The 115343-nt window shown below is 68.7% G+C and carries 97 protein-coding genes, 1 pseudogene and 1 riboswitch (1 of these 99 running past the window's edge); of the genes and pseudogenes, 59 read left to right on the top strand and 39 right to left on the bottom strand.

Going from position 1 to position 115343, the window contains the following annotated elements:
- Positions 1-50, top strand: the end of a protein-coding gene (locus E3O22_RS14360; protein ID WP_134394534.1) for an NAD(P)-dependent oxidoreductase. Its footprint begins 793 nt before the window's first position; the window shows 50 of its 843 coding nt (coding positions 794-843); its start codon lies beyond the left edge, outside the window; the stop codon is at positions 48-50.
- A 32-nt stretch (positions 51-82) separates the two neighbouring features.
- On the top strand, positions 83-1627 hold the full coding sequence (locus E3O22_RS14355) for an alkaline phosphatase D family protein (protein WP_134394533.1): 1545 nt from the start codon (positions 83-85) through the stop codon (positions 1625-1627).
- 42 nt (positions 1628-1669) lie between these two features.
- Here E3O22_RS14355 and E3O22_RS14350 read toward each other — a convergent pair whose 3' ends face one another.
- Complete coding sequence (locus E3O22_RS14350) at positions 1670-2302, bottom strand: histidine phosphatase family protein (RefSeq protein WP_134394532.1); 633 nt, start codon at positions 2300-2302, stop codon at positions 1670-1672.
- A 114-nt stretch (positions 2303-2416) separates the two neighbouring features.
- Between E3O22_RS14350 and E3O22_RS14345 the strand changes: the two genes are divergently transcribed.
- Together E3O22_RS14345 and metH are read left to right on the top strand one after the other, a co-directional pair.
- Positions 2417-2743 (top strand): antibiotic biosynthesis monooxygenase, encoded by a 327-nt coding sequence (locus tag E3O22_RS14345; RefSeq protein WP_134394531.1) that lies wholly within the window; start codon positions 2417-2419, stop codon positions 2741-2743.
- Positions 2744-2825: 82 nt separating this feature from the next.
- Positions 2826-6437 (top strand): methionine synthase, encoded by a 3612-nt coding sequence (gene metH, locus E3O22_RS14340; RefSeq protein ID WP_134394530.1) that lies wholly within the window; start codon positions 2826-2828, stop codon positions 6435-6437.
- On the opposite strand, the gene E3O22_RS16495 is transcribed toward metH, so the two are convergent.
- Genes E3O22_RS16495 through E3O22_RS16645 form a run of 3 tightly spaced genes read right to left on the bottom strand, consistent with a single transcriptional unit; the run spans position 6325 to position 9805 of the window.
- Positions 6325-7245, bottom strand: a complete 921-nt coding sequence (locus tag E3O22_RS16495; protein ID WP_241976670.1) for an ECF transporter S component — start codon at positions 7243-7245, stop codon at positions 6325-6327. The two genes, metH and E3O22_RS16495, sit on opposite strands and share 113 nt — an antisense overlap.
- Positions 7242-9239 carry an ATP-binding cassette domain-containing protein gene (locus E3O22_RS14335; protein ID WP_241976669.1) on the bottom strand — a complete coding sequence of 666 codons (1998 nt, stop codon included), beginning with the start codon at positions 9237-9239 and terminating at the stop codon, positions 7242-7244. Before E3O22_RS14335 ends, E3O22_RS16495 begins: the two co-directional genes overlap by 4 nt.
- Positions 9239-9805 (bottom strand): hypothetical protein, encoded by a 567-nt coding sequence (locus tag E3O22_RS16645; RefSeq protein WP_134394529.1) that lies wholly within the window; start codon positions 9803-9805, stop codon positions 9239-9241. The genes E3O22_RS14335 and E3O22_RS16645 overlap by 1 nt, the downstream gene beginning before the upstream one ends.
- Before the next feature lie 173 nt (positions 9806-9978).
- On the opposite strand from E3O22_RS16645, the gene E3O22_RS14325 reads away from it, so the two are divergent.
- Positions 9979-11220, top strand: a complete 1242-nt coding sequence (locus E3O22_RS14325; protein ID WP_241976668.1) for an alkaline phosphatase PhoX — start codon at positions 9979-9981, stop codon at positions 11218-11220.
- Between the two features lie 173 nt (positions 11221-11393).
- Here E3O22_RS14325 and E3O22_RS14320 read toward each other — a convergent pair whose 3' ends face one another.
- Entirely contained in the window at positions 11394-11687 is a 294-nt protein-coding gene (locus tag E3O22_RS14320) for an Lrp/AsnC family transcriptional regulator (protein ID WP_134394528.1), read from the bottom strand.
- 138 nt (positions 11688-11825) lie between these two features.
- Here E3O22_RS14320 and E3O22_RS14315 point away from each other — a divergent pair, with 138 nt between their 5' ends.
- Complete coding sequence (locus E3O22_RS14315; RefSeq protein ID WP_134394527.1) at positions 11826-12857, top strand: ornithine cyclodeaminase; 1032 nt, start codon at positions 11826-11828, stop codon at positions 12855-12857.
- Positions 12858-12862: 5 nt separating this feature from the next.
- Positions 12863-13813, top strand: coding sequence for a citrulline utilization hydrolase CtlX (ctlX, locus tag E3O22_RS14310; RefSeq protein WP_198410622.1), 951 nt, complete (start codon positions 12863-12865; stop codon positions 13811-13813).
- Positions 13814-13831: 18 nt separating this feature from the next.
- Here ctlX and E3O22_RS14305 read toward each other — a convergent pair whose 3' ends face one another.
- Genes E3O22_RS14305 through E3O22_RS14295 form a run of 3 tightly spaced genes read right to left on the bottom strand, consistent with a single transcriptional unit; the run spans position 13832 to position 16330 of the window.
- The gene (locus E3O22_RS14305) at positions 13832-14059 is read right to left on the bottom strand and encodes a hypothetical protein (protein ID WP_134394525.1); all 228 of its coding nucleotides are present in this window, start codon (positions 14057-14059) and stop codon (positions 13832-13834) included.
- Between the two features lie 6 nt (positions 14060-14065).
- Positions 14066-15505 (bottom strand): glycosyltransferase, encoded by a 1440-nt coding sequence (locus tag E3O22_RS14300; RefSeq protein WP_134394524.1) that lies wholly within the window; start codon positions 15503-15505, stop codon positions 14066-14068.
- 9 nt (positions 15506-15514) lie between these two features.
- Complete coding sequence (locus tag E3O22_RS14295; RefSeq protein ID WP_241976667.1) at positions 15515-16330, bottom strand: alpha/beta fold hydrolase; 816 nt, start codon at positions 16328-16330, stop codon at positions 15515-15517.
- A gap of 288 nt (positions 16331-16618) precedes the next feature.
- On the opposite strand from E3O22_RS14295, the gene E3O22_RS14290 reads away from it, so the two are divergent.
- Positions 16619-17569: a transglycosylase SLT domain-containing protein gene (locus E3O22_RS14290; RefSeq protein ID WP_134394523.1), complete on the top strand. Its 951-nt coding sequence runs from the start codon at positions 16619-16621 to the stop codon at positions 17567-17569.
- Positions 17570-17612: 43 nt separating this feature from the next.
- Here the strand turns inward: E3O22_RS14290 and E3O22_RS16490 are convergent, their stop codons facing one another.
- Positions 17613-18077, bottom strand: a complete 465-nt coding sequence (locus tag E3O22_RS16490; RefSeq protein ID WP_241976666.1) for a hypothetical protein — start codon at positions 18075-18077, stop codon at positions 17613-17615.
- On the opposite strand from E3O22_RS16490, the pseudogene E3O22_RS16585 reads away from it, so the two are divergent.
- A pseudogene (locus E3O22_RS16585) lies at positions 18057-18254 on the top strand (HNH endonuclease); the annotation flags it as partial. The gene E3O22_RS16490 and the pseudogene E3O22_RS16585 sit on opposite strands and share 21 nt — an antisense overlap.
- A 220-nt stretch (positions 18255-18474) precedes the next feature.
- On the top strand, positions 18475-18939 hold the full coding sequence (locus tag E3O22_RS14280) for an isoprenylcysteine carboxylmethyltransferase family protein (protein WP_134394522.1): 465 nt from the start codon (positions 18475-18477) through the stop codon (positions 18937-18939).
- A gap of 129 nt (positions 18940-19068) precedes the next feature.
- Here the strand turns inward: E3O22_RS14280 and E3O22_RS14275 are convergent, their stop codons facing one another.
- Entirely contained in the window at positions 19069-19374 is a 306-nt protein-coding gene (locus tag E3O22_RS14275; protein WP_104101449.1) for a hypothetical protein, read from the bottom strand.
- Between the two features lie 115 nt (positions 19375-19489).
- Between E3O22_RS14275 and E3O22_RS14270 the strand changes: the two genes are divergently transcribed.
- From E3O22_RS14270 to E3O22_RS14255, 4 genes are all read left to right on the top strand, one after another.
- Positions 19490-20992 (top strand): DUF3375 domain-containing protein, encoded by a 1503-nt coding sequence (locus E3O22_RS14270; RefSeq protein WP_134394521.1) that lies wholly within the window; start codon positions 19490-19492, stop codon positions 20990-20992.
- Positions 20985-21686: a DUF4194 domain-containing protein gene (locus E3O22_RS14265; RefSeq protein ID WP_134394520.1), complete on the top strand. Its 702-nt coding sequence runs from the start codon at positions 20985-20987 to the stop codon at positions 21684-21686. The genes E3O22_RS14270 and E3O22_RS14265 overlap by 8 nt, the downstream gene beginning before the upstream one ends.
- Positions 21683-25063, top strand: coding sequence for an ATP-binding protein (locus E3O22_RS14260; RefSeq protein WP_134394519.1), 3381 nt, complete (start codon positions 21683-21685; stop codon positions 25061-25063). Before E3O22_RS14265 ends, E3O22_RS14260 begins: the two co-directional genes overlap by 4 nt.
- Before the next feature lie 72 nt (positions 25064-25135).
- Positions 25136-25693, top strand: coding sequence for a hypothetical protein (locus E3O22_RS14255; RefSeq protein WP_134394518.1), 558 nt, complete (start codon positions 25136-25138; stop codon positions 25691-25693).
- A 230-nt stretch (positions 25694-25923) separates the two neighbouring features.
- Here the strand turns inward: E3O22_RS14255 and E3O22_RS14250 are convergent, their stop codons facing one another.
- From E3O22_RS14250 to E3O22_RS14240, 3 genes are read right to left on the bottom strand one after another with little or no spacing between them, the layout of a single operon-like run.
- Positions 25924-26364: a DoxX family membrane protein gene (locus tag E3O22_RS14250; protein ID WP_134394517.1), complete on the bottom strand. Its 441-nt coding sequence runs from the start codon at positions 26362-26364 to the stop codon at positions 25924-25926.
- A complete protein-coding gene (locus tag E3O22_RS14245) occupies positions 26361-26669 on the bottom strand; it encodes a hypothetical protein (RefSeq protein WP_134394516.1) in 309 nt (102 codons plus the stop codon). The genes E3O22_RS14250 and E3O22_RS14245 overlap by 4 nt, the downstream gene beginning before the upstream one ends.
- Entirely contained in the window at positions 26666-27625 is a 960-nt protein-coding gene (locus tag E3O22_RS14240; RefSeq protein ID WP_174720126.1) for a 1-phosphofructokinase family hexose kinase, read from the bottom strand. Before E3O22_RS14240 ends, E3O22_RS14245 begins: the two co-directional genes overlap by 4 nt.
- Before the next feature lie 96 nt (positions 27626-27721).
- On the opposite strand from E3O22_RS14240, the gene E3O22_RS14235 reads away from it, so the two are divergent.
- The 4 genes from E3O22_RS14235 (at position 27722) to E3O22_RS14220 (ending at position 33001) form a co-directional block, all read left to right on the top strand.
- The gene (locus tag E3O22_RS14235) at positions 27722-28138 is read left to right on the top strand and encodes a VOC family protein (RefSeq protein WP_134394515.1); all 417 of its coding nucleotides are present in this window, start codon (positions 27722-27724) and stop codon (positions 28136-28138) included.
- Positions 28139-28213: 75 nt separating this feature from the next.
- Complete coding sequence (locus E3O22_RS14230; RefSeq protein ID WP_134394514.1) at positions 28214-28945, top strand: glutamine amidotransferase; 732 nt, start codon at positions 28214-28216, stop codon at positions 28943-28945.
- 65 nt (positions 28946-29010) lie between these two features.
- Positions 29011-31158: a 4-alpha-glucanotransferase gene (malQ, locus tag E3O22_RS14225; RefSeq protein WP_134394513.1), complete on the top strand. Its 2148-nt coding sequence runs from the start codon at positions 29011-29013 to the stop codon at positions 31156-31158.
- Positions 31159-31297: 139 nt separating this feature from the next.
- On the top strand, positions 31298-33001 hold the full coding sequence (locus E3O22_RS14220) for an AMP-binding protein (protein ID WP_134394512.1): 1704 nt from the start codon (positions 31298-31300) through the stop codon (positions 32999-33001).
- A 17-nt stretch (positions 33002-33018) separates the two neighbouring features.
- Here E3O22_RS14220 and E3O22_RS14215 read toward each other — a convergent pair whose 3' ends face one another.
- The 4 genes from E3O22_RS14215 to E3O22_RS14200 are packed head-to-tail and all read right to left on the bottom strand — an operon-like array spanning position 33019 to position 36919.
- Positions 33019-34446, bottom strand: a complete 1428-nt coding sequence (locus E3O22_RS14215) for a phosphotransferase (RefSeq protein ID WP_134394511.1) — start codon at positions 34444-34446, stop codon at positions 33019-33021.
- Between the two features lie 4 nt (positions 34447-34450).
- Positions 34451-34966 (bottom strand): GNAT family N-acetyltransferase, encoded by a 516-nt coding sequence (locus E3O22_RS14210; protein ID WP_134394510.1) that lies wholly within the window; start codon positions 34964-34966, stop codon positions 34451-34453.
- A gap of 25 nt (positions 34967-34991) precedes the next feature.
- Positions 34992-36194 (bottom strand): MFS transporter, encoded by a 1203-nt coding sequence (locus E3O22_RS14205; RefSeq protein WP_134394509.1) that lies wholly within the window; start codon positions 36192-36194, stop codon positions 34992-34994.
- Positions 36195-36235: 41 nt separating this feature from the next.
- Complete coding sequence (locus E3O22_RS14200; RefSeq protein WP_134394508.1) at positions 36236-36919, bottom strand: GntR family transcriptional regulator; 684 nt, start codon at positions 36917-36919, stop codon at positions 36236-36238.
- Positions 36920-37145: 226 nt separating this feature from the next.
- Between E3O22_RS14200 and pflB the strand changes: the two genes are divergently transcribed.
- The 3 genes from pflB to E3O22_RS14185 all read left to right on the top strand — a co-directional run bounded on the left by pflB (position 37146) and on the right by E3O22_RS14185 (position 42688).
- Positions 37146-39404, top strand: coding sequence for a formate C-acetyltransferase (gene pflB / locus E3O22_RS14195; protein ID WP_134394507.1), 2259 nt, complete (start codon positions 37146-37148; stop codon positions 39402-39404).
- 40 nt (positions 39405-39444) lie between these two features.
- Positions 39445-40302, top strand: coding sequence for a pyruvate formate-lyase-activating protein (gene pflA / locus E3O22_RS14190; RefSeq protein ID WP_134394506.1), 858 nt, complete (start codon positions 39445-39447; stop codon positions 40300-40302).
- Positions 40303-40495: 193 nt separating this feature from the next.
- On the top strand, positions 40496-42688 hold the full coding sequence (locus E3O22_RS14185) for a transglycosylase domain-containing protein (RefSeq protein ID WP_166784665.1): 2193 nt from the start codon (positions 40496-40498) through the stop codon (positions 42686-42688).
- Here the strand turns inward: E3O22_RS14185 and E3O22_RS14180 are convergent.
- Complete coding sequence (locus E3O22_RS14180) at positions 42685-43215, bottom strand: heme-binding protein (protein WP_134394504.1); 531 nt, start codon at positions 43213-43215, stop codon at positions 42685-42687. The two genes, E3O22_RS14185 and E3O22_RS14180, sit on opposite strands and share 4 nt — an antisense overlap.
- A gap of 21 nt (positions 43216-43236) precedes the next feature.
- Complete coding sequence (locus E3O22_RS14175; protein ID WP_134394503.1) at positions 43237-46641, bottom strand: DNA polymerase III subunit alpha; 3405 nt, start codon at positions 46639-46641, stop codon at positions 43237-43239.
- Between the two features lie 158 nt (positions 46642-46799).
- Here E3O22_RS14175 and E3O22_RS14170 point away from each other — a divergent pair, with 158 nt between their 5' ends.
- The gene (locus E3O22_RS14170) at positions 46800-47876 is read left to right on the top strand and encodes an AI-2E family transporter (RefSeq protein WP_134394502.1); all 1077 of its coding nucleotides are present in this window, start codon (positions 46800-46802) and stop codon (positions 47874-47876) included.
- Positions 47877-47904: 28 nt separating this feature from the next.
- On the opposite strand, the gene E3O22_RS16480 is transcribed toward E3O22_RS14170, so the two are convergent.
- Complete coding sequence (locus tag E3O22_RS16480; protein ID WP_241976665.1) at positions 47905-50160, bottom strand: 3-hydroxyisobutyryl-CoA hydrolase; 2256 nt, start codon at positions 50158-50160, stop codon at positions 47905-47907.
- A gap of 273 nt (positions 50161-50433) precedes the next feature.
- On the opposite strand from E3O22_RS16480, the gene E3O22_RS14160 reads away from it, so the two are divergent.
- From E3O22_RS14160 to E3O22_RS14100, 13 genes are all read left to right on the top strand, one after another.
- A complete protein-coding gene (locus tag E3O22_RS14160) occupies positions 50434-50652 on the top strand; it encodes an FAD-dependent monooxygenase (RefSeq protein ID WP_134394501.1) in 219 nt (72 codons plus the stop codon).
- Between the two features lie 17 nt (positions 50653-50669).
- A complete protein-coding gene (locus E3O22_RS14155; RefSeq protein WP_134394500.1) occupies positions 50670-51497 on the top strand; it encodes a CoA transferase subunit A in 828 nt (275 codons plus the stop codon).
- A 2-nt stretch (positions 51498-51499) separates the two neighbouring features.
- Positions 51500-52189 carry a CoA transferase subunit B gene (locus E3O22_RS14150; RefSeq protein WP_134394499.1) on the top strand — a complete coding sequence of 230 codons (690 nt, stop codon included), beginning with the start codon at positions 51500-51502 and terminating at the stop codon, positions 52187-52189.
- The gene (locus E3O22_RS14145) at positions 52186-53403 is read left to right on the top strand and encodes an acetyl-CoA C-acetyltransferase (RefSeq protein WP_134394498.1); all 1218 of its coding nucleotides are present in this window, start codon (positions 52186-52188) and stop codon (positions 53401-53403) included. The genes E3O22_RS14150 and E3O22_RS14145 overlap by 4 nt, the downstream gene beginning before the upstream one ends.
- 62 nt (positions 53404-53465) lie before the next feature.
- Entirely contained in the window at positions 53466-54743 is a 1278-nt protein-coding gene (locus tag E3O22_RS14140; RefSeq protein WP_134394497.1) for a serine hydrolase, read from the top strand.
- Positions 54744-54922: 179 nt separating this feature from the next.
- Positions 54923-55372, top strand: coding sequence for a molybdenum cofactor biosynthesis protein MoaE (locus tag E3O22_RS14135; protein ID WP_104101383.1), 450 nt, complete (start codon positions 54923-54925; stop codon positions 55370-55372).
- Positions 55373-55489: 117 nt separating this feature from the next.
- A complete protein-coding gene (locus E3O22_RS14130; protein WP_134394496.1) occupies positions 55490-55780 on the top strand; it encodes a DUF2249 domain-containing protein in 291 nt (96 codons plus the stop codon).
- Between the two features lie 22 nt (positions 55781-55802).
- Positions 55803-56909 carry a hypothetical protein gene (locus E3O22_RS14125; protein WP_134394495.1) on the top strand — a complete coding sequence of 369 codons (1107 nt, stop codon included), beginning with the start codon at positions 55803-55805 and terminating at the stop codon, positions 56907-56909.
- Complete coding sequence (locus tag E3O22_RS14120) at positions 56906-59521, top strand: multicopper oxidase domain-containing protein (RefSeq protein ID WP_134394494.1); 2616 nt, start codon at positions 56906-56908, stop codon at positions 59519-59521. Before E3O22_RS14125 ends, E3O22_RS14120 begins: the two co-directional genes overlap by 4 nt.
- A 341-nt stretch (positions 59522-59862) precedes the next feature.
- Positions 59863-62232 carry a nitric-oxide reductase large subunit gene (locus E3O22_RS14115; protein WP_134394493.1) on the top strand — a complete coding sequence of 790 codons (2370 nt, stop codon included), beginning with the start codon at positions 59863-59865 and terminating at the stop codon, positions 62230-62232.
- Positions 62229-63047, top strand: a complete 819-nt coding sequence (locus E3O22_RS14110) for a hypothetical protein (protein ID WP_174722098.1) — start codon at positions 62229-62231, stop codon at positions 63045-63047. Before E3O22_RS14115 ends, E3O22_RS14110 begins: the two co-directional genes overlap by 4 nt.
- A complete protein-coding gene (locus E3O22_RS14105; protein ID WP_134394568.1) occupies positions 63047-63892 on the top strand; it encodes a slipin family protein in 846 nt (281 codons plus the stop codon). Before E3O22_RS14110 ends, E3O22_RS14105 begins: the two co-directional genes overlap by 1 nt.
- Complete coding sequence (locus tag E3O22_RS14100) at positions 63892-64140, top strand: hypothetical protein (protein ID WP_134394492.1); 249 nt, start codon at positions 63892-63894, stop codon at positions 64138-64140. The genes E3O22_RS14105 and E3O22_RS14100 overlap by 1 nt, the downstream gene beginning before the upstream one ends.
- 92 nt (positions 64141-64232) lie before the next feature.
- On the opposite strand, the gene E3O22_RS14095 is transcribed toward E3O22_RS14100, so the two are convergent.
- Positions 64233-65393, bottom strand: a complete 1161-nt coding sequence (locus E3O22_RS14095; protein ID WP_134394491.1) for a TIGR04053 family radical SAM/SPASM domain-containing protein — start codon at positions 65391-65393, stop codon at positions 64233-64235.
- 74 nt (positions 65394-65467) lie between these two features.
- Between E3O22_RS14095 and E3O22_RS14090 the strand changes: the two genes are divergently transcribed.
- The 11 genes from E3O22_RS14090 to E3O22_RS14040 all read left to right on the top strand — a co-directional run bounded on the left by E3O22_RS14090 (position 65468) and on the right by E3O22_RS14040 (position 77756).
- Positions 65468-66193: a metalloregulator ArsR/SmtB family transcription factor gene (locus E3O22_RS14090; protein WP_134394490.1), complete on the top strand. Its 726-nt coding sequence runs from the start codon at positions 65468-65470 to the stop codon at positions 66191-66193.
- A 62-nt stretch (positions 66194-66255) separates the two neighbouring features.
- Entirely contained in the window at positions 66256-66936 is a 681-nt protein-coding gene (locus tag E3O22_RS14085; protein ID WP_134394489.1) for a Crp/Fnr family transcriptional regulator, read from the top strand.
- A 45-nt stretch (positions 66937-66981) separates the two neighbouring features.
- The gene (locus tag E3O22_RS14080; protein ID WP_134394488.1) at positions 66982-67239 is read left to right on the top strand and encodes a heavy-metal-associated domain-containing protein; all 258 of its coding nucleotides are present in this window, start codon (positions 66982-66984) and stop codon (positions 67237-67239) included.
- 21 nt (positions 67240-67260) lie between these two features.
- Positions 67261-69234, top strand: a complete 1974-nt coding sequence (locus tag E3O22_RS14075) for a cation-translocating P-type ATPase (RefSeq protein ID WP_134394487.1) — start codon at positions 67261-67263, stop codon at positions 69232-69234.
- The gene (locus tag E3O22_RS14070; protein WP_134394486.1) at positions 69231-69941 is read left to right on the top strand and encodes a metalloregulator ArsR/SmtB family transcription factor; all 711 of its coding nucleotides are present in this window, start codon (positions 69231-69233) and stop codon (positions 69939-69941) included. The genes E3O22_RS14075 and E3O22_RS14070 overlap by 4 nt, the downstream gene beginning before the upstream one ends.
- 79 nt (positions 69942-70020) lie before the next feature.
- On the top strand, positions 70021-73806 hold the full coding sequence (locus tag E3O22_RS14065) for a nitrate reductase subunit alpha (RefSeq protein WP_134394485.1): 3786 nt from the start codon (positions 70021-70023) through the stop codon (positions 73804-73806).
- Positions 73807-75474, top strand: a complete 1668-nt coding sequence (gene narH / locus E3O22_RS14060; RefSeq protein ID WP_134394484.1) for a nitrate reductase subunit beta — start codon at positions 73807-73809, stop codon at positions 75472-75474.
- Positions 75471-76163, top strand: coding sequence for a nitrate reductase molybdenum cofactor assembly chaperone (gene narJ / locus E3O22_RS14055; RefSeq protein WP_134394483.1), 693 nt, complete (start codon positions 75471-75473; stop codon positions 76161-76163). Before narH ends, narJ begins: the two co-directional genes overlap by 4 nt.
- Positions 76160-76933, top strand: coding sequence for a respiratory nitrate reductase subunit gamma (gene narI / locus E3O22_RS14050; protein ID WP_134394482.1), 774 nt, complete (start codon positions 76160-76162; stop codon positions 76931-76933). The genes narJ and narI overlap by 4 nt, the downstream gene beginning before the upstream one ends.
- 288 nt (positions 76934-77221) lie before the next feature.
- On the top strand, positions 77222-77521 hold the full coding sequence (locus E3O22_RS14045) for a DUF2231 domain-containing protein (protein ID WP_134394481.1): 300 nt from the start codon (positions 77222-77224) through the stop codon (positions 77519-77521).
- A complete protein-coding gene (locus tag E3O22_RS14040; protein WP_134394480.1) occupies positions 77505-77756 on the top strand; it encodes a hypothetical protein in 252 nt (83 codons plus the stop codon). The genes E3O22_RS14045 and E3O22_RS14040 overlap by 17 nt, the downstream gene beginning before the upstream one ends.
- A 399-nt stretch (positions 77757-78155) precedes the next feature.
- On the opposite strand, the gene E3O22_RS14035 is transcribed toward E3O22_RS14040, so the two are convergent.
- From E3O22_RS14035 to E3O22_RS14000, 8 genes are all read right to left on the bottom strand, one after another.
- Positions 78156-78623 carry an SRPBCC domain-containing protein gene (locus E3O22_RS14035; RefSeq protein ID WP_134394479.1) on the bottom strand — a complete coding sequence of 156 codons (468 nt, stop codon included), beginning with the start codon at positions 78621-78623 and terminating at the stop codon, positions 78156-78158.
- A 15-nt stretch (positions 78624-78638) separates the two neighbouring features.
- Complete coding sequence (locus E3O22_RS14030; protein ID WP_134394478.1) at positions 78639-79964, bottom strand: MFS transporter; 1326 nt, start codon at positions 79962-79964, stop codon at positions 78639-78641.
- Positions 79965-80095: 131 nt separating this feature from the next.
- A complete protein-coding gene (locus E3O22_RS14025) occupies positions 80096-80335 on the bottom strand; it encodes a MoaD/ThiS family protein (protein ID WP_104170174.1) in 240 nt (79 codons plus the stop codon).
- Positions 80335-80622 carry a DUF6457 domain-containing protein gene (locus tag E3O22_RS14020; RefSeq protein WP_134394477.1) on the bottom strand — a complete coding sequence of 96 codons (288 nt, stop codon included), beginning with the start codon at positions 80620-80622 and terminating at the stop codon, positions 80335-80337. Before E3O22_RS14020 ends, E3O22_RS14025 begins: the two co-directional genes overlap by 1 nt.
- 6 nt (positions 80623-80628) lie before the next feature.
- Positions 80629-81312 (bottom strand): molybdenum cofactor guanylyltransferase, encoded by a 684-nt coding sequence (locus tag E3O22_RS14015; protein WP_241976664.1) that lies wholly within the window; start codon positions 81310-81312, stop codon positions 80629-80631.
- Between the two features lie 2 nt (positions 81313-81314).
- Positions 81315-81812 (bottom strand): cyclic pyranopterin monophosphate synthase MoaC, encoded by a 498-nt coding sequence (gene moaC / locus E3O22_RS14010; protein WP_134394476.1) that lies wholly within the window; start codon positions 81810-81812, stop codon positions 81315-81317.
- Entirely contained in the window at positions 81809-83107 is a 1299-nt protein-coding gene (glp, locus tag E3O22_RS14005; protein ID WP_134394475.1) for a gephyrin-like molybdotransferase Glp, read from the bottom strand. Before glp ends, moaC begins: the two co-directional genes overlap by 4 nt.
- A gap of 2 nt (positions 83108-83109) precedes the next feature.
- Positions 83110-84360 carry a ThiF family adenylyltransferase gene (locus E3O22_RS14000; protein WP_134394474.1) on the bottom strand — a complete coding sequence of 417 codons (1251 nt, stop codon included), beginning with the start codon at positions 84358-84360 and terminating at the stop codon, positions 83110-83112.
- A 191-nt stretch (positions 84361-84551) separates the two neighbouring features.
- Here E3O22_RS14000 and fdhA point away from each other — a divergent pair, with 191 nt between their 5' ends.
- From fdhA to fdhD, 3 genes are all read left to right on the top strand, one after another.
- Positions 84552-85766: a formaldehyde dehydrogenase, glutathione-independent gene (gene fdhA, locus E3O22_RS13995; protein ID WP_134394473.1), complete on the top strand. Its 1215-nt coding sequence runs from the start codon at positions 84552-84554 to the stop codon at positions 85764-85766.
- Positions 85767-85898: 132 nt separating this feature from the next.
- Positions 85899-86927, top strand: a complete 1029-nt coding sequence (gene moaA / locus E3O22_RS13990; protein WP_134394472.1) for a GTP 3',8-cyclase MoaA — start codon at positions 85899-85901, stop codon at positions 86925-86927.
- 6 nt (positions 86928-86933) lie between these two features.
- Positions 86934-87794, top strand: coding sequence for a formate dehydrogenase accessory sulfurtransferase FdhD (fdhD, locus tag E3O22_RS13985; RefSeq protein WP_134394471.1), 861 nt, complete (start codon positions 86934-86936; stop codon positions 87792-87794).
- Here fdhD and E3O22_RS13980 read toward each other — a convergent pair.
- Entirely contained in the window at positions 87791-89179 is a 1389-nt protein-coding gene (locus tag E3O22_RS13980; protein WP_174722067.1) for a phosphatase PAP2 family protein, read from the bottom strand. The two genes, fdhD and E3O22_RS13980, sit on opposite strands and share 4 nt — an antisense overlap.
- Positions 89176-91491: an FdhF/YdeP family oxidoreductase gene (locus E3O22_RS13975; protein ID WP_134394470.1), complete on the bottom strand. Its 2316-nt coding sequence runs from the start codon at positions 91489-91491 to the stop codon at positions 89176-89178. Before E3O22_RS13975 ends, E3O22_RS13980 begins: the two co-directional genes overlap by 4 nt.
- Before the next feature lie 93 nt (positions 91492-91584).
- Here E3O22_RS13975 and E3O22_RS13970 point away from each other — a divergent pair, with 93 nt between their 5' ends.
- Both E3O22_RS13970 and E3O22_RS13965 read left to right on the top strand, forming a co-directional pair.
- Positions 91585-93825 carry a glycosyltransferase gene (locus E3O22_RS13970; protein WP_134394469.1) on the top strand — a complete coding sequence of 747 codons (2241 nt, stop codon included), beginning with the start codon at positions 91585-91587 and terminating at the stop codon, positions 93823-93825.
- Entirely contained in the window at positions 93822-95138 is a 1317-nt protein-coding gene (locus tag E3O22_RS13965; protein WP_134394468.1) for a glycosyltransferase, read from the top strand. The genes E3O22_RS13970 and E3O22_RS13965 overlap by 4 nt, the downstream gene beginning before the upstream one ends.
- Positions 95139-95157: 19 nt before the next feature.
- Here the strand turns inward: E3O22_RS13965 and E3O22_RS13960 are convergent, their stop codons facing one another.
- The 4 genes from E3O22_RS13960 to E3O22_RS13945 all read right to left on the bottom strand — a co-directional run bounded on the left by E3O22_RS13960 (position 95158) and on the right by E3O22_RS13945 (position 98619).
- A complete protein-coding gene (locus tag E3O22_RS13960) occupies positions 95158-95709 on the bottom strand; it encodes a DUF2017 family protein (protein WP_241976673.1) in 552 nt (183 codons plus the stop codon).
- Positions 95709-95993: an ATP-dependent Clp protease adapter ClpS gene (clpS, locus tag E3O22_RS13955; RefSeq protein ID WP_241976663.1), complete on the bottom strand. Its 285-nt coding sequence runs from the start codon at positions 95991-95993 to the stop codon at positions 95709-95711. The genes E3O22_RS13960 and clpS overlap by 1 nt, the downstream gene beginning before the upstream one ends.
- 83 nt (positions 95994-96076) lie before the next feature.
- Complete coding sequence (locus tag E3O22_RS13950; RefSeq protein ID WP_134394466.1) at positions 96077-96745, bottom strand: NTP transferase domain-containing protein; 669 nt, start codon at positions 96743-96745, stop codon at positions 96077-96079.
- Between the two features lie 452 nt (positions 96746-97197).
- On the bottom strand, positions 97198-98619 hold the full coding sequence (locus E3O22_RS13945; RefSeq protein ID WP_134394465.1) for an amidohydrolase family protein: 1422 nt from the start codon (positions 98617-98619) through the stop codon (positions 97198-97200).
- 204 nt (positions 98620-98823) lie between these two features.
- Here E3O22_RS13945 and pulA point away from each other — a divergent pair, with 204 nt between their 5' ends.
- Positions 98824-104601 (top strand): pullulanase-type alpha-1,6-glucosidase, encoded by a 5778-nt coding sequence (gene pulA, locus E3O22_RS13940; RefSeq protein WP_134394464.1) that lies wholly within the window; start codon positions 98824-98826, stop codon positions 104599-104601.
- A 44-nt stretch (positions 104602-104645) separates the two neighbouring features.
- Here the strand turns inward: pulA and E3O22_RS13935 are convergent, their stop codons facing one another.
- From E3O22_RS13935 to E3O22_RS13925, 3 genes are all read right to left on the bottom strand, one after another.
- Complete coding sequence (locus E3O22_RS13935) at positions 104646-107477, bottom strand: molybdopterin-dependent oxidoreductase (RefSeq protein ID WP_134394463.1); 2832 nt, start codon at positions 107475-107477, stop codon at positions 104646-104648.
- Positions 107474-108484 (bottom strand): FAD binding domain-containing protein, encoded by a 1011-nt coding sequence (locus tag E3O22_RS16640; RefSeq protein WP_134394462.1) that lies wholly within the window; start codon positions 108482-108484, stop codon positions 107474-107476. Before E3O22_RS16640 ends, E3O22_RS13935 begins: the two co-directional genes overlap by 4 nt.
- Before the next feature lie 188 nt (positions 108485-108672).
- On the bottom strand, positions 108673-109212 hold the full coding sequence (locus tag E3O22_RS13925; RefSeq protein ID WP_241976662.1) for a molybdenum cofactor biosynthesis protein B: 540 nt from the start codon (positions 109210-109212) through the stop codon (positions 108673-108675).
- Between the two features lie 84 nt (positions 109213-109296).
- Between E3O22_RS13925 and E3O22_RS13920 the strand changes: the two genes are divergently transcribed.
- From E3O22_RS13920 to E3O22_RS13890, 7 genes are all read left to right on the top strand, one after another.
- Positions 109297-109719 carry a molybdopterin-binding protein gene (locus E3O22_RS13920; RefSeq protein WP_134394460.1) on the top strand — a complete coding sequence of 141 codons (423 nt, stop codon included), beginning with the start codon at positions 109297-109299 and terminating at the stop codon, positions 109717-109719.
- A complete protein-coding gene (modA, locus tag E3O22_RS13915; RefSeq protein WP_198410620.1) occupies positions 109716-110510 on the top strand; it encodes a molybdate ABC transporter substrate-binding protein in 795 nt (264 codons plus the stop codon). The genes E3O22_RS13920 and modA overlap by 4 nt, the downstream gene beginning before the upstream one ends.
- Positions 110511-110517: 7 nt before the next feature.
- The gene (locus E3O22_RS13910; protein ID WP_241973395.1) at positions 110518-111336 is read left to right on the top strand and encodes an ABC transporter permease; all 819 of its coding nucleotides are present in this window, start codon (positions 110518-110520) and stop codon (positions 111334-111336) included.
- Positions 111333-112091, top strand: a complete 759-nt coding sequence (locus tag E3O22_RS13905; RefSeq protein ID WP_134394459.1) for a sulfate/molybdate ABC transporter ATP-binding protein — start codon at positions 111333-111335, stop codon at positions 112089-112091. The genes E3O22_RS13910 and E3O22_RS13905 overlap by 4 nt, the downstream gene beginning before the upstream one ends.
- Before the next feature lie 55 nt (positions 112092-112146).
- Positions 112147-113463: an aminotransferase class V-fold PLP-dependent enzyme gene (locus E3O22_RS13900; RefSeq protein ID WP_134394458.1), complete on the top strand. Its 1317-nt coding sequence runs from the start codon at positions 112147-112149 to the stop codon at positions 113461-113463.
- A complete protein-coding gene (gene sufU / locus E3O22_RS13895) occupies positions 113460-114023 on the top strand; it encodes a Fe-S cluster assembly sulfur transfer protein SufU (RefSeq protein WP_134394457.1) in 564 nt (187 codons plus the stop codon). The genes E3O22_RS13900 and sufU overlap by 4 nt, the downstream gene beginning before the upstream one ends.
- Before the next feature lie 52 nt (positions 114024-114075).
- A riboswitch (guanidine-III (ykkC-III) riboswitch) is annotated at positions 114076-114139 on the top strand.
- Between the two features lie 12 nt (positions 114140-114151).
- Complete coding sequence (locus E3O22_RS13890) at positions 114152-114475, top strand: multidrug efflux SMR transporter (RefSeq protein ID WP_134342038.1); 324 nt, start codon at positions 114152-114154, stop codon at positions 114473-114475.
- A 57-nt stretch (positions 114476-114532) separates the two neighbouring features.
- Here E3O22_RS13890 and E3O22_RS13885 read toward each other — a convergent pair.
- On the bottom strand, positions 114533-115343 hold an 811-nt coding region (locus E3O22_RS13885), incomplete at its 5' end, for an HNH endonuclease signature motif containing protein (protein ID WP_134397111.1).

Genomic DNA, 115343 nt, shown 5'->3' with positions numbered 1-115343 from the left:
GACGGATGCTCGGCTACGCACCGGAGCACAGCTGGCGCGACCACGTGTAGCCGTCGCCCGGAGGGAGCGGTAGAACTGTGGCATGACGACGACACCTCTCGTGCTGGGTCCCATGTTGCGGTACGTGGACACGGTTTCGGCGAGCATCTGGGTCGAGACCCGGGGCACGGCATCCGTCGGGGTCGACGCCGGGAACCGATCGTGGACGGCGCGGACCTTCGCTGTGCACGGCCACCATTACGCGCTGGTGCACGTCGACGGCCTGGGACCGGGCACCGTCACGCCCTACACCGTGTCAATCGACGGGGCACAGGTCTGGCCCCCGCCTGATTCGGTCTACCCGGCCTCCGTCATCACGACGCTGACGCCGGGCGCACCCCTACGGCTGTCTTTCGGATCCTGCCGCACCAGCGTGCCCCACGACAAGAAGGGCACGCGCACGCACGGGGTGGATGCCCTCAGGGCGTACGCCCTGCAGATGGCGGAGGGCGACGGAATCCTTTCCTGGCCGGACCTGATGCTGTTTCTCGGCGACCAGGTCTACGCCGACCTCACCAGTGAGGCGATGCAGGAGTTCATCCGCGATCGCCGCGACATCAGAGAGCCGCCCGGCGAAGAGCTGGCGGACTTCGAGGAATACGCGCACCTCTACAACCTGGCCTGGTCGGACACGGCGAACCGATGGCTGTTGGCCACCGTGCCCGTCGCGATGATCTTCGACGACCACGATGTGCGCGACGACTGGAATGCGTCGCTCAGCTGGAAGCGCCGGATGGAAGCCACGTCCTGGTGGCACGGACGGATCGTGGCCGGGCTGGCCTCGTACTGGGTCTACCAGCATCTGGGCAATCTCTCACCCGGGGAGCGTGCCCACGACGAGGTGTGGCAGGCAATCCAGACGCATGACGGCGCCGAAGAACTCGACCTCAGCTCGGTGCTCGACGGGTTCGCCGAGCGGTGCGACCGGGAGCCGACCACCTACCGGTGGAGCTATTGCCGCGACTTCGGTGAGGACCGACTGATCGTCCTCGACTCCCGCGCGGCGCGCGAACTCGATCCCCGGCGGCGGGCGCTGGTGGACGAGCAGGAGACGGCCTGGTTTGACGAACGGATGCAGAGCGGGTTCCGGCACCTGGTGGTGGCGACCTCCCTGCCGTTCCTGCTCCCACCGGGCGTGGCGGACATCATCACCGACGTCGCTGACGGCAAACGGGGCGCGGCTCCGCAGACCGTGACGTTCCTGTCGGGCGACGTGCACTACTCCTACGTGTCGGAGGTGGACCGCACCTCGGGCAGTCGCATCATCCAGGCCGTCTGTTCGCCGATTCGCAACCCGCTGCCCATCCTGTTGCGGTCCGTTTCCGCCGTCCTCTCCTATGGAATGTCCACCCGGCTGAGCGCGCTGCTGTCCCGGTCGGTGGGGGTTCCTCCTCCGCCGTTCCACTGGTCGGGCATCATCGGGCCCTGGTTCGACAACTGCCTGGCGACCGTCGCCGACACCCCCGATGGGCTGCGGCTCTCCTGGGCGTCCGGAGTCGTCGATGGCGGTGATCCGGCTCACCCGACGGTCACGGAACGCGCCGCGATCACGGTGGCACCGCGCCGCGACGCAACACTCGGCCGATGAAAGTTGTATTCGGTATTGAGGGCCGCTAGCTGGTTGGTGCACCTAGAGCGCCAGCAGCTGCGGTCCGCCCGGTGAGCCCACGCTGAGGCCGGCCCACGACACGAGGGTCCAACCGCCTTCGGGAGAGCCGGACAACTCGACCATCCCCGTGTTCTCGAGGTCGGTCGTGCCCGCGAACAGGGGCGACACATTGCTGGCGCGGGCCGCGGTCCACACGCGGATCGCCGCGCCGTGGCTGAACACCGCCGCCGTGTCGGCACCGGCGGCGGCAGACGCGATATCGGCGTCGAACCGGGAGAAGAAGCTGTTCCCGTCCAGGCCTTCAGGCATCCTGGCTGTCAGGTCCCCGGTGACCCAGGTCAGCACGGTTTCAAAATAGGTGCGAATGGATGCCCGGTCACTGAGTCCCTCGAGCGCGCCCGCTTCGATCTCGTGCAGCCCGGTGGCCACCTGAACGTCGAGCTGCAACGCGGTCGCCAGCGGCTCGGCCGTGAGCTGGGTGCGTACGAGCGTCGACGCGAAGATGACGTCGATGGACTCGAGGCGCAGGGCATCCGGAATCACCGAGGCCTGCCGGGACCCGAGCTCGGTCAGGCCGGGACCGGGGTGAGCGGTGTCGAGCTGGCCGAGCACATTCGCGGGCGTCTGGCCGTGGCGGATCAGGAAGAGTCGCATTATGCCCCCAGCATAGGCATCGCGGTCGGCGAGCGTCCGCAGGGTGAGGTCTTCGCAGCCGAGGGTGACAGCATGGGGGGAGCAGGCAGTGCATCCACGAGAGGGAGAAACCCCATGACGATCGTCAAAATCAACGCCATCACGGTACCCGGCGACAACGGCGACGAGCTGGCTCGCCGGTTCGCCGCCCGAGCCGGTGCGGTCGACGACCGACCGGGTTTCGAGGGTTTCGAACTGCTCAAGCCCACGGATGACCGCAGCACCTGGCTGGTCGTCACCCGCTGGGCCGACGAAGAGTCCTTCCAGGCCTGGCTGACCTCGCCGTCCTTCGCGCAGGGTCACCGCGGCGACGACCCCACCGATGGTGCGGCGCCGGCGCGGCCCGTGGGCATCAGCAGCGAGCTGTGGTCCTACGAGATCGCCGGCGGCTCGACGGCCTGACGCAGTCGCGTCCGCTGCGGTGCCCGAGGCCACGGCGCGTAACACGCAGCCGCGCGGCGAGAGGCCCGGTTAAGCTGGGCCGATGAGCGAACCCCGTGCACACGACGCCACGCAATTCGACGCCGTGCGCCCGGTCCGGTCCCTGGCTCTGCTCGATGCGTTGGCCATCCGGGTCGTCATCGCCGACGGCGCCATGGGCACCATGCTGCAGGAGCACAATCCCACCCTCCTGGACTACCAGCAGCTCGAGGGCTGCAACGAGATCCTCAACGTCAGCCGGCCCGACATGATCGAAGCCATCCACGATGCCTACCTCGAGACCGGCATCGACGCGGTGGAGAGCAACACCTTCGGCGCGAACTGGTCGAACCTCTCGGACTACGGGATCGAAGACCGCATCGAAGAGCTCGCCCGGCTGGGAGCGGAAATCGCCCGCCGGAGCGTGGAGGCCTTCGAGGCCCGTGACGGCCGAATGCGCTGGGTGCTCGGCTCGATGGGCCCCGGCACGAAACTGCCCAGCCTCGGCCACACCACCTACGCCCACCTCAAGGCGACGTTCGCCGAACAGGCGCACGGTCTCATCCGCGGCGGCGCCGACGCCTTCCTGATCGAGACCTCCCAGGACCTGCTGCAGACCAAGTCCGCGGTGAACGGGTGTAAGCAGGCGATCGCTGAGACGGGCATCCGGCTGCCGATCTTCGCCCTGGTCACGGTCGAGACCACCGGCACCATGCTGATGGGCAGCGAAATCGGCGCGGCGCTCACGGCCCTGGAGCCGCTCGGCATCGACGCCATCGGCCTCAACTGCGCCACCGGCCCGACCGAGATGAGCGAGCACCTCCGCCACCTCTCCAAGTATTCGCCTGTGCCCGTGATGTGCATGCCCAACGCCGGCCTGCCCCAGTTGACCGCCACCGGTGCGAGCTACCCGCTCACCCCCGAACAGCTGGCCACGGCGCACGAACAGTTCGTCAAGGAGTTCGGGCTGGGCCTGGTCGGCGGATGCTGCGGCACCACGCCCGCGCACATGACCGCCGTGGTCGAAAGGTTACGTAGTGTCACGGTGAAACCCCGCACCCTCGAACAGGACGCGGGTGTCGCGAGTCTGTACCAGCACGTCAGTTTCGACCAGGACAGCGCATTTTTGGCCATTGGAGAGCGTACCAACGCCAATGGATCGCGCGCTTTTCGTGATGCCATGCTTGCTGAAAACTGGGACGACTGCGTCGACATCGCCCGCAGCCAGGTGCGTGACGGCGCTCACCTGCTCGACGTCTGCATCGACTACGTCGGTCGCGATGGCGTCGCCGACATGAAGCAGGTCCTCTCCCGACTGGTCGGCGCCTCGACCTTGCCGCTCGTCGTCGACTCCACTGAGCCGGCCGTGCTGCAGGCCGGCATGGAACTCATCGGTGGGCGTCCGGTCGTGAACTCGGTCAACTTCGAAGACGGCGAGGGGCCCACGTCGCGGTTCGGCCGCATCATGCCGCTGGTCAAGGAGCACGGCGCGGCCGTGATCGCTCTGACCATCGACGAGGAGGGCCAGGCCCGCACCGCCGAACACAAGGTGCGCATCGCCACCCGTCTGGTGGACACCCTCGTGAGCACCTGGGGCATGCGGGTCGAGGACATCATCGTCGACGCGTTGACCTTTCCCATCGCGACCGGCCAGGAAGAAACCCGTCGCGATGGCATCGAGACCATCGACGCGATTCGCCAGATCAAGGCGAAGTATCCCGGCATCCACACGACGCTCGGCGTCTCGAACGTGTCCTTCGGGCTCAACCCCGCGGCCCGCTCGGTGCTCAACTCGGTCTTTCTGCACGAAGCCACGGAGGCGGGCCTCGACTCGGCCATCGTGAACTCGGCCAAAATCGTGCCGCTCGCTTCGGTGCCCGCCGACCGCCGCAAGGTGGCGCTCGACCTGGTCTGGGACCGCCGCGAATACGACGCCGAGGGCACCCTCACCTACGACCCGTTGGTGGCCCTGCTCGACCTGTTCGCCGGCGTCGACTCCGCCGCCCTGAAAGACGAGCGCGCCGCCGAGCTCGCCGCCCTGCCGGTGGGCGAACGCCTGGAACGACGCATCATCGACGGTGAGGTCAAGGGGCTCGAGGCTGACCTCGACCTCGCCCGTGCCGGGGGGTTGAGCGCCCTCGATATTGTCAACGTGCACCTGCTCGTTGGCATGCAGGTCGTCGGTGCCCGGTTCGGCAGCGGCGAGATGCAGCTGCCGTTCGTGCTGCAATCCGCCGAGGTGATGAAAGCCGCCGTGGCCCTGCTCGAGCCGCACATGGAGAAATCTGAAGCGGCCGGCAAGGGCACGATCGTGCTCGGCACCGTGCGCGGTGATGTGCACGACATCGGCAAGAACCTCGTCGACATCATCCTCACCAACAACGGCTACGACGTGATCAATATCGGCATCAAGCAGCCGATTGCCGAGTTCATCCGGGTCGCCGAGGAGAACAACGCCGATGTCATCGGTATGAGCGGGCTGCTCGTGAAGTCCACGGTGGTCATGAAAGAGAACCTGCTCGAGCTCGAGTCCCGCGGTTTCGCCGACAAATGGCCGATTCTGCTCGGCGGCGCGGCCCTCACCCGCTCCTACGTCGAGGAGGACCTTGCCGCATTGTTCGACGGCACGGTGCGCTACGCGCGGGATGCCTTCGAGGGCTTGGCATTGATGGAACCGCTGGTCGCCGTCGCGCGGGGCGCCGACCCGGCATCCGTGAGTCTGCCGCCGCTCAAAAAGCGCATCCACAAGCGCAGCCTGCTCACCGTCACGGAGCCGGACGCCATGCCGGCCCGCTCCGATGTGGTCGCCAACAACCCCGTGCCCATTCCGCCGTTCTGGGGCACCCGCATCGTCAAGGGGATCGCGCTGGCCGAGTACTCCGCGTTCCTCGACGAGCGGGCCACGTTCATGGGGCAGTGGGGTCTGAAGCCCAGCCGCGGCGACGGCAAGAGCTACCAGCATCTGGTGGAAACCGAGGGCCGACCCCGGCTGCGCTACTGGCTCGACCGCATCCTCTCCGAGGGTATGCTCGACGCCTCCGTCGCCTACGGCTACTTCCCGGCCTACAGCGAGGGCAACGACCTCGTCGTGCTGCACCACGGCGACGACCTGTCGGGCGTGCTGGGGGTCGCCGGCCTGCTCGCCCCCGACGGCGGCTCCGGCGGCCCCGTGGGTTCCGAACGCCTGCGATTCGTTTTCCCCCGGCAGCGGCGCGACCGGCACCTGTGCCTGGCGGACTTCCTTCGCCCACGCGAATCCGGCCAGACGGATGTCGTCGCCCTTCAGCTGGTCACGGGCGGAGCCAACGTCGACACGGTCACGGCGAAGCTCTTTGCCGAGAACAAGTACCGTGACTACATGGAGCTCAACGGGCTGACCATGCAGCTCACCGAGGCGCTGGCCGAATACTGGCACTCCCGGGTGCGGGAGGAGCTCGGCCTGGGTGCCGAAGACCCGGCCGAACTGGCCGGCATGTTCAAGCTCGAGTACCGCGGCGCCCGGTTCTCGCTGGGCTACCCGGCCTGCCCCGAGATGGAGGACCGCCGTACGGTGGTTGAACTGCTCAGGCCCGAGCGGATGGGTGTGGTGCTGTCGGAGGAACTGCAGCTGCACCCGGAGCAGTCGACGGATGCGTTCGTGTTCCACCACCCGGAAGCGAAGTACTTCTCGGTGTAGCCGGTTCGGCCTGGGGTGGTCGGGTGGCCCTGCCCGGCCGGCCCAGCTTCGCTCGCCGGAGCGCGGCCAGTGCGGCCGGGCCCACCAGCACGATCCCGACCGTCGTGGTGATGGCGCGCACGGTGTCCCAGGTGAGGGTCGACGTCACGAGCGTGTACAGGGCGAAGGAGGCGAGGTTCTCGCCGAGCGGGGCATCGGCCGCATAGGAGATGTCGGTGCCCGAGCCCACCGCGAACGGCCAGAACCAGAGGTTCATCACCAGTCCGAAGAGGTAGGACGCCACGATGCCGTAGGCCACGAGCATCGCGATCTCGAGGCGGGCCGCGCCGATAGGTGCGGAACGGATGCGCGGCAGCAGCGCCGCCCCGGCTCCCACCCAGCCGCAGGCGAACATCTGGAACGGGGTCCACGGGCCGAATCCACCCCACAGGGCCGAGGACACCGCGATGGTGAGCAGGCCGAGCAGGAACCCGAAGCGGGCCCCGTAGGCGCGACCGGCCAGGATCAGCAGGATGAACACAGCCTCGACGCCGCCGACGCCGGTGCCCGCGATGCGCACGGCGGCGCCGACCGCGGAGAGCACCCCCAGCAGGGCCACGGTCTTGGCCGTGTACATCTCCCCGTCGAGGGTGAGCGCGAGGGCCACGATCAGGGCCGGCACGAGCGCGAAGGCCACGACCGGCGCGGCCGCCTGGGCGTTCTCCGGCAGCGCCGAGGCGAAGAACGGCCAGGCGAAGCCGGCGGCGGCGAGGATACTGCCGCCGCCGAGCACCCAGGCGGTCCAGCCCGTCCCGCCGGTGCGCCTCATGACCGCACCGGTTCCGGTTCGGTGAGCAGGCCGGCGGCCATGATGACCGTCTTCGTCGCCAGGGAGCGGGCGAAGTCGCGGTCGTGGGTGGCGAACAGGACCGCCGACGTGTCACTCGAGGCGCGCACTAGCGCGGCGGCGACGAGCGCCCGGGCCTGTGGATCGAGGCCGCGCGTCGGTTCGTCCACCAGCAGCACCCGCGGCTCGGCGGCCAGCTGGATGGCCATCACGAGGCAGAGGCGTTCGCCGGCCGAGAGGTCCCGCGGATGCCGCCGCATCAGGTGCGCCGCCTCCGCCACGGTGCCGAGCCCGAGCAGGTTCGCGAACCGGAGCGCGGTCCCGATCCCGGTTCCCCTCCCGGCCGGGGTCTTCAGCCGGCGGTCGGCCCGGCGGCACTCCTCGGCCACCGTGACGGCGAAGAGTAGATCGTCGAAATTCTCCGGTACCAGGGCCACGGCCGTGCGGCGGTATCGGGGGCGCAGCTGCGCCACGTCCCGCCCGGCCACGAGTACGCTGCCTCGCGTCGCCGAGAGGGCGATCGCGCGCAGCAGGCTGCTCTTGCCCGCGCCGTTCCGACCCTCGAGCGCCACCAGGTCGCCCGCGTAGAGGTCCAGCGACACATCGTCGACCGCCCGCTCGCTCCCGTGCAGGACCGTGAGGTGACGGATACTCGCGAGCGGTCCCGCAGGCCCGGTGCCGGGGGTGGTCAGGGTGCTCTGACCCTGCTGTGCCGCCCGCTGTGCCGCCTGCTGTGCCGCGACCAGCGCACTCGGCCGCTCGCCCGGGCCGAGCGCATGCACGCGCGCACCGCGGAGCTCGAGCCAGGCATCCGCCGCATTCGACCACTCCCGGGTGTTGTGCTCGGCGACCACGACGCAGACCTGGGTCTCGTGGGCCAGGCGGTCGAGCACCTGCACCACCCGCTCCCGGGCCGGGGTGTCGAGATCGGCCAGAGGCTCGTCCACGAGCAGCAGGATCGGCTGGTCGACCAGGGCGGCGCCGATGGCGACGAGACTGGCCTCGCCCGCCGAGAGCTCCGAGGTGCCGCGGCCGAGCAGATGCTCGATCCCCAGCCGCTCGGCCACCTCGCGCACCCGCTGCTCCACGAGGACCGGTGCGATGCCGCGCACCGCGAGGGCGAAGCCGATCTCGTCCGGCACGGTTTCGGCCACGAAGGAGAGCCGCACGTTCTGGGTGACAAGTCCGACGAAGCCGGCCGTTTCGCGCGGGGGAGTGGCGGCGCGATCGGCGCCGCCCACCTCGATCGAGCCGTGCTGGGTGCCATCGGCGAAGTGCTGGAAGAGACCGCTCATGCTGTGCAGCAGGCTGGTCTTTCCCGATCCGGTCGGACCGACGATCACGGTCAGCGTGCCGGGAGCGAGGTCGAGGGTGAGTCCCTCGAGGTGCCAGCGCTCACCCTCGAAGCCAAGTGCGGCATCCGTCATCACGACCGGCTTCTCACACCCGCCGGCTGCCGCCCGGGTGGCGGCGAACCCGCGGGACTCCATGGACGCAGCAAGGCCGAGCGCCCGTTCCACGGTCTGCTCGAAGACCGGCACCAGCAGGGCCGGTGCCGACCGTTCGCCGCGCAACGCACCGGCCGTGCGCACCCGGCGCACCGCGTCGATCAGTGCCGGGAACGTCGCCCAGGCGATCACGAGCGACCGCGACAGGGCGCGCAGCGGGCCCCGGTTAGCGCCGCGGGCGAAGAAGCGGCGCACGTCGACGAGCGCGTTGAGCACACCGAACCCGAGGATCACCAGAGCGAAGGGCAGCGCGCTCAGGGCGGCATTGCCGAGGCCTCCGGTCGTGACGGGCCCGAACAGCGCAATGTGGTTGAACGGCCCATCGAGCGGCAGGCGCGGGAGGTCGAGCAGCAACAGGCCACCGCCGGATGCCCCGCCGAAGGCCACCCGGTAGATCACCCGGATGCCCACGAACGCTCCGGCGAGCAACGCCGCCGAGCGCAGGGGGGAAAACCGGAAGCGCAGCACTAGCTTCCGGGGGTGGGCGTCTCGGTGCCGGTCGTGAAGACAAGGCCGACGGACTGGCCTGGTTCCAGCTCGAGGCTGCCGAGGCCCTCCTCGGCGTACTCCCACTCCGCGTCGGCGGTGGGCTTGACCCAGAGCGCCCAGTAAGCGGCGGCGGCGGGCATGGACGCGCAGGATTCGGTGAACGGGGTTTCGCCGGCCACGTCGATGGTTTCGTCGGCGGCCGGGCGGCCACTTACGCGGCAGACCACCTGGTCGCCCCACTCCGCGGTGCCCTCGGTTGCCACACCGGCGGTCTCCAGGACCGTGCTGGCCGCGATCGTCTCGGCGGTGGCGGTGGCGGTGGCGGTGGCGACGCAGTCCCTGATCTCGGGGGCGTCGAGCGCGCCGAAGTCGACGACGACGCTCACGCCGGCACAGGCCCCGTCGGCCGGAGCGGCGGTGGCGGAGGCGGAGGCGGTGGCGGAGGAGGCGGCGGGGGTGGTGTCGGTCTCGGGTGCGCCGGTGGTGCATCCGCTCAAGGCCAGCGCTCCCACCAGGATCAGGGTGGCCAGTGCTGTCAGCTTCATGTGCTCCAGAATACCGAGCGGCGGGTGAAGTCTGGTTTCTGTCACGCGCCGAGACGGGGACACCGAGTGTTCACCGGGCCGACACCGGCTGGAGACCGGGAGACCTCCGGGCGTCAGCTTGAGGCTCATAGATTCGATGGCGTTGTATCTACCCCCTATGAAGGAGTCGCGCCTTGCGCAAGAAGATCGCTGTCTTTGCCCTTACCGCCACCGCCACTGCCACCGCAGTCGTCGGCATCGCCCCTGCCGCGCTCGCCGCGACCGGCCCGTTCGATTTCGTGCCTCTCGCCGGTTCCGCCTACGGCATGGGCAGCACCGACTGGACCCAGCCGTACCTGCTCCCGGAGGGTTTTACCCAGACCCTCGTGCACGACGAAACCGTGCTCGACGTCTACCCCGGCGTGGACGACCTGCATGACATGAATACCCAGAACGAGACCGGTGCCCAGGCCGGCCGCTACCTCTACAACACCTACGAGGTCGGCTCGAACGGCGCCGTCTCTGTGACCGACCTGAAGACCGGTGCGGTCAGCGTCATCGCGCAGCGCGCGGACTGGAACCGTCTCGACGGCATCCGCTGGACCCCCTGGGGCAGCCTCCTCGTCACGGAAGAGACCACCGGCGGCAAGGTCTTCGAACTGTTCTTCGCGAAGAACGACCCGACCACGGTCGAGCGTATCGAGGAGCGCACCGAGCTCGGAGCCCAACGTCACGAGGGCATCGACGTCACGGCCGACGGGTCCGTCATCGTCATCGACGAACTCAATGGCGGCTCAATCTTCAAGTTCGTGCCGACCGTTCGCGGCGACCTCTCCCAGGGCCAGATGCACGCCCTCAAGATCACCGGGCTGACGGATGCCGCTCAAAAGTGGAACCAGACCACCTTCACCGAGAAGGTGGGCGCCTTCGAATGGGTGGCCCTCGACCAGGCGCAGGTGCGCGTCGACGCGGATGCCGCGGCCAACGCGGTGAGCGCCACCGAATTCGGTCGCCCGGAAGACGTCGAGGTCATCGGCCAGACCCTGTACGTGGCCAACACGTCCGAGGAGCGCGTGGTCGCTATCGACCTCTCGAAGCTCACCGTCAGCAGCTTCGTCGAGGCCGGCGTGAACGTGCCGGTCGAGGACAAGGCCGCCGGGGTCAGCGGGTTCAACAACCCGGACAACCTTGCAGAGGGCCCCGATGGCGCCCTCTGGATCACGGAAGACAACAGTTTCAGCGACATCTTCCGGGCCGAAAAAGACCGGGACCACGACGGAGCGTCCGACAGCGTCGAGCTCTTCGCCTCGCTGACGGATGAAGGCGCCGAGACCACCGGGATCTACTTCGGCAAGAACCCGAAGGAGCTGTTCGCTTCGGTGCAGCACCCCGACAAGGACCTCGCCGACGGCATCTGGAAGATCACGCGCGACTAGCCCCACCCCGGCGGCAGGCTCCTGCCGCGCCGAGGTCAGCCGCGCGAGGCCGTCGAGCATGGTCTTGCTGGGGGGCTCGGTGCTCCGGTCCGGCGGCGTCAGCTCCCGGCTGACCTCCCGGTAGCCTGCCTCCACCTCCCGCATCCGGTCGACGGACGTGCGTCCACGCACCATCAGGGAGGTTTCGACGTCGAGTGCAGGGCCTTCACCTCCGGAAAGCCGCGAAGGGCGTGGATCACCTTCGTGTTCACGCGCCCCTCCACCTCGATCAGGGTGATCGCCCAAATCGAGTTCGGGTCGCGGTCCTCCCTGATCCGCACGCCGAAACCCACGACGGTTCCCGAATCGGTCAGCCTCTCGAGCCTGCTGTCGACCGTGGACCGGGTGACACCGAGGTCGCGGGCGAGGCTGGCCACGGGCTCGCGGCGTTCACGCGGAGGGCGGAGAGCAGGCGGCGGTCGAGTCATCAAGGGGATACATTGCACATAGTGTATGTATCCAGAGGGCATAATGCATAGTCACCTGGGCAGAATGCGGCAATAATCGAATGGCGGCTGCACATTGCCCACGCATAGTGTTGTAACCCTGAACGAGGGGAGACGCGCGTGGTGCGCTTTGTAGACGTAGGAAACATCAACCGGTGGGCCGCCGCGACCGGTGTGGAACGCATCCTCACCGACATGGTCGAGTACCTCGAGCGGGACTTCCGCCGCTGGCCTACCTTCGACAAGGCACCGCGCGTGGCCAGCCACTCACCGCTCGGCGTGATCGAACTCATGCCCACGAGCGACGGCGTCACCTACGGCTTCAAGTACGTCAACGGTCATCCGTCGAACCCGTCGCGCGGCCTGCAGACCGTCACCGCCTTCGGCGTCCTCGCCGACGTGCAGAGCGGCTACCCCACGTTCTGGTCCGAGATGACCGTGCTCACGGCCTTCCGCACCGCCGCGACCTCGGCCATGGTCGCCCGCGCGCTGGCCCGCCCCGACGCCCACACCATGGCCATGATCGGCACGGGCACCCAGTCGGAGTTTCAGGCGCTCGCCTTTCGCGGGCTCCTCGGCATCAACCGGCTCCGCGTCTGGGACACCGATCCCGATGCCCTCGCCAAATTCGTGCGCAACCTGACTCCGCTCGGTTTCGAGATCCTGGTCGCCACCGGGGCGACGGATGCCGTGACCGGTGCCGACATCATCACGACCTGCACCGCGGACAAGGCGAATGCCACCGTACTCACCGACGCCATGGCCGGCCCCGGCGTGCACATCAACGCCATCGGCGGCGACTGCCCGGGCAAGACGGAGCTCGACGCGGGCATCCTGCACCGCGCCGACGTCTTCGTGGAATTCACCGCGCAGACCCGTATCGAGGGCGAAATCCAGCAGATGCACCCCGAATTCCCGGTCACCGAGATCTGGCAGGTGCTCCTCGGCGAGGCCGCCGGCCGCACCTCGGCAGAGCAGATCACGGTCTTCGACTCCGTAGGCTTCGCCATCGAGGACTTCTCGGCGCTCCGCTTCCTGCAGGATGCCGTCGACCAGACCTCGTTCTACACCGACATCGACCTCGTCGCCGACCCCGATGACCCGAAAGACCTCTTCGGTCTGGTCACCGCGGGCGCGCCCGTCCTCGTCTGACCCCGGTGTCCGTGCAGGCCCCGTCGGCCGTGGTGCTCATCCGGCCACATTTCTTCTCGCCGAACCCCGAGACGGCCCATGACAACGCTTTCCAGTCACGGGACGCCGGGCACGACGCCGCCCTGGTGGCCGAGGCCGCCTACGCCGAGGTGACCCAGGTAGCAGGCACCCTGGAGGCGCAGGGCATCGCGGTGCACCTGTTCGATGACGACGGGCCGGGCCGCCCCGACAGCGTGTTCCCCAACAACTGGATCTCGACCCACGCCGGGGGTCACGTGGCGCTCTATCCGATGCACGCGCCGAACCGGCGCACCGAGCGTCGGGGTGACATCGTCGAGATGCTCAAGCAGCGCTACCGCGTGCAGGATGTCGTCGACTACTCCGGTCTCGAACTTGACGACGTCTTCCTCGAGGGAACCGGCGCCATGGTTCTCGACCATGCGGCGCGCATCGCCTATGTGGCCCGGTCGCGGCGGGCCGACCCGATCGCGCTCGAACGGTTCTGCACCAACTTCGGCTACGAGCCCATCGTCTTCGACGCGTCTGACGAGAACGGCACGCCGATCTACCACACCAACGTCATGATGTGCATCGCCACGGACTTCGCCCTGGTCGGTCTCGACCTGATCGAGTCGCCGGCCCGGCGCAGCCACGTCGTGGAGCGCCTGGCCGCGCAGGATCGTCAGGTGATCGCCCTCGACCGCGATCAGATCCGCAACTACGCCGGCAACGCGATCGAACTGCACGGCCGGAACGGACGGATGCTGGCGCTCTCCCGCCGCGCCCTCGGCAGTCTGACTGCCGAGCAGCGCCGGATCATCGAGCAGAGCTGCGCGATCCTGCCGCTTGACGTGCCCACGATCGAACTCGCCGGCGGCTCAGTGCGGTGCATGCTCGCCGGGATCCACCTCGACCGTCGTGCTGCGCTCACTTCTCAGGCGGCCGCGGCCGCCTGAGAGCTCAGGTGTTCCACGCTAGAGGCGTTCGTCCGGATGGATGCTCCTGGTTGCACCCCGGCGGTTGCGTCCGCGAAACCAGTCCGTGGGGTGCACCTTCGGGAGGATCTTCGCAACCGCGAGTGCGGCGAACATGACCGTATTGATGGCGACGAACGCCGCAAGGATGGCGAATTCGTCCGATTGAAGCACCGTTGACGGAAGGAGGATTCCGACCGGAACCAGGGCGGGGAGAGCACCAACCATGATGGATCAGTCCACCCTTCGCAGTTCGTCGTGGGGTGCGGAGTGGACGACATGGCCCCACTGTGCCTGCCGGCCCAGGGTGATGTCGATGATCCCCTTGACGTAGACGAGGTCGAGGAACACATCGAAGATCAGCTCGGGGAAAAGCGTAAGCGCCAGCAGGCGTGCCCGTCGGCCGCCCGCCCAGACCGACACGACACGTTCGGCGATGAAAACGAGACCGAGGCCCAGCCAGAACGGAAACCAAACCCACGAATCGATCGCCAGAACCGTCACGAGCACGAGCAGCAGGAACGCGCTGAGCGCGATGACGCTGTAGCCCAGGCCCAACTGCTGGGCCCAGTACCGGAAGGTGGACGGTGAGACGCCGTACGCCCCGATGTTCTCCAACGCGCCCCGTTGCCAGCGCAGACGTTGCACCCACAGAGTGCGAACGGTTGGCATTACCTCGGTGACGACCGTGCACTCCGAGGGAGAGATGATGAGCGCGCCCAGCGACTTCAGGGCAATGGTGAGCTCGTTGTCTTCCGTGAGCGCAGCCGTGTCATAGACATCCCCGCTGGCACCGGGAATCGTGTCGCCGCGACTTTCAGCCACCGTACGCAAGGCGGCGGGCCGGAATAGCGAAGCGGTGCCCGTGAGAACGAAGACGTGGCCCCGGCGACGGCGAATGTCACGGGAGTACCGAATGTACTCGTTGCGCTGGAACTGACCGAGAAGCCCGGAACCTTCCTCGCCGTAGAACAACCCACCGACCGCCATCAGCGCACGATCGCTGGTGAAGCGACCGACGGCGGCCTCCAAGAAGCCGTCGTCGAGACGTGTGTCGGCATCCAGGACCATGATGAGGTCGTTGTCGCCCTGGCCCGGTAGGAGCACCTTCAGGATCTGATTAAGTGCCCCGGCTTTCTTGAATGTGTTCCGGCGAGATTCGAAGATCTCCACCCCCAGCGAGCGGGCAATGTCGACGGTCCCGTCGGTGCAGTTATCCGCCACGACCACGACGCGTTCCGGGCGGTGCGACTGGGCGAGCAGCGATGAGAGTGTCGCGAAGATCGAAGCCTCTTCGTTGTGCGCGGGCACCAGAACGGTGACGGTCACGGCGCCGGCGAAGACTCCGCGCGTTCGTGCCATTACGACTCCCGCCGAGAGGGGCGTGGTGCGCTGGTTTAAGGATCGACGGGCCTTGCTGGACGTTCCTCGTTCGAGCATTGCAATTCCTGCGGCGAAGAGGAAAGCCAGAGCAACGGCGCCGAGGATGACCCGCGGCGTCGGTGCCGCCAAATCATAAAGCACCCGCCACATTCCGAGCAGCAGCCCTTGGGAGGGCATTTCGCCCGCCGTCGGCGTTCCGGCGGCGACGACGAACCAGAGGAGGGCCGCTGCGCCTCCAGCCACAAGCCCGATGACGACGCCGACGCCGCGATCGAAAGTCTTTGCCCCCATGAGCGCAGACTAGCAGAGCAGGGGAACCTCGACCCTCCCGCTGCTGCTTCCGCTGCGGAAGAACTCGATCGCCGCCTCCCGGAACGCGCGTGACGTCGGGGCGTTGAAGTGATTGCGCCCGGGGACCTCGAAGAATTCTCCGCTCGGTGTGGCCGCGGCGAGTGCCTTGGAGGCCTCGAGGATGCTGTCTTTGGTCCCGGTGGCGAAGAGCAGGGGCTGCGTCGGCGCGTTGTCCGCGCCGGGTTGGGGGCCGCCGCGCATTCCCTCGACGAGGGCCACGAGGGCTTTGAGGTCGTTGCCGGGCAGCGCGCGGGCCATGGTCAGGTAGGCGCCGGTAAGGCGGTCGGCGACCTCGGTGCCGTGCTCGATATGAGCGCGGGCATCCGTGACCTTGAAGCGTTTGAGGGGGTCACCGTCGGGTATGCCGCCGAGCACGGCCCGCGAGATGCGTCCCTCCAGTTCGCGGGCGGCCTGCCAGCCCACGCGGGCGCCGAGGGAGTATCCCGCGTAGGCGACCTCGTCGAGCAGGTAGGCGTCGAGTACCCGCAACACGTCGTCGACCAACGCCTCCATCGTGTAGTCGGCGGGGGAGCGGGGCTTGTCGCTCAGGCCGTGCCCGCGCTGGTCGATCGCGATCACGTGGAAGCCGGCGCGGATGAGATCGCGCGTCCAGCCGGTGACGTGCCAATTGGCGACGGCGCTGGAGGCGAAGCCGTGCACGGCGAGCACGGTGGGGGCGCTCGAATCTCCGAATTCGTAGGTGGCCAGGTTGACTCCATCGGCCGAATAGACGAAGCGGTGCGGTGGTGCGGTGCGTTGTGACATCACGGACCATTGCATCACGACCATCCGGATTTCGGCCCACCAGATCAACTCTTGAGCAATCCCGCCACCCCGCTTTGCCAGCACTCTGCCAGCTTAAAATGAGGATACGTCCAGAAATTCCGGGCAGTCTTGAAACTTCGCCCGGCCGGATCCCCGACCGTGGAACGTCAAAAAAGAATCGTGAGCGCAGCCGCGCGCGCGCTTCGCCCTGTGAAAGTTATGCCAAACTCAGACTCGTCTTCCCCTTCGTCCGACCTTTTCCCCAGTTCAAAACCTGAATCGGACGCCATGCCGATCCGTGCGGCAGCCGCAATCGGCACCGACATCGGATTCACCCGCCATCAGGAAACGCGTCGCCGGCGTGGACGAAGTCGCCTTTTCGTGGCCGGTGCCGTCATCGCCGTCGGCGCCATCGTGGGCAGTGGATTCTCCGCCCAGTCTGCGTCGCAGGCTGCCGAGGCCGAGCAAAAGAAACGCATCATTGCCACCGCAGCTCTGGCAGCCGCCACCGGCCCTCATCCCGAGCAAGCAGGCAGTCTCGAGGGAGTCGTCCCGGCCCACGCCTCCGCGAGCGCCCGCACCACCCTTGCCGGTGCCACCGGCGTGATCGCGGCGGCCCAGGGCAAGACGGATGTCTCGGCCCTCTCGAGCACCGTCGCCTCGCTCAGCGAGTACACGCTTCTGGCCCCCGAACGAGTTTTCGATCTTGTGGAGACTGTCACTGCCCAAGCCGAGGTCGTGAAGGCCTCGACCGCTGAGGCCGATCGCCTCGCCGCGGAGCAGGCTGCGGCTGCCACAGCGGCTGCCGCAGCTGCTCAGGCTGCCGCGGATGCCCAGGCGCAGGCTGCTGCCCAGGCGGCGGCTCCGAAGCCGGCAGCACCGAAGCCGGTCGCTCCTGCCCCGGCACCGCCCCGCCCCGCCGCCCCCACGAACCCCAGCGGAGCCCAGGCGATCGCCCGGGACATGATGGCGTCCAAGTACGGCTGGGGCGCCGACCAGCTCGGATGCCTGGTCAGCCTCTGGAACAAGGAGTCCGGCTGGAACGTCAACGCCTACAACGCCTCGAGCGGTGCCACCGGCATCCCGCAGGCCCTGCCCGGCAGCAAGATGGCCTCGGCCGGCGCCGACTGGGCGACCAACCCGGCCACCCAGATCTCCTGGGGTCTGAACTACATCGCGGAGCGCTACGGCGACCCCTGTGGAGCGTGGAACAAGTCGGTGGCCTCGGGCTGGTATTGATGGTCAACATCTTCGAAAAGTCGCGCACATTTGCGGCGCGCTACTAGAACTGAGATTTCATCAGTGCTGAAATTGGGGTATGGAAAACCTGGCCGATCTCAGCGACATCGAGGACTTCGACCGTCAGAACTTCGACATCAAGGAGCTTGACGACGGTGGCGCGCTCGGCGTCGTGACGGCCGAGACGTCCGGCGACGCGGCGTCCCTCGCTCGCAGAATGAGCGTCCTGGCCCAGCTCAGAGCGGATGCCTTCGCGGCACTGGTAGTCGACGGCGTCACCCCCGCGGGGCTCGGCCGGGGCATTCGCGCCACCGTGAACGTGCCGGTGCCGGTGCCGGTGCCGGTGCCGGTGCTCACCCTCCTCGGCCGCGGCGACGAGCCGGGTCACCTTGAGGGGTGCGGGCCGATCGATCCCGAGACGGCCCGGGAACTGGCGGCCGGAGCGCCGAGCTTTGCCCGCATTCTCGTCCATCCCGAGACCGGCGTGATGCTGTCGGTTGGCCGACATCAGTACCGGGTACCGAAGGACCTCCGACGGCTCCTTGTTATTCGAGACGAAACCTGCCGATTCGCCGGCTGCAACCGACCGGCGGTCCGCGCCGAGATGGACCACAGCCACGAATGGCGAGAAGACGGCATCACTCGGTACGACAACCTCGCCAGCCTCTGTGCGCCCGACCACCGGTTGAAGACCCAAACCAACTGGACGGTGACCCAGTCGCCGGGCGGCGAGCTCCACTGGACTGCGCCCAGCGGTCTCCACTACAGGTCCGATCCGGCAATATCCTTCGAGCCTCCGGGCGCCGTCGACGACCCACCGCCCTTCTCGGGCCGGCGTTCAGGGTCACAATGTCTGCGGAAGCTCCCTCTCGTGCTCACGCGAGCCCAGGGCGTAGCCTTAAGCCATGAAGCGCGCGCTCGCAATTGCCCTGGTGTCGGCCCAGTTCCTGCTGCTCCTGGCGCTGGCCCTCATTCCCCACGGCACACTGTGGCCGGCGAACCTCGCCGTTGTCGTCGCCGCGATCGTGCTCGCTGTCGTAGGCGCGGTCTTCGCCGTGCTCGGCGTGCTCGGCCTCGGACCGGCCCTCACCGCGAGTCCGATTCCGCGGGAGCACGCGCCGCTGGTCACCACCGGTGTATACGGTCTCGTGCGCAGCCCCATCTACACCGGTCTGATGGTCGGCGGCCTGGGGCTCGTGCTGCTCGGCGCATCGGTCTGGCATCTCGTAGCCTGGCTCGCCCTCGTGCTGTTGCTGGCGGGCAAGGCGCGCTGGGAAGAGCGGATGCTCGTGGCCGAGCAACCGGACTACGCCGCTTACGGCGCCCGCGCCGGCCGCTTCCTCCCCGGGGTGGGCCGGCTGAAGCCGTGACGTGGTGAACCAATCGACGGAGATTTTGGAGCACAGTGCTTTTCGGCCGGGTTTTGGGACATTTCGGCCAGATTCACCGTCGAATTCGTTCAGGACGCGGAGCGGAACACGACGGCTAGAACATGACGGCTAGACGAAGACCAGAACCAGCCGCACGACGACAGCCAGAATCGCGACTCCCGACAGAGCCAGCGACGCGAGCACCAGCCCTCGCCCTCGGGCGCCGGCCGGGATTACACTGAAAGCCCGCAGTGAAAGGGAAAGCCCGATCAGGGCAACGAACAGCGCGGGAAACGGCAGCAGCACCGCGAGGACGACGCTGACGACCGACACCCAGAAACCCGGCACCCGGCCGGGCGTCTTCGACCAGTCCAGGTGCGGCGCACCGAGATTGAGCAGGTTGTTGCCCTCCATGTTCGCGCGCGGGTCGGTCACGTGTCGCTCCTTCAGCTTGTCCTGCCAGTCTCACACGCGCCACGAGCGCCTGCCCGCGTGCCGGCCCGCACGCGGGGACCGTTACCCTTGAGGAGGCCCGGGAAGGAACTTCGATATGAGCGAGCTTGCGGGTGAACTGGCGCGGGTGCGCGAAGCCTTCGACAAACCCACCCTGCGCCTGCTGGACCGCAAGTGGGCGCCGTTCGTGCTCGTCGTGTTCAAGTCCTCCTTCAGCCGCGACCGGCGCAGCGTGCGGGCCGATCTGCTGCACACTCAGGTCGACGCCTACCTTGCCGACCTGCGCTCGGTCGGCAGCGATGTGCCGGGCAAGACCGGTCGGGCCCTCTGCGTGCAGTGGATGAACGACCAGTGGCTTTTCCGCGAAACGGGGGAGGGCGACGAAGAACACTACTCGCTCACCTCGCACGCCCTCGAGGCGCTGCTCCTGGTCGAGAGCCTGTCCCGCGATCGGGCTTTGATCAGCGAATCCCGTCTCACCACGATCGTCGATACGGTGCGTCACCGCGCCACGCAGGCCAACCCTGATCGGGAGGAGCGCATCCGTCGCCTCGACCGGGCGATCGCCGAGAACGCCGCCGAGCGTGACCGCCTCGCAGCCGGCGGCGAGATCGCGCCCGTCTCGAACGAGCAGATGCGCGAGGGCTACGCCGACCTGGTCGACCTGATCGGCCAGCTGCCCAGCGATTTTAAACGCGTCGAGGAATCCGTCGCCGCCATGCACCGGCAGATCGTCAACGATTTCCGCGGCGAGGAACGCCCGATCAGCGAGGTACTCGACGAGTACCTCGTGAAAACGGATGCCCTGATGACCTCGACCCCGGAAGGTCGCGCCTTCGAGGGGGCCTTCACCCTGCTGCGCGACGACGACCTGCTGCGGGAGCTGGGGGACGACCTGGAGACGATCCTGCTGCATCCGTTCGCCCTCGAACTCAGCGCCACCGACCGCCGCAGCTTCATGGGCACCGTGCGCCTGATCCGCAAGGGCATCGATGATGTGCTCACCCAACGCAACGGGTTGACGACCACCCTGCGCGAGCACATCGTCAACCACGACGTGGTCAAGGACCGCGAACTCGAGCGCCTGCTGCGCGAGATCAACAAGGAACTCGCGACCTGGATGCAGACCGCCGGGCCCCGCAGCACGGTCACCGCCGAACTCATGCCGGGAACCCTCGACGCCCCGCACCTCCGCGAACGCTTCTACGACCCGGGCGCCCACCGCGCGCCGCCCGAGCTGCAGGATGTCTCCGACGACGCCCCACCGCCACCGAGTCTCGACGAGATGCGCACGCAGGGCGGCCCGCTGCTGGGGGAGCTGCGCGACGCGATCGTGACGGCCTTCAACCACGGCGACGCCGCATCCGTCGGTGACGCCTTCAACGACCTCGACGTCACCCTGCGCCGCCCGGTCGAGATCCTGGGGATGCTGCAGATCGCCACCCAGATCGATGCGGTCAGCCGGTCCCAGACGCTCGAACGCTTCGAAACCGTGCGACCCGACGGCTCCACCCGCAGCTTCGAGGTGCCCCGAATCATGCTCAGCGACGACGAAACTGCGGCGCTGTCCGCCCTGAACTACGGATCCGACAATGACTGACGAGCCCACCGCCGAGCACACCGACATCGATTCGCCCAGCTTGTCCCTCTTCGAGGGCGACGAGGGCGGGCTCACCGTGGAGCAGCGTCGCACCCTGGTGCTGCTGCTGAAGCACCGTTACATCTCCGCCGCGCTGCAGCCGGCCGAATGGCAGACACTGCTGCGCTCCCAGAGCCTGCTCAAATCGCGACTGAACGACATGTTCCTCGATCTGCATGTCGACCTGCACTACGAGGTGGCATTCAAACGGCAGGCGGTCGCCGAGGGCGGAGACCGATTCCCGACCCTGCTGCACGACGTGTCCTACACGCGGGAGGAGACCATTCTGCTCGTGCTGCTGCGGCAGCGATTCCGCAGCGAGCGTGCCAACGGCCATGACATCGTCATCGTGGACCGCGACAACCTGGTGGAGAACGTCGGTCATTTCCGGCCCGAACACGCCACCGACCGCTGGGGCGACGCCCGAAAGGCCACGGCCGCCGTCGACAGCCTCGCGAAGGCGCGGGTGCTGCTGAAGACCAGCGACCCCGACCGATTCCGCATCTCCGCCGTGATCGAGGTGCTGCTGCCGGTGGAACGACTGAGCGAACTGCTGGAGTGGCTGGTCACCCAGAACTCCGATTCCGGCTCGGAAGCCACCGATCTCGACGATCTGCGTCTCCTGTCCGAAGCCCTGCCGGAGGCCCTGTCATGAACGATTCCCCGCTCTTTTATGTCGATGGCCTCACCGAGGGCACCACGCAGTGGCGCGCCGAGTCGTTCCAGATGGTGAACTGGGGTGGCTTTCAGGGCCACCACGAGGTTGCTTTCGCGCCCAGCGCCACCCTGGTGTCCGGGGCGTCCGGAACCGGCAAGAGCAGCCTGCTCGACGCCTACCTCGCCCTGATGATGCCGTCGGACACCCCCTTCAACGGCGCCTCCAACGACGCCGGTTCCGGGCGGGCGCGCAGCGCCGACCAGCGCAGCCTGATGACCTACCTCAAGGGCAAGACCGACGCCAACCGGGAGGCCGGCACGGGCGAGCTGCAGGACCAGGTGCTCCGCGGTGCCCACGAGTCCACCTGGGGTGCCGTGTCGATGACCTTCATCGATGACAACCAGCGCCGTTTCACCGTGTTGCGGGCCTACTTCGTGCCCCGCGGCAGCACCCGGTTCGGCGACATCACCATGAAGATGGCCACGATCGACGGATACCTCGACCTGCGCGACCTGGCCGAGGTGACCGAGTCCCGGTTCGACAAGCGCGCTCTCAAATCCCGGTTCCCCGAACTGGATGTCTTCGACACCTATGCGGCGTTCGCCCAGACCCTGTACACCCGCCTGGGCATCGGCGCCAACGGTGAGGGCGGCAAGGCGCTCCGGCTGCTCGCACGCATCCAGGCCGGCCAGCAGGTGAAGACGGTCGACGGGCTCTACAAGTCGATGGTGCTGGAGGAACCGTCCACCTACGCGGCCGCCGACAAGGCCGTCGCCCACTTCGAAGACCTCGAACGGTCCTACGGCGCCATGGTCGCCGAGGCGCAGAAGGCCAAGGTGCTGGAACGCCTGCCCGACCTGCATCGCGTCTACGAGACGGCGACCGATAAGGCCGACCTGATCGACACCTTTGGCGTGCACCGCTCCGGCGACACCCCATTCGTGCTGTGGCAACTCCGCACGGAGCAGAGCCTGCTCGAGGAAGCAGCCGACGTCAACCGGGTGCAGCGGCGCGACACCCAGCTGCGCTCCACGACGGCCCGGGATGCCGAGACCGCGTTGAAAGCGCGCGTCGCCGACCTGCAGCGCCAGCAGCGTGACAACGGTGGCGACGTGCTCGTCAGCCTGCAGAACGAGCTTGGCCAGCTCACCGACAAACGCGACGACGTGGCCGCCGAGCGCTCCAAGTTCGACGAGCGCATCCGGCCTCTCGGCCTCTCCATCGACTCCGGCGACGACTTCGATCGGGCCCGCGCCGCGGCCGACGGGTTCCTGTCCGGCTTTCCCACTGCCGAGACCGACCTCGAGAACACGAGAAGCGCGCTGCAACGCACGGCCTACCCGGTCGAGGAGAACCTCCGCACCCTGGGGCAGGAGCACCAGTTCCTGTCCGGGCGGGCGAGCCTGGTTCCCCAGCACCTGCACAGCGCACGCCTGCTGATCGCCGAGGCGTCGGGCATCCCCGCCGAGGAGCTGCCCTTCCTCGCCGAACTGATCGATCTGGCCCCCGGCGAGGACGCCTGGCGCCAGGCGGCCGAGGTCACCTTGGCATCCGTCGTGCGCGTCCTGCTCGTCGACGAGACTCGTCTGCGCGCGCTGAGCCTGGCCATCGACCCGCTCCGCATCCCCGTGCGCATCCACTTCGACGGGGTGCCGCTGCGCTCGCACGAGCAGATCGACGGTGACCCGCGCTTCGTGTCGGGAAAGCTCGTCTTCAAGGACTCGCCCTTCAGCGGTTGGGTGCGGGACCGGGTACAGGCCGCGAATCTCGACGCGGAGTGCGTCGCCACGGCCGCCGACCTCGTCGGGGACGGCCCGAGGGTCACCCCGAGTGGGCAGACCCGCAACGGTTCCCGCTGCGCCCATGGCTGGAACAGCGACCAGAAGTCGATCATCGGCTTCTCCAGTCGCACCCGCCTGCACGACATCGACGAGGAGCTGGCCCGCCTGCGGCTGGAGGCCGACAGCCTCGCGCGTGAAGCCTCCGCGCATGGTGCGAGCCTCGCCAACCTCCGGGCCCGCAGGGCCGCACACCAGTTCGTCGTCGACGCGGCCTGGCCGGCCATCGACGTGCAAGCCGCGGATGTCCGCATCGCTGAGAAGCGAGCCGAGCGCGAGCGCGTGCTCGCCGACAGTGACGTGCTGCGCGCCCTGAAAGATGAGGAAGAGCGGCTGGCCGCCGAACTGGAAACAGCCCAGAAGCTGAAGCACGCCACGGAGGTTGCCCTGCAGTCCCTCGTCGCCGAGCAGGGCCGCATCGTGGACCGGCAGGATGCGGTGAGCAGCCGCCTCGACCGCATCGATGGTGATCCGGAGACCGCGCTGTCACTTTCGGAGGAGCACACCACCCACCTCGACGCCCAGTTCGCGGCTGTCGCCGACCAGCATGACCTCGACGCGTTCGACGGGGCCATCAGGCGGCTGCGCGAGCGCCTCACCGAGCAGTCCAGCCAGGACCGGGACAGCGCCGCGGGCGCCCGCAACACTCTGGTCGGCATCTTCGAGACCTTTCAGAGCCGCTGGCCCGACCCGAACATCGGCGTCTCGCTGGATTCCTACCCGAGCTACCGGGACATCCTTGATGCCGTCTACACACTCGGCCTGCACGAGCGGCGTCAGGAGTGGAAGCGCCGCCTCGCGCTCTGGAGCGGCCAGGACCTGGTTCCCCTGGTCGGGGCATTCACCTCCTCCATCGAGGAAATCGAAGATCGCCTCCGTCCTATCAATGAGATCCTCACCACGCTGCCGTTCGGAGCCGGGCGCGACCGCCTCAAGATCGCGTTGCGTCGCCTCCACCGCGACGACGCCACCGCGTTTCGCACGGAACTCAAGGTGCTGTCCTCCGGATCCACGGACGCCTTCACCGACGAGCAGACCGAAAGCCGGTTCACCCGGTTGCAGGCGTTCATGAACCTGATCCGTAAGTCCGCCGACGGTCCGCGCCAGGAATCCCAGCGCGATCTGCTGCTCGACGTGCGCCGGCACGTGGAGATCACCGCCGTGCGCACCACCCCGGAGGGCGTGGAAGTCAGCACCTACTCGTCGCTCGGCGGCAAGAGCGGTGGCGAGTCCCAGGAACTGGTGGCGTTCGTCGTGGGAGCCGCCCTGCGGTTCCAGCTCGGCGACGAGAGTCGCACCCGCCCGCGCTTCGCGCCGGTCTTCCTCGATGAGGGTTTCGTGAAATCGGACTCCGAGTTCGCCGGCCGTGCCGTGTCGGCGTGGAAGGGGCTTGGCTTTCAGCTCATCATCGGTTCCCCGCTCGACAAGGTCACCGCGCTTGAGCCGCACATGGAGCTGGTGCTCTCGATGACCAAGAACAACAGCACCGGGTTCTCCTACATCACGCCGCTCTCGTCGCCGGTGCGTTCGGGTTAAGCTTCGCGCAGGGCCCAACCGCGACAGGGGAAGCCCTGGTTTCGGCGGGCCCGCACAGTAAGATTTTGTAGCGTGGCCGCAATTAAGGTGATCGTCGACGAGGGGCTCAAGATCGCGCTTTCCGCCGTCCGGATGGCGGTGAAGAACGACATCATCGTGGGCGCTCTCGGTGATCACGCCGACTACGATCCGGAACGCTACGCGGCGACCGCCCGTCACGAGCTGCACCTGCTCACCCGGCAGAACGAGCAGTACGCCCGCCGGGTCAAGGACCAGCGCAAAGAACTGACCAGGTCACGGTGGACCTCCGATCTCACGGAAGACCAGCATCACGACATCATTCAGCTCAAACTGCGCCGCCGCGTGCACGAGAAGCTCGCCGAGGCCCTCGAGGCCGTGGCCGCCGACGACGACAAGGTCGCGCGTCTCGTGCGGCGGGCTCAGCGGGCCGCCAGCGACGAGGTCAGTGACGCGGTGTCATCACGCCTGATCAGGCTGAACATAGACTGGCATGACCCCGATTACGAGGCCCGGCGGGAGGCCCGCACCGAGGTGTTCCTGCACATCGACCTCGCCCTTTTGAAGCTCAAGCATGACGCCGCGACCGACCTGTCCGCCAGCGACTACTGACTCCGGACTCAGCTGCGGGAGAAGAACCGAGCGAAGAAGCCGGGGGTCGGGGCGTCTTTCTCGTGTCCGCGGCACCGCTGTGCCCCCGGAACGCCTCGCATCACCTGGTCGACGTGCTGGCCGCACCCGGCCCAGGTCGTTTTTCCACACTTCTTACACGTAACTTGACGGCACATCCGTTGAACCCTTTCGTTGAACTCGTCCGCCCAACATACCCCATGGGGTATCAGTTACGCTGCACGGCGTGCCCGCCAGGCGCGCCACGCACCGGTCGACCACAGCGCCCACGCCACGAGCACCGGCTGGAAGAGCAGGCGGATGCCGCGGGACAGGTCCGAATCCAGGCCGAACGAATCGGTGGCCGTGACGAACTGGGAGATGTTGCCGGGGAAGATTGCCAGGAAGAACAGGGCCACGACCCAGCCCACCTGCACCGTGCGCCTGGCCAGCAGCAGCAGTGACAGGCCCAGAGCGATCTCGACCAGGCCCGACGCAACCACGACGAAATCACCCTCGAGCGGCAACCAGGTGGGCACCTGGGCGAGGAACGCCTCACGGTTCCACGCGAGGTGGCTGATTCCGGCGACGAGCAGGAACGCCCCCAGAGCCAATCGGCCGATCAAGCGGGGGATCGAGGTGCGGAGGGTGCCGGTGGCAACGTCAGCGGTCATGAATCGACTTTAGCCGCGATCTCGGCGTCCGTTCGGGCGTTGAAGATGCCCCACATGATGTGCGTCGGGCCGCTGCCGTCCCTGCCGGGCGCCGCCGCGCGGCTGATCCACCGCTCGGCGGCCGCGGTGGCGCCGAGCGCGGTCAGAGACGGCGCGATCCGGGACTTGCGAATCTTGCCGGCCATCACGCCGCCGTCCGGCGCAAGCCTCCAGCCGCGGCTGGAGGCGAGCACCTGCCCCACCTCTTCGTCGGTGAGCCACCGGGAAAAGCTGCGGCTGGGTGGATCAATGTCGGTGAGCTTCACGCGAGTGCCACCAGTTCGGCCTCCAGGCGTTCCACATCGACCCGGTGGCAGAGTTCCGTGGCCGGTGTCATCGCGGTGGCGGTGCCGGCGGCGACGGCGGCCCGGAACGCCCGGTCCACCGGGAACCCCTGCGCGATCCGCAGCACGAACGCACCGAGAAAGCTGTCGCCGGCCCCGACGGTGCTCTGCACCGTGACCTGCGGCACCCCCAGACGGATGATCCCGCTCGCCGAGGCGAGCACGGCTCCCGCTCCGCCGAGCGTCAGCGCGACGACTTCCGCGGACCCGCGGGCGACGAGCTCGGCGGCCGCGTCGATCTTGCTCTGTTCGGTGTCGAGGGTTGCGCCGACAAGCTCTCCCAGCTCACGCCCGCTCGGTTTGACCAGGTAGACCCCCTCGTCGAGCGCGGCCGCGAGCGCGGGACCGGACGTGTCCACGATGCAGCGGGCGTCGCGCCCGTGCGCCAGACGGGTGACCCGGGCGTAGAAATCGTCCGGGACTCCCGGCGGCAGGCTGCCGCTGGCGACCACATAGCCGCCGACCGGAATCGACTCTCCGACGACCGCGAGACAGGCCCGCCACTCGGTTTCACTGAGCTCGGGGCCTTCCAGCACGAAGCGGAACTGCTTGCCGGTGCCCGTCTCGTCGACGGTGAAGCTCTCGCGGGTGCTGCCGTGGATCGGCACCGCCAGGGTCGGGATGAGTTCGGCTTCGATCAGCCGGCGGAAGGCCTCCCCGGTGGGGCCGCCCGCGGTGTACACGGCCAGGGCCTGCCCGCCGAGACGTTGCACTACCCGAGCCACGTTCACACCGCCGCCACCCGGGTCGAGGCGGGACCGGCCACAGCGCATCTTGTGTTCGCTGACCACGTGCTCGGTTGACGTGCTCACGTCGAGAGCAGGGTTGATGGTGAGGGTGAGAATCGGCCGCAGCAGGGCGGCCCTGGGGGAGTCCATGGTCCCAGCGTAGAAGACTTCCCCGCACGCCTCGTGCTGGCGCGGGGTCGGGCCGATAATCGGAGCATTCGCCCCATGACAGAAGGAGGCTCCACCATGACGACCCAACTCAATCCCTACCTGGGGTTCCGGGATACGACCCGGGAAGCGATGGAGTTCTACCGGACGGTGTTCGGCGGCGAGCTGACGCTGAGCACGTTCGCCGAGTTCGAGGCGAGCGACGACACGGCTGAGCAGGACAAGATCATGCACGCCATGCTGACCACCGACGACGGCCTGGTGCTGATGGCTTCCGACACCCCGAACCGGCTGGAGCACCGTCCGGGCACCAACTATTCCGTGTCGCTCAGCGGCGACGACGAACCGGTGCTGCGCGGCTACTGGGACAAGCTCGCGGCCGGGGGCACCGTCGTCATGCCGCTCGAGCCGTCGCCGTGGGGCGACAGCTTCGGCATGTGCGTCGATAAATTCGGCGTGAGCTGGATGGTCAACATCGCCGGCGCACCCGCATAGGTCGGTGGTGGGGTTCGCATTCGACACCGCGCAGATGCAGCAGCGTCTGCCGAGGCCCACCACTACGATGATGCTGTGAAGCCCTTCCTGCTGCTCGCCACCCGTTCTGAGGACGAAGCCGCCGATGACGAGTACGCCGGATTCCTCGCGGCCGGCGATCTGGAACCCGACCAGCTCCACCGGGTGCGGCTCGAGGCTGCGCCGATGCCACCGATCGACCTGAACGGATACTCGGGCATCATCGTGGGCGGCAGCCCCTTCAACGCGAGCGATCCCGCCGAGGTCAAGTCGTCCGTGCAACGCCGCGTCGAGGTCGAGTTAGCCGCCCTCCTCGACCAGGTGCTGGCCCGGGACTTCCCCTTCCTCGGTGCCTGCTACGGCGTCGGACTGCTCACCAGTCATCTGAGTGGCAGGCTCGACCGCACCTGGTCCGAGGAGGCCGGGCCGACCTGGATCTCCCTCACCGAGGCCGGCGCAGCCGACCAGCTGTTCGCCGCGCTCGCGCCCACCTTTCAAGCTTTCGTCGGGCACAAAGAGGCCTGTTCAGAGCTGCCGCCCGGCGCCGTCTTGCTGGCGACCGGGCAGAACTGTCCCGTGCAGGCGTTCCGGGTCGGCAACAACGTCTACGCGACGCAATTCCATCCGGAACTGACCAACGCCGGCATCCTGACCCGCATCCGCATCTACCGCGAGTACGGCTACTTCGATCCCGACGCCCTGGACGACGTCATCGCGGCGATCGACGCATCCATCGTCACCGAGCCGGCCAACCTGATGAAGGCCTTTGTCCTGCGCTTCGGCAGGTAGGGCCGGCGGGGTCCGGCACGGGTCCGGCGCGGGTCCGGGACCGGTCCCGGATCTAGAGTGGTCCCATGGAACTCGAACCAACCGACCGTTCTGCGGCGGCGCTGCTGGAACTGGCACGATCACTCGGGGTTGACACCTCTTTCACCGGCTGGGACGGTGCTTCACGGGCGGTCGACGTCGGCACCCTGCGTAAGGTCCTGAGTGCCCTCGGCGTTCCCGCCGGCACGCCTGCCGAGGTTGATGCGGCGCTGACCGAGCAGAGCCTCGCGCCCTGGCGCCGGCTCCTGCCTCCCGTCGTGGTGCTCCGCGAGGGCGGCGAGGACGAGGTGCCCGTGCACACCGGCGCCGGTTCGACGGCCCTCGTCTGGATCGTCGCCGAGGACGGCACCCGGCACGAGGTGTTGCAGACGGGGCTCTGGGAGAAACCCCGCACCGTCGACGGTCGGCCGATGAGCCGGGCGACGTTCCAGATCCCGGCCGGCCTGCCGCTGGGCTGGCACACCCTGCACGCAGAGAGCGGAGACCACACGGCGCGCTGCGGCCTCGTCGTGACCCCGCCCCGGCTCGAGACCACTCGAAACCTGGCCGGGCATCGCGACTGGGGTCTGATGGCCCAGCTCTACTCGGTGCGCTCCTCCCGGAGCTGGGGGATCGGCGACTTCGCCGACCTTGCCGACCTGGCCGCCATCTCCGGCTCCCAGTACGGAGCCGACTTCGTCCTGGTCAATCCGCTGCACGCGTCCGAGCCTGCCCCGCCGGTCGAGCCCTCCCCGTACCTGCCGTCGAGCAGGCGCTTTTTCCACCCGCTGTACATCCGGGTCGAGGACGTGCCCGAATACGGCTACCTCGCCCCGGCGGCACGAGCCGTTGTCGAGTCCCTCGCGGACCGGCAGCACTCGGCCAACCTGGAGGCGGACCACCTCGACCGCGACTGCGCCTACGCTGCCAAACTGACCGCGCTGGAAGCCGTGCACCAGGTGCGGCCGACCCCCTCCCGTGCCCACCGGTTCGAGGAATTCTGCGCCGAGCAGGGTCAGGGTCTGGTCGACTTCGCGCTCTGGTGCGCCCTGGCCGAGCTGTTCCCGACGGATGCGCCGGAATGGTCGATCGAGCCGCGCGGCCCCCGCGGTCCCTTCGCCGCCGAGCACCGGGAGCAGCTCGCGGACCGCATTGAATTCCACAGCTGGCTCCAGTGGCTCTGCGACCAGCAGTTGGAGACCGCTCAACGCGCGGCGACGGATGCCGGAATGACCATCGGCATCGTGCACGACCTCGCGGTCGGGGTACAGATCACCGGGTCCGACGCCTGGACCCTGCAGGGCGTTCTCGCCCCGGGCATGACCGTGGGAGCCCCGCCGGACATGTTCAACCAGCAGGGCCAGAACTGGTCGCAGCCGCCGTGGCACCCCGGCCGGCTGGCCGAGTCGGGCTACGTCGCCTACCGGGACATGCTCCGCAGCATCCTGCACCATGCCGGCGGCATCCGGGTGGACCACATTCTGGGTCTGTTCCGCCTGTGGTGGATCCCGGTCGGCGCCGGACCGGGAGAGGGCACCTACGTGCACTACGACCACGAGGCACTCATCGGTATCCTGGCCCTCGAGGCCCAGCGCGCCGGCGCGGTGGTGATCGGCGAAGACCTCGGCGTATTCGAGCCCTGGGTGCGTGAGTACCTCGCCGAACGCGGCATCTTCGGAACCTCGATCCTCTGGTTCGAACGAGACAACGGTGTGCCGCTGGCCCCCGAACGGTACCGCCAGGCCTGCCTGACCAGTGTGAACACCCACGATCTGCCTCCGACGGCCGGCTATCTCGCCGGCGACCACGTGGCCCTGCGCGAGTCGCTCGGTCTGCTCGGGCGATCGGTCGAGGAGGAGCGCACCGCGGACCTCGCCGAGCAGTCCGCCATGCTGGCCGCGCTTCGCGAACGCGACCTGCTGCCGCCCCTCGGCGCCGAGCCGGCCCCGACCGTGCAGGAGACGGTTGAGGCGCTCTACGCGTACACCGCACTGACGCCCTCGTCGCTCCTTGGCGTGGCTCTGGTGGATGCGGTCGGCGAGCGCCGGACCCAGAACCAGCCCGGGACCTCGAACGAGTACCCGAACTGGCGCATCCCGCTGGCCGGCCCCGACGGAAAGTCCGTGCTCATCGACGACCTGCCCGGCAACGCCCGCTTCGCCGCCCTGGTGGACGCGATCCGCGCCACTCCCTGAAGCGCTTCATCACGCCGAGGAAGATCTTCGCGCCGTTCGGCCCGAACGGCACCGAGCTGCGGAACCTCCGGGACCTGCCGGCCTCGCGGCCGGGGGTCGTATTCCGTTTCGGGCATTTGAACCGAGGAAAATGGGACGGATGACCACCCCCCAGAGCACCACCGCCTTTCGAGGCGCGCGCGACCACCTCCTGCAGTTGCGAGACGATCATGCGCGCGCCCAGGCCGAGTTCGAGTGGCCGGATGTGGGGGCGAACTTTAACTGGGCCGTCGACTGGTTCGACGTCATGGCCGCGGGCAACGACAGGACCGCCCTGTGGATCGTGGAGGAGGATGGCAGCGAACTGACGGTGACCTTCAGCGAGATGTCGGCGCGCTCCGACCAGGTGGCCACCTGGCTGGTCTCCCGGGGCGTCGGGCACGGCGACCACGTCATGCTGATGCTGGGCAACCAGGTCGAGCTCTGGGAGCTGATGCTCGCCATCATGAAAGTGGGCGCGGTCATCCTGCCCACGTCCACGGTGCTTGCGACCGGCGACCTGGCGGATCGGGTTCTGCGCGGCGGGGTGCAGCACGTCATCGCCAACGCCGGCGACGCCGCCAAGTTCGACGCGGTGCCCGGCGACTTCTCGCGCATCTGCGTCGGTGCGGCCACCCCCGGCTGGGCCGACTACGCGGATGCCGCGCTCGTCGCGGCCGAGAAGCCCGCCGTGGTCGTCTCGTCCGACGACCCGTCCCTGATCTACTTCACCTCGGGTACCACCAGCAAGCCGAAAATGGTGGTGCACACCCAGACGTCCTATCCCGTGGGGCACCTGACCACCATGTACTGGATCGGACTGCGCCCGGACGACGTGCACCTTGCCATCAGCTCGCCCGGCTGGGGCAAGCACGCCTGGAGCAGCTTCTTCGCCCCGTGGATCGCCGAGGCCACCGTCTTCGTCTACAACTACGCCCGGTTCGACCCGTTCGCCCTCGCCGACCAGCTGCACCGCGCGAAAGTGACCACCTTCTGCGCCCCGCCGACCGTGTGGCGCATGCTGATCCAATCCGACGTCGGCGCCAAGCCGGTAGGACTGCGCGAGATCCTCTCGGCCGGCGAGCCGCTCAACCCGGAGGTCATCCATCAGATCCAGCGTTCCTGGGGACTCACCATCCGGGATGGCTACGGCCAGACCGAGACCACGGCGATCGTGGGCAACGCCCCGGGTTCCGCTCTGCTGGCCGGTTCGATGGGGATGCCCCTACCGGGCGTCGCGATCACGCTGCTCGACCCCATCACCGGTGAGGAGAGCGACGAGGGCGAGATCTGCCTCGACCTGTCCCGCACCGCGGTCAACCTGATGGCCGGCTACCACGGGGATCCCGAACGCACGCGTGAGGCCGTGCGGGACGGCTACTTCCACACCGGTGATGTCGCCAGCCGCGACGCCGAAGGCTATATCACGTTCATTGGCCGCACCGACGACATCTTCAAGTCCTCCGACTACAAGGTCTCCCCGTTCGAGGTCGAGAGCGTGCTGCTGGTGCACCCGGCCGTGGCCGAGGCGGCCGTCGTGCCCGCGCCCGACGACACCCGGCTGAACATCGCCAAGGCCTACATCGCCCTGGCGGCGGGCTGGGAGTCCAACGGCGAAACGGCGCTCTCGGTGCTGCGCCACGCCCGCACCGGTCTGCCCCCGTACATGCGGGTGCGGCGGGTCGAGTTCTACGAGCTGCCCAAGACCAGTTCCGGCAAGATCCGCCGGGTGGAACTGCGCATGCGCGAGGATGCCGCGGCCGCCGAGAACACCCGGCTCCCCGGTGAGTGGCGCGACGACCAATTCCCCGAGCTCAAACGCTGACCGGCCGTTCCGGCCGCTCACGGTAATCCGGCGGAGACCCCCAGGACGAGGCCGCGGATGGCCGCGAGCGGGATCGGCAGCCAGGAGGGTCGGTTGCGGGTCTCGTAGACGGCCTCGTAGAGGGCCTTGTCCAGCTCGAACGCATCGAGCAGGGGTTCCTGACCGGCCAGGCTCTGGCCGGATTGCCGCGCGTAGCCGTCGAGGAAGGCCTGCCGGCATGCCGCGGCCCACTCTTCGGCCGACGCCGTCTGGTCGCCGGGCGATGACCGCTCCACCGTGCCGGCCACATAGGAGAAGGACCGCAGCATCCCGGCAATGTCCTTCAACGGCACATCCGGCTGAGTGCGATCGAGAAGAGGGCGCAGCGGTTCGCCCTCGAAATCCACCAGCACCCAGCCGCGGCCGGGGACCTCGAGGGCCTGACCGAGATGGAAATCGCCGTGGATGCGCTGCAGCCGGGGCCAGCACGCCCTCTCCGCCCGCTCGAAGATCGCCTCGACGGCCGTATCGTAGCCGGTCAGGGCGGGCACCTCGGCGGCGGCGCTGCGGTAGCGCTCGCGCATCCGGCCGAGTTCGGCGGCGATGACCGCGGGGGTGGCGTCGTGAGTGGGCATCACGGCGGCCAGGTCGGCGTGCACTGCTGCCGTCGCCACGCCCAGCGCCCGCGCCTGTTCGCTGAAGTCCTCCCCGGCCCCGGCAGAGACCAGGGCTGCCCGCCAGGCATCCGGGGCGCCCGGCAGGAACTCCTGGGCGAAGACGAGATGGCCCGTGAGGGTGACCCGCGGTTGCTCCGGGTCGGTCCACTGGCCGACCACGCAGCCCACCGGTTCCGGCACGAAGTGTGAGCCGGCCCGGGCCAGGGCCGACTGCACGGACACGTCCGGATTCTCGCCGGGATGCAGCATCCGGAACACCTTGCAGATGACGGGACGAGCCGGGCGCCCGGCGGCGTCGACGCAGTCCAGAATGATCGAGGTGTTCGACTGTTCTCCGCGCAGCACCCGGCCAGCGACAACTCGGGCCGGCCGTTCGGCGGGATCTGCGCTCGACAGGAGTTCGCCGCGAGCCCGCGCGCCGAGGTTTCCGGGCTCAGGTGAGGTGGCCTGGCGCAGGATGAAACCCAGCAGAGCGCGCCCGTAGGCCGGGTCGGCGGTGCCGTCGTAGACCGCGCTGCCGTCGGCGAGGGTGACGATGAGGCCCTGCCCGTCTGCGGGCAGGGGAGTGGTCCGCTGGGTCAGGGGCAACTGGTAGAGGGTGCGGGTCGGGGCTGCGGCATCAAAGACGAGCTCAGTGCGGATGTCCACCTCTGCTTCCTCGCTCGGAAGCACCCAGCGTCCGATGCTGACCAGTCTCGGCACACGGCCCTTGTCGGCGAACCATCGCTGCGTCGCCACCCAGTGGTTGAGGTAATCCGGGAGTGGGATTGCGCGACCGTCGACAGTCATGGCCTCAGCGTGCGCCCGCGGCGACGGGAGCCGACAGCAGGGACACCACGACGGTGCCCCCCTTCGTCGACTGCTCGCCGATCGGCTCGAAGCCGAGCCGGGAGTGGAACGCCAGCGACCGAGGGTTCGGAGGGGTGATGTTCACTTCGCAGAAGACCTGGCCGACGTCGCCCGCCCGGGCCGCCGCGAAAATCGCGGTGTACAGCAGGGCCCCGAGACCCTGGTTGCGGGCCTGGTCCGACACCACGATGCGGTCCACGTAGAGGAAGGACTCCGACCGGGCGGAGAACCACCGGTAGTTCTCGCTCGCGTAGTCGGCGTCGACCCCGAACAACACGGCGAAGCCGAGCACCTCACCCGGCGCTTCGTCGTGCACGACCGCGAGGGCGTGGCTGCTGGCCGCGAGCAGGGCGGAGAGGCTCGCCTCGTCATGGGCGTTGACGGCAGGCACGGCGGCGTTGTTGAGTCCGAGCACCGGTGCGGCGTCGGTGGGAAGGAGATGGCGGAGCGAATAGGGCATGGGATGACGATAATCCAGGTGCCGCCTACTCGGTGACGCGCCGGCGCATCCCGTTCGCCACCAAGGCCAGGCAGAGCGCGCAGACCACGAACAGAATGCTCAGAAGCACCGGGTAATCGAAGACGGCAGTGAGCCAGGCGAAGGCGACCGGCAGCAGGAAGCCGATGTAGGTGAGGCTGTAGTAGACCCCGGTGATGCCCGCCAGGTCGGCTGCCGTGGAGATCTTCTGGATCTCCACGAGCCCGGCCACGATGCACACACCGTAGGCGGCGCCGAGCACGATGGCCGTGAGGAACGCGAGCACCGGGGACAGCACGATCGCCGTCGCCACGCTGAGACCCACTCCCAGCAGCATTACGGACATCCCGACAATGAGTGCACGCCCAGCGGTGACCCGGTTGATCCGAGCCACCTGCGGTTGCACGAGCGCGCCGGTGCCGAGGGTCACGACCGTGAGCAGGGTCGCGTAGGCGAGGTTGAGGTTGCCGAGTTGGTCCCGGACCAGAGTGGGCATGATCGCGTAGGCGATGCCCGCGGCGCCGAAGACCCAGGGAGCTGACGGAATGATCACGCGCACGAAGCGGCGGTGTCCGGCCAGCGGAACCGCCAGGTCCTGCCAGAAGGGCCGGTGTGCCCGGTAGCGCGGCACGGTCTCCGGGGCCCTCAGTAGGCGGGGGAGCACAAGCAGGCTGAGTACGATGTGTACGACATAGGGGGACAGGGTCGGCATCGGCCCCCACTGCGCGAGCACTCCGGCCACCCCGGCCCCGAGCCCGAACCCGACCGTGAGGGTGAGGGCAGGCCGCCGTGCCCCTGCCGTGCGGCCGGCCTGGTTGTCGAACGGCGGGCTGGACAGCTCCTTGAGCCACGCGGTTCCCACTGCCATCGCCACGGCGACGCTCAGCCCCGCCAGCAGGCGCCCGGCGGAAAGCATGATCCCGCTTGAGAATCCCAGACCCAACAGGATGCTGGCGAGAATTCCCAGGACGACGCCTGCCAGGGTCAGGGCTTTGCGCCCGTAGCGGTCCGAGAGTGCGCCGGCGAGCAGCAGCCCGGGGACCAGGCCCACCACGTAGAAGCCGAGGAAGAGGTCGGCCATGACGACGGAATAGTGGCCGAGCGATTCGTACATATGCAGGAGGGGCGTGAAGTGGTTCCCACCCCAGGCCATGACGAACAGGGCAGGAGCGGCGAGCTGCCAGGCGGGAACGGTACGGCGGAAAGTCATGGGTCTTTTCTGAAAAGCAGGTGCGGGTAGGTGGGGGACGATCAGGGCGCCAGCTGCGCGTGATGACCGTCTTCGACGTGCTGGCGCAGAGCGACCTCGTAGGCGAGGGTGTCGCCGCCGCGCAGGTGGTGGGCAAGGATTCGGTGTTCGGCCACCAGACGGTCGAGGTTGCGCGGGTCGCGCAGGGCTGCCCGGTGCACGAGGCGCTCAAGCCGGGGGCCGAGCCGGGTGTAGATTCCGTCGATGACCCGGTTGTGCGTCTCGTCGACGATGCGGGCATGGAACCGGTGGTCGGCGCGGGCGAACGTGAGCAGGTCGCCGGCCAGGGCGGCGTCGGACTGGACCCGAATAAGGTCCTGCAGCTCGGCGTCGACGCCCGGGATGTCGTCCGGCCGCTCGCTGAGCAGGGTCACCGCCGTGTTCTCCAGCATGATGCGCACCTGCAGCAGCTCGGCCGTCTCCGTGTCGCCCAGGGCTGTGACGACCGCGCCCTTCTTGGGGAAGAGCGTCAGGAGCCCGTGGGCCTGAAGTTCGAGAAAGGCCTCCCGCACGGGGGTGCGGCTGGTGGACAGGGCCTCGGCAATCTCTCCCTCGGTGATCAGTGAGCTCGCGGCCAGGGTGCCGGAGATGATGGCGTCGGCGACGGTCGTGTAGATCCGGTCGACGGCGGAGGGGGCCGCGGCGGGGGGCCTGGCGGCTCCGCGGGACACCGGGAGGAAGCTCATCCCTCAACCCTAGTCACTCAAGCACCTATCAATAAATGCATCAATGGATGCAATTCCATGAATTTCGCGTTCGGGTGGGTCTGACGGGAGTAGTGTTGGAAAAGAGGGCAAGTCACACGGTGCATCGTTGCATTAGCCGGAGCCTCGTGGTCCTGCCCTCTCGGCCCGACTGCGGGAGAGACACTTTCGCGGAGGGTGTCTCGATCCCACGAGGAGAGCAATCTACATGACAATCACTGAAGGTGTTCGCAGCGGAACGGATGATGCCGGTCAGACTGACTTCGCCTCCGGCCCCTGGCAGGATTCGATCAATCTGCGCGACTTCATCCAGCGCAATTACACCCCCTACGTCGGCGACTCGAGCTTCCTTGTCGGCGCGACCGCACGCACCACGGGAATCTGGGCCAAGCTGTCCGAGATGTTCCCCGAGGAACGCCGTAAAGGCGTCTACGACGTCGACGCCGCCACGCCGTCGTCCATTACGGCCCACGCTCCGGGCTACATCGACCAGGCCAACGAGGTAATTGTCGGACTGCAGACGGATGCTCCGCTCAAGCGTGCCATTATGCCTTTCGGCGGGTGGCGCATGGTTGCCACCTCGCTCGAGACCTACGGCTACCCCGTGTCGCCTGAGCTCGAAAAGATCTTCACCGATTACCGCAAGACCCACAACACCGCCGTCTTCGACGCGTACACCCCCGCCGTTCGACGTGCGCGCAACAGTCACCTGATCACGGGTCTGCCCGATGCCTACGGCCGCGGCCGGATCATCGGCGACTACCGCCGCGTCGCCCTCTACGGCGTCGACGCCCTGATCGCCGGCAAGAAGAACGACCGCGCCGAACTCGACATGGAGCCCTCGACCGAGGACATCATCCGCGCCCGCGAGGAGAACTCGGAGCAGATCCGGGCCCTCAAGGAACTCATCCAGATGGCGGCCTCCTACGGCTCCGACATCTCCAAGCCGGCCACCACCGCGCGCGAAGCCGTGCAGTGGCTCTACTTCGCCTACCTCGGCGCCGTCAAGGAGCAGAACGGTGCGGCAATGTCGTTCGGCCGCAACGCGGCCTTCCTCGACACGTTCATCGAGCGCGAACTCGTCGCCGGCACCCTGACCGAAGAGGGCGCCCAGGAGCTGATCGACGACCTCGTCATCAAGCTGCGCATCGTGCGCTTCCTGCGCACCCCCGAATACGACGAGATCTTCGCCGGCGACCCGACCTGGGTTACCGAGTCGCTCGCCGGCATCGGTGAAGACGGCCGCCCGCTCGTCACCAAGACCACGTTCCGATTCCTGCAGACGCTGTACAACATCGGCGCAGCACCCGAGCCGAACCTCACCGTTCTCTGGAGCGACGCTCTGCCCGAGGGCTTCAAGCGTTTCTGCGCCCAGGTGTCGATCGACACTTCGGCCATCCAGTTCGAGTCCGACGAGATCATCCGCGCCGAGATGGGTGACGATGCCGCGATCGCCTGCTGCGTCTCGCCCATGCGCGTCGGCAAGCAGATGCAGTTCTTCGGTGCACGCGTCAACGCCGTCAAAGCGCTGCTGTACTCGATCAACGGCGGCAAGGACGAGGTGTCCGGCAAGCAGGTCGCCCCGGCCACCCTTCCGAACGCCGAAGAGGTGCTCACCTACGAGACCGTCTTCCCGGCCTACCTGGAAACGCTCGAATGGCTCGCCGAGACCTACGTCACGGCCCTGAACTGCATCCACTACATGCACGACAAGTACGCCTACGAGCGCCTCGAAATGGCGCTGCACGACAAGGACATCATCCGCACGCTGGCCTGCGGCATTGCCGGCCTCAGTGTGGTTGCCGACTCCCTGTCGGCCATCAAGTACGCCACGGTCCGTCCGGTCCGCGACGAGACCGGTCTGGTCATCGACTACACGATCGAGGGCGAATTCCCCCAGTTCGGTAACGACGACGACCGCGTCGACACCATCGCCGTCGACGTGATGGAGCGGTTCATGACGATGATCCGCAAGCACCCGACCTACCGCGACGCCATCCACACCCAGTCGATCCTGACGATCACGTCCAACGTGGTCTACGGCAAGGCCACCGGCAACACGCCGGACGGCCGCCGCAAGGGCGAGTCGTTCGCTCCGGGTGCCAACCCGATGAACGGTCGCGACACCCACGGAATGCTCGCGTCGGCGCTCAGCGTCGCCAAGCTTCCCTACAGTGAAGCGCAGGACGGCATCTCGCTGACCAACACGGTCGTTCCCAGTGGCCTCGGCCACACCAAGGAAGAGCAGATCACCAGCCTGGTCGGCCTCATCGACGCGTTCACGTCGGCGACCGGCTACCACATCAACGTGAACGTGCTCAACCGCGACACTCTCGAAGACGCCATGGCGCACCCGGAGAACTACCCGCAGCTGACGATTCGCGTCTCCGGCTACGCGGTGAACTTCGTTCGCCTGACCCGCGAGCAGCAGATGGATGTCATCAGCCGCACGTTCCACTCGCACTGATCACTGATATCGACGCGGCGACGCTGAGTAGGACGAGACAATGCCAGCAGTAAACCTCGGTCTGCCCAGCGCCGGCGCGGCCATCGCCCTGGTGGACGGTTCATCCGTGAGCAGTGAACAAGCCGAACTGGCTGAACTCCACCACCTCGAAATGGAAGCGATCCACAACGGGTCGGTCGCCAGCGTCCACTCGTGGGAACTGGTCACCGCCGTTGACGGTCCCGGCACGCGAATGACACTCTTTCTTTCCGGGTGTCTGCTGCGCTGCCAGTACTGCCACAATCCGGACACCTGGAAGATGAAGGACGGGCTGCTCACCACGCTGGACGACCTCGTCGCCCGGGTCAAGCGCTACAAAGGCGTCTTCGACTCGACCGGCGGCGGGTTGACCATCTCCGGTGGGGAACCACTCATGCAGCCTGCCTTCGTGACGCGACTCTTCGAGGAGTGTCACAAGCTCGGCGTGCACACCACCCTGGACACCTCCGGGTTCCTGGGTAAGAGCGCGTCCGACAAGCTGCTGGACAACCTCGACCTCGTGCTGCTCGACGTCAAGTCGGGCATCCCTGAGACCTACAAGGAGGTGACCGGCCGAGACCTCGCTCCGACGATCGCGTTCGGTGATCGCCTGAGCGAACGGAACATTCCCGTCTGGGCGCGTTTCGTTCTGGTCCCGGGGCTCACCGACGCCGTCGACAACGTCGACGCCGTCGCCGAGATCGTGTCGCGCTGGCCGAACGTGCAGCGCGTCGAGGTTCTGCCCTTCCACCAGATGGGTGAGGACAAATGGGACCGGTTGAACATCCCGTATCCGCTGCACGGCTCTCACCCCCCGGATGAGGCACTTCTGGTGCGGGTCCGGGCCCAGTTCGCGGCGCGGGGCCTGACGGTCTTCTAAGCAGGAATCACCGCTCGACGCACACCCCCGGATCAGACGAGGCGTGGCATCTCTACAGATGCCACGCCTTTTCTGCGCGGTAAACCAGCAGATGCCTCCGGCCGACCTGTGCGCAACCCCCTAGCCGCGGAGTACAGCTCAGGTTTGCATGCCATCGGACCCTTTCGGGGTCATGGACGCTAGGGGTGGTGCAATGGGTACGCCGAAATTCACCGGTCGCAGAACTGTCGGAGGCGTTGTGGGAGGCCTGCTGGCCCTCGTGGTCTTGAGTGGCGTGGCCGGGCTGCTCGTCACCGCGGCCATCACCCCCGTGATCGCGCTCTCCGGCCTCGGTGCCACCAACACGATCACCGTGTTCGAGAATCTGCCGGGCTACCTGGACATCGAACCGCTCTCCCAGAAGAGCAACATCTACGCCACCCGGAACGACGGCACGTCCGTGCTGCTGGCCTCCTTCTACGATCAGAACCGCATCGAGGTCGACTGGGACGAGATCAGCCCCTACGCCCGGGATGCCGTCATCGCCAGCGAGGACCCGCGCTTCTACGAGCACGGCGGGATCGACGCCCAGGGCACCCTGCGCGCGGTGGTGACGACCACCCTCGGGGGAGTCACGCAGGGTGGGTCGTCGATCACCCAGCAGTACGTCAAGAACGTGCGCGTGCAGAAGTGCGAACTCGAGCCGGACGACCGGCTGCGGCAACGATGTTACGACGCCGTCACCGCCGCCACCCCCGACCGTAAGATCAAGGAAATGCGCCTCGCAATCGGGGTGGAGAAGAAATATCCCAAGAACGACATCCTGCGCCAGTACCTCAACATCGCCGGTTTCGGCGGCACCGTGTACGGCATCGAGGCCGCGGCGAACTACTACTTCGGCACGACGGCCGCAGAGCTCACCCTTCCGCAGGCCGCAAGCCTGGTGGCGATCGTGAACAACCCGGCCAAGTTCCGCCTCGACAATGCCGGTAGTGAGAGCAACGGCTACGCAGTCAACAAGGCGCGCCGGGACTACATCCTGCGCGAGATGGTGAAGCATGAGAAAATCACCCCAGCGGAATTCCAGGCTGCCGTGGCCACACCGGTTCAACCGGCCATCCAGGAGCCGAGCACCGGCTGCCAGACCGCCGGGGGCAGCGCCTACTTCTGCGACTACGTGACGCATCTGCTCCGGAACGACCCGGCGTTCGGGGAGGACGACGGGAAGCGCCTGCAGAACTTCCGGCGCGGCGGCTATGCCGTGTACACCACCCTGGACCTCGACCTCCAGTTGGCGGCGGAAGCGACCCTGGCGGCCAATGTGCCGATGGAGTACCCCGGCTGGGACGTGGGCAGCGTCATCACGAGCGTGCAGGTCGGCACCGGGCGGGTGCTGGCCATGGCACAGAACAAGCGATACAGCCAGGACCCGACCGTGCAGGCCACCAGCGCCGCCTACACCGAGGTCAACTACAACACCGACTATGCCGAGGGTGGTTCGAGCGGGTTCCAGCCGGGGTCGACCTACAAGGCCTTCACCCTGGCGGAATGGTTGAGGACGGGCCACCGGCTGGACGAGCGCGTCGACTCGGCGCGGAAGGCCAACTGGGGCACGTTCGACGACAGTTGTCGGGGGCCGCAGAACTATGATTCGCAGAACTGGAACCCGAGAAACGACGCCGGGGAGAGCGGCGGAAACTACAGCGCGCTCGAGTCCACCCTCGGCTCGATCAATACGGGCTTCATCGGGATGGCGAAGAAACTGGACCTGTGCGGCATCCGTCAGACGGCCGAGGCTTTCGGAGTGCATCGCGCCGACGGCAGCCCGCTCGTGCAGACCGCGGCGGCCGTGATCGGAACGAATGAGGTGGCTCCGCTGACCATGGCCGTTGCCTTCGCGGGCATCGCCAACCGCGGGGTGACCTGCTCACCGATCGCGATCGACCGCATCGTGGGCGCTGACGGTGACGAGGTGCCCGTGCCGGAATCGGAGTGCGCCGCTTCGGTGGACCCGACGGTGGCCGAGGGCATGGTCTACGCGATGCGTCGGGTGATGACCGACGGCACGGCTCAGCAGTCCTGGGGTGCCACCACGCCCCGGGTGCCTCTGATCGGCAAGACCGGCACCACGGACGGAGGTAAGGACACCTGGATGGTCGGGGCCAGCTCGAAGGTGGCGACCGCCGCCGCCGTCGTCAGCGTCACCGGGGAGGCCCGGCAGCGCTCCATCAGATTCGCCAGCGGCCCGGCCGCCACGGCCCGGCACCGGATGTGGCCGGACGTCATGTCGGTCGCGAACGCGAAGTATGGGGGAGACGAGCTGGCCGAGCTTGGGCCGACCCCGGTGGTTGTTCCGGTCGGGGACACCGGGGTATCCGACGGCCCGACGGACGGTTCCGACGACTAGGGGTTTCCGGAACCGGAACGGGTGACGGCGACGAGCGCTTCGTTGTGCCTGAGGAAGCCCGGCTTCCAGGGTGGGTCGAAGCGGGCGAAGTAGGGTCGGCCTGCGAGCAGGAGACCCTCGCGGCTCACCGCGTCGACGAGGAGGGTGCCGTTCTGCGCGAATCTTTCCTCGCTCCAGCCGCCGTTGAAGCGGCGGGCGGCGACCGTGCGCTCGGGGACCTCCTTCGTGCTGACCTGCGCGTTGCGGGGCACGGGCACCTCCGCGGGCGGCATCCCGTCGGGGAGGACGAAGCTGACGGTGTGGCTCTGCGGGGTCGTGGTCTCCTGGATCACGGGCGCGGTCATCGCGAGGCGTGTCGAGGTCTGGTTGTTGCCGCTGATGTATTGGAAGAGCGGCCCGAAGCCGCGGTTGCCTGCCGCGGAGAAGTCCCCGGCCACCTCCACCTGCACCAGCACGGTGCGGGGATAGTGACGCAGTTCGAAGTCGGCGTACTGACGAAGCACGTCGTAGCGCTGTTTCTCGGTCATGGACAACAGTGTAGGCGCGGGTCAGGCGGTGCGTCGGGGCCATAGATGGTGCACATTCGTGGTCGCCATGGCCGCCAGGTCCTCGGCCAGTTCGTCGGCCAGGTCGTGGGCGCGGTCGGCGTTCCGGGCGGCCGCCTCGCCCGCGTGACGCAGCTTGACCCGGCGGGCGACATCCGTGAGATCCCACAGGTTCTCGCCCGTGACGGAGACGCCCTTCGCGCCGGACCGACGGGTGCGGCCGCGCACCAGCAGCTGGCCGGTGTGGAACACCGGGCCGCCGATGCGCTCCTGGGCGTCGTGGAAGAACACGACGTTCGAGACCGGTCCGGTGCCGTCGTCGAGGCTGACGAAGACCACCCGGCGCCCGTTGCGCATCGGCGGCGTGTTCGTGGCTCGGCGCACCCCGGCCAGGAGCACCTCGGTGCCGCCGGGCAGGTTGATCAGCTCGGAGGCCGGCGTAACGCCCAGCTCCGTGAACAGCGGGTAGAACCGGGCCATCTGGTGCCCGGACACCGCCAGGCCCAGATCCCTGAGTTCGAGGTCGGTCTGGCTGCGGCCGCGCAGCTCGAGCGAGGTCACCGCGTTGAACCGGGACCCCTCGTATTCGAGCACCGGCAGAGGCACGTCGAAGGCGAGCTGGTCGTCGTGGACGGTGACCGCTGTGCCGCGGAGAGACTGGATGTGGGCGAGCAGCTCGTGCCGACGGGTGCGGTCGTACCCGATGAAGCTGTCGAGTGCTCCCACCCGGGCGAGCGCCTCGAACGTGCTGCGCCGCGGGCGCACCCGGTCCCGGAAGTCCTGCAGCGAGGTGAACGGCTGGTGGCGCACGATGCGGGCGCGTTCGGCGGCCGTGCAGCCGGAGAGTTCCGGCAGGGCGAGACGGATGCCGCGCCGGCCGCCGTCGGACTGCTCGCCGTCGATCTGCTCCACCCGGTAGTCGAGGGCGCTGTGTTGCACGTCCAGGCCCAGTACCGGCACGCCGAGCAGCCGAGCCTCGGCCACGATCAGGTCTTTCGGCCACATACCGGGGGCGTGGGTGAGGAGTCCGGCCAGGAATACCGCGGGGTGGTGGGTCTTGAGCCAGGCGGACTGGTAGGTGGGCAGGGCGAACGCCGCCCCGTGCGCCTTGGCGAAACCGAAACTGCCGAACCCGGCGAGCACCGTCCAGGCGCGGTCGATCACGGCGGGAGTGAACCCGCGCTCGAGGGCACGCATCCGCACGTACTCCTCGATCCGGGGAAGCTGCTCCGGTTTGCCTAGGTGGCGGCGGAAGACATCCGCCCGCCCGAGCCCGCAGCCGGTGAGTTCGTCGAACAGGCGCATCACCTGCTCGTGGAAGATCACCACACCCTGGGTCTCCCGGAGGAACGGCTCGAACCGGGGGTGGATGTAGTCGGGCATCACCTCCCCATGCCGGGCCTGAAGGTATTTCAAGGGCATGTTGTTCTGCATCGGCCCGGGCCGGAACAGGGAGATCTCCACGGTGAGATCGTTGAACACCTCGGGCTGCAGCTTGCCGACCAGCTCCATCTGGCCGGGAGATTCGATCTGGAAGATGCCGAGGGTGCGAGTGGAGCGGATCAGTTCGAAGGTGTCCGGGTCGTTCAGTGGGATTCGGTCGAGGTCAATGATCTCGCCCGACAATCGGTGATGTTCCTCGACGGCGTGGGCCATGGCCGACTGCATCCGCACACCGAGGATGTCCAGCTTGATCAGGCCCATCGGGTCCATGTCGTGCTTGTCGAACTGGGACATGGGCAACCCCATGCCGGACGCCTGCACCGGGGTGCGGTCGAGCAGGGAGGCGTCGGAGAGGATGACGCCGCAGGGGTGCACGGAGATGTGCCGGGGAAGCCGGTCGAGTTTGGCGGTCAGGTCGACCAGCAGGTCGAGCTGCGAGGAGGCGCGCACCTCGGCGGCCAACGGCTCGAGCTCGGGCTTTTCGGCCAGGGCGCGGCGGAAGTCGCGCGCGTTGAAGCGCCACATCTGCTTGGCGACCGCGGCCACCTGCTCGTGATTCATACCGAGGGCCAGGCCGGCGTCGCGCACGGCGCCGCGGCCGCGATAGGCGTTCGTCATGGACATCAGCGACACCCGATCGCTGCCGAAGGTGTCAAAGAGCGTGCGATAGACGTCGTGCCTTCTGGCGGACTCGACGTCGAGGTCGATGTCGGGCAGGGTCTGCCGCTCGGGGGAGAGGAACCGCTCCCAGAGCAGCCCGTTGGAGATGGGCTCGACGGAGGAGGTGTGCAGGGCGTAGTTGAGCACCGAGCCCACCCCGGACCCGCGCGCCTGGATGCGGATGCCCATTTCCCGGATGATGTCCGCCACCCGGGCGACGGTGAGGAAGTAGCCGGCGAAACCGAGGTGCTCCACCGTCTTCAGCTCGTGCACGAGTCGTGCGTGCGCAGCATCCGCCAGCGACCGGCCCGCCGGCGACGTGACGGGGTAGCGGTCGTCGATGCCGGCCCGGGCTCGGGCGTGCAGCTCGGTCAGCGGGTCGCCGCTGACGCCGATGATGCGCGCCTCCGGCATGCGCGGGCGACCCAGGCCGATGTCGGAGTCCGGGTCGAGGCTGCACCGCTCGGCAAGCTGCTCGGTGTCGCGGAACAGTCGGTCGACGGCGCCGTCGTCGTGCAGCCCGGCGTCGACGACCATGCGCGCCACCTGCCTCATGGCGACTTCGGGTTTCAGCCAGGCCTGGCCGTTGGTCTGCAGCTGCTCCAGGTTCGCCAGCGCCGTCAGGGTGCGGGCCGCGTCGGCCAGGTCGGCGGTGACGGCCTCGTCGGGGGTGCCGTAGCGCACGGCGTTGGTGAGCACGGCGGGCAGTGCGGCGTGCTCGAAGAGGGCGAGCATGCGGGTGGCCGGCGTCACACTGCCGGGAGTGCCCGGCGCCGCCAGATGGCAGACGATTTCACCCACCACCGATTGCGGCGGCAGGGCGCGCAACCACGCGGTGAGGCAGGCGCCGGCAGCATCGGTGTCGCGGCGCTCGACCGATTGGCCCACGTCGGAGGCAGGGCCGAGCAGCACGGTGAGGCAGCGCAGTCCGGCCAGCTCGGCGAGGTGCGAGCGGGCGATGCTGGGGCGCCCCGACGCGCTGTGCGCGGCGCCGTTGTGGGCGGCGCTGACCGCGCGGCAGAGGGCCGCATAGCCACGACCGTTCATATCACCGTGGGCGAGCACCACGATCCGGCCCAACGGATGCCCGTCGTCGTCGTGCACCGCGAGGTCGGCGCCCAGCCCCGCCCGGATGCCCGCTGCCGCGCAGGCGCGCACGTGTTTGACCGCGCCGTAGAGACCGTCCCGGTCGGTGAGGGCCAGGAAGGAGCCGTTCTGCGCCTGCGTCTGCTCCACCAGTGACTCGGGGAGAGTGACCCCGAAGTGCGTGGAGTAGGCGCTCGCGACGTGGAGGTGTGCGAACATGTGACTCCTCTGCGGGCAGGTCGATGGGTGATAGATAGAACAAATGTTCGATGTAGGGAGTGTACGTCACACGGCCGACACGCGCTACCGGCAGTCTGCCGAGGCAGTCTGGCTAGGCTGGGTGGCTCAGCCGTTGTTCGCCTCGTTTGGAGATCCCTATGACCACGCCCACTTCGTCCTGGACGGACTATCTCGGCCGGGCCGCCATCCGCTCCGGCCAGGCCCTGCTGGTCCTCGCCCTGCTGGTGGTGGCCCTCTACGGGATCACGCAGCTCAAGCTGGTCTTCACCCCGCTCCTGATCGCCCTGATCGTGGCGTCGGCGCTGCGCCCCTTCATGCGGTTCCTGCTGGCCCGCGGGGCGAACGAATCCCTTGCCGCGGCGATCACCCTGATCTTGAGCGTCGCGGTCTTCGGTGGCGTCGTCACCCTCGTGGTGTTCGGCATCCGTGGCGAGTGGGACACCCTCTTCACCTCGGCCAGCAAGGGGCTCGACAGCCTGCAGGAACTGCTCACCAGCGGCACGCTGCCGATCGATTCCGCTCAGATCGATTCGGTGCGCGAGTCGGTCATCGACTTCGCCACCAGCAGCCAGTTCGGGTCCGGGGCCCTGGCCGGGGTCTCCGTGGCCGCCGAGATCGTGGCCGGCGTGGTGCTCGGCCTCGTCGTGCTCTTCTATTTCCTGAAGGACGGCCCTCACATTTGGAGCTTCCTCATCCAGCCGCTCGCCGGCAAGCGGCACGAGCGGGCCGCACGCATCGGCGTGAGCAGCGTCGAGGTATTCGGCAACTACGTGCGCGGCACGGCGATCGTCGCGTTCGTCGACGCCCTGTTCATCGGGATCGGACTGTGGATCCTGCAGGTTCCGCTGGCGCTGCCGCTCGCCGTCATCGTCTTCGTCGGCGCCTTCATCCCCATCGTCGGGGCGACGGCCGCCGGCATCCTCGCCGCACTGGTGGCCCTCGTCACGAACGACCTGACCACCGCCATCATCGTGGTCGCGATCGTGGTCGCCGTGAACCAGCTCGAGGGCAACTTCCTGTCCCCGGTGGTGCTCGGCAAGTCACTGCGCCTGCACGGCCTGGTGATCCTGCTGGCGCTGACGGCCGGCACGATCCTGGGCGGCATCGTCGGCGCGGTCATCTCGGTGCCGATCGCCGCCGTGGGCTGGGCCGTCATCAAGGCCTGGAACGCTCCCACGCCGCCGGTTCCGGTGCCGCCGGTCGCGCCGGTCTAGCTCACGAATTCGTTCGGGCGAGCGGTGATCAGCTGAAGGCGGAGATGCCGGTCACGGCCCGGCCGACCAACAGCGCGTTGATCTCGTAGCTGCCCTCGTAGGAGTAGATCGCCTCGGCGTCGGCGAAGATCTTGGCCATCTCGTACCGGGTGCTGATGCCGTTGCCGCCGAGCAGACCGCGGCCCAGGGCCACCGTTTCGCGCATCCGGGTCGTGCAGGTCGCCTTTGCGAGGGCCGCCTGGTCCATCGTGAGCCGCCCGCTCTCCTGCAGTCGCGCCATCTGCACCATCAGCGACAGTGACAGGGTGGCGTTGCCGATCATGCGGGAGAGCTGCTCCTGCACCAGCTGGAAGGATGCGATGGGCATGCCGAACTGGCGCCGCTCCAGCGCATAGGCGCGGGCCACATCGAAGGCGGCGAGCTGCTGGCCGACCGCCTGCCACGACACCCAGATCCGCGAGTTCCGGAGCAGCACGTTCGTGTCCTGAAAGCTCCGGCTGCCCGGCAGCCAGTTCGTGTACGGGATCCGCACCTCCGTGAGGGTGATGTCGGCGTTCTGCACGATCCGCACCGCGATCTTGTTCTCGATCGGGGTGGCCGTGAACCCGGGCCGCTCCGTCTCGACGATGAATCCCTTGATCTGCCCGTCCGCGGTGTCCCGGGCCCAGACCAGCACGTAGTCGGCCATGGCGCCGTTGCCGATCCAGCGTTTGGTGCCGTTGAGCACCCACTCGTCGCCGCTGCGGGTGGCCGTGGTCTCCATCATTCGGGAGATGTCGGAGCCGTGTTCCGGTTCCGTCAGGGCGAAGGCCCCGATCTTCTCCAGGGCCAGGAGGCCCGGTAGCAGACGTTCCCGCTGCTCGGGTGAGCCGAGCTCGTCGATGGCGGCGGCGAACAGCTCGTGGTGCACGCCGTAGAACGTGGAGATCGAGGTGTCGGCGCGGGTCAGCTCCATCTGCAGCAGCCCCGTGAGCAGATGGCTGGTCGCGGCAGCACCGGTCGCGGCGAGGTTCTGCGCGGCGAGGCGGGGCAGCAACTCGAACGGGAACTCGGCGCGGTTCCAGTAGTCCACGGCGAGAGGGCGCACCTCGGCCTGATAGAACGATCGTGCCGCGGCCAGCCGCGCGCGCTCACCCGGGGTGAGTAGATCGGTGACGAAGATCAGGTCGGCGTCGACGTAGGGCATCTCGCCCAGCCCGAGCCCCACTCCCAGCCCCAGCCCCAGCTCCTGCTCGCCGAGCGGCGCGAAGAACGCCGCGACGGACGCCTCCGTCACCTCGCCGAGACCGGCGGGCGACCACCGGGGGCTGCGGTCCTTGTCGATCACCTGGGCCCGGATGCCCTCCTGCAGCTCGCTCCGCTGCAGGAAACGGAGCGTCACCCGGTACTCCTGATCGAGCGCCTCGTCGAGGCTCGGGAGCCGCCGGGCCCGGCGCAGCGAGGACAGCGTGACCGCGAGGGCGGTCGGCGACCTCGTGAGGATGAGGGCGGCGGCGTCGCGGGCGGCTTCCACCGGGGAACGTCGCAGGGCGGCGACGATCTCGCCCACGTCATCGGACGCGTAGCACTCGTCGATCCAGTGCCGCTGGGCGAGGAGGTCGGAGGGCGGGGGAGTCTCGGCCAGGGCGCGCACGGCCTCGGCCGCGTCGGTCACGGCCAGGGTGCGGGCCAGGGCAGGGAGTCGGTCGCTGTGCACGAAGTGGTCGGCCAGGCCCAGCGCGATGGCGTCGGACCCGGAGACTAGGGCGGCGGTCAGGGCGAGGTGGGTGCCGAGCTCACCGGGGGCATGGGACAACAGCCAGCTTCCGCCGACGTCGGGTACGAAGCCGATCGCGGTCTCCGGCATCCCCAGCCGCGTGCGCTCGGTCACGATCCGGGTGTTCGCGTGGCCGGAGACGCCGACCCCGCCGCCGAGCACGACGCCGTCCATCACGGCCAGGTACGGTTTGGCGAACCGGTGGATCTGCGCGTTCAGATGGTACTCGTCGGCGAAGAACCGGGCGGCCTCGGCGTCAGCGTCCGCTCGATCGTCCGCGCCCGCGTCCGCACTGCGGTAGATCGCCACGATGTCGCCCCCGGCACAGAGGCCCCGGTCGCCGCTACCGGTCAGCAGAACGGTCTCGACCTGCCCGTCGGCGGCCCAGTCGGTCAGCACCGCGGACATCCGTCGGATCATCGCGTGGGTCAGGGCGTTCAGCGCCGCCGGGCGGTTCAGGATGATCTGGGCGAGCCGCCCGTCGCGGCGCAGCAGAATGTCCGGCCGGTCATCCATGAGCTCGAGCATGGACCCCACGCTACCGGCACGGACTCAGATCGCTCGGAAGCGACTCCGCAGCGACGCAGAACCGGGCGAGCTGCTCCGCCTTCTGGGCATCGAATTCGGCGTCGGTGACGGTCCCCGCGTGCCTGTTCGCCGTCCGACGGCCGCGACGATCCGCTACCGCCGGGCCACATCGTGACCATTGCTGCCTTCCACTGAGTGGAAACTACCGGACCAGGTGGCATCATCACCCCACAGGATGACTTCATCACCTGTCACCGTCGCTAGGAGAAACCCGTGTCCCCAGAAAACACCCGTGTCGCCATCATCGGCGCCGGCCCCGCCGGACTTCTGCTGGCCTGGGCCCTACGTGACGCCGGAATCGACCCGATCGTGGTCGAGAACCGTTCCCAGGACTACGTGCTCGCCCGCATCCGGGCCGGGGTGCTCGCGAATTCCGCTCTGGCGGTGGCCCGCGATACCTTCAAGACGATCGACATCGGCACCACGAACTGAAGCTGAAGGACCACTCCATGGACAAGACGTACTCCTCCGCCGCGGCTGCCGTCGCCGACATCCCGGATGGGGCCTCCCTCGCCGTCGGCGGCTTCGGCCTGGTCGGCGTCCCGATCGTGCTGATCCGGGCGCTCCTGGCCCAGGGCACCACCGACCTCCGGGTCGCCTCCAACAACTGCGGTGTCGACGGTTGGGGGCTCGGCGAACTGCTGCGGGAAGGGCGGATCAGCCGGGTGATCGCCTCCTACATCGGCGAGAACAAGGACTTCGCCCGCCGCTATCTCGGCGGTGACATCGAGGTGGAACTGACCCCGCAGGGCACCCTGGCCGAGCGGCTCCGGGCCGGCGGCAGCGGAATCCCCGCCTTCTACACCGCCAGCGGCGTCGGCACCATGGTCGCCGAGGGTGGGCTGCCCTGGCGCTACGGGCCGGATGGGTCGGTGACGGTGTCGTCGCCGCCCAAGGAGACCCGCACCTTCGCGTCGCTCCGCGGCGGGGAGAAGGAGTACGTGCTCGAGGAGGCCATCGTCACCGACTTCGCCCTCGTTCGCGCGGCGAAGGGCGACCGGCACGGCAACCTCGTGTTCGAGAAGTCGGCCCGCAATTTCAACCCGGTCGCCGGCATGGCCGGCCGCATCACCATCGCCGAGGTCGACGAGTTGGTCGAGCCGGGGGAGCTCGATCCGGATGCCATCCACCTCGCCGGTATCTACGTGCACCGCATCGTGGCGCTCTCCTGCGCCGAGGCCGCCGACCTGCCGATCGAGAAGACCACCACCCGGCCGCGGCCCGTCGCATCCGTCGCATCCGTCGCATCCGTCGCATCCGTCGCAAAGGACAGCTGATCATGCCGTTGACTCGCAATGAAATGGCCGCGCGCGCCGCGCAGGAGCTCACCCCCGGCAGCTACGTCAACCTTGGGATCGGGCTGCCCACGCTGATCCCCAACTTCCTGCCGGAGGGGGTGAACGTCATCCTTCACTCCGAGAACGGGGTGCTCGGGGTGGGACCGTACCCGTGGGAGGGCGAGGAGGACCCGAAGCTGATCAACGCCGGCAAGGAGACCATCACGGTCAACCCCGGTGCCAGCTACTTCGACTCCGCGCAGAGCTTCGGCATGATCCGCGGCGGAATGATCGATGTGGCCGTGCTTGGCGCGATGCAGGTCTCCGCCACCGGCGACATCGCCAACTGGGCCGTGCCCGGCAAGATGATCAAGGGTATGGGCGGTGCGATGGACCTCGTGCACGGCGCCGACACCGTGATCGTCGTGATGGAGCACACCGCGAAGAACGGCGACTTCAAGATTGTGAACGAGTGCGGCCTGCCGCTGACCGGCAAGCGCGTCGTGACCCGCATCATCACCGACCTGGCCGTGATCGACGTGACGCCGGAGGGTCTTCTGCTGCGCGAGATCGCGCCGGGACTCACCGTGGCCGAGGTACAGGCCGCCACCGAGGTGCCGCTGCTCGTACCGGGGACGCCGACCGTCATCCACACGCTCCTCTCCGCCCCGAACCCGGTGGCCGCGTCGTGAGGGACGTCGCCATCTGCGAACCGTTACGCACCCCGATCGGCCGGTTCGGCGGCGTCTTCAGGGCGGTCGCGCCGGCCGAGCTGGCCGCGGCCGTGATCACGGCGCTGATCGAACGCACCGGAATCGACGGGACCGTGGTCGACGACGTGATCCTCGGCCAGGGCTATCCCACCGCGGAGGCCGCCTCCGTGGCGCGCGTCGCCGCACTGAACGCCGGCCTGCCCGTGACGGTCGGCGGCGTGCAGGTGGACCGGCGATGCGGCTCAGGGCTACAGGCCATCCTCGACGCGGCTATGCAGGTGCAGACCGGTGTCAGCGACGTCGTCGTCGCCGGCGGGGTCGAATCGATGAGCCAGGCACCGTTCTACACCGTCGACTCCCGCTTCGGTGTGGGCGGCGGCGCCGGAATCCTGCTCCGGGACGCGCTCAGCCGCGGCCGCGAAACCGCCGGTGGGCGCCGCTACCCGGTACCCGGCGGCATGCTCGAAACCGCCGAGAACCTGCGCCGCGAGTACGGCATCGGCCGCACCGAACAGGACGACCTGGCTCTCCGGTCGCAGGCGCGGGCATCCGTCGCCGTGGCCGAGGGCCGGTTCGACGACGAGATCGTGACGGTCACGGTCACGGTGCCGGGCCGCACGGGCCCCGTCGTGGTCTCCGCCGACGAGACCCCGCGGGCCGACAGCAGCCTGACGGCTCTGGCCGGCCTCCGCCCGATCCTGTTAGAGACGGACGCCGACGCCACCGTCACCGCCGGAAACGCCAGCGGCCAGAACGACGCCGCGGCCGCGTGCATCGTGACTACCCCGGAACGGGCGGCCGAGCTCGGGCTGACCCCACTGGTGCGGCTGGTCACATGGGCGCGTGCGGGAGTCGAGCCGTCGCGGATGGGAATCGGGCCGGTGCCGGCCACCGCCCGGGCGTTGCGGCGCGCGGGGCTGAGCCTCGCCGACATGCACCTGATCGAGCTCAACGAGGCCTTCGCCGCGCAGGTGCTCGCGGTCAGCCGGGAATGGGAATTCACCGAGGCAGACTGGGCGCGCACCAACGTCAACGGGTCGGGTATCTCGCTCGGGCATCCGGTCGGGGCGACCGGGGCGCGCATCCTCGCCACCGGCGCCCGTCACCTGCACCGCACCGAGGGGCGCTATCTGCTCGAGACCATGTGCATCGGCGGCGGCCAGGGGCTCGCCGCCATCTTCGAGCGGGTGTAGGACGCGTGTCTCGCGCACGGGTTAGGCGCCCGAGCCCCGATGGGGCAAGCTGGTGGAGAGCATTGGGGGATGCCATCATCAAGCCCACCATTCGACGTCGTGCGCTGCTCGCACTCGGCGTCGCCGCAGCCGTCGTGCTGAGCGGCTGCACCGCGGGCCGGAACAGCGTCGACCAGAGCAGCACGCCGTTCGCGGTGGACATCGCCGGGCAGCTGGACGCGGCCGTGGGCGAGGCGATGGCGCTATCGGGTTCCTCCGGCGCTCTGGTCGGGGTCTGGTCCGCCGCCGGCGAATGGACCGTCGCGCACGGCACGACGGAAATCGGCGGGTCCGTCCCGATGAGCAGCGGGATGCACTTCCGCATCGGCACCAACACCACGGCCATGACCTGCACGGTGCTGCTCCGGTTGGTCGACGAGGGAACCGTGACGCTCGACGACCCGGTCTCCACCTACCTGCCCCGCCTCGTCGGCGTGGCGGGCGTGACGCTCGGCCAGCTCTGCCAGGGCACTTCGGGGCTGGGGTCCTACAGTCCCGTTCTGGCCGGGGAGTTCGTGCACAACCCCCTGCGCACCTGGCCGGCGATGGAACTCGTCTCCCAAGGGCTGGCCACGCCCCGAACGGGTGCTCCGGGCAGCGTGTGGGGTCCCTCGAACACCGGAATCGTGCTGCTCGGGATGGCGCTCGAGCGGGCCACGGGCCGGCAGTGGGCGGCGCTCTACGATGAGTACATCTTCCATCCGCTCGGTCTGCACGACACCTCATATCCTCACGCCGGCGATATGGACCTCCCCGCACCACACTCGCACGGCTACGCGGCCGCGGTGGGCGCCGACGGTCCGGTGTGCACGGCCATCACCGACAGAACCCTGCTCTCCAATTCGATGAGCGGCGTGGCGGGCGGTATCGTTTCGACGCTGGCCGACATGAGGACCTGGGCAGGCGCTCTCGCTGCGGGTGGTCTCTTGTCCGAGTCGTCGGCGAGCGCCCAGTGGGACACCGTGAACGAAGATGTGACGACCCCGTCGTGGCAGAGTTACGGCCTCGGCGCGGAGCAGGTCGGGCCCCTCCGCGGGCGCACCGGATCGATCCCCGGATTCATCTCGGCGACCCTGGCGGATCCGGACCAGACCATGACCGTGGTGGTCATGCTGAACAACTCGAGCGCGGGTGACCCGTTCGCCCTGACACTGGCCCGTCAGCTGGCCGCCATCATCGCCGATGCCCCGGCTGGGCGCGGGAACGAACCGTCGGTCGCGCTGCCCTGGACGGTTGCGCAGACCCGAGTCGAACTGGCTGCCGAGGCGGCCTGCCCGACTGTGGCAGAGATCGTCGGTTAGCTGAGTGGGCCGTGACCGTTCGGTGGTGTCGCTCGCCGCGCGCCGCGAAACGGGGATCGACCCTCGGCCTCAGGTTTTTTGGCCCTCGATGCTCCGGGAACAGTGGAGTACGTTTCTCGTTCCGCTTCCGCGCGTACTCTGAATGTGTGAATTCAGCAGGAACGACTGACCGAAGCGGCGTGAATGAGAACGACGCGAACCCTGGCGAGGGTGCCGTCAACCAGGTGGCCACGGCGCCGCTCGACCTGGCCGCGCACGTTGCGGCCGTGTCGACCGGATCCTGCGGGGCCGTCGTGACCTTCATCGGCCAGGTGCGGGACCACGACCCCGACGCCGCCGGGCAGGTGACCGGCCTCGATTACAGCGCGCATCCGGATGCCGGCCGCATCCTGTCCGAGATCGTCGCCCGGTACTCCCGTGAGTACCCGCAGGTGAACCTGTCGGTCAGCCACCGCATCGGCCACCTCGACGTGGGCGACCTGGCCCTGGTCGCGGCCGCGGCCAGCGCCCACCGCGCCGTCGCATTCGAAGCCTGCGAACGCCTGGTGGAGACCGTCAAACTCGAGGTGCCGATCTGGAAGAAGCAGTACGAGGTCGACGGGTCCACCGCCTGGGTGGGCCTGACCTGACCTGGTCCGACGCGATCCGACCTGGTCCGACCTGGTCCGATTCCGGAATAATTAACCGGACGTGTATCCTGTTTATTAGCGGCCGGCTCGGTCGTTCCACCGAGGAGGACTCATCCTATGACCGCCGAACCCATCACCCTGAGCAGCGCGCACACCTGCAACTGCAACCATGACGACGCCGAGACCATCGTGCTCGACGGACGCACCATCCCGCACGCGGTTCGCCACGCGGCCATTTTCGGTGCCCTGGAGGCCATCCAACTCGGCTTCTCGCTCGACCTGATCGCCCCGCACGACCCCCTGCCCCTGCTGGCGCAGCTCGAGAAGGCACGCCCGGGAGCGTTCACCGTGTCGTACGTGGAGCGTGGCCCGGACGCCTGGCGCATCCGCTTCACCCGCGCCGCCTAGTCTCCCGAGATTCGACACCACCGTGCACGGCAACGGGCGATTAGCGTTTCTGCTGCTCGGCGGTCTCTCACTGCTGGCCGGGCTCGACGGTGCGCTGCTCCTGCTGGGTTTCCCGGCGCCGGTGGTGACCGCGCGCCTGGCGGATGTGCACGGACCCCTGATGGTCTTCGGGTTCGTGGGAACCGTCGTCGTGCTCGAGCGTGCCGTCGCCGTGCGCCGGAACTGGGCCTACCTGTCGCCGGGGCTGCTGGGCCTCGGCGGCCTGTCACTCGTGTCGCCGCTTCCCCTGGTGGTCGGCCAGCTTGCCTTCGTGGCCGGGTCGGCCGTGTTGCTGGCCATCTACCGGGCGATCTGGCTCCGGCAGCCGTCGACGTCCGCCGCGGTGCAGGCGCTCGGTGCCCTGCTCGGTCTCACGGCCACCGTGCTGTGGCTCGGCGGCGTGCCCGTGCCTGTCCTGGTGCCCGCGATGACGCTCTACCTGGTGCTCACAATCGCCGGTGAGCGGCTCGAACTCGCGCGCATCTCGCCCTCCGTCGACTACCGCGCCGAAATGCGGATGCTGGCCGCCGGCCTGTTCCTGACCCTCGGCGCGGTCGTCGCTCTCGTCTGGCCCCGGGTGGGCTACCCCGTTCTCGGACTCGGGATGCTCGGTCTCGTCGCCTGGTTGTTCCGGCACGACGTGGCGACCCGACTCATCCGCAGCACCGGTCTGCCACGGTACATGGCCGCGTGCCTGCTGGCCGGCTACGGCTGGCTGCTCTCGGTCGCCGCCAGCTGGATCATCGTCGGCCCGAGCTTCTCCGGCCCCGGCTATGACGCCGTGCTGCACGCCGTCTTCCTCGGGTTCGTGATGTCGATGATCATGGCGCACGCCCCGACCATCCTGCCGGCCGTGCTGCGCCGACCGCTGCCGTACCGGCCGGTGCTCTACCTGCCGGTGCTGCTGCTGCACGTCTCCCTGCTGGTGCGCATCCTGCTCGGTGACGCGCGCGACCTGCCGGCACTGGTGCAGTGGGGTGGCGTGGCCAACATTGTGGCCGTGCTCCTGTTCGTGCTGCTGGCCGTGATCTCGGTGGTGCGCGGCGTGCCGCTGCGCCAGCCAAACACCAAACTGAAAGTCACACCATGAACCGTCGACTGTGGCACCTCATCACCGGGCTCCTGACTCCGACGTGGCTCCTCCTCACTCTCATCGCCGTGCTCATCCACCGGTTCATCCCGGTCGCGCCGTGGCTCATGGTGCACCTCCTGTTCCTGGGCGCCGTGAGCACCGCGATCCTGGTCTGGAGCCAGCACTTCGCCGACACCCTGCTCCGGCATCCGGCCCCCGGCGGCCGCGTCTCGCTCGGGGCTCGGCTCGGCGCGCACACCCTCGGAGCGGTACTCGTGATCACCGGCATCGTCGGCGGCTGGTGGCCGGTCGTGCTGGTTGGCGGCATCCTGGTCGGCACGAATGCCCTCGCCCACGCCCTGCTGCTGTTCCGGCAGTCGCGGGGAGCGCTGCCGGGACGGTTCGCACCGCTCGTGCGCTACTACATCGCGGCCGGAATCGCGCTGGCCATCGGTGTGGTCCTGGGCGTGCTGATGGCCCGGACCGATATCGATGGTGAGTCCGCGGAGCGGATGTACATCGCCCATGTCGGGTTCAATCTGCTCGGCTGGGTCGGCCTGACCGTGATCGGCACGGTGGCCCTGCTCTGGCCGACGGTGCTGCACGCCCGGGTGCAGACGACGCGCGCCTCGGCCCGCGGAACCCTGCCTCTGTTCCTGGCCGGCCTCGCTCTGCTCGGGATCGGCCTGCTGATCGACCAGCGCCTGGTCGCCGCCGCGGGTGTCCTGCTCTACCTGGTCGGCCTCGGCCTGGTGCTGGTGGAGGCCGTGCGCCTGGCCAGGCAGTCCCCGGCCGTCACCTTCGCCGGTTGGAGTCTCGGCGCCGCCCTCACCTGGTTCTTCGCCTGCGTGCTCGGGTTCGGCCTGATCGTGACGTTCGCACCGAGCTGGGTAGCCGCGACCGACCTGCTCGGGCAGCTCGTGCCCGTGTTCGCGGTCGGTTTCGCCGCGCAGATCCTGCTCGGAGCCCTCAGCTACCTGGTGCCGGTCGTGCTCGGCGGCGGACCCTCGGTCTCGAAGGCCACGGCCGCCCTGCTCGATCGTGGCGCCCTGTTCCGGGTCATCGTCGTCAACGTCGGCCTGATCCTCTATCTGCTGCCGGTGCCCAGCCTGGTGAAGGTCACGGTCTCGCTGCTCGTCGTCGGCACGCTCGCCTCCTTCCTGGTCCTGATGCCGCGGGCGCTGCGGCAGAACCGCCGGCTGCGCCGGGCGACGGATGCGACGGCTCCGCCGGCCCGGCCGTCTCCACCGGCCGCCGCGGCGCAGGCCAGCCGCACCGGCGCGACCGTCACGGCCGTCGGCGTTCTGCTCCTGGCCGTGACCCTGGGGATCGCCATGGACCCGGCCGCCGCCGGAATTGCCAGCGGCGGGGCATCCGTCGACAGGGTGTCGACCGGCCACACGACCACGGTCGACGTCGTCATGAAGAACACGCGCTTCAGCCCGGACACCATCGAGGTGCCCGTCGGCGACACCCTGGTGATCAACCTGACCAACGACGACGAGATGGTGCACAACCTCGTGCTCGCCACCGGCGTGGTCTCCGGTTCCATCGCTCCCGGCACCAGCCGACAGGTCGACGCCGGTATCGTGGGCGCCGACGTCGAGGGCTGGTGCTCCATCGCCGGCCACAAGGTCCTGGGCATGGTGCTCACGGTCGTGGCCGTCGGAGCCGAGCCTCAGTCCGGCGACGACTCCCCAGCGATGGACCACGGCTCCGCGTCCGCCGGCGGGGCGTCCAGCGCGGCAGACGATCTCGATTTGATGCGTCAGCCCGACGCCGATTTCGTTGCCCGCGACCCGGCGCTGCGAGCGGCGGAGGCGGAGACCGTGCACACGCTGACCATGCGGGTGGAAGACGTGGAGACCGAGGTGTCTCCCGGCGTCACCCAGACCCTGTGGACGTTCAACGGCACAGCCCCCGGCCCGACCCTGCACGGCAAAGTCGGGGACGTCTTCGACATCACCTTCGTCAACGACGGGTCGATCGAGCATTCCATCGACTTCCACGCGGGTGCCCTCGCACCCGACCGGCCCATGCGCAGCATCAATCCGGGGGAGAGCCTGACCTATCGTTTCACCGCGACCCGCTCGGGGATCTGGCTCTATCACTGCGGCACGATGCCCATGTCGGTGCACATGGCGAACGGCATGTTCGGCGCCGTGATCATTGATCCACCCGGGCTTTCAGCGGTCGACCGGGAATACGTCCTGGTGCAGTCCGAGCTCTACCTCGGTGCGCAGGGCGGGGAGGCCGACGCCGACAAGGTGGCGGCGCAGTTCCCCGACCTGGTGGTCTTCAACGGCATCGCCAACCAGTACGGCGCCCGCCCGCTGACGGCGAAGGTCGGCGAGAAGGTGCGTATCTGGGTGCTGGACGCCGGCCCCAACGTGGGCAGCTCCTTCCACGTCGTGGGCGGCCAGTTCGACACCGTTTTCACGGAGGGCGAGTACCAGTTGCGTGATGGCGGCAGCACCGGCACGGGCGGCTCCCAGGTGCTCGACCTGGCCGTGGCCCAGGGCGGCTTCGTCGAGTTGACCTTCCCCGAGGCCGGCAGTTACCCCTTCGTCAGCCACATCATGTCCGACGCCGAAAAAGGCGCTCGTGGCGTCGTCCTGGTCAGTCCGTGATCTTCGTCTGAGTTTCCCGAAGAATAGTTGTGTGCGGCGTGTCGCCGGTCAGGTGAAAGAAATGGGCGGCCCGTCGTCTCTGCCTGCTGTGTGCGGGTATTACCGCGGTGGACAGGGTTTTTATCGGGGAATATCGTGACAGCGAATCCGGTGAAGTGAATAGAAATGTCACTCATACTTTTAATCCTGTGGTAGCTTTCAACCACCCCGCGTGACCTATCCGGGGGAGGAACCGTGACAGGTGGCAGCACCTGCTTCCGCGCCCTTGAATCACGCAACATGGAAAGGGGCCCACCGTGGTCCGATTGAGAGCCGGTGCAGGAAAACTGCGATCGGAGTTGATGGTTTCCAAAGGATGGTTGCAGGGCGTAGCCCTGGTGATGGTCTTCGGGTTCGCCGTGATGGGCTTCCTGGCCCTCCGAACCTATACGGACTCGATGCCCCAGCCCAAGCAGGTCGTCGACTCGCAGGGTGAGGTTGTCTTCACGACGGCCGACATCACCGCGGGCCAGCAGACCTTCGTGCGGCGCGGCCTTCAGCAGTATGGCTCGATCCTGGGTCACGGCGGCTACCTCGGACCGGACTACACGGCCGACTACCTGCGGCGCTCCTCGACCGAGGTGCTCGAGGCCCTGACCGCGTCCGGTGTGCAGGACCCGCAGGGTGCCCTCGTCGAGATGATGCGGACCAACCGCTACGACAAGGCCACCGGCGACCTCGAATTCACGGATCTGCAGATTGAGGCCTTCGACACGCTCAAGCAGCACTACGCCGATTTCTTCGGTTCCCCGACCACCCAATACGGCCTGATCCCGAATGCCATCACGGACTCGGCGGACATCCACGACCTGACCGCCTTCTTCGCCTGGACGTCCTGGGCAGCCTCTGCTGAGCGGCCCGGTCACAACTACTCGTACACGAACAACTGGCCGGCCGAGCCGCTCGTGGACAACGTTCCGACCGCCGACATCATCGTGTGGAGCGGTCTCTCGCTCGTGGCGCTGATGGTCGCCCTCGGCGCCCTCTTCGGCCTCTACGGCCGGTGGAGCAAGAGGATGGGCTGGCAGCACGGGGAAGAAACCCCCGCACTGTCCTTCCGACAGCCGGGGGAGGTGGCGGTGACACCCGCCCAATCCGCCACGGCCTGGTTCTTCTTCGTGGTGGCTTTGATGTTCCTGGCCCAGGCCTTCCTGGGTGCCGCCATCGAGCACTACCGGGTCGACCTGTCGAGCTTCTTCGGGGTCGACCTGGCTCAGCTGCTGCCGTTCAACCTCGCCCGAACCTGGCATGTGCAGCTCTCGTTGTTGTGGACGGCCACCTCGTTCCTGGCCGCAGGCATCTTCCTCGCCCCGTATATCTCCGGGCGTGAACCCAAACGTCAGCACTGGTTGGCCTACGGTTTGCTCGGCGCCCTCGCCCTGGTCATCGTCGGATCGTTCGTGGGAGAAGCCTTGAGCATCTTCGGCGTCGAGGCCGCGAAGGGCTCGCCGTTCTGGGACATGCAGTGGGAGTACATCGACCTGCCCAGGGTGTGGCAGGGCATGCTCGTCGTCGGACTCTTCCTGTGGATCGCGATCATCTACCGCGGCATCCGGGCACGTCTGAAGTCTGAGCACCGCTTCAACCTGCCGTGGCTCTTCTTCTACGCCGGTCTCGCGATCCCCGCGTTCTACGCCGTCGGAATGCTCGCCGGCACCGAGGTTCACCTGAGCGTCGCCGAGTTCTGGCGCTTCTGGGTGGTGCACCTCTGGGTTGAGGACTTCCTGGAACTGTTCACGACCGTGATGGTGGCCTACATCTTCGTCATGCTCGGGGTCGTGAACCGCAAGATCGCGATGCAGATCATCCTGCTCGACGTCATCCTGTATTCCGCCGGTGGCATCCTCGGCACCATGCACCACCTGTACTTCTCGGGAACCCCCGTCGAGCACATGGCGCTGGGAGCCTTCTTCTCCGCCCTGGAAGTCATCCCGTTGACCTTCCTGACGATCGAGGCCTGGAGCTTCCTCCAGCTCGGTGCCCGGCAGGAGTCGCGCAGTTCGGCTCCGTTCCCGCACCGCTGGGCCGTGATGTTCCTTGTCGCGGTCGGCTTCTGGAACTTCCTGGGTGCCGGCGTCTTCGGATTCCTGATCAACCTGCCGATCGTCTCGTACTACGAGATCGGTACCGCGCTGACGGCCAACCACGCCCACGCGGCGATGATGGGCGTGTACGGAATGATGGGCGTCGGTCTGTCGCTCTTCGCCCTGCGCTACCTGATCCCGGCCGAGCGCTGGCCGGACAAGCTCGCGAAGATCTCGTTCTGGTGCCTCAACATCGGCCTGGCCTGGATGACGTTCGCCACGCTGCTGCCGCTCGGTGTCATTCAGCTCTGGCACTCCATCAACGACGGCTACTTCGAAGCCCGCAGCCTCAACTTCATCAACGAGCCCGGCAACGCCGTTCTCGAATGGCTGCGGATGCCGGGTGACCTCGTCTTCATCGTCGGCGGCGTGATGCCGTTCGTCTGGATCACCTGGCTCGGGGTGCGCTACCGCATCAAGGCCACCACCCATGACGTGCCGATGGAGGCCTTGTTCGTTGAGGCGGTCCCCGCCGCCGCGACACTCACCGGCGGCGCGGAGCCGACATCCGGATATTCCTCGGACTACCGCTCCACCGGCACAGGCATCGGAGAGGACGGTGGGGACCGCCCGGGCGGCGGCGCGTGATGGCAGCCATCAACCCGGAGGTCTGGTTCGCGCTTGTCTACGGCGGCTTCCTGCTGGCCGTGGCCCACGTGCTGGACCTCCTGGCGCGGCGCACCGGGGCGAAATCCACCGCCATGAGTTCGAGCGGGTTCGAGTACCACGAAAACCACGACGCCTGGAAGTGCCAGGAGGACCAGTGGCTCTGGCCGATCTCCTTCGATCCGGATAACCGGGTGACGCGATACCAGGCCAGCCCCACGGTCTGCAACCCCTGCCCGGTCAAGGACACCTGCACCACCTCGGATGCGGGCCGGCAGCTCGCGCGCAACATCGACCCGTGGCCCAGTTCGGAGGCGGAGCGGTTCCATCGCGGGATCGCCTGCTCCGTCGTCGTGCTCGGGCTCATCTGGCCGCTGGCGTCCATGTTCCAGAACCGCACGGGCGTGGAATTGCTGATCCTGGGGTCAGCCTCGGCCGTCATCGCCGCCGGCAGTTGGCCGTTGTGGTCGCACCTGCGTCGCACACCCGCCCGCTTTCCCGAGCATCTCAAGGTCGTGGGGCTCGACGAAAGCGTCGCGGCCCGCGCCGCCACGGCGGCGATTGAGGCGCAGCGGCGCAGCGGCTACGGCAGCATCAGAAAAACGGGCCCGCGGCCGGTTCGGATCGAACCGTACGCGAGCGCCCGGGCGTCGGAGCACACCGACGCCGATCCGGAAACGATGAAAGGAAACACCGTGAGCGCCTCATTCTCAGCGCGTTGGGCTGAACTGGAGACGGAGGCCGACCCGGGCCGTTCCGGCCCCGCCGTGGGCTGGAGCCGGAGGGGCAACTCGTGATGGCCTGGCAGATCGCGGCCCTGATCGTGGTGCTGCTGCTGCTCATTTGGCTGGCAGCTTCCTTCAAGGTGCTGCAGGAGTACGAGCGGGGCGTGACGTTCCGATTCGGCCGGCTGCGCCCGGTGCGGGAACCGGGTGTGCAGATGGTGTTCCCCGGACTGGACAAGATGGTGCGGGTCGACCTCCGGATCGTGACCCTCACGATCCCGCCGCAGGACGTCATCACCAAGGACAACGTCCCGGCCCGGGTCAACGCCGTCGTCCTGTTCCAGGTCACCGACCCGGTCCGTTCGGTGATGGCGGTCGAGAACCACGCCGTCGCCACCTCCCAGATGTCGCAAACGACACTGCGTTCAGTCGTGGGCCGCGCCGACCTCGACACCCTGCTTGCCCACCGGGCCGACCTGAACGAAGACCTCGCCCGCAACATCAACGCGCAAACCGAACCCTGGGGTGTGCAGGTGAAGGTCGTCGAAATCAAGGACGTCGAGATTCCGCAGGCGATGCAGCGTGCCATGGCCCGTGAAGCCGAAGCCGAGCGGGACCGCCGGGCGAAGATCATCAACGCCCACGGTGAACTGCAGGCGTCGGAGGAACTGGGCCAGGCGGCGGAAATCCTGAGCCGCAATCCCGCGTCGCTTCAGCTGCGCTACCTGCAGACCCTGCTCGAGCTGGGTGCCGATCAGAAATCGACCGTGGTCTTCCCGCTTCCGATGGACATTCTCGGTCCGTTCCTCAACAACAAGGCACTGCCGGACCCGGCGGAGACCGCCGCGGCATTCGCCACCGCCGTCGCAACCGCGGTTGCGGCTGCGACGACACAGACAACGGAGGTTCCTGCCTGATGGCCTACACCGATTCGACCGACCGCACCCTCAGCATCCGTCTGATGCTGATCGGGGCCTTCGTCGGCATTTTCGCACCCATCTTCGGCTTCCTCGGCGGCACGATCGTCGGAGTCGACCAGACGGTCGGCGGCCTCGAGCCGCTCTTCGTCTGGCTCTTCGTGGGCATGGTCGTCGGGATGCTCGGAGTGGCCATCGGGATCCTCGGCGCGCTGCGCTGGGTCAAGGGCAAGCATCACCTGGACTGAGTGCGACCCACGTCCCTCCCGCACGCAGAAGCGCCCGGCCGAATTCTCGGCCGGGCGCTTCTGCGTCTGATGAATTACTGGACTGCGATCACTCAGTCGGTGCTGGGCTGGTAGCCGCAGCTGGGGTCCTCGGCGAGCGGGTCCCCGGTCACCGCGTAGGCGTGCGAGCGGGAGCCGCCGCAGACCGTGCGGAATTCGCAGTGACCACACCGGCCGCCGAAGAGATCCGGGGTGCGCAGCTCCTGGAGCAGCTGCGCCTCCCGGTAGATTTCGGAGAAGGACTGCTTGTGCACCGACCCCACGGACACGGGCAGGAACCCGCTGGGGTAAACGAGACCGACATGGTCGACGAAGGCGAACCCGCGCCCGGAATTGACGTCGAGGGGGGCCCTCGGACGCCGCCGCCTCGGCTCGTCGCCGGTGAGCAACCGCTCCGTGGCCTCCCGCAGCAAGGCTCTCAGCGGGCCGACCGGGAACACGGTGTCAAGGTCCACGCCGTCGCCCACTCCGGCCCGCTGAATCGCGATCCGCCGGTAGTGGGGTGCCTCGGTGGTCTTGACGGCGACCAGATCGGAGACGTCGTGCAGCCAGTGCAGCACCTCCTCCTCCTCGGCCGCGGTCAGGGCGTTCAGGAGCTTGCCGCGGCCGGTGGGCACGAGGAAGAAGACACTCCACAGGGTGGTGCCGAGATCGAGGACGGTTTTCAGGATGCCGGGCAGCTCGTGCACGGTGTCGCGGGTGACGGTCGTGTTGATCTGCAGTCGGTAGCCGACCTCGCGCACCATTCGGGCGGCGATCATGGTGTCGTCGTAGACGCCGTCGACACCGCGGAAGGCGTCGTGGGTGGCCGCTGAGGCGCCGTCCAGCGAGAGCGAGACCGCTTTGGCCCCAGCGTCGTGGAGCTCGACCAGGACCTCACGGGTGAGGCGCGGGGTGACCGAGGGGGAGAGGGCCATGCTCAGGCCGAGGCTGGTGCCGTGGGCGACGAGCTCCGGCAGGTCGGGGCGCTCGAACGGGTCCCCGCCGGTGAGCACGACCAGCGGGCGCGGTGTGCCGAAGGCGGCGAGGTCGTCCAGCAGTTTGCGACCCTGGTCCGTGCTCAGCTCGAACGGATTGCGCGTGCGGATGGCGTCGGCCCGGCAGTGGGTGCAGACCAGTTGACAGGCGCGCGTCACCTCCCAGATGACGATGAAGGGCCGTTCGGCGGTGTCGTGGTGCAGCACCCGGATGGGGCGCACGTGGGTGTCGGTCATGGGGTATGTCCTAGCTCAGCGCCGAATTTCGGCCCTCAGTTGTTTTTACCATAGATATAGGGAAAACTAATCGGGTGCCTATCGAACCTCTTGACGCCCGCACCCACCGCGTGCTTTCCGGAATCAGTCGGGTCGCCATTCTCGAACTCCTGCGCGATGCCGACGCGGAGCTGGATGTGCCGGCCATCGCCCAAGCGGTCGGGCTGCACGCGAACACGGTTCGGTCCCACCTCGACCGGCTGGTCGAGGTGGGCCTGGTCGCCGAGACCGTCGAGGCGCGCGTGCGTCCTGGGCGGCCCCGGCTTTTCTTTCGCGCCACGTCACCCGCCGCCGAGGTCCCCGCCGAGTCCTACCGGCTTCTCGCCGGTCTCCTGGCCGGCGGCCTGGGCAGGGACGTTTCCCCGGGTGCAGGCGCAGGCGCGGCCGCGGAGGCCGGGCGGCGTTGGGGCAGGGAGATGGCCGAGACGGATGCCGGACTCTCCGACGCGCAGTCGGGGGCGGCCCACGGAGCATCGGTCGGGCGTATCGTTCAGATCCTCGACGAGGTCGGCTTCGAGCCGCGCCTCGGAGGCGCCGCCGGCAGCACCCCTGCCCCGGTCGACGTCGTGATCGAGCTGCACCGCTGCCCGTTCCTCGATGTGGCGAAGGACCACAGCGACGTCGTGTGCGCGGTGCACCGCGGCCTGATGGAGGGCGCCCTCGAGCGTCTGCACACACCCGGAGTCGGCGTCACCCTCGAGCCGTTCGCCCGCCCGGGCGTCTGCCTCGCCCACCTCGAGGTCCCGGCGACGAAGCCGTGAGCGTGGCCCGGCGCACACCGCTGCGCAGCACCTGCGCGCGGCCGCATCCGTGCTCCTCCGCCATGCGAAACACCATTCTGGGGCAGATCCCGATCTTCCAGGACCTGTCGGCCGGCGAGCTCTCCGACCTGGCCGAACGGATGCTGTCGCTCGCCTGGGGTCCCGGAGACACGCTGTTCACCGCCGGCGAGCCGTCCGAGCACGTGTTCGTGCTCGCGGCCGGCCAGGCGAAGGTGTTCCGATCGACCCCGACCGGGCAGTCCACGAGCCTCGACTTCCTCGGCCCGGGAGCAGTGCTGGGCAGCCTGACCGCGCTGGACGCGGGCCGGTACCCAGAGACGGCCGTCGCCCTGGTGACCACTTGCGCCCTGCGCCTCGAATCCGGCGCCTTCCGGCAGATGTTGCTCACGCATCCGCTGGTGGCGCTGCGCGTGCTGGACGTCGTCGTCGACCGTCTTCATCGGGCCCGGTCGAGGGAGGCCGAGCAGGCCTCCGTCACCGTCACAACGCGGGTGGCAGCGACCCTGCTGCGCCTCGCCGACACCTTCGGCGTGGCGGGCGACAACGCCGGTACCACCCTGATCCAGCTGCCTCTGACCCGCGCCGACCTGGCCGCCATGACCGGCACGAGCGCCGAGTCGGTGTCCCGCGCCATGAGCGGCCTGCGCCGGGACGGGCTGATCGATTCCGGACGGCGCTGGACCGCTGTGCTCGACCGTTCCGGCCTGATTGCGGCAAAGTGACGGCCGTCATGGTCGCCGCCGCCTCGAGTTCGTAACGTCGCAGTCATGACGATAATCATCCCCACCGAAACACCCACCCCGGCCACCGTCCACACCATCCTGAGGGCCAACGGCTTTTCCTGCCCGTCCTGCGTCGCCAAGATCGAGAAGCAGATCGGCCGCCTCGCCGGAGTCACCGCGGTGACGGTGTTCTTCGCCACCGCCCGGATCGAGATCGACCACGACCCGGCCGTCGTCAGCACGGATGTCCTCATCGCCGCCGTCGGCAAGGCCGGCTACACCGCCCGCCTGGCCGCGTTCTGACCGGCGGACCGGGGGAGTGACATGACCATCGTGCGCCGCCACCTGATTCCCCTCATTTCCGGCGCGTTGATCGGCGCCGCCTGGCTGCTCGGCCTCCTGCCGGTGCCGCCGCTTGTCTCCGACGCGGCGATGGTGGCGGCCGCGGTCGTGGCCGGGTTCCCGATCATGCGGACCGCCGGGCGCGCGCTGCTCGCCCGGGTCGTGGGCATCGACCTGCTCGTCACGGTCGCCTCCGTCGGCGCCATCGTGCTCGGCGAATACTGGGAGGCCGCCGCCGTGACCTTTCTGTTCGCGATCGGGCATGCCCTCGAAACGGCCACCCTCAACCGCACCCGCTCCGCCCTGACCGCGCTCGTGGCCCTGGCCCCGGACGTCGCCCTCGTGCTGCGGAACGGCGAGCAGCTCGAGGTCCTGGCCGGGTTCGTTCGGACCGGGGAGACCGTCCTGGTCAAGAACGGCGCGCGGGTGCCCGTCGACGGCACCGTGCAGCGGGGCACGGGCACGATCGACGAGGCCTCCATCACGGGCGAGTCCCTCCCTGCCGAGAAGCGCGCCGGCGACCGCGTCTTCGCCGGCACGGTCTCGACCGGCGGCTTCCTGCAGGTGCTGGCCACCGAGGTCGGCGCGGCTACCACCCTGGCCCACATCGTGCACCGGGTCGAGGAGGCCCAGGAGGCCACGGCCCCGACCCAGGTCTTTATGGACCGGTTCTCGGCCTGGTACACCCCCGGCATCCTGGTACTCGCGACCATCGTCGGCGTGGTGACCGGCGACGTGTTCCTGGCGCTGACCCTGCTCGTGATCGGGTGTCCCGGCGCCCTGGTCATCTCCATCCCGGTCGCGATCGTTGCCGGGATCGGCCGCGCCGCGCAGCTCGGAATCCTGATCAAGGGCGGCGAGTTCCTCGAGACCGCCGCGAAGATCACGGTCGTCGCGGTCGACAAGACGGGCACCCTCACCCGGGGCCGCCCGGTCCTGACGGATGTCGTGGTGCTGAACCCCGCCCTGACCCGTGCCCAGGTGCTCGACTGGGCTTCACGGGCGGAGGCCGGCTCCGAGCATCCGTTGGCCGGAGCGATCATGCAGGCCGCTGCGCGGGAGGCCGCACGCGAAGCCGCGCAGGGCGCCCAGGTGATCGGCCTGCCGGAACACATCACGTCGGTGCCCGGGCAGGGCATCGTCGCCGCGGTGGTCGGCCACACCGTGCTGATCGGCAATCCGGCACTGCTCCGCACCCACCGGATCGCGGGTACGGATGCCGCCACGACGCTGGCCGAGAGACTCGCCGCCCACGGGAGCACGCCGCTGATCGTCGTGCTCGACGGCGTCGTCGCCGGCGTCCTGGCCGTGGCCGACGAGGTGCGTCCCGACGCCGCCGACATGGTGGACGCGCTGCACGCCGCGGGCATCGTTCGGGTCGTCATGCTCACCGGCGACGGGCCGCTCGTGGCACAGGCCGTGGGTGCCCACGTCGGAATCGACGAGATCCGGTCGTCGCTGCTGCCGGAGGACAAGCTCGACGTCGTCACCGGGCTCCGGCGGGACGGCCACGTCGTGGCGATGGTGGGAGACGGCGTCAACGACGCCCCGGCCCTGGCCATGGCGGACATCGGCATCGCGATGGCGGCGGCCGGTTCGGCCGTCGCGGTCGAGACCGCCGACATCGCGCTGATGGGTGACAACCTGCTGATGCTTCCCGCCGCCATCGACCTGGCCCGCCGCACGGTGCGCGTCATGCACCAGAATGTGGCCCTCGCGCTGGTCACGGCGGCGCTGCTGCTGGCCGGTGTGCTGTTCGGCGGCGTGACGATGTTCGGCGGCATGCTCGTGCATGAGGCATCCGTCCTGATCGTGATCGTGAATGCGATGCGCCTGCTGCGCCGGTCCGGGCCGCGCGCGGAACGCAGGCCACAGCATCGGATTTCATCCGAATCGCCTGTCCAGTCCCCGGAAAAGTCAGAGAAATCAGAAAATAAGGAGATGATTGGGGGGTGACGCCGTTCTCCCCCTCGTCGAGCTACCGCACGCTCGCGTCCTTCAGCAGGATTCAGCTTCTGTACTTCCTGCAGCAGCGCGGAACGATGACGGTGGGCGACCTGGCCGAGGCCACCGGTCTGCACCACAACACGGCCCGGGAGCACCTGCAGCGCCTGATCGGGGACGGTTTCGTCACCTGTCACCCGGAAAACAAAGACTCCAAGGGCCGGCCTCGGATGTTGTACAGCGCCGCCGCCGGCCCGGACCATGTCGACGGCTCCATCCGGGCCGCGAAGGCCGAAGCCGCCGAGCGCCACGGTGACCAGGTGCGACGGATGCTGCGGGTCGAGGCCGTCATCCACTCCCCGCTGCAGCGGCAGCTGGACGCCCTCGACGACCACCTCGACGAGTCCGGCTTCGACGCGCGGCTCGAGATCGACGGTGCCGGCGGCAACCGAGTGCACCTGCACGAATGCCCGTACAGCGAGATGGTCAAAGCGCACCCCGAGGTCTGCCGGGTGCACTTCGGACTGCTGAAAACCCTGCTCGAGGTGACCGAGGGACCCCTGAGCGCCGACGCGCTGCACCCGCTGGTCGCACCCGACACCTGCACCCTCGACCTGCACCGGTCCGACGCCGACCCAGGTGTCGAAACAGGCACCGAACCCACCGCCGAGGAACGGCCCACGCCGGCAATCATTTATCACGGCGTTTCCGGCTTGTAGCGAATTTCGCCACCCCTGAGACTGGACTTCGAGGGTGGTTGCCGACCATGGTGACCCCGGGCAGTGCAAGGGGTACGTTGTGAAATCACTCAAGAATTCGGCCTTCGTCAAGCCGGCTAAGACCCGGCCGGCCAAGCCCGGCGTCGACGGCCCGATCGACGACACGATCCTGAAGCTCGGGCGGTTCCTGCGCCGAGGCACGGCCTCACCCGACCTGCGATCCGTGTTCCTTGCGGGCGGCCGCGACGCCGACTCGTTCTACCGCGACCGTTGGACCCACGACAAAGAGGTGCGGTCCACCCACGGCGTGAACTGCACCGGCTCCTGCTCCTGGAAGGTGTACGTCAAGGACGGCATCATCACCTGGGAGACCCAGCAGACCGACTACCCCTCCGTCGGCCCCGACTCACCCGAATACGAGCCCCGCGGCTGCCCCCGCGGCGCCGCCTTCAGCTGGTACACCTACTCACCGACCCGGGTCAAGTACCCCTACGTGCGCGGCGTGCTGCTCGACCTGTTCCGTGCGGCGAAGGCCCGCACCGGCGACCCGGTGCTCGCCTGGGCCGAGGTCACCGGCGACCCCGAGAGCGCCCGCGCCTACAAGAGCGCCCGCGGCAAGGGCGGCCTGGTGCGCACCAGCTGGGACGAGGCGTCCGAGATCGTCGCCGCCGCCCACGTGCACACCATCAAGAAGTACGGCCCCGACCGCATCGCCGGCTTCTCGCCGATCCCCGCCATGTCGATCGTCTCGCAGGGGGTGGGCAATCGGTTCATCTCCATGCTCGGCGGCACCATGCTCTCGTTCTACGACTGGTACGCCGACCTGCCCGTGGCGTCCCCGCAGGTGTTCGGCGACCAGACCGACGTGCCGGAATCGGCAGACTGGTGGAACTCCTCCTACCTGATCATGTGGGGCTCCAACGTGCCGGTCACCCGCACGCCCGACGCACACTTCATGGTCGAGGCCCGCTACAAGGGCCAGAAGGTCATCACCGTATCGCCCGACTACGCCGACAACTCCAAGTTCGCCGACGAGTGGCTGGCCGTGCACCCCGGCACCGACGGCGCGCTCGCGCTGGCCATGGGCCACGTCGTGCTCAAGGAATTTTTGGTCGACCGCCGCACGCCCCGCTTCGTCGACTACATGAAGCGTTACAGCGACTCCGCCTACCTGATCAGCCTCACCAGGCGCGGCGACGCGTACGTGCCCGGCAAGTTCGTGACCGCGGATGCCCTGCCCGGCCTCGACCCGACGGTCGCCAGCGCCGCGTTCAAGCCCGTGCTCCTCGACCAGAACGGCCAGGTCGTCGTGCCCAACGGTTCGATCGGGCACCGTTTCTCCGAGACCGACGTCGGCAAGTGGAACCTCGACCTCGAGGGTGTCGACCCGCTGCTGTCCATCGCGGACGCCCCCGACTACGACCAGGCATCCGTCGCCATCGACATGCCCCGGTTCGACGTCGCCCCGGAGACCGACGAGATCGGCGAGCAGCACGCGGGAGGTGCGGGCATCATCCGTCGCGGCGTACCGGTGCGGATGGTGGCCGGCCAACTGGTCACCACCGTGTTCGACCTGCTGCTCGCGCAGTACGGCGTCGGCCGGCCCGGCCTGCCCGGAGTCTGGCCCACCGGCTACGACGACGCCACCTCGCCCGGTACCCCGGCCTGGCAGGAGGGCATCACCTCGGTGCCGATGCAGGCCGCCGAACGCATCGGCCGCGAGTTCGCGCAGAACGCCGAAGACTCCGATGGACGCTCGATGATCCTGATGGGTGCCGGAACCAACCACTGGTTCCATTCCGACACCATCTACCGGGCTTTCCTGGCGCTGACCACCATGACCGGCTGCCAGGGCGTCAACGGCGGCGGCTGGGCTCACTACGTCGGCCAGGAGAAGGTGCGCCCGCTCACCGGCTACGGCCAGTATGCGTTCGGCCTGGACTGGGTGCGCCCGCCCCGCCAGATGATCGGCACGGGCTTCTTCTACCTCGCCACCGACCAGTGGCGCTACGACGGCCTCGCCGCCGACACCCTGTCCAGCCCGCTTGGCGCAGGCACCTTCGCCGGCCGCACCACCGCGGACTGCCTGGTCGAGTCGACCAAGCGCGGTTGGATGCCCGGCTACCCCACCTTCAACCGCAACTCGCTCGACCTCGTCGACGACGCGGTCCGGGCGGGCGTCGACCCGGCCCAGTATGTGGTCGAGTCCCTCGGCGACGGCACCCTCGAGTACGCCATCGAGGACCCGGATGCGCCGGAGAACTTTCCGCGCATCCTCGACGTGTGGCGGGCCAATGTGATCGGATCGTCCGGCAAGGGCAACGAGTACTTCCTGAAGCACCTGCTGGGCACCAAGAACGCCGTGCGTGCCCCCGAATCGCCGCCCGAGAAGCGCCCGAAGTCCATGAAGTGGCACGAGACCGCCCCCGAGGGCAAGCTTGACCTGATGGTCACCAGTGACTTCCGCATGACGAGCACCACCATCTTCAGCGACGTGGTGCTGCCGCCGGCCACCTGGTACGAGAAGAACGACCTCTCGACCACCGACATGCACCCCTTCATCCACTCGTTCAACCCGGCGATCGCCCCGCCATGGCAGGCGAAGACCGACTTCGACATCTTCCACATCCTCGCGGAGAAGATCTCCGAGATGAGCGTGGAGCACCTCGGGGTGCGGAAGGACCTGGTCGCCGTTCCGCTGCTGCACGACACCCCGGATGCGATGAGCGCCCCGCACGGCATCGTCGAATACGACCAGGTGCTGGTGCCCGGCGTGACCATGCCCAAACTGGTCGTGGTCGAACGCGACTACCCGGCCTTCGCCGCCCGGCTCGGCGCCCTCGGCCCGCTTACCGAGAAGCTCGGCATGATGACCAAGGGAGTCAAGTTCAACCCCGACGTCGAGGTGGCCTACCTGGCGAAGAAGAACGGGCTCGTTACGAGCGGCCCCGCCGCCGGACGGCCGCAGCTGAAGACCGCCATCCAGGCCTGCGAAATGGTGCTCGCGCTCTCCGGCACCACCAACGGACGGCTCGGTACGCAAGGCTTCCGCAAGATGGAGGAGCGCACCGGCCAGAAGTTGGCGCACCTGGCCAGCGACAACGAGGGTCGTCGTTTCTCCTACCCGGATGTGCAGGGTGCCCCGGTCCCGGTGCTCACCTCCCCGGAGTGGTCCGGCAGCGAGCACGGCGGGCGACGCTACAGCGCGTTCACGATCAACGTGGAGCACCTCAAGCCCTGGCACACCCTCACCGGGAGGCAACACTTCTACCTCGACCACGACTGGATGATCGAGCTGGGGGAGACCCTGCCGATCTTCCGGCCGCCGCTGGACATGCACCGCCTCTTCGACGACTCCATCGTCGGGTCGACCTCCGCCACCGGCGCGACCGGCTCGAAAGGCCGGGCCGAGGTGGCCGTGCGCTACCTCACCCCGCACTCCAAGTGGTCCATCCACTCCGAGTACCAGGACAACCTGATGATGCTGTCGCTGTCCCGCGGCGGACCCACCATCTGGATGTCACCGCAGGACGCCGACAAGATCGGCGTGCGCGACAACGAGTGGATCGAGTCCTACAACCGCAACGGCGTCGTCGTGGCCCGTGCGGTCGTCTCGCACCGGATGCCCGAGGGCACCGTGTACATGTACCACGCGAAGGACCGCACCATCAACGTGCCGATCGCCGAGACGAGCGGCATGCGCGGCGGCACGAACAACTCGCTCACCCGGATCCTGCTGAAACCGAGTCACCTGATCGGTGGCTACGCCCAGCTGTCCTTCGCTTTCAATTACCTCGGCCCGACCGGGAACCAACGCGACGAGGTCACCGTGATCCGTCGACGCAGCCAGGAGGTTGAGTACTAAATGCGCGTAATGGCTCAGATGTCGATGATCATGAATCTCGACAAGTGCATCGGGTGCCACACCTGTTCGGTCACCTGTAAGCAGGTGTGGACCAACCGCACCGGCGTCGAATACGTCTGGTTCAACAACGTGGAGACCAAGCCCGGCGTCGGCTACCCACGCCGCTACGAAGACCAGGACAAGTGGAAGGGCGGCTGGCAGCGCAACAAACGCGGACGCCTGAAACTGCGCTCCGGTGGCCGCATCAAGCGCCTCGCCACCATCTTCAACAACCCCGACCTCCCGGTGATCGACGACTACTACGAGCCGTGGACCTACGACTACGACATGCTGACCAAGGCTCCGCTGAGCACGGAGAGCCCCGTCGCCCGGCCCAAGTCGCTGCTCACCGGCCAGAACATGGACATCAAGTGGTCCGGCAACTGGGACGACGACCTCGGCGGCTCGCAGGAGACCGCGGCCGACGACCCCATCCTCGCCACCATGAGCGAGCACGTGAAGATGGAGTTCGAGAACACCTTCATGTTCTACCTGCCGCGCATCTGCGAGCACTGCCTCAACCCCGCCTGCGTCGCGGCCTGCCCCTCGGGCGCCATGTACAAGCGCGAGGAGGACGGCATCGTCCTCGTCGACGAAGACGGCTGCCGCGGCTGGCGGATGTGCGTCTCCGCCTGCCCGTACAAGAAGGTCTACTTCAACCACAAGACGGGTAAGGCCGAGAAGTGCACGCTCTGCTACCCGTTGATCGAGCAGGGCAAGCCCACGATCTGCTCGGAGACCTGCGTCGGCCGGCTGCGCTACCTCGGCCTGATGCTCTACGACGCCGACGCGGTCCTCGCGCAGGCCTCGGTCGAGAACGAGCATGACCTGCTGGATGCCCAGCGCGCCTGCTTCCTCGACCCGTTCGACCCTGAGGTCATCGCCGCGGCCAAGGCCGAAGGCATGGAGGACGACTGGATCCTCGCAGCCCAGAACAGCCCGATCTACAAGCTCATCTCCGAGTACAAGGTGGCCCTGCCGCTGCATCCGGAGTACCGCACCATGCCCATGGTCTGGTACATCCCCCCGCTGTCCCCGGTGGTCGACGTCATCTCGACCACCAACAATGACGGTGAGGATGCCCGCACCCTGTTCGCCGCCATCGACAAGCTCCGCATCCCGGTGGAATACCTCGCCGGACTGTTCTCGGCCGGGGACGTCGTTCCCGTCGAGTCCTCGCTGCGCAAGCTCGCCGCCATGCGGTCGTACATGCGCGACATCAACCTCGGCCGTGACCGCGACGAGTCGATCCCGGAAGCGGTCGGCATGACCGGTCCCGAGATCGAGGCCATGTACCGCCTGCTGGCCATCGCCAAATACGAGGACCGCTACGTCATCCCCAAGGCGCACGTCGAGACGGCGCGTGAGCTGGAGGAACTGGCCTGCTCGCTCGACACTGACGGCGGCCCCGGTATGGGCGGCCCCACCGCCGCCACGGCGGCCGGCCCGTACGGGAAGACCCCCGGGATGCCGTTGAACGCGACCGTCGACAACTACAACGAGATGGTCGGCACGGGTGGGGAACGCACGAAGCCCACCACCCCCGGCCGGATCAACCTGCTCAACTGGAGCGGCGGCGGCCTGCCGGAGGGCTTGTTCCCGCCCAAGGCCACCGGGAGTCCCGCATGAGGCTGCCGAAGCTCCCGAACCGCAAGATCACGGCGCTGCCTCTGTCCGCGGAGGACGGCCGGATGGCGCACATGGCGGCATCCATCCTGCTGGATTACCCCAACCAGGAGCGACGGGCCCGCTTCGGTGCTGTCGCCACGTCGGTGACGTTGCTGCCGGATCCGCTCCGCCACGCCTTCGAGGCGTTCCTGACGAAAGCGGATGCGATGACTCAGCAGGAGTTGGAAATCCACTTCACGGCCACTTTCGACCTCAAGCGCAAGTGCTGCCCGTACCTGAGCTACTACGCGGCGGGGGACACCCGACGCCGCGGCATGGCGCTCGTGCGCTTCGTCGAGGCTTACCGCGCCGCGGGCTGGGAGGTCGCCGCCGACGAACTGCCCGACTACCTGCCGATGGTGCTCGAATTCTCCGCGCGGAGCGACTCGCCGATCGCCCAGGAACTGCTCGCCGCGCACCGAGACGGTATCGAGGTGCTCCGCATGGCACTCGAGGCCGTGCCGAGCCCCTACGCTCACATTGTGGAGGCGGTCTCCCTGTCTCTGCCGAAGATCGACGAGGAAACGCGTCAGCGCTACCTCAACCTGGTGAACGAGGGTCCGCCGACCGAGACGGTCGGCATGACCTTCCTGGGCAATCTCAAACCGTTCTCGCCGTCGGGCGCGAACAGCGAGGACGTACGGGTATGAATCCGCTCGACATACTGCTCTGGGTGGCGTTCCCCTACGCCGCCGCCGGGGTCTTCATCGTCGGCCACCTGCTGCGCTACCGGTTCGACCAGTTCGGCTGGACCTCACGGTCGAGCCAGACCTACGAGAACAAGTGGCTCCGCTGGGGCTCGCCCATGTTCCATTACGGCATCCTGATGGTCTTCGGCGGTCACATCGTCGGACTCTTCATCCCCAAGCCGTGGCTCGAGTTTTTCGGCGTCACCGAGGAGATCTACCACTTCGGGGCCACCTGGCTGGGCAGCGTCGCCGCGGTGCTGACCATCGCCGGCCTCGCCATCCTGCTGATCCGTCGCCGCCTGGTCGCCCGGGTCAAGCTGGTCACGACCGTGATGGACAAGGTCATGTACCTGTTCCTCGCCGGCACCATCGCCTTCGGCACGACGGCGACCGTGCTCTACCAGGTGCTCGGCGCCGGCTACGACTACCGTGGGTCGATCTCGCCGTGGATCCGCAGCCTGTACGCCTTTCAGCCGGACCCGGCGCTGATGAGCGACGTGCCGTTCTTCTTCCAACTGCACGTACTCTGCGCCACGATGCTCTTCCTGCTGTGGCCCTTCACCCGACTGGTGCATGTATTCTCGGCTCCGCTCGGCTACTTCGTGCGCCCCTACATCGTCTACCGCTCGCGGGACGGCCACCGCGGTGCGGGCGCCCAGAAGGCCCGCCGTGGCTGGGAGAAGAGCGAACTACCGCGGGACACCCGCGACAAGGTGGGCGGCCGCCGCTAGCCGAGGAGCCCAGGGACGTCGACACCGGTGCGCGACCCGCCGCCGCCCCAGGCAGCCGGGGAAGCGCGTCGCGTAGGGGCAACGGATGATGCAGGCCACCGGCACCTGGGCTGCCCGAAGGGCTCGTCCGCGCGCATCGGCCGCCTGCAGGCGATCGAGGGCGTCTTGATCCCGCCGCACTCGGGCTGGTAAGCGAAGCCTGCGCTGTATGGCGGGGTTTCGCTCCGGTGCCTAGCATTGCCAGTGCGGGCCCACATTCGTGCCTGAGGATGCCCCAGAGGGAGACACATGTTCGATGCGCTGCTCGACACCATCTTCGGTTTACCTGTGCACCCCCTCGTGGTGCACGCCACCGCAGTCGTCGTTCCCACGGCCGCCCTCGTCGTCGTCGTCGCGGCCCTCCGGCCCCGGTTTCGCCGGTGGGCGAAGTTCCTGCCGCTGATCCTCGCATTGGCCGCGCTCGTTCTCGTGCCGCTGGCGCGCGAATCCGGGGAGGCGCTGAGAGAGCGGGTCACCGAGACCGCGTTGGTCGAGACCCACTCCGAGCTGGCCGAAGGGCTGCTGCCCTGGGTTGCCGCCCTGGGTTGACGCCCTGGTCGTGGTCGCCGCCGTTCTGCTCTGGTGGAACTACCGGGAGTTCGGCAGCCGGACATCCGTCGCCCGCGCCCCGAAGTGGGTGACCATCGTACTGGCCGGGGCCGCGCTGGTCGCCGCCACGGGAACCACCGTGCAGGCCGTGCTCATCGGTCACAGCGGGGCGACGGCCGTCTGGTCCGAGGTCGGGGGAGCACCGGCGCCCGCCGGGGGAGAAGACGACGACTGAGCCGGCCTGAACTCAGTCGGTCACGGAGCTGGCGGCGCCCGGGTCGGCGGCAACCTCGCGGGCCCACTCGGCGGAGATTCTGGCTCTCCTGACTCTGCCGGCTCTGCCGACTCTTCCGTGGGTTAGGTCCGTTCGCGCGCGCGTGTGTCTCTGTCTCTGTGTGTGTGTGTGGCCAACTCAGGACATCCGTTGCCGGCATGCACCGGCCGCCACGGATCAGTGCGGAACCAGTGTGGATGTTCGGCCAAACCGGACGGATCTCCTGAGTTGGCCACAGCCCCCGCCGGATGGGCAGCAGCGCTGGTGCGGATCGGGCATCGAGCACTCGCTCCGCTCCGTTCGGGGCTCGGAACCGCCAGTCCGTCCCGTCATCGCCCACGGCTGGCAAAACCCGGGCGACTAGTCGGCGGTGGCGGCCCGTTCCTCGGCGAGCTCCGCGAGCCGCGCGAGGGCGCGGGGCCAATCCGCAGCGAACAGGGCCGTGAATTCCTCGTCGGTGTCGACGGCCACCACGAGTGTGGTCACCCCGTCGGACTCGCTGAAGGAGTAGTCCTCGTGCGCGCCCGCGAACCGCCGCGCGTGAGCACTCGTGGTGTCGTCGATGCCCCGGGACACTGCACCGTGGATTTCCAGGGAGATGAACTCGTCCGGCCGGTTTTCGACGACCGTGGCCACCAGCCCGTTGTGGGCAGCATCCTCGCCGGGGGCGAGGAAGCGGATCGTGCTGCCCTCCGCCCAGCTTCCGACGTAGTGGGAACCCTCGCGGAACGCCCGGGTCCAGTCCCGGTAGGTGGACTCGTCGAGCATCGTGGTCCAGACGGTGTGCACGGGTGCGTCGACTCGAATCGTGAAGTGCAGCTTGTCCATGCGGGTAGCGTACAGCTAGCTGGGGAAGGGAGCACCCTTGCGGGCGTAGTAGAACCAGGCGAGCCAGGTGCAGAACACGCAGAACACGGCGCAGCCGGCGAAGAACGCGGTCGGGCTGATCATGGTGAGCGAGATACCCACGACGAACGGTCCGAAGGCCGCGATCGCGGAGGTCCAGGCGATGGCTCCGCCGGCCTGACGCTTCGGGAAGATCATCGGCATCTGCTTGAACGTTCCGGCGTTCGCCAGCCCGGCGAAGAAGAAGATGATCAGCATGCCGGTGAGGAAGCCCCAGAACTCGTCCACGCTGGTCGGCGTGAGGAAGAAGGCGGTGAGGGCAGTTCCCGCCACCATGCCGAGGCCGCCGATGAACGTGAAGATCGCGCCGCCCCACCTGTCGCAGAACGGGCCGCTCGCCGCCCGCACCAGGGCGCCGAGGACGGGACCGATGAACGCGAAGGCCAGCGGGTTTGGGGCATCCGGGAAGTCGCCGTAGACGTTGAGGATGATCAGGCCCATCTGGGCGGCCAGGCCGCTGTAGGCGCCGAAGCTCATCAGGTAGATGGCGGTCATGATCCAGGTGTGCTTGACCCCGAAGATGTCCATCTGCTGGCGGAAATTCGCCGTGATCGGCACCCGGCGCAGGTACATCACCGCCAGGACGACGGCAAGCAGAGCCCAGGGGATGAGCACCAGCCCGCCGTTGTGCAGCCAGACGAGGTCGCCGTCGGCACTGCTCTGGGGGGTGAGGGCGGCGGTGCCGAGTAGACCGAATCCGACGACCCAGGGCAGGATCAGCTGCATCAGGCCGATGCCGAAGTTGCCGAGGCCTGCCTGCAGGCCCAGAGCCGTTCCGGCGAGGCGTTTGGGGAAGAAGTAGCTGGTCGACGCCATGAAACCGGAGAAGGTTCCGCCGCCGATGCCGGCCGCGAACGCCAGGGAGAGCAGCACCCAGTACGGCGTGGACGTGTCCCGGGCGGCGAGAGTCCAGCCGAGCATCGGGATCACGAGCAGGGCCGACGACATGGCGACGAGGTTGCGGGTGCCCATCATCGGCGGCAGGAACATGAAGACCAGGCGCAGCAGGCCGCCGGCGAGCCCGGGAAGGGCGACGAGCCAGTACAGCTGGCTGGGTGCAAGGGAGTAGCCGATGTCGTTCAGACGCGGGGCGATCGCGCTGACGAGGTACCAGGTTGCGAAGCTCAGAGTCAGGCTGAAGGTGGTGATCCACAGCGTGCGCCAGGCGAGCCCCGGATCCCAGGTCTCGTCATTCTCCGGGTCCCAGTTGGACAGATCCGGTTTGAGTTTCGAGGCGAACTGTAGGGACGTTTCGACTGACATGGACTTCCTCGGCTGGTTGCTGCCGGGCACCAGGCCCGCGTAGCTTCCACCCTCGCGGTGCAGCGGAAATGCGACAACGCGTGAACGCCGTGAAAAATGATTCGGTCGAACTAAACCGAAATCGGTGGGCGTCAGCCGCCGGCGAAGGGCGGCAGCACGTCGACGGTGTCGCTGCCGGAGAGCGGCACCGTGTCATCCGTCGCCCGCGTGCCGTTCACGAGCAGGGAGCACCGGCCGAGGATGCGTTCGAACTCGTCGCCGTAGAGGCTGGTGAGCTGGGCGCGCAAGTCGCCGATGGTGGCGGCATCGACCGCGGCCGCGTCGGCGGCGGCGGATTCGGCTGCCGCGGCGAAGAAACGGATGGTCGCCATCACCGTGTCGCCTCCGGCTGGTCCGGCGACCAGGTGAGGGCGAGCCGGGTGGCCAGCGCACTGGCGGCCTCGATGGCGGCGGGTGTGCCGCCGTTCCGGGCGGCGGCCAGACCGACCAGGAACGTGCTCAGCGGGGCGGCGGGCCGGGCCACGTTGTGGGCCACGTCGCGGGCCACGTCGAGCAGCGTGCCCACGGGGATGTCGGCCGGATCCAGGCCGAGTGCGGCGGCGAGGGCCACGAGCCACTCGTCGAGAGCCTCAGGGGGAAGCGGGGTAGAGGTGCTCATTGGGTATCACTCCTGATCGGATTGCTCCGCGGTCGGATTGCTCCGCGGTGGGGTGCTGGTCAGCAGTGCGGAACTCCTCTCCACATCCTGCCATGTGTCCACGTCGCTCCCCTCGCCGTTCTGGTCGCGGACGCCCCGCAGCTCGAGCGGGGCCAGCAGTCCGCGCATGCTGGCGCCGTGGGCGTCGGCGCCGAGCCGGTGCGCGGCCGCCCGCAGCGGCGCCAGACGATAGATCCCCGCGAGCCACTGCGCGCGGCCGCCCGCGTCGACCAGGTGCAGGCCGTGAACGGATGCCGGCAGCCCCGGGTCGGACGCCGCCGGCACCAGTAGGCGGGCGGCATCCGCTGCCCACGGCAGGTCGCAGGCCAGCAGGAGCACCCAGTCCGCGGCCCCGGACGCGGCCCCGTGCTCGAGCGCCGCGAGGCCCGCCACGATGCCGGCGACCGGGCCGCCGAACGGGGGATCTTCGAGCGTCCAGGTCAGCTCGGCCGTGTCGTCGGCCGGGACGGCCGCACGGGCCGCCTCCGGCCCGACCACGACGACGTTCCGGGCGAGTCCGCGGGCGTCCAGCACCCGGGAGAGCAGCGTGCGCCCGGCCACCTCGACCGCGGGCTTGACCGCGCCGTCGAGGCGCCGGGCGCGCCCGCCCGCAAGCACGATCAGGTCGACGCTCACGGCTGCTCGGGTCATCGCTACTCGTTCGGGCGGTGCCAGTCGCCGGACTTCCCTCCGGTCTTCGTGATGAGGCGCACGTTCTCGATCCAAACGGACTTGTCGAGGCCTTTGACCATATCGACCACGGCGAGGGCGGCGACCGACACGGCGGTTAGCGCCTCCATCTCGACGCCGGTGCGGTCGGCCGTGCGCACGGTGGCCGTGACGCGCACCCCGGTGTCTTCGATGACGAGGTCGACGGCGGCGCCGTGCACCCCGATCACATGCGCGAGGGGGAGCAGGTCGGCGCACTTCTTGGCACCCTGGATGCCGGCGATGCGGGCCACGGCGAGCACATCGCCCTTGGGGGTGCTGCCGTCGCGAAGGGCCGAGATGACCGTCGGGCCGCAGGCCACGAAGCCGGCGGCGGTGGCGCTGCGCACGGTGGGCTGCTTCTCGGTGACGTCGACCATGCGGGCCTGGCCGGAGGAGTCGAGATGCGTGAAGGGATGTGCGGACAGGTCGCGGATGCTCATGTCAACAGCATGACAGTGACGCGGTCACCCTCGACAATCCGCGTCACGTTTTCCGGCACGATGGCCAGCCCGACGGCCTGAGCAAGCCCGGCGACGAGGTGGGATCCCGACCCGCCCGCGGCGGACCGGCGGACCACGCTGCGGATTCCGAGGCCCTCGACGGTCACTGGCATGTACTGGGCACGGCCGGGCGGGGAGTCCCAGCTCTCCCCGGCGGTCGCCGAGATCGTCGGGCGAAAGATGTCGATGTGCCCGCCGAGGCGGCGCAGGGCCGGCCGCACGAACACCTCGAAGGACACGAAGGCGCTGACCGGGTTGCCGGGGAGGGCGAAGATGAGCGGTCCCTCGACTGCATTGTCGTCGGCCGGCCAGCGGCCGAAACCCTGAGGCTTGCCCGGCTGCATCTTGACCGGCCCGAACCGTACGGTGCCGAGCGGGGCGAGCACGGCCTTGACGACGTCGTAGGCGCCGACGCTCACCCCGCCGGAGAGCACGATGGCGTCGACCGTGCCGGCGAGGCCGGCCAGCAGGCCGCGGAGCGTGTTCTCGTCGTCGGGAACCGCGCCGAGCCGGATCGGCACCCCGCCGGCCGCGGCGACGGCCGACGCGAGGAGATAGGAGTTGGAGTCGGGGATCTGGCCGCGCCGGGTGGGTTCGCCGGGGGTGACGAGCTCGCTCCCGGTGGAGATCACGGCGACGCGCGGAGCCGGGTGCGCCCGGAGTGACGAGGTGCCGGCGCTGGCGGCCGCGGCAACCCGGGTCGGCCAGAGCACCGAGCCGCGGGTGAGCACGGTGTCGCCGGCGTGGGCGTCTTCGCCGGCGCGACGGATGTGCGCTGCCGGCTGCGGCGCCCGAACGACGGTGACCGTGTCGATGCCCTGATCGGTGTCTTCGATCGGAACCACGGCATCCGCCCCGTCCGGAAGCGGCGCCCCCGTCATGATCCGGGCCGCCTGGCCGGTCTCCAGGTGCGGGTTCTGGCTGGTTCCGGCCGCCAGGTCGGCGACCACCGGCAGCGTCACCGGGTGCTCGGCGGAGGCCTGCAGCAGGTCGGCGCGCCGGACGGCGTAGCCGTCCATGGCCGAATTGTCGAAGGGAGGTGTGTCCGTGGCGCTCCGGACATCTTCGGCCAGCATCAGGCCCAGCGCCTCGTCAAGCGAGACCAGCACGGGCGGCAGCGGGGCGACCGCGGCAAGTACGAAGGAGAGCTGGTCGGCGACGCTGCGGGCCGAGAACGGTACGGCGCACGCGTCGACGTCGTGCTCGTGGGTGTGCTCGTGCGTGTTCCCCGTCATGGTCAGTTCCCCGCTGTGGTCATCGAATCGCTGGACACGGCGTCGCCGGCCCACTTGCTGCCCCGGCCGGGAGCGGTGCGTGCGGCGACGGCAACGTCCCAGGCGACGATCCCGCCGGCGAGCAGGGTGAGGCCGGTGAAGCCGGCCGCGTCCAGGGCCATCGCGGCGCGTTCGGCCCGCGGCCCCAGGTGGCAGTGCAGCACCAGCGGCACGTCCCGCGGCAGGGTGGCCATCCCGGCCTCGGTGAGCAGGTCGCCGAGAGGCAGCAGGACGGCATCCGGGATGGCGCTCTCGGCGTGCTCGTCGGGCTCGCGCACGTCGACCAGCACGAACGGGTCGGTTCCCTCGGCGCGGGCAGTGAGCCGGGCCACGAGCTCCACCGGGGTGAGCGTCGGCCAGGCCTCAGCGGCGGCGGTCTGCGCGGAGCCGCGGGCGGTGGCGAGGGTCGCTGCCGGGTTCGGGTCGGCGGCGGCGATGCCGGTGCCGATCAGGGGCACCTCGGTGAAACGGCCCGAGAGCGCGTCGATCACGAGCACGCGCCCGATCAGCGGAGTGCCGATACCGGCGATCAGCTTGATCGCCTCGGTGGCCATCAGCGAGCCCACCTGGCCGCAAAGCGCACCGAGCACGCCGGCTTCGGCGCAGTTGGGCACCTCACCCTCTGCGGGCGGGGTCGGGAACAGGTCGCGCAGGTGCACCCCGCTGAGGCCGCTCTCGGCCGGTGGGGTTGCCCAGAACACCGACAGCTGGGCGTCGAAACGGAGAACGGATGCCCAGACCAGTGGCAGGCCCAGGGCCGCGCAGATGTCGTTGACCAGGAAACGGGTGGGGAAGTTGTCGGTGCCGTCGATGACCACGTCGTAACCGCCGATGATCGCGGCGGCGTTGCCGGCGTCGAGCCGTTCGGCGTGCTGCACGACCACGGCCTCCGGCGCGATCTGGGCGATCGATTCGGCGGCGCTGACCACCTTGGAGCGTCCGACATCCGCCTGGCCGTGCACGATCTGGCGTTGCAGGTTGCTGGGTTCGACGTCGTCGCCGTCGACGATGCCGATCGTTCCCACGCCGGCCGCGGCCAGGTAGATGAGCGCGGGGGACCCCAGCCCGCCGGCGCCGAGCACGAGCACCCGGGCGTTGGCGAGGCGGCGCTGGCCGAGCTCGTTGAGCTGGGGCAGACGGCGTTGGCGGGCGGTGCGAACGGATTCGGCGCCGCTCAGGCGGGCGATCGGCTCGACGAGAGGGGGAATGGCCATGCTTCCACGGTAAGCGTTGGCAGCGCCCGGTGGGTACCCAAAACAGTCATCTGAGCACACCCCTTGAATTTCAGGCCGCAATGGAGTCCTCTAGAGGAGAAACAGGCATCAACGAGAAATTTCGATGTAGTCTCGCGCGGCCCGACGGGTCTCGCTGTGAGGGAAGCAAACAGGAACTAGGAAGGTACTTCATGACTGGGAACAGAGCAGTTGCCTACAAGAGCCCGGGTGTCGTCGAGGTCATCGACATCGACTATCCGACCTTCGAGCTGAAAGACGGTCCGGGTGTCAACCCGGCGAACGTCGGCCGCAAGGTGCCGCACGGGGTCATCCTCCGCACGGTCACCACCAACATCTGCGGCTCGGACCAGCACATGGTTCGCGGGCGCACGACCGCGCCGTCGGACCTCGTCCTCGGCCACGAGATCACCGGCGAGGTGGTCGAATGCGGACCCGACGTGGAGTTCATCAAGGTCGGCGACATCGTCTCGGTGCCGTTCAACATCTCCTGCGGCCGGTGTCGCAACTGTAAGGAGCGCAAAACCGGTATCTGTCTCAACGTCAACCCCGACCGCCCGGGCAGCGCCTACGGTTACGTCGACATGGGCGGTTGGGTCGGCGGCCAGGCCGAGTACGTGCTGGTGCCGTACGCGGACTGGAATCTCCTGAAGTTCCCGGACCGGGACCAGGCGCTGGAGAAGATCATGGACCTCACCATGCTCTCGGACATCTTCCCGACCGGCTTCCACGGTGCGTTCAGCGCGGGCGTCGCGGTCGGATCGACCGTGTACATCGCCGGCGCGGGCCCGGTGGGTCTGGCCGCGGCGGCATCCGCTCAGCTGCTCGGGGCCGCCGTCGTCATCGTCGCCGACCTCAATGAGGAGCGGCTGGCGCAGGCCCGCAGCTTCGGCTGCGAAACCATCGACCTGCGAAAGGGCGAACCGCAGGATCAGATCGAGCAGATCCTGGGTGTGCCCGAGGTCGACTGCGGCGTGGACGCGGTCGGCTTCGAGGCCCGCGGCCATGGCAAGGATGCCGGAACGGAGCGTCCGGCCACGGTGCTGAACTCGCTGATGACGGTCACGGCCGCCGGCGGTGGCCTGGGCATCCCTGGCCTCTACGTCACGGGTGACCCGGGCGGGGTCGACGAGGCGGCGAAGGTCGGCTCGTTGTCCATCCGGCTGGGCCTCGGCTGGGCCAAGTCCCTGTCCTTCGCCACCGGTCAGACCCCGGTGATGAAGTACAATCGGTCGCTGATGATGGCGATCCTGCACGACAAGGTGCAGATCGCGAAGGCCGTCAACGCTCAGGCGATCAGCCTGGAGGATGCCCCGCGCGGCTACGCCGAGTTCGACGCCGGCAAGTCGATCAAGTACGTGCTGAACCCGAATCAGTACGTCAAATGAGCGCGTTCGACCAGTAACAGGACACCCGGCCGGCGGTTCGCCCCGGCCGGGTGTCCTGTTCTGCTGCGGGCCGGGCATTTGTCACCGTCCCGAGGGACTGTTGCCGCGGAGGGCGGCGGTTAGTGTGGAGACATGATTGATCAGTTCCAACGCCCGCTGCACGATCTGCGCATCTCGGTCACCGACCGCTGCAATTTCCGCTGCGTGTACTGCATGCCCAAAGAGGTCTTCGGCAAGGACTTCGCTTTCATGGAACGCGACGAACTGCTCTCCTTCGAAGAGATGACCCGGCTGGCGCGGATCAGCGTGGCGCACGGGGTCGAGAAGATCCGCCTCACCGGCGGTGAGCCGCTGCTGCGCAAAGGGATCGAAGAACTGGTGGCGATGCTGGCGGCGCTCCGCACCCCGGACGGCCGCCCGATCGACATCGCGATGACCACCAACGGTTCGGTGCTGGCGCTGAAGGCTCAGGCTCTGAAGGACGCCGGGCTGAAGCGCGTCACGGTGTCGCTGGATTCGCTCGACGACGCCACGTTCCAGGCGATGAACGACGTGAAGTTCCCCGTCGCCAAGGTGCTGAACAGCCTGGACGTGGCCCACTCGGTCGGGCTCGGCCCGATCAAGATCAACATGGTGCTCAAGCGCGGGCAGAACGATCAGGACATCGTTGCCATGGCGCGCCACTTCAAGGGCACCCCGTACATCCTCCGGTTCATCGAGTTCATGGACGTGGGCTCAAGCAACGGCTGGGAGATGGGTGACGTGGTGCCCTCGGCCGAGGTCGTGGCCCGCATCAACGCGCAATTGCCTGTCGACGAGGTGGCCCCCAACAACACCGGTGAGACCAGCCGCCGGTGGCGCTACCGCGACGGCGAGGGGGAGATCGGCGTGATCTCCAGTGTCACCCAGTCGTTCTGCCATTCCTGCTCGCGGGCGCGGGTCTCCACCGACGGCAAGCTGTTCACCTGCCTGTTCGCGACCGAGGGACACGACCTGCGTGCCCTGATGCGCGGCGGTTGCACCGATGAGCAGCTGGCTGAGGTGCTGAAGCAGATCTGGCGAGAGCGCACGGACCGCTATTCGGAGCTGCGCAGCGCCGAGACCGGCCGGCTGCGCGCATCCGGCAAGAAGAGAATCGAAATGTCGTACATCGGTGGGTGAATCCAGATGAGCAGGATCACGGTCAGGCGCAAGGTCGTTCGACTCACGGTGGGCGAGAATCCCACCAGCCGGGAAGACGTGCTGGCGGTCGAAGAGCCACTCGAGATCCGCGTGAACGGCCGCTCCCTCGCTGTCACGATGCGAACCCCCGGCAACGATTTCGACCTCGCCGCCGGGTTCCTGGTGTCGGAGGGCGTCATCACCCGGAACGAGCACTTTTCCACGGCCCGGTACTGCGCCGGCGCCACCGTCGAGGGCGTGAACACCTACAACGTGCTCGACGTGTCGCTCGCGCCCGGGGTCACACCGCCCGACCCGAGCCTGGAGCGGTCGTTCCTGACGACGAGTTCCTGCGGGCTCTGCGGCAAGGCCAGCATCGACGCCGTGCGCACGAAGTCGGCGTTCCCGGTGACGGCTGACCCGCTTCAGGTCGACGCAGAGCTCCTGACGCGCTTCCCCGAGGTCTTGCGCGCCGCCCAGGACGTTTTCGAGAAGACCGGAGGCATCCATGCGGCCGCCCTCTTCGACGGGACCACCGGGCGGATGCTGGTGCTGCGCGAAGACGTCGGCCGCCACAACGCGGTCGACAAGGTCGTCGGCTGGGCGCTGAAGGAAGACCTGCTCCCGCTCACCGGCACGGTGCTGATGGTGTCGAGCCGGGCGAGCTTCGAACTGGCGCAGAAGGCGCTGATGGCCGGGATTCCGGTGCTCGCCGCCGTGTCGGCGCCGTCGTCGCTGGCCGCCGAGTTCGCGGACGAGGTAGGCATGACGGTGGTCGGTTTTCTGCGCGGCGACTCCATGGTGATCTACGCCGGGGCGGAACGCATCACGAGCGGCGAGCGGACGCCGCAGAGCGTTCCCGGCTAGCCGCGCTCCGCGGGTTCGACCACCCGCCCGGTGCGCCAGGTGTCGACCGCGATCACGCAACCCACCACCACCAGGGAGATCGAAACGGAGGCCAGGGCATCCGTGGTCCAGTGGTAGCCGAGGTACAGGCGGCTGAGGGCCGCCAGCACGATGCCGACCACGGCGACGCTGAGGGCGGCGGCGGTGGCCCGCATGCTGAAACGGCGCGAAAGCAGAAGGTAGGCGGTCACCAGCAGGAAGTCGGATGCACCCAGCACGTGACCGGAGGGGAACGAGAACGTGAGGTCCGTGCCGAACAGCATCAGGTCGATCGGCGGCCGCTCGCGGCCGACCGTGCGTCCGATGACTTGGGCCAGCACCACGCCGCTTGCCATGGCACCGGCGAGCAGCAGCGCGCGCCAGGCGTGCCGGGTGAGAAGACCCCAGCCGACGCACACGACCAGCACGATCAGGGGCAGCGCGACCGGCCCGAATACGACCGCCAGCACCACCATCACGGTCGTCAGAACGGGGGAGCGGGCCTCCAGCAGCCACTCCTGCACGGGGAGGTCGATCGCGGTGACGCCTCCGCCGCTCAGCACACTCAGCAGCGTGAGCGTGAAGAAGACGGCGCCGGAACCCAGGCAGGCGATCGCGGTGACCCGGAGCATGCGGCGGGACCGGGCAGTGAGTTCCCACCTCTCGACGACGTACCGGTCGTGGAACGTGCGCCACGGATGCGACGCGCGGCTGCGCCGGCGTTCGCGATCGAGTGTCACGGCCAGGGGAGCCCAGACGGCCACCGCGATCCCGATGCCGAGCAGTGCCGCCCCGACGGTGTCGGTCAGCCAGTGTGCGCCCAGGTAGGTGCGGCTGAGCATCATCAGCGCCGTGTACAGCGCGCCGGCCAGCCACACCCACCAGAACCGGAAGAGCAGCGCCAGGATTATCGCCAGCGTCGCCGCATTGGCGACATGGCCGGAGGGGAACGACCCGAAATCAACCCTGACCAACAGATCTTCGAGTCCGGCCGGGCGGGCCCGGCCGAACAGCCACTTGAGAAGGTGCACGGCGGCACCGGAGATCACGGTTACCGCGAGGGCGAAGCCCGCGGCCCGCGGGCGCTTGAGGAACAGGAGCAGGCCGATGAGCAGGCCGGGCGCGACGACGGAGCCGGTGAGACCGCCGCCCAGGCTGTTCATCACGAGGGCGAGGGAATCCCACACCGGTGCTCGATTGCCGGACACCGCGATCATCCACTCCGTGTCCAGGGCGAACGGCCTGCCGTTCCGGGAGATGACCAGGCCCAGACCCACCGCCAGCGCGACGGCGACCAGCCCGGAGAGCAGCGGCCACCAGTGGGTGACGCGCTGTGCCCCCGCGCCCGGGTTCACGCCCCGGCTCACGTCAGCGGTGCTGACTTCGCTGCCTCGTGGGTGATGAACCGCACGGACATGGCCTTGTAACCGGGGGTGTTCGACTCCCGGGCCACGAGCTCGCGGTGCATCAGGGCGTTCGCCTCGGGGAAATACGCGGCCGCGCAGCCCCGCGGGGTGGGGTAGACCACCAGGCGGAACTCGTTGGCGCGCCGCTCCTCGCCCTGGAAAGTGCTGATCACGTCGACCATGTCGCGGTCCGCAAAGCCCAGCTCGGTGGCGTCGTCCTGGTGGATCAGGATGACCCGGCGGCCGCCGGAGATGCCGCGGTAGCGGTCATCCAGCCCGTAGAACGTGGTGTTGTACTGGTCGTGGCTGCGCATGGTCTGCAGGATCAGGTGGCCGGCCGGTGGGGTGAGGTATTCGAGTGGGCTGACCGTGAACCGGGCCCGGCCGATGTCGGTGGCGAAGCTGCGGGTGTCCCGGGGCGGGTTGGGCAGTACGAAACCGTTCTTCGTCTTGAGGCGCGCGTTGAAATCGGTGAAGCCCGGGAGCACCCGCGAGATGCGATCACGGATGACGTCGTAGTCGTCGGCCATCGCCTTCCAGTCGATCACGTGGTCGTCGCCGAGGGTGGCGCTGGCCATCCGGGCGACGATGACGGGCTCGGCGAGCAAGTGCTCGGAGACCGGGTCGAGACGCCCCTGCGTGGTGCGCACGACCGACATGGAGTCCTCGACCGAGAGCACCTGGCGACCACCCGGGTGCTTGTCGTCGGTGTCGGTGCGCCCCAGCGTCGGCAGGATCAGCGAGGTCGTGCCGTGCATGATGTGCGACCGGTTGGGCTTGGTCGACACGTGCACGGTTAGGCTCACGCGCTGCATTGCCGCCTCGAGGGCCACGGTGTCGGAGCAGGCGAGGGCGAAGTTGCCGCCCATCGACACGAACACGTCGACGTCGTCGTTCTCGAAGGCCGCGACGGTATCCACCGAGTCGAGGCCGTGCGTGCGGGGGGACTCGATGCCGAATTCCTTGTCCAGCGCGGCGAGCATCGGTTCCTTGGGCTTCTCCCAGACGCCCATGGTGCGGTCGCCCTGTACGTTGGAGTGGCCGCGCACCGGGCAGGCGCCGGCGCCCGGCTTACCGAAGTTCCCCTGTAGCAGGAGCAGGTTGATGATCTCCTTGAGCGTGTTGACCGAGTGCGGCTGCTGAGTGAGTCCGAGCGCCCAGCAGATGATCGTGGCCGTGGAGTCGATCATCATCTGCGCGACGGTGGAGATCTCCACCGCGGTGAGCCCGGTGGCCTTCTCCGTCTCGGCCCAATCGATGGTCGTGCGGGCGGCCCGGTACTCGTCGAGGCCCTGGGTGTTCGCCGCGACGAACTCCGCGTCGACGACGGAGCCGGGGACGCGCTCCTCCGCTTCGAGCAGCAGGTGGCCGAGGGCCTGGAACAGGGCCAGGTCGCCGCCGACCTTGATCTGCAGGTACTCGTCAGCGAGTGCCGTGCCGTCGCCGATCAGGCCGGAGACCGACTGGGGATCCTTGAAATTGAACAATCCGGCCTCGGGCAGCGGGTTGACGGCGACGACCCGGCCGCCGTTGTCCTTGCACTCCTTGAGGGCCGACAGCATCCGCGGATGGTTGGTGCCCGGGTTCTGGCCGACGACGAGGATCAGCTCGGCCTGGTGGATGTCCTCGAGCGAAACGGTGCCCTTGCCGATGCCGATGGTGGCGTTCATGGCGCTTCCGGAGGACTCGTGGCACATGTTCGAGCAGTCGGGCAGGTTGTTCGTGCCGATCGAGCGGGCGAACAGCTGGTAGAGGAACGCCGCCTCGTTGGCGGTGCGTCCCGAGGTGTAGAAGACCGTGCGGTCGGGAACGGTGGCTCGGATCCGCTCGCCGATGAGCTCGAAGGCTTCGTTCCAGGAGATCTGAGAGTAGTGCGTGTCGCCGGGACGGATGACCACCGGATGCGTGATGCGGCCCTGGTTGCCGAGCCAGTACTCGGTCTTCGTGGCGAGCTCCTCGATCGAGTGCTCGGCCCAGAACGCCGGCGTCACGGTGCGCAGGGTGCTCTCCTCGGCGACTGCCTTGGCGCCGTTCTCACAGAACTCTGCGGTCTTGCGGTGGCCCTGCGACTCCGGCCACGCGCAGCCCGGGCAGTCGGTGCCGTCGCGCTGGTTGAGGCGCAGCAGCGCCTTCGCCGTGCGGGGAACGCCGGCCTGCGCGAACCCGCGATCGAGCGCCACCAGAACCGCTTCCACTCCGGCCGCGGACTTCTTCGGCTTCGTGACGACCAAATTGTCTTCGTTGATGTCTTCGATCGGAGCGCGTCGTGTCATGTGACCATTTTGCTCCATTCCACAGGGCGTTCCGACATCGGCCGCGTGTATGTTCGGATCGGACTGCTTGTTGCAGGAGACAGAGAGGGCACCGTGGGAACTCACACGACGCTGGACACGATGCGGCAGACCCGGTCGATCCTGGACGGCATCCGCTGCGCCGACGACCTGACCATCGCGGCGAGCCGGGACGGCGGCATCCGCGCCGTGCGCCTGCTCGCGCAGGCGGCGACCGACCCGGGGGACCAGCTGACCGCGATTGCGGCCATCCACTCGCTCGGCCAGGTGTTCGACGAGTCCGCAGATGACGTGCTCGTGTCGCTGATCACCCATGACTCCCTCTTCATCCGCGAACACACGGCCTGGGCGTTCGGCGCCCGGCTGCCCCGGTTCGAGGCGATCTCCGGACTGCTGAGCATGGTGGTCGACGGTGGCTTCTCCGGCATGATCGCCCAGCGCACGCTGGAGCAGTGGAGCTCGTCGGTGCCGGTGCATGTGGCGCTCGCCCTCGAGGGCACCCTGATCGGCGTGCACGAGTGCGGCGCCCGCACCCGCCTGGTCGAAACGATGGGTCTCATCGCCGGGCGCATCCCCGAACGGCTGTTGCGCCGGGTCGCCGTCGACTCGTCCGAGCCGAACGCGGTGCGTGCGGCGGCGATCGCGGCCCTCGGCGACCTCGGTCCGAACGAGGCCAACATCCGTATCGTGAGCGACCTGTCGCAGGGCAGCGGCGTGCTTGCCGACGTGGCTCGGCTCGCCCTGATCGACCTGACTGTGCCGGCCTACCCGCGCCCACCGTGGAGCCAGGGGCTGACGGTGGCCCAACTCTTCCTGCACGCCGACATCGACCGCGAACTCAGCCAGGTGGGGGCCGGCGACAATGGCGGTATCGCCACGCTGCTGGTGCGCCTGGGCGACGCGCTCGTCTCCGGGGGTGGCAGCGGTGGCAGCGGCGGCCGTGAGCGCGGCGGCTCCGTGGAACGGGTACTCACCCTCTCCCGCGGCAGCTTCGCCGGCGCACTCACCTCCCTGTCCGAGGTCGGGTCTTCCGTCGCGGAGCACGCCTTCGCGACCGTGCCCTTCCTGGGCGAACCCGTCGCCTCGGTCGATGCCTGGCCGCGGCGGATTGCGACGCAGCGCGGCATCCGTCGCATTCTGCGCGCCGCCGGCACCGTCGACGCGATCCACCTGCGAATGGCCGACATCGGCACGCTGGCCGCCTCCACCGTCGCCCGCGAGCTCGACATTCCGATCGTGTTCACGGTGGCCCCCGACCCGCACAGCGTCATCCACTCCCTCGACGGTTCCGGGGTGCTCACCCGGGCGAACTTCGGCACGGTCGACGAGACCGAGCACTTCTGGTTCCGGGCCCGGCTCGTACAGCGGCTGGCCGCGGATGCCGCGCACACCGTTCTCTTCCCGAGGCCCGAGCTGCGGCGTGACATGCGCGACCTTGTGGGAATCGATATCCGGCAGCATCCGGAACGCCACTCCGTGATCGCGGAGGGCATCGACGTCGCCGTGATCGAGCGTGCACTGGCGGATGCCCGCCTCACGGCCGACCCAACCACCGCGCACGCAGCCCCCGGCGCGACCGGCGCGACCAGCGCGGCGGGCGCAGCGGGCGCAGCGGCGCTAGCCGAACTGGACGACCTGCTCACCACCCTCCCGCCGAGCCGGCGCGGGCTTCCGCTCGCCGTCACCGTCGGACGCCTGCACCGCGTCAAGGGCATGGCGGCCCTGGTTCAGGCGTGGGCCGCGGATGCCGACCTGCGCGCCCGCTGCAACCTGCTCATCCTCGGTGGGGACCTGAATTCTCCCTCCCTCGACGAGAAAAGCCAGCTGGACCAGATGGCCGCGGTCGTCGACCTCGCCGATGCGGCCGGCCAGGGCCTGCTGCTCGCCGGGCACCGTACAAACGACACCGTGGCGCACTGGCTGGCCGCGGCCCGGTACGGCCGGCCCGGATTGGCGGCCCCCAATGGGGCGTATGTCTGCGCGAGCATGAAGGAGGAATTCGGCATCGCCCTGCTTGAGGCCATGGCGACCGGGCTGACCGTCGTCGCCCCGAATTCCGGCGGCCCGGCCACCTATGTGGAGCACGCAGTGACGGGTTTCCTCGTCGACACCGGCAACCGGACGGCCCTGGCGGGCGGGATCAGCGCCGCACTCGAGTTGGCTGCCGGCCCCCTCGGACCGGAGTACGCGAACCGGGCCGGAGAAATGGTGTCGCGTTCCTTCACGATCCAGGCCATGGCTGAGACGCTGACCCGGGTCTACCGCGACGTGGCCGACACGAACGAGTCGGGCGCGTACCTGGTGGGCGTTTCATGACGCTGCTGATCATCAGCCCGGACTACGCCTCCCACCTGTTCCCGCTGGCCACTCTGGGCACCGCGTGGCTGGAGGCCGGTGAACGCGTCGTGGTGGCCAGCGGTCCGGCCACCGCCGACATCGTGGCCGCGTTCGGATTCGAGCGCGTGCACCTGCAACTGGGCCGCGGCTCGAACCCCGGCACGATCCGCGCCGAGGAACAGCCGACGGGCGAGGACGACGCTCTCCGCGGGTTCTTCGACGCCACCCGGCTCGGTATGGTGGAAACGCTCTGTTTCCAGGCCGAGGCACGCAGCAGCGACCTGCTCTGGAACCCGGTGGAGGTGGCCCGCGCGGTACAGCTCATCGTGGCCGAGGTGCAACCCGACCACGTGATCGTCGATCACCTGGCGTTCAGTGCGCGCCTCGGACTGGTGAGTGCGGGCATCCGTCACGCCGATGTGGTGCTCGGCCACCCGTCGGCGCTGCCCGTGGGCGCGGAGGTCTACGGTTTCCCGCCGGAGTGGCCGCTCGCCTTCGCGCCGGACAGCGGCGACCTCGGCGCACTCCTGGCGACCTGCGAGAGCGTGCGGGATGCGTTCACCACCCAGTGGAACGACGCCCTGCGGGTTCTCGACCCGGACGCGCTGCCGAGCCCGGATGCGTTCAAGGAGTGCGGGGACATCCTGCTGCTCAATTATCCGGTCGAACTGCACGACGCCGCACGTGGCGAGTTGCTGCCGGCGCACGCGTTCCTCGGCTCCGCCGTGCGCAACGAGGCCGCCGACGACGAGGTGAACGCCTGGCTCGCCGCCGACAGTGACCGGCCCATCGTCTATGTCAGTTTCGGCAGCTTCCTGTCGGTGCGCGGGGATGTTCTCGCCCGGGTGGCCGAGGCGCTTGCCCCACTCGACGTGCGGGTGGCCGTCGCCACCGGTGCCACCGATCCCGCGGAGCTCGGGCCGATCCCCGACTCCTGGCTCGTGCGCGCGTTCCTGCCGCAGGTCACCGTGCTGGCGCGCTCGGCGCTGGCGGTGTCGCACGGCGGCAACAACAGTGTCACCGAGGCGATGACCTCGGGGGTGCCACTGCTGCTGCTGCCCTTCTCCACCGACCAGTTCGCCGGGGCAGCCGCGGTCGAGCGGTGCGGATTCGGGCTGTCCCTCGCGCCCAACACGGCTACGGCTGAGGAGCTTCGGGCAGGAATAGCCGAACTGCTCGCGCTCGACGGGGACGCCCGGCAAAGCCTGGACCGGTTGAGTTCCTCGCTGCAGGGTGGGGCCGGGTCCAAACGCGCGTACGCGGCGCTGCTGGCGGTGCCGGTCGAGCTGTAGGTTGCGAGTCTCCGGTGGGTCAGACGTCGACCGCGTAGACCAAGGATTCCTGCACCATACCGAACCAGTCGTAGATGTCGTTCAGGAATGGTGCCTCGTCGGCGCTCCGCCCCGGCACCCCGTCGGGCCCGATCTCGAGGCGTTCGGCAAGGGTGAGGCGCAGGTCGGTGAGCGTGCGGAGCCAGGACTGTACGTCGTCGGCGTCGAGGTCGATGGTCACGGGCGCCTCGGCGGCCGCATGTAGCTCGGCGTCGGTTGATTCGTCGCCGATGTCGGCGTTTGGTTCCTCGGCGAGCGTCGCAAGCAGGCACCGGGCGTTCCGCACTTTGCGCTCGAGCAGGTCGTCGGCGGTGAACCGGCGGAATTCCGCGGCGGCCTCGGGATCATCGGCGTAGGCATCCGGCAGGAGCCGACGCAGGGCCGGGTCACCGGATGTGCCGAGTGCGTGGGTTTCGGCGGCCTCCAGCAGGTCAATCAGCTGGCTCGCGGCCAGGCGCAACAGGCCGATCTCGACGGGTTCGAACCGGGCGGTCACGCTGCCGGCGTTCTCGCTGCCCGACATGAACTGCATCACGCGTCGGCCTTGGCGAGGGTGGCCCACAGCCCGTAGCCGTGCATGGCTTCGACGTGGCGTTCCATGGCTTCCCGGTTGCCGTAAGCGACGACGGCCTTCCCGTCGTTGTGCACCTGCAGCATGAGGCGCTCGGACTCCCGGGCGGAGATGCCGAAGTAGCTGCGGAACACGTAGGAGACGTAGGACATCAGGTTCACCGGGTCGTCCCAGACGATGGTGGTCCAGGGGCGATCGAGGGACACGGCGTCTCGCAGATCGAGTCGTTCGTCAGTCTTCGGCACGGGTTAAGCCTCACACGGAGGGGGGGCAATTCCAACCCGGTGTGGCCGGTGTTCGGGGGCGTGGTGCGGTGCGGTTTCGATGCTCAGTCGCGCGTGTCGACGTCGAGCCCGGTCTCGAGGTCGGCGCAATCGACCAGCCGGGTGTCGTGAGACTGCAGGTAGGGACGTGCGCCGGTGTCGCCGGTGGCGGAGTCGATGAGCGCGCCCCAGTGTGCTCGCCCGATCACCACCGGGTGTCCCGGGCGGGCGTCGAAGCCGGCCTGCCGGAGCGTGAGCGGGCCGACGGGGTTCGCGTCGGCATCCGTATCACCGGGCAGGGTGATTGTGGGCAGGGTGTTTGTGGGCAGGGTGCCGATCAGTCGTGCGACCGTGCCGGGCAGCAGACCCGGGATATCGACCGGGACGATCGCCACGGCGACCGGAGCAGGCAGGAGCTCGGTGGCCTGCAGCTCGGTGGCTTGTCGCAGGCCCGCTCGAAGGGACGCGGAGAGTCCCTCTGCCCAGTCTTCAGCCTGCGTGAGGACGACCGACGGGGTCATGCCGAATTGGTGGAGCAGTGCCCGGACTTCTGCGGTTTCGGCGCCGATCACGACGATCACCGGTGAGCAGCCGGCATCCGTGAGCGTGCGGATCGTGCGCACCAGCCAGGGGATGCCGTCGTTGCCCCGCGCAAGTGCCTTCGGCATGCCGTAGCGGGAGCCGGCGCCGGCTGCGAGCACGAGGCCGGCGATCGGTGCGGAGGAAGTGGCCATGCCTGCCATCGTAGGGCGGTGCGGTGCAGGGGCGGGTGCGGGTGTGGAGGTCGGTCGGGCACGGCCCGCACGACTCTCGGCCTTTTAGTCCATCAACCCCTGACGAATTCGACGGAGATTCTACCGATTTCAGGGTGAAACGGATGTCGGGGGCCGGTTCGGAGCAAAAATCTCCGTCGAATTCGTTCGGCCGGGGCGGGTTCGGAGGGTGGCTCGCCGGTTTCGACGAGCTCAATCACCGGTGTTCGCTCCGCCGTGGTCGTCCGGTTGCAGGCACCCGCGCACCTCAGGCACCCGGGCTCCCTAACGAATTCGACGGAGATTCTACCGATTTCGCGCCCAAACGGATGCTCGGGGCCGGTTCTGAGCAAAATCTCCGTCGAATTCGTTCGGCCAGGGCGGGATTGAGGGCGGGACTGGAAGGCGGGAGGGCGGCTCAACGGCCAGGCGGCTCAACCGCCGGTCGGGGCGAGCACCCGGTGGCCGCGCACGAAGACGCCGGCGATCGCGGGCTGGCGGAGGGCCAGCAGAAGCGCGAAGAGGGTCTGGTCGGTGGCCATCTCCTCGTCGTCGGCCCGGATGCCGCGCTCGAGCACCGTGGCGAGGGGCTCCCAGCGGTCCGGCTCGATCAGCAGGAAGTCGGCGTCCTTGCCCACGTCGAAGTTACCGAACCGGGCCTCCATGTCGAGTGCGCGCGCGCCGGCCAGGGTTCCGGTGAAGAGCAGGGCGGCCGGGTCCAGCGATAGGCCCGCCTCTCCGGGCTCGGACAGGTGCACTTTGAAACAGTCGTTGAGCACCCGGGAGATGAGCCATTCGTCGCCCGCGCCGACATCCGACCCGATCGCCACATTCACGCCGAACGACGTCGTGCGCAGCCACGGCATGGTGCCCGATCCCAGGAACTGCTGCGACGTGGGGCAGTGCGCCACGCTCGTTCCCGTCTCGGCCAGGCGGGCCAGCTCGCTGTCCTCACAGTGCACGGCGTGGGCGAGGATGCTGCGCCGCCCCAGCAGGCTCGACCCGCCCCGCGCCGACCCCGGCAGGAACCGGCCGTCGTAGGTGTCGAGGTAGGTGTCGACCTGGTAGACCGACTTCACGGCGTCGATCTCACCCGTGCCCGGCCGGTTGTTCTCGTTCAGGTGGCTGTGGAAGTAGACCCCCTGGCCGCGCACCGAGTCGTAGAGCTCGCCGAGCCCCGCCAGGGTCGTGGGGGTGACCGAGAGGCTGAACCGCGGCACCACCGCCACCTGAAGCAGCGCGGTGGCGGGGTCACCGGTGTCGACCGCGTGCCAGCGGGCGATCTCATCCGTCACAAGCTCCAGGGCCCTGGCCTCGCTGGTGAGCAGCGCCTGCGAGGGCTCCGAACCGACCGTCTGGATTCCGCGCCCGCTGACCAGGCGCAGTCCGGCCCGGTGCGATTCCTCGAACAGGGCGTCCTGCGCGGAAGGGAACGCGGAGCCGAAGACCAGGGCGCTGGTCGTGCCCGCGGCGACGCGGCGACGGGTGAAGTCCCGGGCGATCTGCTCGCCGAACCCGGGGTCGGCCAGGCGCGCCTCGGCCGGGAAGACGCAGTTGTCCAGCCACTCGAGCAGCTGGCCGCCGCCATAGGCATCCGTGGAATAGGTCTGCGGGAAGTGCACGTGGGTGTCGACGAAGCCGGGCAGGATGAAACCGCCCCGGTTGTCGGTGACCGCCAAAGTTTCGTAAACGGCAGGGAGGTCGACGAATGAGCCCACCCAGGCGATTCGGCCCGTGTCGGTGGTCACCAGGACGCCGTCGGGGAGGGACACGAGGTGCCGGTGCGCGGCGGCCACGGTGGGGGAGCCGGCAATGTGGAAGATGTGGCCGCGGTAGACCCGGCTGGACGGTGTCACGTGAGAGCCCGTTCTCTGTTCGTCGTTCTCTTCCACTGGACTCGTTTCCACCGGACTCGTTCAGTGTATGGGGGGTCATCCGGCTCGGCCGCCGCGCAATCAAGTAAACGCTTGCAGCAAACGCTTGCATATGCGGTACGCGACGGAGTAGCGTCACTTCTGTTGTTCTCAGCGCCACCGGGCGCGAGACAGGGGGAGTCACTGTTGACGAAACGCACCGCTACACGCCGCCCGGCCATCCGCCGCATCGTGGCCACGATCGGAGCCGGCGCGATCGTTCTCTCCGGTCTCGCCTTCTCCGAGGTGTCCGCGGCCGCCGCCACCCCGACGGTCGCCCTGGTCGGCAGCCTGCAGAGCGAGTTGGGCTGCACGGAGGACTGGCAACCGACCTGCGAGTCCACCGAGCTGGCCCCGACGGGCGTCGACGGGGTCTGGTCCGCCGAGTTCACGGTGCCGGCCGGCAGCTACGACTACAAGGTCGCCCTCAACGACGCGTGGGACGAGACCTACGGGCTGGACGGTGGTGCCGACAACATCCCGCTGACCGTCGCCGGTGAAAGCCGGTTGAGCTTCACCTTCGACCTCAGCAGGAAGCGCGTCGGCCTCGAGGTACTCTCCCTGGCCGGTGCCTACTCCGCGGAGGACGAGGCCGTGGCGGCCGCGCCCATCCGCCAGCCCGGCAGCGACGAGCAGTTCTACTTCGTGATGACCGACCGGTTCAAGGACGCCGACCCGGCCAACAACACCGCCGGCCTCGGCGACGACCCACTGGTGTCCGGCTACGACCCCGCGAACAAGGGCTTCTACAACGGCGGCGACCTCGCCGGGCTCCGTTCCCAGCTCGACTACATCGAGGGTCTCGGCACGAGCGCCCTCTGGCTCACGCCGTCGTTCAAGAACCGGGCCGTGCAGGGCGAGGGCGCGAACGCCTCCGCGGGCTACCACGGCTACTGGATCACCGACTTCACCCAGATCGACCCGCACCTCGGCACCAACGCCGAGCTCAAGGCGCTTATCGACGACGCGCACGCCCGCGGCATCAAGGTGTACTTCGACATCATCACCAACCACACCGCCGACGTCATCGACAACGAGGAGAAGCAGTACTCCTACATCGACAAGGCCACGTCGCCCTACACGACCGCGGCCGGTGAGCCCTTCGACCCGGCCGACTACGCGGGGACCGACGAATTCCCGACCCTCGACGGGACCTCCTTCCCCTACACGCCGTTCGTCGCGGCCGCCGACGCCACGGCCAAGGTGCCGGCCTGGCTGAACGACCCGACGCTGTACCACAACCGGGGAGACTCGACCTTCGAGGGTGAGAGCAACCTCGACGGCGACTTCTCCGGTCTCGACGACCTGATGACCGAGAACCCGGCCGTCGTCAACGGCTTCGTCGACGTGTACACGGACTGGGTCGACCTTGGTATCGACGGCTTCCGTATCGACACGGTCAAGCACGTCAACCTGGAATTCTGGGACACGTGGTCCACGCAAGTGCTCGACTACGCGCACGCCGCCGGCAAGCCCGACTTCTTCATGTTCGGTGAGGTCTACGACGCGGATGCCGCGAAGACGTCCCCGTATGTGCGCAAGACCGACCTCAACTCGGTGCTCGACTTCGGATTCCAGTCGCAGGCGACCAGCTTCGCCGCCGGGAACTCCGCGAAGGGGCTCAGCCAGCTGTTCGCCTCCGACGACCTCTACACGACTCCCGACTCCAACGCCTCCGCGCTGCCGACCTTCCTCGGCAACCACGATATGGGCCGGATCGGCTACTTCCTGAAGAACACCGATGATCCGCTGGCCCGCGACGTGCTCGCCCACGAGCTCATGTTCCTGACCCGCGGCCAGCCGGTGGTCTATTACGGCGACGAGCAGGGTTTCATGGGCGCGGGCGGCGACAAGGACGCCCGTCAGTCGTTGTTCGCCAGCCAGGTGTCCGAGTACGCGAACCAGCCGCTGATCACCGGCGAGACCGCCGGTTCGGTCGACCGGTTCGCGACGGATGCGCCACTCTACAGTCGGATCGCTGAGCTCTCCGCGCTGCGGAGCGACCACCCGGCCCTCGCGACGGGCGCCCAGATCGAGCGTTATGCCGACACCGGGGCCGGCGTCTACGCGTTCAGCCGGGTCGACCGCACGGAGAAGATCGAACACCTCGTCGCAGTCAACAACTCGGCCGCGGCGAAAACCGTGACGATCCCCACCCTCACCACGGACGCGTCCTACTCGGTGCTGTTCGGCGACACCGCGGCCGCAGTATCCGGCGACACCGGCGACCTGGCCGTCACCGTGCCGGCCCGCGGCTCGGTGGTGCTCGTGGCCGACCGACCCGTCAGCGCTCCGGCCGCGGCCGCCGCGATCACGGTCGCCGCCCCGGCAGCCGGAGCCGGCGTTACCGGCGTCTCACCCGTCGGGGCCACCGTCGACGACGGGACCTGGCAGGAGACCGGCTTCGCCTGGCGGGTCGTGGGGGACACGAAGTGGACCAGCCTCGGCACCGCCGAAGACACCACTCCGCGGGTCTTCCACGACACCGCCGGCCTCACCACGGGCACCCTGGTCGAATACCGCGCCGTCTCCACGGATGCCGCCGGCCAGCGGGCCGCCGCGTCCAGCTTCGCCTCCGTGGGCAACACGGTGTCGCTCGCCGATACCGGCACGCCCGACGCCGCGATCGACCTGGTCACGGTGGCCGGTAGTCACAACTCCGAGATGGGTTGTGCCGGGGACTGGCAGCCCGGCTGTGAGGCCGCGAAACTGACCCTCCGAGCCGACGGCATCTACGCCGGCACATTCGACCTTCCGGCCGGCGACTACGAGTACAAGATCGCCGTCAACGGCTCCTGGGACCTCAACTACGGTTCCGGCGGAGTTCCCGGCGGCGACAACGTGAGCTACACGACCGCCGGCGGACCGGTCACGTTCTACTTCGACCCGCGCAACAACTTCTTCCAGGGCACGGCCGAGGGCGATATCGTCGTCGCGGCCGGTTCCTTCCAGGAGGAGGCCGGTTGCCCCGGAGACTGGAAACCGGACTGCCTTGCAACCTGGTTGCAGGACGTGAACGGCGACGGCATCCTCACCCTGAGTTCGAACACCCTGCCGACCGGCTCGTACGAGGCGAAGGTCGCGCACAACCTCGGCTGGGACGAGAACTATGGCGCCGACGGCGTGCCGAACGGCGCGAACCTGTCGTTCACGGCCACCGAGGGCAAGGAAACCCTGTTCAGTTACGACCTCGCCGCCCACGTGCTCACGATCACGGTGACCGACCCGCCGCTGGCCGGCACGGGAGCGCAGCGCGCGCACTGGGTGAGCGAGAAGACTCTCGCCTGGCCGCGTGACCTGCTGCCCGTGAATGCCGACCCGGCCGCGCTCGGCTTCGCGTTGCACTCCTCGCCGGCCGCCGACCTGGCGGTCGTCGACGGAGCGGTGACCGGCGGTGACACGGTCGCCCTCGAGTACGACCCGGCAGGCCTCTCCGACGCGGAGAAAGCGCGTTTCCCGGCCCTCGTCGGGTCCGTGGCCCTGCGCCCGGTCGGTGTGGACCGGTCGGAGGTGGAACGGCTGCTCACCACCCAGCTGGCGGTGGCCCAGTCCGGCACCGGCACCGACGACACCACAGGCATCCTCACCGCGTTCACGGGCGTGCAACTGCCCGGCGTGCTCGACGACCTCTACGCGGATGCCGCAGCGGACCGGACGCTCGGCGTCACCTGGTCGAAGAAGCGGCCCACGATCGCGGTCTGGGCTCCCACGGCGCAGAACGTCGACGCGCTCGTCTGGACGGCGGGCGACACGGCCGACCCGGAGCGCATCGCGTTGACGCGTCAGGGTGACGGCACGTGGACCGCGACCGGCGCCAAGAACTGGACCGGCGCATCCTTCGTCTTCGAGGTCACGGTGTTCGCACCGACGACGGGCAAGATCGAGTCGAACCAGGTCACCGACCCGTACTCGGTCGCCCTGACGCAGAACTCCACCCGGTCGGTGCTCATCGACCTGGCCGATAAGGCCTACCGCCCCACGGCGTGGGAGAAAGCGAAGTCGCCGCTGATCGAGAAGGCCGTGGACCGGTCGATCTACGAACTGCACGTGCGCGACTTCTCGATCTCCGACGACACCGTGCCGGAAGAGCTCCGCGGCACCTACGGCGCGTTCGGGGTCGACAGCGCGGGAACCCGGCATCTGTCCGAGCTGGCGGCTGCCGGGCTCAACACCGTGCACCTGCTGCCGACCTTCGACATCGCCACGATCCAGGAAGACCGCGCCCTCCAGGCCGTGCCCGCCTGCGACCTGGCCTCCTTCGGACCGGCCTCGCCGGACCAGCAGGCGTGCATCCAGGCGATCAGGGACCAGGACGGCTTCAACTGGGGTTACGACCCGTTCCACTTCTCGGCGCCGGAGGGGTCCTACGCGGTGAACGCCGACGGCGGCGCCCGGGTAGCCGAGTTCCGCGGCATGGTGGGGGCCCTGCACGAGGACGGCCTGCAGGTCGTGCTCGACGAGGTGTTCAACCACACCGCGCAGAGCGGCCAGGGGGAGAAATCGGTGCTCGACCAGGTCGTGCCCGGTTACTACCACCGTCTCAACCCGCAAGGCGCCGTCGAGACCTCCACCTGCTGCCAGAACATCGCCACCGAGCACGAACTGGCCCAGAAGCTCATGGTCGACTCCGTCGTGCTCTGGGCGAAGGAGTACCGCGTGGACGGGTTCCGGTTCGACCTGATGGGCCACCACTCGAAGGCCAACCTGATGGCCGTGCGGGATGCCCTCGACGCACTCACCCTGAAGAAGCACGGCGTGGACGGCCAGGCGATCTACCTCTACGGTGAGGGCTGGAACTTCGGCGAGGTCGCGAACAACGCCCTGTTCGAGCAGGCGACGCAGGGCCAGCTGGGCGGAACCGGCATCGGCACGTTCAACGACCGGCTGCGCGACGCGGTGCACGGCGGCAGCCCGGTCGACGGCAGCACCGTGCAGCAGCAGGGCTTCGGCACCGGGCTCGGCACCGATCCCAACGGCGTGGCGATCAACGGCACCCCCGAGCAGGCGCTCGCCCGGCTCGGGCAGGCCAGCGACCTGGTGCGGCTCGGCCTTGCCGCGAACCTGCGCGACTTCAGCTTCGTCACCAGCGACGGCACGGTGAAGCGCGGCGACGAACTCGACTACAACGGGTCGCCGGCCGGGTATGCGGACCAGCCGGACGAGGTGATCAACTACGTCGACGCGCACGACAACGAGACGCTCTACGACCTGCTCGCCCTCAAGCTGCCGGCCGACACCGGGATGAGCGACCGGGTGCGCATGAACACCTTGTCCCTGGCCACCGCGACCCTGTCGCAGGCACCGTCGCTCTGGCACGCCGGAACCGACCTGCTGCGCTCGAAGTCGCTCGATCGCGACAGCTACAACTCGGGCGACTGGTTCAACCGCATCGACTGGACCGGCCAGACCAGCAACTTCGGCGTCGGTCTGCCGTCAGCGGCCGCCAACGAGGACAAGTGGGACATCATGCGCCCGCTGCTCGAGGACCCGGCCCTCAAGCCGACGCCGGACGACATCTCGTTCGCGTCTGCCCAGGCCCAGGACCTGCTGCGCCTCAAGCAGTCGACCGAGCTGTTCCGGCTCGGCGATGCGAAGCTGATCAACCAGAAGCTGACCTTCCCGGCCGGCGGACCGGACGCCACCCCCGGCGTCATCACGATGAGCGTCGACGACACGGTAGGTTTCGACGTCGACAGGAAACTGGACGGCCTGCTGGTGCTCTTCAACGCCAGCCCCGAACCTCAGACGGTTCTGCTCAGCGAGTTGGCCGGGCGCGGCTACGCCCTCAGCGGCATCCAGGCCGCCGGTGCGGATGCGCTCGTCAAGTCGACGACCTGGGACACGGCGACCGGCACGGTCACCGTTCCCGCCCGAACGGTCGCGGTGCTCGTCGACGCGCAGGAGCGGACGGCGAAGAAGCGGTAGCCCGCGGCCGCACCCCGTCGCTGCACCCCGTCGCTGCGCCCCGTTCACGAGCGAACGGGGTGCAGTAGCCGCCAGATCCGGTCGCGCGACATCGGCAGTTCGGTGGGACGGATGCCGATGGCGTCGCGCACCGCGTTCGCCAGCGCGGGCGCCACCGGGTTGTAGGGCGACTCGCTCATCGACTTCGCCCCGAACGGGCCGAGCACGTCGCTCGTGTCCGCGAAGTACACCTCGGTCACGGGCAGGTCGGCGAGCTGCGGGATGTGGTAATTCCGCAGCACGCTCGTGGTCACGGTGCCCGCCCCGTCGAGGATGACCTCCTCGTAGAGTGCGGTGCCGATCGCCTGCGCGACCCCACCCTCGATCTGGCCGCGGCACTGCTCCGGGTTCATCACGACCCCGGCATCCGCCGCCTGGATCGACTGCAGAATGCGCACCTCGCCGGTTTGCGTGTTCACGGCCACCCGGAACGCGTGCACGTTGAACGCCACCGAGCGACGGGCGCCGTCTTCGGCGCCGACACCGCGGAGAGCGGGTGCCCCGGGCACGGATGCCCCGGTTGCGGATGCCTGCCCGGCCAGTTCGGCCAGCGACACGAACACCTCACCGCTGCGCAGCCCGTCGGGTTCCAGGGTCCAGGCGGCGGCGGGGATCTCCGGGTGCATCTCCGTGGCGGCCGACCGCAGCGTGTCGGCCAGGTCGTTCGCCGCCGCGAGTACGGCCTTGCCGGCGATGACGACGCCCGCGGAGCCGAACGCGCCGGTGTCGTAGCCGATGGCATCCGTGTCGGACTGCAGGATCTCGATTCGGTCGGGAGTCGTGTGCAGGGCCGTGGCGGCGAGCTGCGCGTGCACGGTGGTGGTGCCGTTGCCGAACTCGACGGTGCCGACGCGGACGGTGTAGCGGGTGGGGGATTCGAGGACCGCGTTTTCGAGGGTGACGGAGGCCTGCGCGTAGTGCCCGCGCGGCGGGGTGGTCGCGATCATGGCGGTGGCCATGCCCTCGCCGGTCTTCCAGTGCTCGCCGGGCGGCACGGTGGCTCCGTTGCCGCGGGCCAGGGCCGTCTGGGCCAGGTCGAAGCACTGGTCGAGTCCGTAGCTGCCGAAGATGAGGTCCTCGCCCTCCACGTGGGTGACCACGAGCGGGTCGTTCGGGCCGACCGAGTTTCGCCGGCGCAGGTCGAACGGGTTGATGCCGACGGTGCGGGCGAGCTCGTCGAGCGCGGACTCGACGCCGAAGATCACCTGGCCGAGGCCGTAGCCGCGGAAGGCGCCCGACGGGAGGTTGTTCGTGTAGACGCTTCGGGCATCCACCCGCTTGTTGGGCACCCGGTAGAGGCTGACCGACTCGGAGCTGCCGTGGAACATCACCCCGGGGCCGTGGTTGCCATAGGCGCCGGTGTCGGCGAGCACACCCAGCTTCAGTGCGGTGAGGCGGCCGGCGTCGTCGGCGCCGAGGGTGACGTCGATGCGCATGGGGTGACGGGCCGGGGAGAGGGTGAACTCGTCGGTACGGCTGAACTCGTATTGCACGGGGCGCCCGGTCTTCAGCACCGCGAGCGCGACGATGTCCTCGGTCAGGATCTCCTGCTTGCCGCCGAAGCCGCCGCCGACCCGGGCCGTGAACACGCGCAGCCGCTCCGGGTCGAGGGCGAATAGTCGGCAGATCTCGCGGTGCACCAGGAACGGCACCTGGGAACTGGTGCGCAGGATGAGCCGGTCATCCTCCAGCCAGCCGATGGTGGCGTGCGTCTCCAAATGGGTATGCGCCACCCGTTGGGTCTGCCAGGTTCCGCTCACGCTGTGGGCGGCGCCGGCCAGGCCGGCCGCGATGTCGCCGTATTCGCCGTGCAGCTCGGCCACCAGGTTGCGGGTCGGGTCGGCCAGCCGGCTCGCGGCGGCATCCTTGTCGCCGTGAACCAGGGGTGCGCCGGGCAGGAGAGCGGCGTACGGGTCGAAGACCGCCGGCAGCGTCTCGTAGTCGATCTCGATCAGGCGGCAGGCGGCCTCTGCGATGGCGAGCGTGTCGGCGACGACGGCCGCGACGCGCTGGCCGCGGAACCGCACGACCGAATCGAGCACGAGGGTGTCGTCGGGGTCGTCGAGGCGGTCCTCGTGCCGGGCGGTGGAGAACAGGATGGCCGGGGAGTCGGCGTGGGTGAGCACGGCGTGCACCCCGGGTAGGGCCGCGGCTGCGTCGGTCTGGATCGAACGGATGCGCGCGTGCGCAATCGTGCTCTGCAGCACGCTGAGGTGCAGGAGGCCGGGCAGCGTGACGTCGAGGGTGTACGGCTCCTGCCCACTGACCACGCGTTCGCTGGCCGGGGCCGCCAGGGAGGTGCCGACCGTGCCGGGGCGCGGTCCGGTCTGGACGACCGGGCCCAGGCCGGTGCGTGCAGGTGCGTCGGCGCGACAGGAGCCGTCTGTCCTGGCTGAGCTGTTGACGGGGGTGTGGGTGCCGCGGATGGCGTCCTCGATGGCGCGGTAGCCGGTGCAGCGGCACAGGTTGCCCTTGAGCAGGCGGGGGAGGTCGTCAAGGTCGGTCTCGGTCAGGGCGGACGCGGTCACGATCATGCCGGCGGTGCAGAACCCGCATTGGAACCCAGCGGCGTCGACGAAGCGCTGCTGGACCTTGGCCAGATCGCCGGGCAGGCCGAGCCCGGCCACGGTCGTGACCTCTGTGCCCTCGGCCCGGAACGCCGGGTAGATGCAGGAGTGCACCGGAGTGCCGTCGACCAGCACGGAGCAGGCGCCGCAGTCGCCGGTGTCGCAGCCCTTCTTGACTTCGAAGTGCTCCTGGTCGCGGATGAAGGAGCGCAGGCACTGCCCGGGGGCAGGGGAGGCATCGACGGGTTCGCCGTTGATCTGGAATCTCATGAGCGGTCTCCGCTCCGGGGCGCCGCCTGGTCTCGCGCGGCCGGTTCGGGTTCCTGTCTCGGTTCGGGCTGCTGTTCCAGCTCGGCTCGGATCTCCTCGCCGAGCACGCCGCTCACGGCGCGGCGCCAGTCGGCGGCGCCGTGGGCATCCGTGAACCAGCAGTCGATGGCGGCGATGTCCTGGGCGAGTGTGCCCGCGTCGGGCACGGAGTCGTAGCGCAGCTGCACCGGACGCACGGTGCCGGCGGTGACGGTGAGTACGAAGCGGCCGGTGCCGGCGCTGTCGTCGCGGGCGGCCGTGTCGTCGCTGTCGGAGGGGTCGGCGCGGTCGAGCCGGCCGATCAGCACGGCGCCGGAGCGGCCGAGTGGGGAGAGGGCGATCTTGCGGTACGCGGTGCGGGCCGCCAGCGAGGAGGTCGGCACGTGGATGGACCGCAGCACATCGCCGGTGCGGAGCGCGTTGGTGGTGTTGCCGGTGACGAAGGACGCTGCGGGCAACCGTTCGTCGCTGCCGTCACGGCGCCAGATCAGCACCTCCGCGTCGAGGGCGGCAGCCAGGCTGGTCATCGGGCCGGCCGGCAGGGAGGCGCAGAGGTTGCCGCCGACGGTGGCGACGTTCCAGATCTTGAATGAGCCGTAGAGGGCAGTGCAGCACTGGAAGATCAGGGGATGCGCGGTCCAGCCGGGTGCGGCCGCCAGACGGGAGAGTTCGGCGATGGTGCAGGTGGCGGCGATGGTGAGGCCGGGGGTGGTGCCGGTGGCGCGCTCGCCGGTGTGGGCATCCGTGCCGGTGACGGCGCCTGGGCCGGTGTCCGGGGTGCCGGTATCCGTCGTCAGGGTCAGAGCGGGCCAGCCCAGGGTCTGCAGGTCGACCAGCCCGGTGAGGTGCGTCTGCGGGTCGGCGAACAGGTCGGAGCCGCCCGCGAGCGGGGCCACCTGGGCGTCGAGGAGCGCGAGATCGTCACGGTGACGGGCGGGGGTGATCGTGAGCACGGTGTTGAGATCCATCGTTTCCCTCACTCGACCGCTCGAGTGCAGGTCGACACCCTGAATTATCCGCTCGCCCGAGTCGCCCCGCGAGTCGACGCGCGTGCTCGCGGCATCCTCACGGCGAGCCACCCTGTTTTCGCGCAGGGCACGGGTACGCGGAAGGGCGGGAGCCAGCGGAGCTCGTGGGGCCAGTGGGGCCCGTTCAGCTAGTGGTCCACACCGTGGAGCTGGTCGAGGATGTGGTCGAGCACGTCGGCGAGGAGACCCAGCCCATCCTTCACGCCGTTGGGGGAGCCGGGGAGGTTGATCACCAGGGTGCGCCCGCGGGCGATCCCGGCGTGACCGCGCGAGATGACGGCCAGAGGGGTGGATGCGGCGCCGCGGCGGCGGAATTCCTCCATCAGCCCGGGGAGCAGCCGGTCGAGGTGCGGGAGGGTCTGCTCGGGGGTGAGGTCGTGGGGGCTGACGCCCGTGCCGCCCGTGGTGATCACGAGGTCGATGCCAGCGTCGAGGGCCTCGATCAGGGCAGCGCCGACCGGGTCGCCGTCGGGCACGACGCGGCGCTCGCCGAGCGTGAAGCCGCGCTCCCGAAGCCAGGCATCGAGCACGGGGCCGGTGCGGTCCGGGTACACCCCGGCCGCGGCGCGGGTGGAGGCGACGATGACCTGCGCGCGGCGCGGTGCACGTGGTTCGCGTGGTTCGGTGGGTTCGGACGAAGTCGACGGAAGGTTCGCTGTGGCGGTCACGCGCTCCATCCTGCCTCACTGCGGCAGCCTCGTTGCCGCCCCTCCCGGTGTCTATTCCGCAGATGCGGTAATAAGATGCTCAATATGTCGCAGATACGGATCAAGGAAGCCGCTGGGTACCTCGGGGTCAGCGACGACACCCTGCGGCGCTGGATCGACAATGGGGCGCTCGCCGCGAGCGCCGACGACGCCGGACGCATGGTCGTCGACGGATCCGACCTGGCCCACCTGGCCCGGGAGACCGCGCTGGCCCGAGAGAACGCGCTGTCGCCCGCGGATCCGTCCACGACGGCGAGCTCGGCCCGCAACCGTTTCGTCGGACTGGTCACCCGCGTGGTGAGCGATCCGGTGATGAGCCAGGTCGAGCTGCAGTGCGGCCCCCACCGGGTGGTGTCCCTGATGAGCACCGAGGCCGTGCGTGACCTCGGCCTGGTGCCGGGGTCGGTGGCCGTGGCCGTGGTCAAGGCCACCACCGTGATCGTCGAAACCCCGAAGGGCCAGTCGTGACCCGAGTGTGGAGCGTGCGCGTCGCGGTCGGGCTGGCGGCGGCATCCGTCGTGCTGGCCGGCTGCGCAGGAACGGCCGGGGCCTCGTCGGGGGCGACCGGGGCGTCTACGGAGCCGGGTCAGACGCTCACCGTGTACGCCGCGGCATCCCTCACCGAGACCTTCACTGAGCTGGCCGACCGGTTCGAGGCCGCCCATCCCGGCGTAACGGTCGCGCTCAACTTCGCGGGCTCGGCCGACCTCGTGACCCAGATCCGGGAGGGCGCCCCGGCCGATGTGTTCGCGGCGGCGGACGCCAGGACCATGGCCAAGCTCAGCGGCGACGGCCTCCTCAACGGCGTCCCGGCGGTCTTCGCCACCAACACCCTCATGATCGCCGTACCCGCCGACAACCCGGCCGGCATCGATTCCTTCGCCGACCTCGCCGCGCCGAGTGTGGACGTAGTGGTCTGCGCGCCGCAGGTGCCGTGCGGCGCCGCGCTGCCGGCCCTCGAGGCGGCGGCTGGCGTCCGGCTCGCGCCGGTGAGCGAAGAGAACGCCGTCACCGGCGTGCTCGGCAAGGTCACATCGGGCGACGCGGATGCCGGGCTCGTCTATGTGACCGACGTTGCCTCCGCCGGCGACGCGGTTCTCGGCATCCCGGTGCCGGAAGCAGATCAGGCCGTGAATGAATACCCGATCGCCGTCGTGGCGGGCAGTAAGCAGGCGCTGCTCGGGGCGGCCTTCACTCGGTTCGTGACCGGAGCGACCGGTCAGACCGTGCTCGGGGCGGCCGGTTTTGGCGCGCCGTGAGGTGGTGGTGAGTCGCTCCGACTCCCACACCGGCCCCCACGACGGCCGGGTCACCCTCGGCGTGCCCCGCTGGACCCTCCTTGTGGCTGCCCTCGGCGCCCTGTTCATCGTGCTGCCGATCGTGGGCATGACCCTGCGCGTTGACTGGTCGCGGTTCGGTGCGCTCGTGACCTCCGAAGCGGCGGTCGCGGCGCTGCTGCTCAGCCTGCGCACCGCCACGATGAGCACCGTGCTCTGCCTGCTATTCGGCGTGCCGATGGCTCTCGCCCTGGCCCGTAGCCGGTTTCCCGGACAACGCCTCGTGCGCGCCGTCGTGTTGCTGCCGCTCGTGCTGCCGCCCGTCGTGGGCGGTATCGCCCTGCTGTCGACCTTCGGGCGCCGCGGCCTGCTCGGCGCGACCTTCGAGGTGCTCGGCATCCAGATCGCGTTCTCGACCACCGCCGTCGTGCTCGCGCAGACCTTCGTGGCGCTGCCGTTCCTGGTGCTGAGCGTGGAGGCGACCCTGCGGGCCTCCGGCGCGCGCTTCGAGGCGGTCGCCGCCACGCTCGGCGCCACCCCCGGCACGGTCTTCCGGCGGGTGACGCTACCGCTGGTGCTGCCCGGGTTGATCTCCGGCGCGGTGCTCGCGTTCGCGCGCGCGCTCGGTGAGTTCGGAGCGACCCTCACGTTCGCCGGCAGCCTGCAGGGGGTCACCCGCACGCTGCCGCTCGAGATCTACCTGCAGCGGGAAACGGATGCGGATGCGGCCGTCGCCCTGGCTCTGCTCCTCGTGGCCGTCGCCCTGATCGTGATGGTCGCCACCCACCGGCCGCGCGGACTGTCGTGACCTTCGAACTGGCCGCCGTGATGCGCCGGCGCGGACTGGAGGTCGCCTTCACCGTGTCGCCGGGCGAGACGGTGGCGCTGCTCGGCTCCAACGGGGCCGGCAAGTCGACCATCGTCGAGCTCTGCGCGGGTCTGCTGCGGCCCGATTCGGGTCGGGCCACCCTCGATGGGCAGGTCTTCTTCGATCTGGCGGCCGACGGTGCAGACCGTGCCGGCGATGGGCGACCGGGCATCTTCACACCGCCGCACGCCCGACGCACGGTGCTGCTCGCCCAGGAGCCGCTGCTCTTCCCGCACCTGAACGTGCGCGACAATGTGGCGTTCGGGCCGCGCAGCGCGGGGGAATCCCGGGCTGCGTCACGACTTCTCGCCGACGAGTGGCTCGCCGCCGCCGAGGTGTCCGACCTCGCCGACCGGCGGCCCGGGATGCTGTCCGGCGGCCAAGCCCAGCGGGTCGCGGTGGCCCGGGCCCTCGCGGCCAGCCCGCGGCTGCTGCTGCTCGACGAGCCCATGACCGCGCTCGACGTGGCGGCGGTGCCCGCCCAACGCCAGTTGCTGCACCGGGTACTGCTCGATCGGTCCGTCATCCTGGTCACCCACGACCCGCTCGACGCCCTCGCACTGGCCGACCGGGTGATTGTGCTGCAGGGCGGGCGCATCATCGAGCAGGGGCCGACCCGCTCGGTGTTCGCGCACCCGCAGGCCGAGTTCACCCGGGCCCTGACGTTCGGGCTCGACTTGTCTGCCTCGCCGTGACACCCCTGTCAGAGTTCGGTGTGCATTGCCCGGGGGAGGGAATACGCTGGTAGATATGACGTCTTCCGCTTCACCGTCCACCCGTGCGATCGCTCGCCCGCTGACGGACGAGGAAGTCGACCGCATCCGCAACGACTTCCCGATCCTCGATCAGCTGGTCAATGGGCATCCGCTCAATTACCTCGACTCGGGCGCGACCTCGCAGAACCCGCTCAGCGTCATGGAGGCCGAGCAGGAGTTCTACGAGCAGCGCAACGCAGCCGTGCACCGCGGGGCCCACACGCTCGCGTTCGGAGCCACCGAGACGTTCGAGGCTGCCCGGGCGACCGTGGCCGCATTCATCGGGGCGGAGGCCGACGAGATCGTCTGGACGTCGAACGCGACCGAGAGCATCAACCTCGTCGCCTACGCCTTCTCCAACGCGTCGCTCGGCCTCGGCGGCCCCGCGGCGACACGATTCTCACTCGGCGCCGGCGACGAGATCGTCGTCACCGAGATGGAGCACCACGCCAACCTGATTCCGTGGCAGCAGCTCGCGTTGCGCACCGGCGCGACCCTGCGGTTCATCCCGGTTCAGGATGACGGCACGCTCGACCTGGCCGCGGCGGCGGGAGTCATCGGAGCCCGCACCCGCCTGCTCGCGCTCACGCACGCCTCCAACGTGGTGGGCACGATCAACCCGGTCGCCGAGCTCGTAGCTCTGGCCCGCTCGGTGGGAGCGCTGGTGCTGCTGGACGCCTGCCAGTCGGTGCCGCATCTGCCTGTGGATGTCGCCGCCCTCGACGTGGACTTCGCCGTGTTCTCCGGGCACAAGATGCTCGGCCCGACCGGCATCGGTGTGCTCTACGGCAAGGCCGAGCTGCTCGCGGGCATGCCGCCGTTCCTGACCGGCGGATCCATGATCACCACCGTGGACATGCACACCGCCGAGTTCCTCGCCCCGCCGCAGCGGTTCGAGGCCGGTACCCAGCGCATCTCCCAGGCGATCGCCCTGGCCGCCGCGGTGGAATACCTGACCGAGACCGGGATGGAACGCATCGCCGCGCGCGAGGCCGAACTGGGGCGGCGCCTCGTGGCCGGGCTCGCCGGCATCCCCGGGGTGCGTCTGCTCGGGCCGCCGGCCGGAGTCGACCGCATTGGTTTGGCCAGTTTCGACCTGGCCGGGGTGCACGCCCACGATGTCGGTCAGTACCTCGACGAGGCCGGTATCGCGGTGCGCGTCGGGCACCACTGCGCCCAGCCGTTGCACCGCCGGCTCGGCGTGACTGCGTCGACCCGCGCGAGCACCTACCTGTACACGACCACCGACGAGGTGGACCGGTTCCTGGCGACCCTGGCCGAGGTTGCCCCGTTCTTCGGAGTGAAGTCATGACCCAAAGCGCCATGCAGCAGCTCTACCAGCAGATCATCCTCGACCACGCCAAGTCCCGGAACGGTGCCTCGGCGGAGGGGCTGCCACCGCTCGAGGCAGCCGGGACTGCTGCCGGTGCTGCTCGTGGCGCCGCTTCTCCTGCCGGTGCGGGTTCCGGGTTGCGCGTGACTGAGTCGCATCAGGTGAACACGACCTGCGGCGACGAGGTGACCGTGCGCATCGGTGTGCGCGCCGGGGAACCCGGCGGCTCGCCCGAGTCGGCCGGTGAGCCTGCCGACGCCGCCGTGATCGAGGAGTTCGCCTGGGCCGGCGACGGATGCTCGATTTCAATGGCCTCGGCATCCGTGCTGCACGACACCGTGCGGGGCGAGAACGTCGCCACCGCGCGGGCCGTGCTGAACACCTTCCGCGAGATGCTGCGCTCGCGCGGCACGATCGAGCCCGACGAGGAGGTGCTCGGTGACGCTGCCGCGTTCGCCGGCGTCTCCCGCTACCCGGCCCGCGTCAAGTGCGCCATGCTGCCCTGGGTGGCGTTCGAGGCGGCTCTGCTCGCGGAGTAGGGCCTGTGTAGGTCTGCGCAGGGATCGCGCAGGCTCGGAGGCTAGGGTGGGCGGAGGCCGCGCGACGCGGCTCCGGACGACGGTTCAGTACCCGGCACGCGACAAGACTGGCCACGGGAGCTGTTGTCATGTCGTGGATCATTCTCATTGTGTCCGGGGTTCTGGAAGCCGTCTGGGCCACGGCGCTCGGTAAGTCGGCCGGGTTCACCCGACTGTGGCCATCCGTCGTGTTCGCGGTGGCGCTCGTGCTCAGCATGGGCGGGCTGGCCTTTGCCATGCGGGACATCTCGACCGGGACCGCGTATGCCGTCTGGGTCGGGATCGGCGCGGCACTCACCGTGCTCTACGCCATGGTCTTCGGCGCCGAGCCGGCCTCCCTGCTGAAGATTGTGCTCATCCTCGGCCTGGTGGGGTGCGTCGTCGGGTTGAAATTCGTCGACGCCGCGCACTGAATCGGTCGCTGAGCGCGTCCGACGCTGCGAGCATCAGAGCATCAGAACGGTGGAACATCACAACGGCGGTGGCTCGTCCGCTTCGGGTGGCCGAGACCTCGCTTGAGATGAAGGCCTCGGCGTCGGCCCCGGCTTNCGCTTCCCCGGTGGGCGGATGATCGTGGCTGGCTCACTGATGAACGTGCGCCCGGTCGGCGAGGTCCACTTCAGGGTTCCGTCCGGGAGGTGCGTGTAGGTCCACCGGGTCTCTGACTTCAGTGCATGGTCGGCTGGACACAGATGCGCGAGGTTGTCGTGCTCCGTCAGCCCGTCGTACTGCCAGTCGAGGGTGTGGTCGATGTCGCACTGTGTCGCCGCCCGGCGGCAGCCCGGCCACCGGCAGGTTTCGTCTCGCACCCGGAGGTACCGTCGCAGTTCTTTCGGCACCTTGTAGCGGGTGCGCCCGACCGAGAGCACCGCTCCCATGTCCGGGTGGGTCAGGATCCGGATGAAGCCGGGTGCCCGAGCCGCGATCTCGCGTGCGGTGTCGGGGTCGATCGGTCCGTATCCCTCGAGGTGCCCGGGGGCCTCGGAGTGGCCGAGGAGCGTTATCGCCGGGACGGTCACGTGCACCGACCCGCGAACACCCTGGCCCAGCCCTGGCGCGGTGACCCCGTCGAGGATCAGGTCTTCGAACACGTCTGCCCGCAGCTGGGTGAGTGTGCGGGTCTTGTTCGGGCCCTGCAGGCTCATCCCCATCACGGTGAGGCGGTCGTACCTGGCTGTCACCTTCTCGGCCGAGTCGAGCCAGTGCAGCGAGGCCATCCCGTCGGCCTCGGGCTCGAAGATCACCTTGCGGTCGGCCACCGATTTTTGGTGCCGGGCTGTG

This window comes from Cryobacterium sp. TMT2-18-2, from assembly GCF_004402245.1.
GTDB classification, from domain to species: Bacteria; Actinomycetota; Actinomycetes; order Actinomycetales; family Microbacteriaceae; genus Cryobacterium; species Cryobacterium sandaracinum.
Note: the sequence above shows the minus strand (reverse complement) of the source record. Positions and strands in the feature narration are given on the sequence as shown.

Coding starts and splice junctions, on each gene's coding strand:
- E3O22_RS14355 (WP_134394533.1), top strand. CDS start 83: ATGACGACGACACCTCTCGTGCTGGGTCCCATGTTGCGGTACGTGGAC.
- E3O22_RS14350 (WP_134394532.1), bottom strand. CDS start 2,302: ATGCGACTCTTCCTGATCCGCCACGGCCAGACGCCCGCGAATGTGCTC.
- E3O22_RS14345 (WP_134394531.1), top strand. CDS start 2,417: ATGACGATCGTCAAAATCAACGCCATCACGGTACCCGGCGACAACGGC.
- metH (WP_134394530.1), top strand. CDS start 2,826: ATGAGCGAACCCCGTGCACACGACGCCACGCAATTCGACGCCGTGCGC.
- E3O22_RS16495 (WP_241976670.1), bottom strand. CDS start 7,245: ATGAGGCGCACCGGCGGGACGGGCTGGACCGCCTGGGTGCTCGGCGGC.
- E3O22_RS16645 (WP_134394529.1), bottom strand. CDS start 9,805: ATGAAGCTGACAGCACTGGCCACCCTGATCCTGGTGGGAGCGCTGGCC.
- E3O22_RS14320 (WP_134394528.1), bottom strand. CDS start 11,687: ATGACTCGACCGCCGCCTGCTCTCCGCCCTCCGCGTGAACGCCGCGAG.
- E3O22_RS14305 (WP_134394525.1), bottom strand. CDS start 14,059: ATGGTTGGTGCTCTCCCCGCCCTGGTTCCGGTCGGAATCCTCCTTCCG.
- E3O22_RS14300 (WP_134394524.1), bottom strand. CDS start 15,505: ATGGGGGCAAAGACTTTCGATCGCGGCGTCGGCGTCGTCATCGGGCTT.
- E3O22_RS14295 (WP_241976667.1), bottom strand. CDS start 16,330: ATGTCACAACGCACCGCACCACCGCACCGCTTCGTCTATTCGGCCGAT.
- E3O22_RS14290 (WP_134394523.1), top strand. CDS start 16,619: ATGCCGATCCGTGCGGCAGCCGCAATCGGCACCGACATCGGATTCACC.
- E3O22_RS16490 (WP_241976666.1), bottom strand. CDS start 18,077: ATGTCGGCCAACCGACAGCATCACGCCGGTCTCGGGATGGACGAGAAT.
- E3O22_RS14280 (WP_134394522.1), top strand. CDS start 18,475: ATGAAGCGCGCGCTCGCAATTGCCCTGGTGTCGGCCCAGTTCCTGCTG.
- E3O22_RS14270 (WP_134394521.1), top strand. CDS start 19,490: ATGAGCGAGCTTGCGGGTGAACTGGCGCGGGTGCGCGAAGCCTTCGAC.
- E3O22_RS14265 (WP_134394520.1), top strand. CDS start 20,985: ATGACTGACGAGCCCACCGCCGAGCACACCGACATCGATTCGCCCAGC.
- E3O22_RS14260 (WP_134394519.1), top strand. CDS start 21,683: ATGAACGATTCCCCGCTCTTTTATGTCGATGGCCTCACCGAGGGCACC.
- E3O22_RS14250 (WP_134394517.1), bottom strand. CDS start 26,364: ATGACCGCTGACGTTGCCACCGGCACCCTCCGCACCTCGATCCCCCGC.
- E3O22_RS14240 (WP_174720126.1), bottom strand. CDS start 27,625: ATGGACTCCCCCAGGGCCGCCCTGCTGCGGCCGATTCTCACCCTCACC.
- E3O22_RS14235 (WP_134394515.1), top strand. CDS start 27,722: ATGACGACCCAACTCAATCCCTACCTGGGGTTCCGGGATACGACCCGG.
- malQ (WP_134394513.1), top strand. CDS start 29,011: ATGGAACTCGAACCAACCGACCGTTCTGCGGCGGCGCTGCTGGAACTG.
- E3O22_RS14220 (WP_134394512.1), top strand. CDS start 31,298: ATGACCACCCCCCAGAGCACCACCGCCTTTCGAGGCGCGCGCGACCAC.
- E3O22_RS14215 (WP_134394511.1), bottom strand. CDS start 34,446: ATGACTGTCGACGGTCGCGCAATCCCACTCCCGGATTACCTCAACCAC.
- E3O22_RS14210 (WP_134394510.1), bottom strand. CDS start 34,966: ATGCCCTATTCGCTCCGCCATCTCCTTCCCACCGACGCCGCACCGGTG.
- E3O22_RS14205 (WP_134394509.1), bottom strand. CDS start 36,194: ATGACTTTCCGCCGTACCGTTCCCGCCTGGCAGCTCGCCGCTCCTGCC.
- E3O22_RS14200 (WP_134394508.1), bottom strand. CDS start 36,919: ATGAGCTTCCTCCCGGTGTCCCGCGGAGCCGCCAGGCCCCCCGCCGCG.
- pflB (WP_134394507.1), top strand. CDS start 37,146: ATGACAATCACTGAAGGTGTTCGCAGCGGAACGGATGATGCCGGTCAG.
- pflA (WP_134394506.1), top strand. CDS start 39,445: ATGCCAGCAGTAAACCTCGGTCTGCCCAGCGCCGGCGCGGCCATCGCC.
- E3O22_RS14185 (WP_166784665.1), top strand. CDS start 40,496: ATGGGTACGCCGAAATTCACCGGTCGCAGAACTGTCGGAGGCGTTGTG.
- E3O22_RS14180 (WP_134394504.1), bottom strand. CDS start 43,215: ATGACCGAGAAACAGCGCTACGACGTGCTTCGTCAGTACGCCGACTTC.
- E3O22_RS14175 (WP_134394503.1), bottom strand. CDS start 46,641: ATGTTCGCACACCTCCACGTCGCGAGCGCCTACTCCACGCACTTCGGG.
- E3O22_RS14170 (WP_134394502.1), top strand. CDS start 46,800: ATGACCACGCCCACTTCGTCCTGGACGGACTATCTCGGCCGGGCCGCC.
- E3O22_RS16480 (WP_241976665.1), bottom strand. CDS start 50,160: ATGCTCGAGCTCATGGATGACCGGCCGGACATTCTGCTGCGCCGCGAC.
- E3O22_RS14155 (WP_134394500.1), top strand. CDS start 50,670: ATGGACAAGACGTACTCCTCCGCCGCGGCTGCCGTCGCCGACATCCCG.
- E3O22_RS14150 (WP_134394499.1), top strand. CDS start 51,500: ATGCCGTTGACTCGCAATGAAATGGCCGCGCGCGCCGCGCAGGAGCTC.
- E3O22_RS14130 (WP_134394496.1), top strand. CDS start 55,490: ATGACCGCCGAACCCATCACCCTGAGCAGCGCGCACACCTGCAACTGC.
- E3O22_RS14120 (WP_134394494.1), top strand. CDS start 56,906: ATGAACCGTCGACTGTGGCACCTCATCACCGGGCTCCTGACTCCGACG.
- E3O22_RS14115 (WP_134394493.1), top strand. CDS start 59,863: ATGGTTTCCAAAGGATGGTTGCAGGGCGTAGCCCTGGTGATGGTCTTC.
- E3O22_RS14105 (WP_134394568.1), top strand. CDS start 63,047: ATGGCCTGGCAGATCGCGGCCCTGATCGTGGTGCTGCTGCTGCTCATT.
- E3O22_RS14100 (WP_134394492.1), top strand. CDS start 63,892: ATGGCCTACACCGATTCGACCGACCGCACCCTCAGCATCCGTCTGATG.
- E3O22_RS14095 (WP_134394491.1), bottom strand. CDS start 65,393: ATGACCGACACCCACGTGCGCCCCATCCGGGTGCTGCACCACGACACC.
- E3O22_RS14085 (WP_134394489.1), top strand. CDS start 66,256: ATGCGAAACACCATTCTGGGGCAGATCCCGATCTTCCAGGACCTGTCG.
- E3O22_RS14080 (WP_134394488.1), top strand. CDS start 66,982: ATGACGATAATCATCCCCACCGAAACACCCACCCCGGCCACCGTCCAC.
- E3O22_RS14075 (WP_134394487.1), top strand. CDS start 67,261: ATGACCATCGTGCGCCGCCACCTGATTCCCCTCATTTCCGGCGCGTTG.
- narH (WP_134394484.1), top strand. CDS start 73,807: ATGCGCGTAATGGCTCAGATGTCGATGATCATGAATCTCGACAAGTGC.
- narJ (WP_134394483.1), top strand. CDS start 75,471: ATGAGGCTGCCGAAGCTCCCGAACCGCAAGATCACGGCGCTGCCTCTG.
- narI (WP_134394482.1), top strand. CDS start 76,160: ATGAATCCGCTCGACATACTGCTCTGGGTGGCGTTCCCCTACGCCGCC.
- E3O22_RS14045 (WP_134394481.1), top strand. CDS start 77,222: ATGTTCGATGCGCTGCTCGACACCATCTTCGGTTTACCTGTGCACCCC.
- E3O22_RS14035 (WP_134394479.1), bottom strand. CDS start 78,623: ATGGACAAGCTGCACTTCACGATTCGAGTCGACGCACCCGTGCACACC.
- E3O22_RS14030 (WP_134394478.1), bottom strand. CDS start 79,964: ATGTCAGTCGAAACGTCCCTACAGTTCGCCTCGAAACTCAAACCGGAT.
- E3O22_RS14025 (WP_104170174.1), bottom strand. CDS start 80,335: ATGGCGACCATCCGTTTCTTCGCCGCGGCAGCCGAATCCGCCGCCGCC.
- E3O22_RS14020 (WP_134394477.1), bottom strand. CDS start 80,622: ATGAGCACCTCTACCCCGCTTCCCCCTGAGGCTCTCGACGAGTGGCTC.
- E3O22_RS14015 (WP_241976664.1), bottom strand. CDS start 81,312: ATGACCCGAGCAGCCGTGAGCGTCGACCTGATCGTGCTTGCGGGCGGG.
- moaC (WP_134394476.1), bottom strand. CDS start 81,812: ATGAGCATCCGCGACCTGTCCGCACATCCCTTCACGCATCTCGACTCC.
- glp (WP_134394475.1), bottom strand. CDS start 83,107: ATGACGGGGAACACGCACGAGCACACCCACGAGCACGACGTCGACGCG.
- E3O22_RS14000 (WP_134394474.1), bottom strand. CDS start 84,360: ATGGCCATTCCCCCTCTCGTCGAGCCGATCGCCCGCCTGAGCGGCGCC.
- fdhA (WP_134394473.1), top strand. CDS start 84,552: ATGACTGGGAACAGAGCAGTTGCCTACAAGAGCCCGGGTGTCGTCGAG.
- moaA (WP_134394472.1), top strand. CDS start 85,899: ATGATTGATCAGTTCCAACGCCCGCTGCACGATCTGCGCATCTCGGTC.
- fdhD (WP_134394471.1), top strand. CDS start 86,934: ATGAGCAGGATCACGGTCAGGCGCAAGGTCGTTCGACTCACGGTGGGC.
- E3O22_RS13975 (WP_134394470.1), bottom strand. CDS start 91,491: ATGACACGACGCGCTCCGATCGAAGACATCAACGAAGACAATTTGGTC.
- E3O22_RS13965 (WP_134394468.1), top strand. CDS start 93,822: ATGACGCTGCTGATCATCAGCCCGGACTACGCCTCCCACCTGTTCCCG.
- E3O22_RS13960 (WP_241976673.1), bottom strand. CDS start 95,709: ATGCAGTTCATGTCGGGCAGCGAGAACGCCGGCAGCGTGACCGCCCGG.
- E3O22_RS13950 (WP_134394466.1), bottom strand. CDS start 96,745: ATGGCCACTTCCTCCGCACCGATCGCCGGCCTCGTGCTCGCAGCCGGC.
- E3O22_RS13935 (WP_134394463.1), bottom strand. CDS start 107,477: ATGAGATTCCAGATCAACGGCGAACCCGTCGATGCCTCCCCTGCCCCC.
- E3O22_RS16640 (WP_134394462.1), bottom strand. CDS start 108,484: ATGGATCTCAACACCGTGCTCACGATCACCCCCGCCCGTCACCGTGAC.
- E3O22_RS13920 (WP_134394460.1), top strand. CDS start 109,297: ATGTCGCAGATACGGATCAAGGAAGCCGCTGGGTACCTCGGGGTCAGC.
- E3O22_RS13900 (WP_134394458.1), top strand. CDS start 112,147: ATGACGTCTTCCGCTTCACCGTCCACCCGTGCGATCGCTCGCCCGCTG.
- sufU (WP_134394457.1), top strand. CDS start 113,460: ATGACCCAAAGCGCCATGCAGCAGCTCTACCAGCAGATCATCCTCGAC.
- E3O22_RS13890 (WP_134342038.1), top strand. CDS start 114,152: ATGTCGTGGATCATTCTCATTGTGTCCGGGGTTCTGGAAGCCGTCTGG.